The sequence below is a fragment of the Cupriavidus sp. BIC8F genome (assembly GCF_032465815.1).
GTDB classification, from domain to species: domain Bacteria; phylum Pseudomonadota; class Gammaproteobacteria; order Burkholderiales; family Burkholderiaceae; genus Cupriavidus; species Cupriavidus necator.
Genome location: NZ_CP136095.1, coordinates 1,533,230 through 1,648,572 on the forward strand (window position 1 = coordinate 1,533,230; position 115,343 = coordinate 1,648,572).

91 protein-coding genes and 3 pseudogenes (2 of these 94 running past the window's edge) are annotated in these 115,343 nt (G+C 63.3%); 47 read left to right on the plus strand and 47 right to left on the minus strand.

The annotated features are described in order from the left end of the window. Positions 1–16, minus strand: the beginning of a protein-coding gene (locus RS901_RS27135) for a LysR substrate-binding domain-containing protein (RefSeq protein ID WP_316157227.1). It extends 917 nt beyond the left edge of the window; 16 of the gene's 933 nt are visible here — the first part of the coding sequence; the start codon lies at positions 14–16; its stop codon lies beyond the left edge, outside the window. Positions 17–190: 174 nt separating this feature from the next. Here RS901_RS27135 and RS901_RS27140 point away from each other — a divergent pair, with 174 nt between their 5' ends. Next, positions 191–1,486 (plus strand): MFS transporter, encoded by a 1,296-nt coding sequence (locus RS901_RS27140; RefSeq protein ID WP_316157228.1) that lies wholly within the window; start codon positions 191–193, stop codon positions 1,484–1,486. 171 nt (positions 1,487–1,657) lie between these two features. On the opposite strand, the gene RS901_RS27145 is transcribed toward RS901_RS27140, so the two are convergent. The 4 genes from RS901_RS27145 to RS901_RS27160 all read right to left on the minus strand — a co-directional run bounded on the left by RS901_RS27145 (position 1,658) and on the right by RS901_RS27160 (position 8,610). Next, positions 1,658–2,875: a polysaccharide pyruvyl transferase family protein gene (locus tag RS901_RS27145; protein WP_410054239.1), complete on the minus strand. Its 1,218-nt coding sequence runs from the start codon at positions 2,873–2,875 to the stop codon at positions 1,658–1,660. A gap of 10 nt (positions 2,876–2,885) precedes the next feature. Continuing rightward, positions 2,886–6,284 (minus strand): adenylate/guanylate cyclase domain-containing protein, encoded by a 3,399-nt coding sequence (locus RS901_RS27150; protein WP_316157230.1) that lies wholly within the window; start codon positions 6,282–6,284, stop codon positions 2,886–2,888. 142 nt (positions 6,285–6,426) lie between these two features. Next, entirely contained in the window at positions 6,427–7,629 is a 1,203-nt protein-coding gene (locus RS901_RS27155; RefSeq protein WP_316157231.1) for a chromate transporter, read from the minus strand. A 24-nt stretch (positions 7,630–7,653) separates the two neighbouring features. After that, positions 7,654–8,610, minus strand: a complete 957-nt coding sequence (locus RS901_RS27160) for a chromate resistance protein ChrB domain-containing protein (RefSeq protein WP_316157232.1) — start codon at positions 8,608–8,610, stop codon at positions 7,654–7,656. A 222-nt stretch (positions 8,611–8,832) separates the two neighbouring features. Here RS901_RS27160 and RS901_RS27165 point away from each other — a divergent pair, with 222 nt between their 5' ends. The 5 genes from RS901_RS27165 to RS901_RS27185 all read left to right on the plus strand — a co-directional run bounded on the left by RS901_RS27165 (position 8,833) and on the right by RS901_RS27185 (position 13,806). After that, positions 8,833–10,050: an acyl-CoA dehydrogenase family protein gene (locus RS901_RS27165; protein WP_316157233.1), complete on the plus strand. Its 1,218-nt coding sequence runs from the start codon at positions 8,833–8,835 to the stop codon at positions 10,048–10,050. Between the two features lie 17 nt (positions 10,051–10,067). Further along, positions 10,068–11,408 (plus strand): LLM class flavin-dependent oxidoreductase, encoded by a 1,341-nt coding sequence (locus RS901_RS27170; protein WP_316157234.1) that lies wholly within the window; start codon positions 10,068–10,070, stop codon positions 11,406–11,408. A gap of 93 nt (positions 11,409–11,501) precedes the next feature. Then, complete coding sequence (locus tag RS901_RS27175) at positions 11,502–12,326, plus strand: MetQ/NlpA family ABC transporter substrate-binding protein (RefSeq protein ID WP_316157235.1); 825 nt, start codon at positions 11,502–11,504, stop codon at positions 12,324–12,326. Positions 12,327–12,335: 9 nt separating this feature from the next. Then, positions 12,336–13,169, plus strand: a complete 834-nt coding sequence (locus RS901_RS27180) for a methionine ABC transporter ATP-binding protein (RefSeq protein WP_410054225.1) — start codon at positions 12,336–12,338, stop codon at positions 13,167–13,169. Further along, positions 13,150–13,806 (plus strand): methionine ABC transporter permease, encoded by a 657-nt coding sequence (locus RS901_RS27185; RefSeq protein ID WP_316157236.1) that lies wholly within the window; start codon positions 13,150–13,152, stop codon positions 13,804–13,806. The genes RS901_RS27180 and RS901_RS27185 overlap by 20 nt, the downstream gene beginning before the upstream one ends. A gap of 233 nt (positions 13,807–14,039) precedes the next feature. Here the strand turns inward: RS901_RS27185 and RS901_RS27190 are convergent, their stop codons facing one another. Both RS901_RS27190 and RS901_RS27195 read right to left on the minus strand, forming a co-directional pair. Next, complete coding sequence (locus RS901_RS27190; RefSeq protein ID WP_316157237.1) at positions 14,040–15,050, minus strand: tripartite tricarboxylate transporter substrate binding protein; 1,011 nt, start codon at positions 15,048–15,050, stop codon at positions 14,040–14,042. Between the two features lie 26 nt (positions 15,051–15,076). Beyond that, entirely contained in the window at positions 15,077–16,258 is a 1,182-nt protein-coding gene (locus RS901_RS27195) for a M20 aminoacylase family protein (protein WP_316157238.1), read from the minus strand. Between the two features lie 155 nt (positions 16,259–16,413). Here RS901_RS27195 and RS901_RS27200 point away from each other — a divergent pair, with 155 nt between their 5' ends. From RS901_RS27200 to RS901_RS27230, 7 genes are all read left to right on the plus strand, one after another. Beyond that, positions 16,414–17,322 (plus strand): LysR family transcriptional regulator, encoded by a 909-nt coding sequence (locus RS901_RS27200; protein WP_316157239.1) that lies wholly within the window; start codon positions 16,414–16,416, stop codon positions 17,320–17,322. 150 nt (positions 17,323–17,472) lie between these two features. Beyond that, positions 17,473–19,800: an FdhF/YdeP family oxidoreductase gene (locus RS901_RS27205; protein WP_316157240.1), complete on the plus strand. Its 2,328-nt coding sequence runs from the start codon at positions 17,473–17,475 to the stop codon at positions 19,798–19,800. 16 nt (positions 19,801–19,816) lie between these two features. Beyond that, positions 19,817–20,263 carry a phosphate-starvation-inducible PsiE family protein gene (locus RS901_RS27210; protein ID WP_316157241.1) on the plus strand — a complete coding sequence of 149 codons (447 nt, stop codon included), beginning with the start codon at positions 19,817–19,819 and terminating at the stop codon, positions 20,261–20,263. A 158-nt stretch (positions 20,264–20,421) separates the two neighbouring features. Continuing rightward, on the plus strand, positions 20,422–21,267 hold the full coding sequence (gene fdhD, locus RS901_RS27215) for a formate dehydrogenase accessory sulfurtransferase FdhD (protein WP_316157242.1): 846 nt from the start codon (positions 20,422–20,424) through the stop codon (positions 21,265–21,267). Continuing rightward, a complete protein-coding gene (locus tag RS901_RS27220) occupies positions 21,261–22,472 on the plus strand; it encodes a molybdopterin molybdotransferase MoeA (protein WP_316157243.1) in 1,212 nt (403 codons plus the stop codon). Before fdhD ends, RS901_RS27220 begins: the two co-directional genes overlap by 7 nt. A 69-nt stretch (positions 22,473–22,541) precedes the next feature. Beyond that, entirely contained in the window at positions 22,542–23,987 is a 1,446-nt protein-coding gene (locus tag RS901_RS27225) for a PLP-dependent aminotransferase family protein (protein WP_316157244.1), read from the plus strand. A 1-nt stretch (position 23,988) separates the two neighbouring features. Next, positions 23,989–24,255: a transcriptional regulator gene (locus RS901_RS27230; RefSeq protein WP_316157245.1), complete on the plus strand. Its 267-nt coding sequence runs from the start codon at positions 23,989–23,991 to the stop codon at positions 24,253–24,255. 24 nt (positions 24,256–24,279) lie between these two features. Here RS901_RS27230 and moaA read toward each other — a convergent pair whose 3' ends face one another. From moaA to RS901_RS27275, 9 genes are all read right to left on the minus strand, one after another. Beyond that, entirely contained in the window at positions 24,280–25,380 is a 1,101-nt protein-coding gene (moaA, locus tag RS901_RS27235; protein WP_410054226.1) for a GTP 3',8-cyclase MoaA, read from the minus strand. 147 nt (positions 25,381–25,527) lie between these two features. Then, entirely contained in the window at positions 25,528–26,352 is an 825-nt protein-coding gene (locus RS901_RS27240; RefSeq protein WP_316157246.1) for an HlyD family secretion protein, read from the minus strand. Further along, complete coding sequence (locus RS901_RS27245) at positions 26,349–26,561, minus strand: DUF1656 domain-containing protein (RefSeq protein ID WP_018313632.1); 213 nt, start codon at positions 26,559–26,561, stop codon at positions 26,349–26,351. The genes RS901_RS27240 and RS901_RS27245 overlap by 4 nt, the downstream gene beginning before the upstream one ends. After that, positions 26,548–28,638, minus strand: a complete 2,091-nt coding sequence (locus RS901_RS27250; RefSeq protein WP_425476461.1) for an FUSC family protein — start codon at positions 28,636–28,638, stop codon at positions 26,548–26,550. The genes RS901_RS27245 and RS901_RS27250 overlap by 14 nt, the downstream gene beginning before the upstream one ends. Positions 28,639–28,642: 4 nt before the next feature. Continuing rightward, positions 28,643–28,780: a DUF2474 family protein gene (locus tag RS901_RS27255; protein WP_084187397.1), complete on the minus strand. Its 138-nt coding sequence runs from the start codon at positions 28,778–28,780 to the stop codon at positions 28,643–28,645. Then, entirely contained in the window at positions 28,780–29,787 is a 1,008-nt protein-coding gene (cydB, locus tag RS901_RS27260; RefSeq protein ID WP_316157248.1) for a cytochrome d ubiquinol oxidase subunit II, read from the minus strand. The genes RS901_RS27255 and cydB overlap by 1 nt, the downstream gene beginning before the upstream one ends. A gap of 13 nt (positions 29,788–29,800) precedes the next feature. Then, complete coding sequence (locus RS901_RS27265) at positions 29,801–31,240, minus strand: cytochrome ubiquinol oxidase subunit I (protein WP_316157249.1); 1,440 nt, start codon at positions 31,238–31,240, stop codon at positions 29,801–29,803. Between the two features lie 255 nt (positions 31,241–31,495). Continuing rightward, positions 31,496–31,618 (minus strand): MFS transporter small subunit, encoded by a 123-nt coding sequence (locus RS901_RS27270; protein WP_010809255.1) that lies wholly within the window; start codon positions 31,616–31,618, stop codon positions 31,496–31,498. Between the two features lie 43 nt (positions 31,619–31,661). Then, complete coding sequence (locus RS901_RS27275) at positions 31,662–33,092, minus strand: L-lactate MFS transporter (protein ID WP_316157250.1); 1,431 nt, start codon at positions 33,090–33,092, stop codon at positions 31,662–31,664. A gap of 298 nt (positions 33,093–33,390) precedes the next feature. Between RS901_RS27275 and RS901_RS27280 the strand changes: the two genes are divergently transcribed. Together RS901_RS27280 and RS901_RS27285 are read left to right on the plus strand one after the other, a co-directional pair. Continuing rightward, entirely contained in the window at positions 33,391–34,794 is a 1,404-nt protein-coding gene (locus RS901_RS27280; protein WP_316157251.1) for a sigma-54 dependent transcriptional regulator, read from the plus strand. Continuing rightward, complete coding sequence (locus tag RS901_RS27285; protein WP_316157252.1) at positions 34,767–36,830, plus strand: sensor histidine kinase; 2,064 nt, start codon at positions 34,767–34,769, stop codon at positions 36,828–36,830. The genes RS901_RS27280 and RS901_RS27285 overlap by 28 nt, the downstream gene beginning before the upstream one ends. Before the next feature lie 32 nt (positions 36,831–36,862). Here RS901_RS27285 and RS901_RS27290 read toward each other — a convergent pair whose 3' ends face one another. The 3 genes from RS901_RS27290 to RS901_RS27300 all read right to left on the minus strand — a co-directional run bounded on the left by RS901_RS27290 (position 36,863) and on the right by RS901_RS27300 (position 39,624). Next, positions 36,863–37,657 carry an alpha/beta fold hydrolase gene (locus RS901_RS27290; RefSeq protein ID WP_316157253.1) on the minus strand — a complete coding sequence of 265 codons (795 nt, stop codon included), beginning with the start codon at positions 37,655–37,657 and terminating at the stop codon, positions 36,863–36,865. Positions 37,658–37,754: 97 nt separating this feature from the next. Further along, positions 37,755–39,260: a DASS family sodium-coupled anion symporter gene (locus tag RS901_RS27295; RefSeq protein WP_316157254.1), complete on the minus strand. Its 1,506-nt coding sequence runs from the start codon at positions 39,258–39,260 to the stop codon at positions 37,755–37,757. After that, entirely contained in the window at positions 39,220–39,624 is a 405-nt protein-coding gene (locus RS901_RS27300) for a hypothetical protein (RefSeq protein ID WP_316157255.1), read from the minus strand. Before RS901_RS27300 ends, RS901_RS27295 begins: the two co-directional genes overlap by 41 nt. 89 nt (positions 39,625–39,713) lie before the next feature. On the opposite strand from RS901_RS27300, the gene RS901_RS27305 reads away from it, so the two are divergent. Continuing rightward, positions 39,714–40,766: a transposase gene (locus RS901_RS27305; protein ID WP_316157256.1), complete on the plus strand. Its 1,053-nt coding sequence runs from the start codon at positions 39,714–39,716 to the stop codon at positions 40,764–40,766. 54 nt (positions 40,767–40,820) lie between these two features. Here RS901_RS27305 and RS901_RS27310 read toward each other — a convergent pair whose 3' ends face one another. Next, positions 40,821–41,225, minus strand: coding sequence for a VOC family protein (locus RS901_RS27310; protein WP_316157257.1), 405 nt, complete (start codon positions 41,223–41,225; stop codon positions 40,821–40,823). Between the two features lie 89 nt (positions 41,226–41,314). Between RS901_RS27310 and RS901_RS27315 the strand changes: the two genes are divergently transcribed. Next, complete coding sequence (locus RS901_RS27315) at positions 41,315–41,893, plus strand: NnrU family protein (RefSeq protein WP_316157258.1); 579 nt, start codon at positions 41,315–41,317, stop codon at positions 41,891–41,893. Positions 41,894–41,938: 45 nt separating this feature from the next. Here RS901_RS27315 and fdhE read toward each other — a convergent pair whose 3' ends face one another. From fdhE to fdnG, 4 genes are read right to left on the minus strand one after another with little or no spacing between them, the layout of a single operon-like run. Next, positions 41,939–42,802 (minus strand): formate dehydrogenase accessory protein FdhE, encoded by an 864-nt coding sequence (fdhE, locus tag RS901_RS27320; protein ID WP_316157259.1) that lies wholly within the window; start codon positions 42,800–42,802, stop codon positions 41,939–41,941. Then, positions 42,799–43,473 (minus strand): formate dehydrogenase subunit gamma, encoded by a 675-nt coding sequence (locus RS901_RS27325; RefSeq protein WP_316157260.1) that lies wholly within the window; start codon positions 43,471–43,473, stop codon positions 42,799–42,801. The genes fdhE and RS901_RS27325 overlap by 4 nt, the downstream gene beginning before the upstream one ends. 13 nt (positions 43,474–43,486) lie before the next feature. Beyond that, on the minus strand, positions 43,487–44,377 hold the full coding sequence (fdxH, locus tag RS901_RS27330; protein WP_316157261.1) for a formate dehydrogenase subunit beta: 891 nt from the start codon (positions 44,375–44,377) through the stop codon (positions 43,487–43,489). Further along, entirely contained in the window at positions 44,374–47,463 is a 3,090-nt protein-coding gene (fdnG, locus tag RS901_RS27335; RefSeq protein ID WP_316157262.1) for a formate dehydrogenase-N subunit alpha, read from the minus strand. The genes fdxH and fdnG overlap by 4 nt, the downstream gene beginning before the upstream one ends. 788 nt (positions 47,464–48,251) lie before the next feature. Between fdnG and RS901_RS27340 the strand changes: the two genes are divergently transcribed. Next, entirely contained in the window at positions 48,252–48,575 is a 324-nt protein-coding gene (locus RS901_RS27340; RefSeq protein WP_018313653.1) for a hypothetical protein, read from the plus strand. Positions 48,576–48,730: 155 nt separating this feature from the next. Here the strand turns inward: RS901_RS27340 and RS901_RS27345 are convergent. The 4 genes and pseudogenes from RS901_RS27345 to RS901_RS27360 form a co-directional block, all read right to left on the minus strand. After that, positions 48,731–49,636, minus strand: a pseudogene (locus RS901_RS27345) (MFS transporter); the annotation flags it as partial. Positions 49,637–49,662: 26 nt separating this feature from the next. Further along, positions 49,663–50,892 carry an ISAzo13 family transposase gene (locus RS901_RS27350; protein ID WP_316149395.1) on the minus strand — a complete coding sequence of 410 codons (1,230 nt, stop codon included), beginning with the start codon at positions 50,890–50,892 and terminating at the stop codon, positions 49,663–49,665. A 43-nt stretch (positions 50,893–50,935) separates the two neighbouring features. Continuing rightward, positions 50,936–51,628: pseudogene (locus tag RS901_RS27355) on the minus strand (MFS transporter); the annotation flags it as partial. A gap of 501 nt (positions 51,629–52,129) precedes the next feature. Further along, positions 52,130–53,290 carry an IS30 family transposase gene (locus RS901_RS27360; RefSeq protein ID WP_316153661.1) on the minus strand — a complete coding sequence of 387 codons (1,161 nt, stop codon included), beginning with the start codon at positions 53,288–53,290 and terminating at the stop codon, positions 52,130–52,132. Positions 53,291–54,954: 1,664 nt separating this feature from the next. Here RS901_RS27360 and RS901_RS27365 point away from each other — a divergent pair. The 5 genes from RS901_RS27365 (at position 54,955) to RS901_RS27385 (ending at position 60,158) form a co-directional block, all read left to right on the plus strand. Continuing rightward, positions 54,955–55,896 carry a hypothetical protein gene (locus RS901_RS27365; RefSeq protein ID WP_316153662.1) on the plus strand — a complete coding sequence of 314 codons (942 nt, stop codon included), beginning with the start codon at positions 54,955–54,957 and terminating at the stop codon, positions 55,894–55,896. Between the two features lie 18 nt (positions 55,897–55,914). After that, positions 55,915–56,781 carry a hypothetical protein gene (locus RS901_RS27370; RefSeq protein WP_316153663.1) on the plus strand — a complete coding sequence of 289 codons (867 nt, stop codon included), beginning with the start codon at positions 55,915–55,917 and terminating at the stop codon, positions 56,779–56,781. 623 nt (positions 56,782–57,404) lie between these two features. Next, on the plus strand, positions 57,405–58,169 hold the full coding sequence (locus RS901_RS27375) for a hypothetical protein (RefSeq protein ID WP_316151003.1): 765 nt from the start codon (positions 57,405–57,407) through the stop codon (positions 58,167–58,169). Then, on the plus strand, positions 58,166–59,044 hold the full coding sequence (locus tag RS901_RS27380) for a hypothetical protein (RefSeq protein ID WP_316151004.1): 879 nt from the start codon (positions 58,166–58,168) through the stop codon (positions 59,042–59,044). The genes RS901_RS27375 and RS901_RS27380 overlap by 4 nt, the downstream gene beginning before the upstream one ends. A 349-nt stretch (positions 59,045–59,393) precedes the next feature. Then, complete coding sequence (locus tag RS901_RS27385) at positions 59,394–60,158, plus strand: hypothetical protein (protein ID WP_316151005.1); 765 nt, start codon at positions 59,394–59,396, stop codon at positions 60,156–60,158. Between the two features lie 387 nt (positions 60,159–60,545). On the opposite strand, the gene RS901_RS27390 is transcribed toward RS901_RS27385, so the two are convergent. The 3 genes from RS901_RS27390 to RS901_RS27400 all read right to left on the minus strand — a co-directional run bounded on the left by RS901_RS27390 (position 60,546) and on the right by RS901_RS27400 (position 64,165). Beyond that, a complete protein-coding gene (locus RS901_RS27390; RefSeq protein WP_316153664.1) occupies positions 60,546–61,919 on the minus strand; it encodes an L-serine ammonia-lyase in 1,374 nt (457 codons plus the stop codon). Between the two features lie 65 nt (positions 61,920–61,984). Beyond that, on the minus strand, positions 61,985–63,112 hold the full coding sequence (locus tag RS901_RS27395) for a C45 family peptidase (protein ID WP_316153665.1): 1,128 nt from the start codon (positions 63,110–63,112) through the stop codon (positions 61,985–61,987). A 69-nt stretch (positions 63,113–63,181) separates the two neighbouring features. Then, positions 63,182–64,165, minus strand: coding sequence for a tripartite tricarboxylate transporter substrate binding protein (locus tag RS901_RS27400; protein ID WP_316153666.1), 984 nt, complete (start codon positions 64,163–64,165; stop codon positions 63,182–63,184). A 191-nt stretch (positions 64,166–64,356) separates the two neighbouring features. Between RS901_RS27400 and RS901_RS27405 the strand changes: the two genes are divergently transcribed. From RS901_RS27405 to RS901_RS27415, 3 genes are all read left to right on the plus strand, one after another. Next, on the plus strand, positions 64,357–65,271 hold the full coding sequence (locus RS901_RS27405; protein WP_316153667.1) for a LysR family transcriptional regulator: 915 nt from the start codon (positions 64,357–64,359) through the stop codon (positions 65,269–65,271). Between the two features lie 473 nt (positions 65,272–65,744). Continuing rightward, on the plus strand, positions 65,745–66,347 hold the full coding sequence (locus RS901_RS27410; RefSeq protein ID WP_316153668.1) for a hypothetical protein: 603 nt from the start codon (positions 65,745–65,747) through the stop codon (positions 66,345–66,347). Positions 66,348–66,669: 322 nt separating this feature from the next. Next, a complete protein-coding gene (locus tag RS901_RS27415) occupies positions 66,670–66,891 on the plus strand; it encodes a hypothetical protein (protein ID WP_316153669.1) in 222 nt (73 codons plus the stop codon). A gap of 1,254 nt (positions 66,892–68,145) precedes the next feature. On the opposite strand, the gene RS901_RS27420 is transcribed toward RS901_RS27415, so the two are convergent. Next, entirely contained in the window at positions 68,146–68,814 is a 669-nt protein-coding gene (locus tag RS901_RS27420; protein ID WP_316153670.1) for a dihydrofolate reductase family protein, read from the minus strand. A 494-nt stretch (positions 68,815–69,308) separates the two neighbouring features. Between RS901_RS27420 and RS901_RS27425 the strand changes: the two are divergent. From RS901_RS27425 to RS901_RS27440, 4 genes and pseudogenes are all read left to right on the plus strand, one after another. Beyond that, positions 69,309–69,392 (plus strand): annotated as a pseudogene (locus RS901_RS27425) (short-chain dehydrogenase); the annotation flags it as partial. Positions 69,393–69,563: 171 nt separating this feature from the next. After that, the gene (locus RS901_RS27430; RefSeq protein WP_316153671.1) at positions 69,564–70,547 is read left to right on the plus strand and encodes a tripartite tricarboxylate transporter substrate binding protein; all 984 of its coding nucleotides are present in this window, start codon (positions 69,564–69,566) and stop codon (positions 70,545–70,547) included. After that, the gene (locus RS901_RS27435) at positions 70,540–71,406 is read left to right on the plus strand and encodes a PhzF family phenazine biosynthesis isomerase (RefSeq protein ID WP_316157307.1); all 867 of its coding nucleotides are present in this window, start codon (positions 70,540–70,542) and stop codon (positions 71,404–71,406) included. Before RS901_RS27430 ends, RS901_RS27435 begins: the two co-directional genes overlap by 8 nt. After that, entirely contained in the window at positions 71,403–71,888 is a 486-nt protein-coding gene (locus tag RS901_RS27440) for a RidA family protein (protein ID WP_316153672.1), read from the plus strand. Before RS901_RS27435 ends, RS901_RS27440 begins: the two co-directional genes overlap by 4 nt. A 17-nt stretch (positions 71,889–71,905) precedes the next feature. Here the strand turns inward: RS901_RS27440 and RS901_RS27445 are convergent, their stop codons facing one another. The 4 genes from RS901_RS27445 to RS901_RS27460 all read right to left on the minus strand — a co-directional run bounded on the left by RS901_RS27445 (position 71,906) and on the right by RS901_RS27460 (position 77,516). Then, positions 71,906–72,676, minus strand: a complete 771-nt coding sequence (locus RS901_RS27445; protein ID WP_316153673.1) for a helix-turn-helix transcriptional regulator — start codon at positions 72,674–72,676, stop codon at positions 71,906–71,908. A 245-nt stretch (positions 72,677–72,921) separates the two neighbouring features. Then, complete coding sequence (locus RS901_RS27450; RefSeq protein WP_410054191.1) at positions 72,922–73,206, minus strand: septal ring lytic transglycosylase RlpA family protein; 285 nt, start codon at positions 73,204–73,206, stop codon at positions 72,922–72,924. A gap of 572 nt (positions 73,207–73,778) precedes the next feature. Further along, the gene (locus RS901_RS27455; protein WP_316153674.1) at positions 73,779–74,519 is read right to left on the minus strand and encodes a transcriptional regulator; all 741 of its coding nucleotides are present in this window, start codon (positions 74,517–74,519) and stop codon (positions 73,779–73,781) included. A 1,812-nt stretch (positions 74,520–76,331) separates the two neighbouring features. Beyond that, positions 76,332–77,516, minus strand: a complete 1,185-nt coding sequence (locus tag RS901_RS27460; protein WP_316153675.1) for an MFS transporter — start codon at positions 77,514–77,516, stop codon at positions 76,332–76,334. 787 nt (positions 77,517–78,303) lie between these two features. On the opposite strand from RS901_RS27460, the gene RS901_RS27465 reads away from it, so the two are divergent. The 12 genes from RS901_RS27465 to RS901_RS27520 all read left to right on the plus strand — a co-directional run bounded on the left by RS901_RS27465 (position 78,304) and on the right by RS901_RS27520 (position 93,390). Further along, positions 78,304–79,443, plus strand: a complete 1,140-nt coding sequence (locus RS901_RS27465; protein WP_316153676.1) for a polysaccharide biosynthesis/export family protein — start codon at positions 78,304–78,306, stop codon at positions 79,441–79,443. Beyond that, the gene (locus RS901_RS27470; RefSeq protein WP_316153677.1) at positions 79,440–79,877 is read left to right on the plus strand and encodes a low molecular weight protein-tyrosine-phosphatase; all 438 of its coding nucleotides are present in this window, start codon (positions 79,440–79,442) and stop codon (positions 79,875–79,877) included. Before RS901_RS27465 ends, RS901_RS27470 begins: the two co-directional genes overlap by 4 nt. A gap of 11 nt (positions 79,878–79,888) precedes the next feature. Then, a complete protein-coding gene (locus tag RS901_RS27475; protein ID WP_316153678.1) occupies positions 79,889–82,153 on the plus strand; it encodes a polysaccharide biosynthesis tyrosine autokinase in 2,265 nt (754 codons plus the stop codon). Positions 82,154–82,489: 336 nt separating this feature from the next. Beyond that, positions 82,490–83,944 (plus strand): mannose-1-phosphate guanylyltransferase/mannose-6-phosphate isomerase, encoded by a 1,455-nt coding sequence (locus tag RS901_RS27480; protein ID WP_316153679.1) that lies wholly within the window; start codon positions 82,490–82,492, stop codon positions 83,942–83,944. A 30-nt stretch (positions 83,945–83,974) separates the two neighbouring features. Further along, positions 83,975–85,105 carry a GDP-mannose 4,6-dehydratase gene (gmd, locus tag RS901_RS27485; protein ID WP_316153680.1) on the plus strand — a complete coding sequence of 377 codons (1,131 nt, stop codon included), beginning with the start codon at positions 83,975–83,977 and terminating at the stop codon, positions 85,103–85,105. 6 nt (positions 85,106–85,111) lie between these two features. After that, on the plus strand, positions 85,112–86,080 hold the full coding sequence (gene fcl, locus RS901_RS27490; protein WP_316153681.1) for a GDP-L-fucose synthase: 969 nt from the start codon (positions 85,112–85,114) through the stop codon (positions 86,078–86,080). Then, positions 86,077–87,261 carry an acyltransferase gene (locus tag RS901_RS27495; protein ID WP_316153682.1) on the plus strand — a complete coding sequence of 395 codons (1,185 nt, stop codon included), beginning with the start codon at positions 86,077–86,079 and terminating at the stop codon, positions 87,259–87,261. The genes fcl and RS901_RS27495 overlap by 4 nt, the downstream gene beginning before the upstream one ends. Further along, on the plus strand, positions 87,258–88,547 hold the full coding sequence (locus RS901_RS27500) for a hypothetical protein (protein ID WP_316153683.1): 1,290 nt from the start codon (positions 87,258–87,260) through the stop codon (positions 88,545–88,547). Before RS901_RS27495 ends, RS901_RS27500 begins: the two co-directional genes overlap by 4 nt. A gap of 24 nt (positions 88,548–88,571) precedes the next feature. Further along, positions 88,572–89,804: a glycosyltransferase family 4 protein gene (locus RS901_RS27505; protein ID WP_316153684.1), complete on the plus strand. Its 1,233-nt coding sequence runs from the start codon at positions 88,572–88,574 to the stop codon at positions 89,802–89,804. Next, positions 89,801–91,063: a hypothetical protein gene (locus tag RS901_RS27510; RefSeq protein WP_316153685.1), complete on the plus strand. Its 1,263-nt coding sequence runs from the start codon at positions 89,801–89,803 to the stop codon at positions 91,061–91,063. The genes RS901_RS27505 and RS901_RS27510 overlap by 4 nt, the downstream gene beginning before the upstream one ends. A 45-nt stretch (positions 91,064–91,108) precedes the next feature. After that, a complete protein-coding gene (locus RS901_RS27515; RefSeq protein WP_316153686.1) occupies positions 91,109–92,263 on the plus strand; it encodes a glycosyltransferase family 4 protein in 1,155 nt (384 codons plus the stop codon). Between the two features lie 2 nt (positions 92,264–92,265). Beyond that, on the plus strand, positions 92,266–93,390 hold the full coding sequence (locus tag RS901_RS27520) for a glycosyltransferase family 4 protein (protein WP_316153687.1): 1,125 nt from the start codon (positions 92,266–92,268) through the stop codon (positions 93,388–93,390). A gap of 39 nt (positions 93,391–93,429) precedes the next feature. On the opposite strand, the gene RS901_RS27525 is transcribed toward RS901_RS27520, so the two are convergent. From RS901_RS27525 to RS901_RS27545, 5 genes are read right to left on the minus strand one after another with little or no spacing between them, the layout of a single operon-like run. Then, positions 93,430–94,002 carry a putative colanic acid biosynthesis acetyltransferase gene (locus RS901_RS27525; protein ID WP_316153688.1) on the minus strand — a complete coding sequence of 191 codons (573 nt, stop codon included), beginning with the start codon at positions 94,000–94,002 and terminating at the stop codon, positions 93,430–93,432. A 49-nt stretch (positions 94,003–94,051) separates the two neighbouring features. Beyond that, positions 94,052–95,293, minus strand: coding sequence for a glycosyltransferase WbuB (locus tag RS901_RS27530; RefSeq protein WP_316153689.1), 1,242 nt, complete (start codon positions 95,291–95,293; stop codon positions 94,052–94,054). Positions 95,294–95,296: 3 nt separating this feature from the next. Continuing rightward, positions 95,297–96,721: a UDP-glucose/GDP-mannose dehydrogenase family protein gene (locus tag RS901_RS27535; protein ID WP_316153690.1), complete on the minus strand. Its 1,425-nt coding sequence runs from the start codon at positions 96,719–96,721 to the stop codon at positions 95,297–95,299. Next, positions 96,699–97,172 carry a VanZ family protein gene (locus RS901_RS27540; protein WP_316153691.1) on the minus strand — a complete coding sequence of 158 codons (474 nt, stop codon included), beginning with the start codon at positions 97,170–97,172 and terminating at the stop codon, positions 96,699–96,701. Before RS901_RS27540 ends, RS901_RS27535 begins: the two co-directional genes overlap by 23 nt. Beyond that, on the minus strand, positions 97,162–98,541 hold the full coding sequence (locus RS901_RS27545) for an undecaprenyl-phosphate glucose phosphotransferase (RefSeq protein ID WP_316157308.1): 1,380 nt from the start codon (positions 98,539–98,541) through the stop codon (positions 97,162–97,164). The genes RS901_RS27540 and RS901_RS27545 overlap by 11 nt, the downstream gene beginning before the upstream one ends. A 542-nt stretch (positions 98,542–99,083) precedes the next feature. On the opposite strand from RS901_RS27545, the gene RS901_RS27550 reads away from it, so the two are divergent. Continuing rightward, positions 99,084–99,902, plus strand: a complete 819-nt coding sequence (locus tag RS901_RS27550; RefSeq protein ID WP_316153692.1) for a transcriptional regulator — start codon at positions 99,084–99,086, stop codon at positions 99,900–99,902. A 30-nt stretch (positions 99,903–99,932) separates the two neighbouring features. On the opposite strand, the gene RS901_RS27555 is transcribed toward RS901_RS27550, so the two are convergent. Beyond that, the gene (locus tag RS901_RS27555) at positions 99,933–100,880 is read right to left on the minus strand and encodes a helix-turn-helix domain-containing protein (protein WP_316153693.1); all 948 of its coding nucleotides are present in this window, start codon (positions 100,878–100,880) and stop codon (positions 99,933–99,935) included. A gap of 499 nt (positions 100,881–101,379) precedes the next feature. Here RS901_RS27555 and RS901_RS27560 point away from each other — a divergent pair, with 499 nt between their 5' ends. From RS901_RS27560 to RS901_RS27575, 4 genes are all read left to right on the plus strand, one after another. Next, positions 101,380–102,180 carry a transcriptional regulator gene (locus tag RS901_RS27560; protein WP_316153694.1) on the plus strand — a complete coding sequence of 267 codons (801 nt, stop codon included), beginning with the start codon at positions 101,380–101,382 and terminating at the stop codon, positions 102,178–102,180. A gap of 296 nt (positions 102,181–102,476) precedes the next feature. Beyond that, complete coding sequence (locus RS901_RS27565) at positions 102,477–104,174, plus strand: hypothetical protein (RefSeq protein ID WP_316153695.1); 1,698 nt, start codon at positions 102,477–102,479, stop codon at positions 104,172–104,174. 167 nt (positions 104,175–104,341) lie between these two features. After that, entirely contained in the window at positions 104,342–105,463 is a 1,122-nt protein-coding gene (locus RS901_RS27570) for a hypothetical protein (RefSeq protein WP_316153696.1), read from the plus strand. Positions 105,464–105,578: 115 nt separating this feature from the next. Then, a complete protein-coding gene (locus RS901_RS27575) occupies positions 105,579–105,830 on the plus strand; it encodes a hypothetical protein (RefSeq protein ID WP_316153697.1) in 252 nt (83 codons plus the stop codon). A 143-nt stretch (positions 105,831–105,973) separates the two neighbouring features. On the opposite strand, the gene galU is transcribed toward RS901_RS27575, so the two are convergent. The 5 genes from galU to bcsB form a co-directional block, all read right to left on the minus strand. Further along, positions 105,974–106,828, minus strand: coding sequence for a UTP--glucose-1-phosphate uridylyltransferase GalU (gene galU, locus RS901_RS27580; RefSeq protein ID WP_410054240.1), 855 nt, complete (start codon positions 106,826–106,828; stop codon positions 105,974–105,976). Between the two features lie 759 nt (positions 106,829–107,587). Then, positions 107,588–108,178 carry a phosphatase PAP2 family protein gene (locus RS901_RS27585; protein WP_316153699.1) on the minus strand — a complete coding sequence of 197 codons (591 nt, stop codon included), beginning with the start codon at positions 108,176–108,178 and terminating at the stop codon, positions 107,588–107,590. 767 nt (positions 108,179–108,945) lie between these two features. After that, positions 108,946–113,334: a cellulose biosynthesis protein BcsC gene (locus RS901_RS27590; RefSeq protein WP_316153700.1), complete on the minus strand. Its 4,389-nt coding sequence runs from the start codon at positions 113,332–113,334 to the stop codon at positions 108,946–108,948. Next, a complete protein-coding gene (gene bcsZ, locus RS901_RS27595; RefSeq protein WP_410054241.1) occupies positions 113,307–114,491 on the minus strand; it encodes a cellulose synthase complex periplasmic endoglucanase BcsZ in 1,185 nt (394 codons plus the stop codon). Before bcsZ ends, RS901_RS27590 begins: the two co-directional genes overlap by 28 nt. Positions 114,492–114,544: 53 nt before the next feature. After that, positions 114,545–115,343 carry the 3' portion of a cellulose biosynthesis cyclic di-GMP-binding regulatory protein BcsB gene (gene bcsB, locus RS901_RS27600; RefSeq protein WP_316153702.1) on the minus strand. The gene runs 1,523 nt beyond the window's last position, so the window shows 799 of its 2,322 coding nt (coding positions 1,524–2,322); the start codon falls outside the window, past its right edge; the stop codon is at positions 114,545–114,547.

The window sequence follows — 115,343 nt, forward strand, 5'->3', positions numbered from 1 at the left end:
CAAGCGGGACGGACATGCGGTGGCCTCCTGGCAGATTCGCGATACGCCATTACAGCACGATCCCCGGCCCTCTTGCCATGCGCGGTGCGCATGGCAGAACGACCAAATGATCGCTTGAAGCACGGCGCCAGGGCGGCTGCAATAGAGCCATCGCGCGCCTGCCGGCGCCATTGTCCGACAAGGGGCCGTCATGACTTCTCGCCTGCCACACACTTGCGCCGCCATCGCCACGCCGCAGTCCGCCACGCCATGGTGGCGTGAGCTGTGGGTGCTCGTGCTGGCGGGCGGCCTGCTGATGGGGCTGGCGTTGGGCGTGCGCCATGTGCAGGGTCTGTTCTTGCTGCCCATCATCGCCGAGCGCGGCTGGACCCGCGAGACCTTCGGCTTCGCGATGGCGGTGCAGAACCTGGTCTGGGGGCTGGCGCAGCCCTTCACTGGCATGCTGGCCGACCGGTACGGCTCATGGAAGGTGATGGCCGGCGGACTGGCGTTATATGCCGCCGGACTTTACGGAATGACCCAGGCAGACACGTCACCGGCCTTCGTCTGGTCGGCAGGCGTCTGCATCGGCATTGCGCTGTCCGGCACGACCTTCGGCGTGGTGTATGGCGCGCTGAGCAGAATGGCGGACGCCGCGCAGCGCAGCCGCGCGCTGGGCCTGGCCGGCGCCGTCGGCGGCATCGCGCAGTTCGCGCTGGTGCCGGCCGCGCAGGGGCTGCTGGTCGCATCGGGATGGGCGACCACGCTGCTGATGCTCGCCCTGGCACTGGCCGTGCTGCTGCCGCTTGCGTTGCCATTCCAGGACCGGATTGCCGCCGCGCCGGCACCGGCCGCGGATGAGACCACCGCGCCGAGCAGCGGCGGCCAGCCGCCGCTGCTCGGCGCGGTGCGCGAGGCCTTCGGACATTCCGGCTTCTGGCTGCTCAACCTCGGCTTTCTTGCCTGCGGCTTCCAGCTCGCCTTTATCGCCAGCCACTTGCCCGCCTATCTGCTGGATCGCGGCATGCGTCCGGCCGACGGCATGGCCGCGCTCGCCATCATCGCGCTCGCCAATGTGGCCGGCATCTACGTGTTCGGCCTGCTGGGCGACCGCCACAGCAAGAAATACCTGCTCGCCGGCATCTACCTCGTGCGTACCGCGGCGATGGCGCTGTTCCTGCTACTGCCGCTGAGCACGCCCACGTTGTACTTGTTCTGCGCGGCGATGGGCTTCCTGTGGCTCGGCACCGTGCCGCTGACCAGCGGGATCCTCTCACAGGTGTTCGGCGTGCGCTATCTCGCCACGCTGTTTGGCTTCGTGTTCTTCGGCCACCAGCTGGGCTCGTTCCTCGGCGTATGGCTGGGCGGGTTGGTGTTCGAGCTGACGCGCTCGTACGACCCGGTCTGGTTCAGCGCCATGACGCTGGGCGTACTGGCCGCGGCCTTGCACTTCCCGATCGACGACCGGCAGATCGTCAGGACCGGCCTCGTGCCGGCGCGGTCATGAGTCCGCGCCGCGGACCGGCGCTTGGCATATGGCTGTCGGTACTCGGCCTGGCGGGCCTGTGCATGGTGGCACTGACATCTTGGCTCGACCCGGCTTTTGCGCTGGCGTGGGTACAGCTGATGGCGATGTGCCGATAGCAGTAGCCATGCCTCGCAGTAGGGCCCGATCGCGCTAGTTCTCCTGAACCAGCTGGAATGCGGTCCTGCAGGCCCTGGCCCATTCCCAGGCCAATTCCCTGCGCTGGGCGGCCCGGATCGCCATCGCTTCGTCCAGGCCGGCCGCAAGATCCTGCACGGTGACCGCGGCCGGCGCCCCGGCCGCGCCCCAGGCCGCGGCAAAGGCGACTTGCTTGCTGGTGCCCGGAGGTTGTGCGGCCCGGAACAGGCCAAGCCGTGGCAGGAAAAAGGCACCGGCGACAATGCCGCCGTGCAGGCTGCTGCCGACAAAGCCCTGGCTGTGCGCAATCAGCGCACAGATATCCCACAGATTGAGCGAGTCGAACAGGACCACAGGCGTGCCGCGCAGCCGTGCCGCCAGGTGCTGGTAGCAAGCCAGGTCGTCGTGCCAGGGCGCGGCGCCGGCGCGAAACAGCACCAGGCCCAGGGTCCTGGCCCGGGCGATACGTTCGAGCTGGGCCGCCAGCTGTGAAAGGGTATCGTCGTCGCCAAAATCCGCGCTGAACTGCACGGCCAGGTATCCGCCAGGGAACCCTGACACGACGCGGGCGCACTCGCCCTGGCGGGCGCGCCGGCGGATGCAGTCGCCGAACAGCTCGGCCACCAGCACGGCCGGATCGGGCTCCAGGCGGCAGGCAATGCCGTTCTCCGCGAGCATGGCCCGGGTCTGATGGTCTCGTACCCCGACGCTGGTGGCGGCCCCGAGCTTGGCCACCACCTCGGCCCGCATGCCGGGCTCAACCGATCCAAGTGCAATGCCCCCGGCGGCGTGGACAATGACACGCCGGACATTGGCAAAGATGCCGGCCGGCAACAGGTAGGGGACCAAGTCCGGTACGCCCAGCTGCGCCTGGGCCCAGACCGTCCGCTCGTGCGGCCGGGCATCGAGCAGCGCCACCACCGCCCGGGCCTGCTCGGGAGGCTGCAGCATCACGGCCGCCTCCCAGAGCGAGCAGGTCAGGGTTTCGCCACCCACATGGATGACATCGACGGCGCTGTCGCCCACGGTGGCTGCCAGCCGCGCCAGGGTGTGGACCCGATGGCCGCCATGGATTCTCAGGTTGCGCTCGGCCAGGCCCCCGTAGAATGGGTTGGCCTGCCCGATCAGGCTTCGCATCACATGCGGCAGCAGCAGGTCGCCGAAGTTGTGGCGATCGAAAGCGCCAAACAGGATCGTGGGGAAGCCGGTGGTTCCTGACCGGGAGGCTGCCATGGCGTCAACGTCAGGCAAGCGCCAGGTCCTGCATGTCCGCGCTGTCGAAGCCTTCGGTGAATCCAGCCTTGATGCCGGCCAGCAACTGTGTGGCGGGTTCCACCTTGCCTTGCTGCCGCCACAGGTGCGCCAGGCTCAAGGCAGCCCGCAATTCGAACGACCTGGCATGTTGCTGTCGCGCGATGTCGATCGCCTTGTGGAAGCAAGCTTCCGCTTCCGCTTCCGCATTGCCATCAGGCCTGAGATCCGGCGAACCTTGTCCTTGCCGTATCAGCTCACCCTTGATGCGGTGCCACTCGGCTTCGCAATAGTGTTCCCCGGTCTTGTCCACCGCGTCTTTTGCCTCGGCAAGCGCGCTCAGGCCTGACTGCAATTGTCCCTGGCGTCCGTAGGCATGGGCCAGGAGACACTGGAAATGCGAATGCCCCAACGCCGCCCCCGTAGCGTGGTAGGCCGCCAGCCCCTCGCGCATCTGCGCGATGCCTGGCTCTGGCTGCCCCTGCTCGGCCAGCGCCCAACCGCGAAGGATGGTCGTCCACGCAAGCCAGAGCGGGAAACCTTGCTCGGTCGAGAGCGTGATGGCTGCCTCGGCGTATTCTTGCGTGAGTTGGGGCTCGCGGCGGAAGTGGTGCAGTTCTGCCGTCTGGCACAAGGCATGCGCAAGGCTGAAGGGGTGGGACAGCTGCCGTGCCAGCGCAAGCGCGTCCTGCGCGCTCTTGCTGGCCTGGTCAGGATAGCCAAGACTCCAGAGGACCAGGGCCGAAGTCGACAGGCCGCGTACCTCCGGATCCACGCCATGGACATTCAGGTGGGTGTGATGCGATCCTGCGCCGTAGAGCGCAAGCGCTTCACGCACGTGGGCATGCGCGATACTGAATCTGCCCAGGTAATACGAGGTCGTCGCAAGCGAGACATGGGCCTCGCCCAACAACTCCGGATCTTTCTTTTGCTCGGCCAGGTGCAGCAGTTGCTCCCCTAGTTCGTAGGCCTTCGCGTGCTCTGCACGCAGGGAGAAGTAGGTGCGCAACCCGACTAGCGTCGGAAAAAGCTCTGGTGTGTCCCTGGCCGGGCCGCACAGTGCCAGGGCGCGGCTGTAGGTCGCTTCCACCTCGGATGAGGCAAAGCCCCTGGCGGCAGTCAAGGCCGGCCCGATGGCAAGCCGCAGCGCGAGCTCCTGGCGGGCACGTTCCGGGGTGTCGGGCTGCCGGCCAAGCAGCGCCAGCGCGGCATTCAGGTGGCTGATCGCCTCGTGATAGGCAGACCGCTGCACGGCCTGCTGTCCGGTGTATTGCAGGTACTCCACCGCCTTCGGATCGTTGCCGCCAAGGCTGTAGTGCCGGGCCAGTTCGCTGTAGTGGTCTTTTAGCTGATTCTGGAAGAGTGCTTCGATCGCCTGGGCCGTGCGTTGGTGCAGCGCTGTGCGTTGCTCCGTGAGCAGGCTGTTGCCGGCCACCTCCTGGGTCAGCGCATGCTTGAACGTGTATTCGATATCGGGGAATGCTGGACGCTCATAAATGAACTCCCCCAATTCCAGCTGGGCGAGGAGAGGGCGCAACTGCTCATCCGGCTGCGCGACAACCCGCTGGATCAGGCTCAGGGAGAATTCCTTCCCGATCACGGCCAGGGTCTGCAACAAGTCCTTCCCGGCACGGGACAGCCGATCGATGCGGGCGGCCAGCACACCCTGTACTGTTGTCGGGATGTGCAGCGCGGCGGGCGTCTTCTCGATGCGGTAATGGCCGGGCTCGCCCAGCAGGGCTTTCTCCTCGCACAGGGTCTGCACCACCTCTTCCATAAAGAAGGGATTGCCCTCGGTCTTTTCCAGAATGAGGCCCTTGAGGGGCATCAGCGCGGGATCGTCTCCAAGGAGGGCGGCGAGCAGTTGCTGGGCCTCAGCCTGGCCCAATGGATCCAGCCGCAGCGGAATGTAAAAGTCCTTCTGGCCCCAGCCATGCTGGTACTCGGGCCGATAGTTCAGCAGCAGCAGGATCCTGGCGCCAGGAAGGCGGTCGATCAGCACATCCAGAAAGGCCTCGGTTTCACTGTCCAGCCATTGCAGGTCCTCGAACAGCAGAACAAGCGGCTGATTCCCGCTCTCGCGGCACAGCAGGTTCGTGATCGCCTCGAACGTGCGCTGGCGTCGGATCCGGGCATCCATGTTCGGCATTGCCGAACCGGGCTCGCTGATGCCCAGCAGGTGGAGCAGGTACGGCAGCACGTCCTCCAGTGCCCGGTCGAGCATCACGACCCGGCCGGCAACCTTTTCCCGGTACCTCCGTTCATCGTCGTGGGCTTCGATCTGGAAATAGTTCTTCACCAGTTCGATCAGCGGGAGGTAGGCAAAGGCCTTGCCGTGGGACACCGAGAATGTTTCCAGCGTCAGGCAACTGCCGGGCGAGCGCGCCTTGAACTCGTGGAACAGCCGCGACTTGCCGACCCCGGCTTCGCCAACCACGGCGACGATCTGGCCCTGGCCGGCCGCGGACCGTTCCAGTGCCCGTTGCAGCGTCTCCAGTTCGGCCTCACGCCCCACGAAGCGCGCCAGGCCGCGATGTGCCGCCACCTGCAGGCGGGTGCGCAGCGGCCCGGTTCCGGTCAGTTCATAGACAGCCAGCGGCATGGGAATGCCCTTGACCTGGGCCACGCCCAGCGGCTTGAACGCGAAGTATCCTTCGGCAAGCCTGTGGGTGGATTCGCTGACGAAAATGGACGAGAGGGCGGCCATGGTCTCCATCCTCGAGGCAATGTGGATGGTGTGGCCGACCGGGTCATAGTCCGTGTGCAGGTCGTCCTTGCGGATCGAGCGAACGACCACCTCGCCGGTATGGATGCCGACCCGGATCTGCAGCGAGATGCCTTGCTCCAGCCTGAGCCGGTCGCTGTGCCGCTGCATCGCCTTCTGCATGCGCAGCGCGGCGTAAAGCGCACGCTGGGGGTGGTCCTCATGGGCGATCGGTGCGCCGAACAGCGCCAGGATGCCGTCGCCCAAGGACTTGGCGACGTAGCCTTCGTAGTAGTGCACCGCCTCCATCATCAGTTCGATCACCGGGGTGATCAGGCGGTGTGCTTCCTCCGGATCCAGGTCATGGATCAGTGCGGTCGAGCCCGCCATGTCCGCGAACAGGACAGTGATGGTCTTGCGTTCGCCAGCGGGCTCGCCGCGGGCTTCAAGCGCTGCCTGCTCGCTCCGGATGCGCTCGGCCAGATGGGGCGGCGTGTAGGAGACCGGCGAGGTGGGCGCAGCGGGTGCCAGATCGCTGCAGGGCTCGCCGCAGGAACTGCAGAAGCGTGCCCCCGGGGGCACGGCGTAGCCGCAGCGCCGGCATTGGCGGATGAGGGGCCTGCCGCATTGTTGGCAAAAATTGGCGCCTATGGGGTTCTCAGATCCGCATCTTGTGCATTGCGCCATGGGACCCTCCTCGGGACGCCTCCTCCGTAGGATTAGATTCCCCAAAGCCGCACATCGCAAGTGGCTTCGGCCCCCAGGGCAGTGCGCTGGTTGTGCGCCCGAGACCGCAAAGCGATTTCATGGACTCGGCGCGGCACTCCCCTCAATGATGCATGAGCGGATAGACCACCAGGCCGATCAGCGCCGCGCCGGCCACGATCACGGGTTCGGGCAGCTTCCTGAACCTGAGCAGCAACGCTACCGTGCAAAGCGCCAGCAGCACCGTCGGCACATCCACGATCGAACGCCTGGCCAGCACGATCACCGCGCCGGTGATGGCTCCCACTGCGGCAGCGGTCACGCCATCGACAAAGGCCAGGATGGCGGGCAGCTTGCCGTATTTCTTGAAGTAGGGGGCCGGCAAGACGGTGAACAGGTAGCACGGCAGGAAGGTGGCCAGCGCCGCAACCGATGCGCCCGGAAAGCCGGCCACCAGGTAGCCGATAAAGCCGACGGTGATCACCACCGGGCCGGGCGTGATCATGGCCACCGCCACGGCATCCACGAACTGCTTGTCATTTAGCCAGTGGAAGTCGGTGACCACGCTGCCGTACAGGAACGGCACAATGGCCAGCCCCGAGCCGAACACGAAGGCGCCCGCCTTGGCAAAGAACACGGCAATCTGCGCCAGCAGGGGCCAGTCAATGGCGCCGGCCACGCCGCCGGCCAGGGGCAGCTGTGTCGCCGCGGCCGCGTGCAGGCCGCCCTGGCGCAGCCATTTTGGCGGGGCGCGCCAGAACCACACCAGCAGCCCGGCCGCGAGGAACATCCACGCGATTTCGGATTCGGTGACCACCGTGACCGCGGCAAGTACCAGGTAGATCGCCCACAGCAGGCGGTCCTTGCCCACGCTCTTGGTCGTGAGCTTGTACGCGCTGATCGCGATGATGCCGATCACCGCCGCCCCGACGCCGTAGAACACAGACTGCATCCACGTCAGGCCGCCAAAGCGCACATAGGCCCAGCCCAGCGCCAGCACCATCAGGAATGACGGCAGCACGAACGCGATCCCGACCAGCGTCGCGCCCGCGGTCCGGTAGTGGACATAGCCCAGATAGATGGCCAGCTGCGCGGCCAGCGGGCCGGGTGCCAGCTGTGCCAGGGCCAGCCCCTCCTTGTAGTCGGCGTCGGTGATCCACTGGCGCCGGTCCACCAGGTCGCGATGCATGTAGCCAGCCAGCGCCACCGGACCGCCGAAGCCGAACGTGCCCAGGCGCAGCATGTAGCCGACCAGCTGCCAGAGGGTGTAGCGCGGCCGTTCCGTGAGCGCGGCCGGAGGAGTCGGAGCCTGCGAGACGTTGCTCATGTCGTGGACCTCAGGGGCATGGTGCTATCGCTTTCCGGAAAAATGCACATAAAGGGAATCGAGGGTACGGCCGATTTCGGCCAGCAGCGCGTCGTCACCCGCCAGGCGCTCGCGCGCGCCGGCAAGCACGGCTTCGAACCCGCTGGCTTCGGGCACCTGGGCTCCGCCGATATCCAGGGCGTGGACCATGCTGGCCAGGTGGGCCAGTCCGCGGTCGGCGTCCAGCCCGAAGCTGCCCAGCAGCACCTCGAATGAAACCTTGTCGCCCACATGCGTGAAGGCGGCGCCGTCGAAGTCGAAACCCAGCGCGTCATCCGGGCAGTCCGCGGGATGCTCCAGCCACAGGAAGCGCGCATGCGGGTCGATAAAACGCTGGATCAGCCATGCGCAGGCAACCCGGTCCACCCACAGGTGGCGCCGCGTTGCCCAGTCGCGCCCCTGGTATTGGGCAGGATCCCGGCGCGGGATGCCGCCGCTTGCAGGCTGGGGCTCGCCTGGCGAGCGCAGGGTTTCGACCGCACTGTTGAAGTCCCGCCATTGCAAGGCGGCGTTGGCCGATGCGTCGTTGGGGAAGAAATCGGTCCCGGCGATGGCATCAAAGGCACGGCCGTGCCGGCGCAGCAGGCGGGCGATCCCGGCTTCATCCTGGCCGGACAAGCTCTTGCGGTCCTCGGAGAGGGCGGCCAGCCAGCCGGCGTAGTCGGCCGTGCGGTCAAACAGTGTCCGGTAGGCGTGAGCCTCCGCCGGATCATGCGCGCGCACGTTCAGCAGCCAGGCCTGGCCGCCTTCCTGGATGGTTTCATCGGCCAGGTCACGCAGTTGAGCGCTTTGCGCGCTTGCCGTCGGCAACAGATAGGCGCCGTCGCGCAGTGCAGCGCAGCCTAGTGCCTTGAGGGCTCGCCAGATGCGCATCCGGGCAGTAGCGCCCTTGGTCGGCAGGCTGATGACGAGGAGGGTCCACAGTTCCGGAGCTGGTTCCATGGGCCGATACTAAGTGCTTGTAGAGTGTGAATCAACTATGTAGCGATCTCTACAGCTTCAATCGAGTGCATTTAATGGCACCTATTCCGGAGTCGGCTGTAGCTTCATGGGAGAACGGTGCGACCGCACCTGGCAGATAACGATATGGGCATTCATTCGTTCCCGTGTGATGCAGGGCTCCCTATCCTGTGAGCCTGCTCATCCGCACGGAAGGAATGACTTATGAATGCCCCGTTGGACTTCAATGCGCGGCACGCGCTGCGCGCCGCGCTGGACACCGTGCCGGCGCTGGCGCAGAAGATTGGCGTCGATGCGGCCGCCCGCGAGGCACGGCGGCTGCTGCCCTATGAGGCCTTCGCGCTGTTTCGCGAGTCCGGGCTTGGCGTGCTCCGGCTCCCGGTGGAGCAGGGTGGCCTGGGCGGCTCGCTGGCCGACCTGTTCGAGGTCATTGCCGCGATTGCCGCGGAGGAATCGAACGTCGCGCACGCGCTGCGCATCCACTTCGACCAGACCGAGTCGCTGCGCCTGGCGCCGCGCTCGGCCTTCAATGACCTGCAGGTGCAGCGCATTGTCGGGGGCGCGATCTTCGGCGGTGCCTCCACGGAACGCGGCACGTCGCGTCCCGGTGAAATCACCACGGCGCTGCGGCGCGACGGCGAGCACTATTGCCTGAGCGGCAAGAAGTATTACTCCACCGGCACCGCCTTCGCCGACTACGCCCGCATCAATGTGAAGGATGCCGATGGCGCCGATGCCTCGATCATCATCCCGACCGATCGCCCCGGCTTCAACGTCGTTGACGACTGGGACGGCATGGGCCAGCGCATGACCGCCAGCGGCAGCCTGGTGCTGGACGACGTGCAGGTGCTCGCCGATGAAGTGACGCGGCGCGCCAACAGCACGCTGGTCGGCCGTCACTGCGGCGCGCTGCGCCAGCTGCACCTGGTGGCGGTGGCGGCGGGGATCGTGCGCAATGCCTGGGCCGATGCCTTGCGCTATGTGCGCGATCATGGCCGTCCGGTGCTGCACAGCCCGGCATCCTCGGCTCGCGAGGACCATTTCATCCAACAGGTGATCGGCGACCTGGCCGCGCACAGCCATGCCATCGACGCACTGGTGCGTGAGAATGCGCGCGCACTGGACCGCTCGGCCGATGCGCTGCTGGCACGCTCCGAAGACGCCGAAGCGCTGGTCCTGGCCGGCGCGCTGGCTACCGCGCAGACCCAGCTGGTGGTCAGCAAGCTGGCGCTGCACGTGGCCGAGCGCATGTTCGAGGCCGGCGGCGCCTCGGCCACCGCCAGGCAGCACAACTTCGACCGGCACTGGCGCAACCTGCGCACGATCTTCAGCCACAACCCGCTGCTGCACAAGGCGCGCGTGGTCGGCGCCTACCACCTGAACGGCGACACCACGCACCTGGCCGAAGGCCGGGTGTTCTGAGCCGCCGGAGACGAACGATGACAGCAAGCTCACCGCAGCGCCAGCTGCACCTGAACCTCAACGCGCTCCATTCCGGCTTCGTGCCGTCGGCGTGGCGCCTGCCCGCCAGCGACCCGCGCGCGTTCGTGGACGTGCAGCACTACATCCGCCTGGCACGCATCGCCGAAGCGGGTAAGTTCGACGCGATCTTCCTGGCCGACAATGCCTCGATCGCCGACCAGATCCATTTCCGGCCGATCACGGCGCTGGAGCCGACCCTGCTGCTGGCCTGCGTCGCCGCGGCGACTACCCATATCGGACTGGTTGCCACGGCCTCCACCAGCTACAACGAGCCCTATAACATCGCGCGGCGCTTTGCCACGCTGGACCATGTCAGTGGCGGCCGCGCGGGCTGGAACGTGGTGACCACGGCGGATGCCGGCTCGGCACGCAACTTCGGCCGCGCCGCGCCGCCGGACCACGGACAGCGCTATGCGCGTGCCGACGAGTTCACGGATCTCGTCAAGGCGCTGTGGGACAGCTGGGAAGACGATGCCCTGATCGGCGACAAGCACGGCGGGCGCTTTGTCGATACCGCCAGGCTGCGGCCGGTGGCGCACCATGGCACCTTCTTCGACGTGCAGGGGCCGCTGAACCTGCCGCGGCCGCCGCAGGGCCATCCGGTGCTGTTCCAGGCCGGCGGCTCCAGCGACGGGCGCGAGCTGGCCGCGCGGCATGCCGAGGCGGTGTTCTCCGCGTCGCAGTCGTTCGAGGAGTCGCTGGCCTGCAAGCGCGAGATCAACGCGCGTGCCGAAGCGCTGGGGCGCGGCCCGGACGCGGTCAAGGTGTTGCCGGGGCTGACCACCGTCATCGGCGCCACCGAGGCGCAGGCGCGGCAGCGCCGCGACGAGCTGGTCGACCTGATTCCGTGGGACTACAGCCTGGTGCGGCTGGCCGGCACACTGGGCATTCCGGTGGAACGGCTGAGCCTGGATGCGCCGCTGCCAGATGACCTGGCGCTGCCGGCCAACGGCAACCACACCTTCTTCCGCGCCACCGTGGCGGTGGCACAGCGCCAGAACCTGACGGTGCGCGCGCTGATCCGCGAGCTGGCGGGCGGCGGCGGCCACCGCGTGATCGTGGGCACGCCGGAGCAGGTGGCCGACGATATCGAACACTGGTTCCGCCATGGTGCCGCCGACGGCTTCAACCTGATGCCCGATGCGCTGCCCGACGGGCTGCAGGCCTTCGTCGATGGCGTGGTGCCGATCCTGCAGCGGCGCGGCATCTTCCGCACTGCGTACGCGGGCACCACGCTGCGTTCGCACCTGGGCCTCGAACGGCCCGCGGGACGGGTGCCGGCGCAGGCTGCGGCGTAAGCAGAAGTCCGCATTTGCTACGTCGTATTCCTTCGTGGACTGGGCAAGGGGCGTTTCTTAGACTGGTGCTTCCATATCACTGCCCAGCCTGCCATGACACGACGCCCTTTCCTTGCCACTCTCGCACTCGCCGCACTGACGGCGCTTGCCACGTTCTCCATCGGCACCGCCCACGCGCAAGCCGGCGACCGGCCACTCAAGGTTGGCGTGCGCGGCGGGGTCGACGAAGAGATCTGGGAAGTGGTGACGCGCGTTGCCGACAAGCAGGGGCTGAAGGTGCAGACCATCGTCATCACCGGCACCGCCAGCCCCAACGAGGCCCTCAACAATGGCGACCTCGATGCCAATGCCTTCCAGCACATCCCGTTCCTGCGCGACCAGATCAGGCAGCGGGGCTACAAGATCGTCAATGTCGGCGATACGCTGATCTCGCCGATCGCGTTCTATTCGCGCAAGGTCAAGTCGCTGGAGGCGCTGCCCAATGGCGCGCGCATCGGCATCCCGAACGACCCGAGCAACCAGACGCGCGCGCTGGTGATCCTGCGTGACCACGGGCTGGTCAAGCTCAGGGATGGCTTTGATCCCTATACCGGCACGGCGTCGCTGGCCGACATCACGGCCAACCCGAAGAAGCTGGAGTTCGTGGAAAGCGCGTCGGTGGTGCTGCCGCGCGCGCTGCCAGACGTCGATGCTGCCGCCATCGTCAATACCTTTGCGTACCAGGCCGGCCTGATCGCCACGCGCGACGGCATCGCGGTGGAAAAGAAGGAGCACAACCCGTACGTGAACGTGATTGCCGTGCGCGAGAAGGACAAGGGCGCGCCGTGGGTCGCGCGGCTGGTCAAGGCCTATCAGTCCGACGAGGTGCGCAAGTTCATCCAGACCAAATACCAGGGTTCCGTGATCCCTGCCTTCTGACGAGCCAGCATGCACGCTGTCCTACCGTTGCGCGAACCCGGGCCGCATATCGTGTTCGCGGGGATCGGCAAGACCTACGCGGGGGCAGGCGCCCCCGCGCTGGCCGATATCTCCTTCACCATTGGCCGCGGCGAGCGCTTCGGCATCATCGGCCGCAGCGGCGCCGGCAAGTCGACGCTGCTGCGCACCATCAACATGCTGGAGCGCCCCGACACCGGCCACGTCAGCATCGATGGAGCCGATATCGGCCTGCTGGATGAGAACGGGCTGGTGGCGCTGCGACGCCGGATCGGCATGATCTTCCAGCACTTCAACCTGCTGTCGGCCAAGACCGTGTTCGACAACGTCGCGCTGCCGCTGCGCGTGGCGGGCGTGCCGCGCCACGAGATCGCGGTCCGTGTGATGGAACTGCTGGACCTGGTCGGGCTGACCGACAAGGCGCGCGCCTATCCCGCGATGCTCTCCGGCGGGCAGAAGCAGCGCGTGGGCATCGCCCGTGCACTGGTGCACCGGCCCGAGATCCTGCTGTGCGATGAGGCCACTTCCGCGCTGGACCCGGAGACCACTGAGCAGATCCTGGCGCTGCTGCGCGACATCAACCAGCGGCTGGGGCTGACCGTGGTGCTGATCACGCACGACATGGCGGTGATCAGTGAAGCCTGCGACCGCGTGCTGGTGCTCGACCATGGCCACGTCATCGAGCATGGCCCGGTCTGGAAGGTGTTTGCCGAACCGCACGCGGAAGCCACCATCGCGCTGCTGCGGCCATTGCGGCACCGCATGGCCGCCGTGCCGGACACAACCAGACAGGAGACTGCGCATCGTGCTGCTGCCAATGGCTGACAAGTATTTCAAGGCACTGGGCGAGACCCTGCTGATGACCGCCAGCGCGTGCGGCGTGGTGTTCGCCGCCGGCATGGCGCTGGCCCTCGTGCTCACCGTGAGCGCTCCCGGCGGCCTGGCGCCGCGGCCGCGGCTGCACCGGACCTTGTCGGTGCTGGTGAACATGTTCCGCTCGATTCCCTTCATCATCCTGCTGGTCGCGATGCTGCCGGTCACGCGCATGATCGTCGGCACCACCATGGGCACGTGGGCGGCGGTGGTGCCGCTGAGCGCTCACCTGATACCGTTCTTCGCGCGCATCTCGCAGGTCGCGCTCAATGAGATCGACCAGGGGCTGGTCGAGGCGGCCAGGGCCATGGGATGCCGCCGCTGGCATATCGTGCGCCACGTGCTGCTGCCGGAGGCGATGCCCGCGATCATCGGCGGTGCCACCGTGACCGTGATCGCCATGATCGGTTCGTCGGCGATGGCGGGCGCGGTCGGCGCCGGCGGGCTGGGCGACCTGGCGATCCGCTACGGCTACGAACGCTACGAAACCGCCGTGATGTTCCACGTGATCGCGATCCTGGTGGCGCTGGTCACGCTGGTGCAGTTTGCCGGCGAACGGCTGGCGCGGCGGTTTGACCACCGGCGCTAGTTGACGGTATGTGCCGCGGGGGCCTGGCGCGGCTATTTCCTGCCTATGGCCATGCCCGGCACGCATTCACGTTCGAGGGGGCGAAACCTTCAGAACGTGGCATTGCCTATGATGCGGCGGCCGACCGCCGGTCCTGGGCGGCAATGCAGGCCTTCCTGGCCGAACGGCTTGCCCCGGGTGTGTCACCCAAGGCAGCCTGACCGGCAAGCCCGGGCGCTTGCCGCGACAAGACTTCAGGACGCGCTGGTCTTGCGGCCCACGCTCCGGATCAGTTGCGTGACACGCCCCAGGTACTGGTCGAAGACCTGATTCGCCTGCTCCTGGCTGTCGATCGGCTGAGCGACCGTACGTCCCTCGGCTTCCAGCTTGGCCCTGATCTCGGGCTTGGCCAGGGCTTCGCCAATCGCCTTGCGCAGCACTGCCACCCGGTTCGCGGGCGTGCCCTGCCTGATGAAGTAGCCGCCGCCGATCGAGTATTCGAAGTCGGGCACCAGCCGGCTTTGCGAGATCAGCGGAATATGCTTGAGCGCCGGGGGCAGCGCCTTGGCGAAGCTGCTCAGCACCTTCAGCCGGCCCTGTTGCTGCATGCTGTCGAAACTGGACTGGTAGGGCAGGATGGCAAAGTCGACCTCCCCACCGGCAAGGCCTTGCAGCGCTGGCGCGCCGCCCTTGTACGGCACGTGCAGGAAGGGCACGCCGAGCCGGGCAGCCAGGGCATCGCCCATGAGGTGGTAGATGGAGTCGATGCCGACCGTGGCGTAGGTCAGCGGCTTCCCTTTGCTTTGCTTCGCATAGTCCAGGAACTTGTCCAGGGTATCCACGGCAATGCCGTTCCTGACCAGCAGCACGATGTTGGCGTCGCTGATGGGCGCGGCCAGCTGGAAGTCCTGCGGCTTGTAGCGCGCCGCCGGGTTGAGCATGGGCGCCAGGAAGACCTCGTTGATCGAGCCGTGGAAGAAGGTGTAGCCATCGGCCGGTGCGCCCAGCACCTTGTTGGCGCCGATCAGCCCGGTACCGCCACCGTAGTTCTCGACGATCACCTGCTGCCTGACGCTCTTGCTGATGGATTCCCCGAAGATGCGGGCGGAGGTGTCGCTGGCACCGCCGGCCGGGTAGGGGACCACCAGGGACAGCGACTTGGCGGGAAAGTTGTCTGCGGCAAAGGCCGGCAGGCCTGCCAGCACGGAGGTGCCGGCGGAAAGACCGGCGTATTGAAGGAAGCGGCGGCGGTTCAGTGAAGCCATGGCGGATGTCCCCGGGGAATTGTTGTTCAAACCAGATAGCTTTGCGTCAGGTGCGCCCAGAATGCGGCACCGACAGGCAGGGCCTTGTCATTGAAGTCGTACAGGGGGTTGTGGACCATGCAACCGCCATCTTCGCCCAGGCCGTTGCCGAGCCGGATGTAGGCGCCGGGCCGGTGCTCCAGCATGTAGGCGAAGTCCTCGCTGCCCATCACCGGCGGGCGCTCGACCACGTTGTCCGCGCCCACCAGCCGGGTCGCGGCCTGGCGCGCGCGCTCGGTCTGCGCGTCGTGGTTGACCAGTACCGGGTACTTGCGTTCGTAGACGACCTCGGATTGCAGCCGGAAGCTCTGGGCCTGGGCGGCGACAAATTCGCTGATGCGCGCTTCGACCAGCGTGCGCACCTGCGGGTCCAGCGTGCGCACGCCGATCTTGATCGTTGCGCTATCGGGCACGACGTTGTAGGTGGTGCCGGCCTGGATGGAGCCCACGGTAATGACCGCCGACTTGAGCGCGTCGATCTCGCGGCTGACGATCGATTGCAGTCCCAGCACGATGCTGGCGGCGCACTGCATGGCGTCGATGCCATGATGGGGCATGGCGCCATGGGCGCCGCGGCCGCGCAACGTGACCGTGGCCCGGTCGAACGAGGCCATGGCGGGGCCGGAGATGACCCCGATCTGGCCGACTGGCAGACCCGGGGAATTGTGCAGCGCATAGATTTCGTCGCAGGGGAATCGCTCGAACAGCCCATCCTCCAGCATGCGCAGCGCACCGCCTTCGTTCTCCTCCGCGGGCTGGAAGATCAGGTTGAGCGTGCCATTGAAATCGGCGGACTCGGACAGGTACCTGGCGGCGCACAGCAGGATCGCCGTGTGCCCGTCATGGCCGCAGGCGTGCATCTTGCCGGCGATGGTGCTGGCGTAGTCCAGGCCGGTCTTTTCCTGGATCGGCAGCGCGTCCATGTCGGCGCGGATGCCCAGCGCCTTGCTGCCTTGCCCCTTTCTGAGCCTGCCCACGACACCGGTGGTGCCCATGCCACGATGCACTTCGTAGCCCCATGCCGCCAGCTGCTTGGCGACCAGGTCGCTGGTCTGGCGCTCTTCAAAGGCCAGTTCGGGGTGCGCATGGATCTTTCGGCGGATCTCAACGAACTCCGGCGACAGGGTCTGGATGGATTGGTGCAGATCGGCAAGCGGGGCCTGGTTCATGGCGGTATCGGAGCGTGGTCGTCCACCGCATTCTCCACGCATGCGCTTGCCGAAACCATGACAATGGTAAGCGCGAAACGTTGCATAATTTGCAACATTAGAAGAATCCGCGCGCTGCCGTCCTGGGCCGGCGCCGCGAGCCAGAGGAGGAAGACATGGAAGATGTGCTGGACCGCAAGCGGGCGCTGTGCCTGCTGCAGATCGTCGAGACCGGCACGGTGCGCGGCGCGGCCGAGGTGCTTGAGCTGGACCCGTCGGTGGTGAGCCGCGCCGTGGCGAAACTGGAGCAGGACACCGGACTGACTTTGCTTGAGCGGCGCGGGCGGGGTGTTGTCGCGACCGATGCCGGGCGTCTGCTGGCGCTGTTTGCCCGGCGCCAGCAGGACCTGAACGATACCTTCCTGGCCGAGGTCAACAACCTGAAGAATGCCCGGCGTGGCCACGTGGAGCTGGTCTTTGGCGAAGGCTTCGTCGACCTGGTGCTAGAGCCCGTGCTGCAGGGCTTCCTGCGCAAGCATCCCGACGTGAGCTGCAGCATCCAGGTGGCCGGCACCGATGAAACGGTCCGGCATATCCTGGAAGACCTGGCGCATATCGGCTTTGTCTTTCAGCCGCCCGACGATGTGCGCCTGCGCTCGCACTATTCACGGCTGTCGCCGATCCGCGTGCATGTTCACAAAGACCATCCGCTGGCGCGCAGGCGCCGCGCGCTGACGCTGGCGGACCTGGCGCCGCACCAGGGAGCGGCGCTGACGGAGTCGTTCGGTGTGCGCAAGCATATCCAGGCGGCGGAGCTGGACGAGCACGTCACCCTGAAGCCGATGCTTGTGACCAACTCGTTCAAGGTGCTGTGGGAATACGCAGCGATGGGGCTGGGCTACATCATGACGGCACGCTCGGTGGCGCTGAAGGAGCCGCAGTTCAGGCAACTGGTGTCGCTGCCGCTGGCCAATCCCATCCTGAACAACAGCCGCATCCACATCATCACCCGGACCGGCCGGCACCTGTCCCCGGTGGCTGACAGCTTGCTTCGGCACCTGGTGAAGGCGTTCCCGCTGGTCTGAAGCAACTGTGCTCCCCGGGCAAGCCCCTCTTTGTATGTACCCGGGGGCACCCGGGAAATCTAATCTGGTGACACCGCAACGATCCGGCCCCCTTCGAAAAGCAGCGCAGGCCGCCGGACAGCGCCCCCGTCGTTACAGGACACCACGCCAATGAGCTCCCCGACCCCTGAAAAAGGCCACATCGCCCCCTACACCCACCCCGCCGCCGGCTGGGGTGCGCTGAAGTACGTTGCCATCAACCTGATCAAGGAGAAGGTTGCCGGTGGCAAGTACAAGATGCTGTTCAAGCAGAACCAGGCCGATGGCTTCGACTGCCCCGGCTGTGCCTGGCCGGACCGGCAGCACGCCTCCACCTTTGAGTTCTGCGAGAACGGCGTCAAGGCCGTGGCCGCCGAGTCCACCAGCATGCGCGTGACCCCCGAGTTCTTTGCGCAGCACACGGTGACGTCGCTGATGGCGCAGACGGACTATGAGCTGGAGCAGCACGGGCGGCTGACGCACCCCATGGTCTATGACGCGCAGACCGACAAGTACCGTGCGATCGCCTGGGACGAGGCCTTTGCGCTGATCGGGCGCCACCTGCGCGCGCTGCCGGATCCGAACCAGGCGGCATTCTATACGTCGGGGCGCGCCAGCAACGAGGCCGCCTTCCTCTACCAGCTGTTCGTGCGTGCCTATGGCACCAACAACTTCCCCGACTGCTCGAACATGTGCCACGAGGCCACCAGCCGGGGCCTGCCGCCGACCATCGGCGTGGGCAAGGCCACCGTGGTGCTGGATGATTTCGAGCATGCCGACACCATCCTGCTGTTCGGCCACAACGCGGCCACCAACCATCCGCGCATGCTGGGCGAGCTGCGCGAGTGCGCGCGGCGCGGCGCCACCATTGTGTCGATCAACCCGCTGCGTGAACGCGGGGTGGAGCGCTTTACCAGCCCGCAGCACCCGGTGGAGATGCTCACCGGCTCCAGCACCAAGATCGCCTCGATGTTCGTGCAGCCCAAGCTGGGCGGCGACTTTGCGTTGATCAAGGGCATGGCCAAGCGCCTGGACGAACTCGACGAAGAGGCCATCCGGCACGGCCGCGAGCGCCTGATCGACGTGGATTTCGTGCGCGAGCACACCATCGGCTTCGGCGACTTCATCGAAGACCTGCGCGCGGAAAGCTGGGCCGACATCGTCGCCGAGTCGGGCGTGTCGCAGGAGGATATCGATGCGCTGACCCAGGTCTACGCCAGGGGCAAGCGCGTGATCGCGTGCTGGGGCATGGGCCTGACGCAGCATAAGCATTCCGTGCCGACGGTGCAGATCCTGTCCAACCTGATGATGATGCGCGGGAACATCGGGCGCCCCGGTGCGGGGCTGCTGCCGGTGCGCGGGCATTCGAACGTGCAGGGCGACCGCACGGTGGGTATCGAAGAGAAGCCTGAGCAGGAATTCCTGGACCGCCTGCAGGCCGCCTTTGGCTTCGAGCCGCCGCGCAAGCATGGCTATGATGTGGTGCACACCATCTCGGCGATGCTCGAGGGCAAGGTCAAGGTCTTTGTCGGCCTGGGCGGCAATTTCTCCACCGCCACGCCGGATACGCCGCGCACCTTCGAGGCCCTGCGCCAGTGCGACCTGACCGTGAACATCGCCACCAAGCTTAACCGCAGCCACCTGGTGCACGGCAAGGAGTCGCTGATCCTGCCGACGCTGGGCCGCACAGAGATCGACCAGCAGGATGGCGTAGCGCAGGGCGTGACGGTCGAGGACTCGGTCTGCATGGTCCATATCTCCTTTGGCATGAATGCGCCGGCGTCGCCGCACCTGCTGTCGGAGATTGCCATCGTCGCGCGCATGGCGGCCGCCACGCTGGGCTCGGAGAAGATCGACTGGCTCTGGTATGCGCAGGACTACGCCCGCATCCGCGACGCCATCGAGCAGGTGATCGACGGCTTCGAGAGCTACAACGAGCGCGTGGCGGTGCCGGGCGGGTTCCACCTGACGCCGGCGGCATGCAACCGGGTCTGGCATACGCCGTCGGGCAAGGCGCAGTTCCTGGTCAACCGCATCGACAAGGACACCCCCATCAGCCGGGCCCGCCAGAAGTATGGCGACAAGCTGATGGTGATGATGACCACGCGCTCGCACGACCAGTACAACACCACGATCTATGGCCTGGACGACCGCTACCGTGGCGTGTTCGGCCTGCGTCGGGTGGTCTTCATCAGCCCCGCTGACCTGGCGCGGCTTGGCCTGAAGGCGGGCCAGCACGTGGACATCACCAGTGTCTGGGACGACGGCGTGCAGCGCCAGGTCGAGGACTTCGTGCTGGTCGAGTACGACATCCCGCAAGGCTGCCTGGGGGCGTACTACCCCGAGACCAATCCGCTGGTGCCGCTGGAAAGCACTGGCGATGGCTGCGGCACGCCCACGTCGAAGTCGGTGCCGGTGTTGCTGACCCCGTCCCGTCGCCAGCCCGCGGCGGCGGCCTGACCGCGCCAGCGCAGCCATGAGCATGGACAAAAGCCCCGGCGCCCGGCCGGGCCAGAGCCGCGTGCGCGCCCGGGTGGAATCCTTCCTGGGCACGGTGGAACTGGCTGGCCTGGTCGTGATCGGCCTGGCCACGACCTTTGCCATGGCACAGGAAGGCTGGAAGGTCGCGGCCATGGGGGTCTTCTCGATCACCGACCTGCTGCTGATGTTCCTGTACCTGGAGGTGCTGGCGATGGTGGTGCGGTACCTGAGGCTGGGCCAGCTGCCGGTGCGCTTCCCCTTGTACATCGCGATGGTGTCGCTGGCGCGCGACCTGATCCTGCGCTTCAGCGAGTCCACCGAGTTCCACATGCTGGCCTTGTGCGCGGGCGTGGTCATGCTGGCCATAGGCGTGCTGATCCTGCGCTATGGGCAATACCGCTTCCCTAGCAACGACGACAGGGAAACCGGCGCCGGCGAGTGAAGCCAGAATCGCGCCGGCATCTGTAGATGCCGGCGATCGGCGCAACTGTACGCCTCGCGTGGGGCGGTCCCCGCCTACCATCATTTCCAACAGACCCCATCACTCCCGACCAGCGCCGGCCTTGTGCCGGCGCGGCATCAATCTTGGCGAGACCCCCCATGGAATGCACCGAACTGGTTGAACACTCAGGCTATGAAGCGCGCAGCATCGTGCGGCACAAGAACTGCGTGGTGCAGCCGGCCACGGACAACGTGGCGGAAGAGCTCCCGGTGGCGCTGGTGTACAACGGCATCTCGCATGCCGTAATGATGGCCACGCCGCTGGACCTGGAGGCATTCGCGGTCGGCTTCTCGCTGACCGAGGGCATCGTCAGGCGCAATGCGGAGATCCACGACCTGGAAGTGCGCGTGCACCCGCACGGCGCCGAGGTGCAGATGGAGATCAGCGAACACGCCTTTGCCACCATGCGGGCCCGCCGGCGCGCGCTGGCGGGGCGCACCGGCTGCGGCGTCTGCGGCATCGAGAGCATCGAGCTGCTCGACCTGGAGCCCGCGCGCATGCCCGAGCCGGCCACCCGGCTGATGCCGTCGCGCGAGATGATCGAGCGCGCCGTCGCGGCGCTGCCGTCGCACCAGCGGCTGATGCAGGCCACCGGGGGCGTCCACGCCGCGGCCTGGTGCGATGCGGGCGGCGAGATCCTGCATGTGTTCGAGGATGTGGGCCGCCACAATGGCCTGGACAAGCTGATCGGCCACCTGGCGATGCAGCGCGTGGCGATGGACGACGGCTTCGTGCTGCTGTCCAGCCGCGCCAGCTATGAACTGGTGCGCAAGGTGGCGCGCATGAACATCCAGATGCTGGCGACGATCTCGGCGCCGACCTCGCTGGCGATACGCATTGCCGAGCAGGCCGGTCTGCGCCTGCTCAGCTTCTGCCGCCAGGATGGCTATGTCGACTATACCGGCGCCGCATTGGACGCCGCCGGCGGAGGCGCAGCATGCTGAACTTTGACGAGGCGCAGGCAGTCTTCGCGATGTGCGCGGAGCCTGTGCGGCAGACCGAAACTGTGTGGCTGGGCCTGCTGACCGGCCGCGTGCTGGCCGGCGACGTGGCCGCGGTCATGGATACGCCCGCGGCGGACCGCAGCGCCATGGATGGCTATGCGGTGCGCTGCGAAGACTGTCGGGAGGGTGCCTGCCTGCCGCTGCAGCAGGTCGTCTACGCCGGCACGCAGCCGCAGCCGCTCTTGCCCGGCCAGGCCATCCGCATCTACACCGGCGGCGTGATTCCGCCCGGCGCGGACGCCGTGGTCGCGCTGGAGGATGCCGAAGAGACCTATCGCGGCGTCGTCTGCTCGCGCGTACCCATTGCGGGCCAGCATATCCGGCGCAAGGGCGAGGACGCCCGCCGGGGCGACCTGCTGCTGTCGGCAGGAACCCTGCTGCATGCGGGGCATATTGCCGCGCTGGCGTCGCAGGGACTGACAGAGGCCACGGTCTGCCGGCTGGTGGAGGTGGCCATCCTGACCTCGGGCGACGAGGTGGCCGCGCACGATGAGCCGCGCGACGTGTACCAGGTGCATGACGTCAACGGCCCGATGCTCGAGTCGCTGGTGCAGTCGATGGGTGCTGTGGTCAGTTGCCACCGCCACGTGCAGGATGACGAGCGCGCCCTGCACGACATGCTGCGGGAACTTGCCGCCGACGCCGACCTGGTGCTGGTCACCGGCGGTGCCTCGGTCGGCCAGCGCGACCTGGTCGCGGCGGCGCTGGCTTCGGCGGGCGGCGAGCTGCTTTGCCGTGGCGTCAACATGAAGCCCGGCAAGCCGGTCACGGTGGGGCGCCTGCGCGGCAAGCCCGTGGTGTGCCTGCCCGGCAATCCGGCGGCAGCCTATGCCACCTTCGCGCTGCTGGTGACGCCGCTGCTGCGCCGCCTGCAGGGGCGCGCCGAGCTGTTCCCACCGGTAGGCCGGGTCAGGGCGGCGCTGGCCGGCACGCGCCCGCGCCGGGGCGATGCCTTCTGGCGCGTGGGCGAGATCGGCAACCTCGGCGGCCGCGAGAGTTTCGTGCAGGTCAATGCACAGCAGGGTGCCGCCTCGGTGTCGGCGCTCGGCCAGGCCAGCGGCTTTGTGCGGGTCGAACCCCAATGTGCCGGACAGCTCCAAAATGTGCCCCTGCCGTACTATGATCTCCATCGTTGGCTCAGCTGACGGCGGCCCGGCGAAAGGGCCGGACCAGGCGCCGGCCGGGCGCAAGGGACATGGGAAGGGGAGCGCAGCGTGAAACTATATGAAAAGCTGGCTGCGGACATCGAAGCATTGGTGCAACAGGGCGTGCTGCTACCCGGCGAGCGGATTCCCTCGGTGCGCCATACCAGCCAGCACCACCGCATGAGCATCACCACGGTGATCCGGGCCTACGTCTTGCTGGAGAGCCGCGGCATCATCGAAAGCCGGCCGCAGTCCGGCTACTTTGTGCGCGCGCGGCCGGGCGAGCCGGTGTTCGAGCTGCGCCCGTCCAGGCCCAGTGCCAAGCCCTCGGCGGTGGATGTCAGCGCGCTGGTGCTTTCCACCCTGCGTTCGATCCGTTCCGATGATGCCGTGCCGCTCGGTTCGCCCTATCCGGACCCTTCGCTGTTTCCGTGGCAGCGCATCAACCAGTACGCCAACAACATCGCGCGCCGCTATGCCAAGTGGACCATGCTCGACGACCTGCCGCCCGGCAGCCCCGAGCTGATCCGGCAGATCTCGCGCCGCTACCTGGAGAACGGCTACGCCATCGATCCGAACGAGGTGATCGTCACCATCGGCGCGACCGAGGCCATCAACCTCTGCCTGCAGGCGGTGGCCAGGCCGGGCGATACCATCGCGGTGGAGTCGCCAACCTTCTACGCCATGCTCCATGCCATCGAACGGCTGGGCATGCGCGCCATCGAGGTGGCGACCGATCCGGCGGAGGGCATCGACATCGGCGAGCTGGCGCGGTTGATCGATGAAAAGGGCGTGGCCGCCTGCATGGTGATGCCCAATTTCCAGAACCCGCTCGGCTTCCAGATGCCCGATGAGAAGAAGCGCGCGCTGGTGGCCATGCTGACCGAGAAGGACATCCCCGTCATCGAGAACGACGTCTACGGCGAGCTCTATTACGGCGAGGCCCATCCCAGTTCATTGAAGGCGTTTGACAAGGCCGGCATCGTGCTGCATTGCTCGTCGTTCTCCAAGACGCTGACCAATGCCTACCGGATCGGCTGGGCGCTGCCGGGCCGCTACCGCGAGGCGGTGGAACGGCTCAAGTTCCTCAACACGCTGACCACGCCGGCGATTCCGCAACTGGCGATTGCCGAGTTCCTGAAGAACGACGGCTACGACTTCCACCTGCGGCGGGTGCGCAAGGCCTATGCGCAGCAGGCCAACATCATGGCCGCCGCGGTGCGCAGGTTCTTCCCCGACGGCACCACCACGTCGCGCCCTGCGGGGGGCTATGTGCTGTGGGTGCAGCTGCCGGAGGGAATCGATGCGATGGAGATGTACCACGCCGCGCTGGAGCACCGCATCACCGTTGCGCCGGGGCATATGTTTGCGCCCGGGGCCACTTATGGCAACTGCATCCGGCTGAACTACAGCTCGGAATGGTCGCCCGACATCGAGTCCGCCGTGCAGACGCTGGGCAAGATCGCGCAGCACCTGCTGGCGCGCAGCCGGGAACCCGGCGAGGAAGAGCACTAGCATGCAAGACGCTGACATCGATCCCGCCATGGTCGCGGCGCTCCAGGTCCTGTGGCAGGCTGGGCGCGAGGGCGGCAACAGCCCCTGGTCGCTCGCCAAGATCGCGAAGCGGGCACAACTGCCGATGAGCGTGCTGCGGCGCGTGTTGACGCAGCTGCAGGCCGCCGGACTGGCGGACGTGGCGATCGACGAGGAAGGCCGCGGTCACGCGAGCCTGACACCAGCCGGCGCGGAGCTTGCCGCGCAGGCTTTCCCGAATCCTGACTGAGTGACCGGGAGCCGCGCCCGCGGCTCAGCCTCCGACCAGCGACATGCGCACCGTCGGGTACTGCCGCTTGCCGCTGGCCAGCCGGGCCGCGCGCAGCTCTGAGTAGCGGTCGCCGCGGGCCTGCCACGCTTGCCGGACCGCGTCCGCCACGGCTTCATCCGGGTGGGCGGTGCCCAGGTGCTGGCGCAGGTCGACGGAACTGGTGGCGAACAGGCACAGGTGCAGCCGGCCGTCGACCGAAACGCGTGCGCGGGTGCAATCGCCGCAGAATGGGTGCGAAACGCTGGAGATAAAGCCCAGCTTCAGGCTGCCGTCGGCCAGCAGGTAGTTGCAGGCGGTTTCGCCGTCGCGCCGGGTGACCGGCAGCAGCGCATGCGCGCGTTCGACCATGCCTCGGATCTCGTCGGACGGGACGACGCGCGACTGTGACCAGCCGCTCGGGCCTTCCACATCCATATATTCGATAAAGCGCAGCGTGACGTCGCTGCCGCGGAAGTGTTCGACCAGCGGCAGCACCTGACCGTCGTTGGTGCCGCGCTCGACCACGCAGTTGACCTTGACTGGCGCCAGGCCCGCCGCGATGGCCGCGTCGATGCCCTCCAGCACGCGGCCGACCGGGAAATCCACATCGTTCATGGCGCGGAAGATGCCATCGTCCAGGCTGTCGAGGCTGACCGTGACCCGGCCCAGGCCCGTGTCGCGCAGCGAACGCGCCTTGCGCGCCAGCAGGCTGCCGTTGGTAGTCATGGCCACTTCCACCTGCCGGCCGTCCAGGGTACGCATGGCGGCAATGCGTTCGACCAGCGACTCGATGCCCTTGCGCAGCAGCGGCTCGCCGCCGGTCAGGCGCACCTTCTCAACGCCCAGGCTGACAAAGGCGCGCACGATGCGCAGCAGCTCCGCATCGGACAGGCGCTGCTCAGGCGACAGGAACGGATAGTCGCGCCCGAAGCGCTCCTTGGGCATGCAGTAAGTGCAGCGGAAGTTGCACTGGTCGATCACCGAGAGGCGCAGGTCGCGCAGCGGGCGGCCCAGCTGGTCCCGGCAGGCGGGTGATGCGTGGTCCGGCTCGGGCGCCTCAGAACTGCGGGCGGCGGGCATTTCTTGCACAAGCGCTGCTTGCATGGCGATTCTCCCGGGGGCAATGGGGTAGGGCATGGCGCATGCCATGCCGTCCATGGTAGGGACCGATGGCAGCCCGGCAGGCGCACAAATCGGCAGGCGCGGAAGCAGAACAGTTCCGGCGGGGCCGGTGCGGCTGCATTGGGCGCCTCATTCGCGCGGCGCCCGGATGCGCACCGTCGCGGTCTGGCCGGCGATAAGGTGGGTCCCGGCCGGCACCTGGTCCAGCGCGATGCGCACCGGTATGCGCTGCGCCAGGCGCACCCAGTTGAAGGTCGGGTTGACGCTGGGGAGCATGTTCGGCCCGATGGCGCGGTCCTGGTCTTCGATGCCGGGCGCGATGCTCTGCACATGTCCGCGCAAGGGGGTGCGCTGGCCCATGATGTGCACTTCGGCGGCGCTGCCGACGCGGATCGCGGGCAGCTTGGTTTCTTCGAAATAGCCCTCCACGTACTGCGAGCCGCTGGCCACCACCGACAGGGCCGGCTTGCCGCGGGTGGCAAAGTCGCCGGCGCGCGGCAGGCGGTCGCTGACATGGCCGTCGACCGGGCTGGTCACGCGGCAGCGGGCCAGGTTCAGCCTGGCCACGTCCACCGCGGCATCGGCTTCGTCGATGCGCGCTTGCGCGGCGGCCACGGTGGCCGCGTTCGACGCCTGGCGCCGGCCCAGTGCCAGCGCGGCGCGTGCCGAAGCGGCCTCGGCCTGCGCTTGTTTCAGGGCCAGGCTGAAGCGGTCCTGGTCCACCACGAACAGGACCTGGCCGCGTTGCACCCGGGCGTTGTCGCCGACGAGCACGGCCGTGACCAGGCCGGAGACATCGGGCGCGACCTGGATCACTTCTGCGCGCACATGGCCGTCGCGGGTCCAGGGCGCCTCGGTGTAGTACTGCCACAAATGCCAGGCGGTCAGCGCCGCGGCGACCACGGCCGCCAAGGTCACCGCAACGGGGCCGAGCAGCGAAAGCTTGCGAATCATGATGGGGCCTGCCAGACGAGCGCGACGATCGCGCCCAGTACGAGGATATAGAGCGAGAAATTGAACAAGGACCGGTGCCAGACGATGCGGTAGAAGCCGATCCGGGCGAGCACGGCGCGCACGCCGGCGGTGACGGCGAAGGCGGCCAGCATCCACACCACGGTGGCCGGCACGAACACGCCGTACAGGTCGAACTCAGTGGCGTGCATGGGCCTCTCCTGCATGCGGGTACAGGGCCAGATGCAGGGTGGCCAGCGCCGCCAGCGCGGTGCGCGGGCTGCCATGCGCCGGCGTGGCCAGCGCCGCGAAGGCCGCGTCGATGTGCGCGGCCAGCGCCGGAGCGGGCGGGCTGGCATGGCCGGTGCGCGCGCACTGGCGGTAGTGGCGTGCGACCCCTGCCAGCACGCGCTCCACGGCACGGCGGCGCGGCGCGGGCACGCCAGCCGGCGCGCGCCGCAGCGCGAGCGCGGCGGATTCGACCAGGAAGTCGGCAACGGCGCTGCCGGCCTGCTTGCCGCTGGCATGGTTGCCGCGGGTCAGCGGCGGCCACTGGCGCAGCAGCCGGTCCAGCATGCGGCCGCGCAGCCGCGCGCTGTTGACCGGCGCGCGCGGGTGCGCCGCCAGCGCGATCTCGTTCCAGTTGGCCCTGGCCAGCCGGTAGGCCACCAGCTGCTGCCCGAAGGGCTGCATCAGGACCGCCCACAAGGCCGCGAACACCAGCGCCGCCAGGCTTGCCAGGCTGCTGTTGAAGATGCCGGCGAAACTGGCGGCGCTCAGGTGCTGCGGGCCCGGGAACGACGCCGCGGTGACCGCCAGCAACACGCCGAACAGCGCATTGCGCGGCTGCGTCGTCATGGCGCCGATGACCAGGTAGGGGCCGAACAGCAGGGCGGCAAGCGAGCCAAAGTCATGCGCCAGCTGCAGCACCACGAACTGGTAATACCAGGACAGCAAGGCACAGCCGATGCTCCACGCGATCACCCGGCCGGCCATCAGCCGCGGCTCCGCGGTGGTGGCGATAAAGCAGCTGGCGAGCGCGGCCAGCCCGACCGGGCCGGCGCCGTCGATCCAGCCCGACACCATCCACAGCAGGCCCGCGACGAAGGTGGCCGAGCCGGCGGTAGCGCCGCGGAACAACAGCTGCGCGTGATCATGGTGCCGGGCCTGCCCGGCGGGTTCCACGCGGTACCGCAGCGCGGTGGGCTCGCTCCCGCCCTGGCGCAGGCTGGCCTGCAGCAGGCGGCTGTCCTGCCAGAGATCGCCCAGTTCATCCAGATAGGTGCAGGTCGCTGCGACCAGCCGTGCATGCCAGTCCGAGGGTGCGGCCGGCGTGGTGCCTGCCGGGTACCAGGAAGGCGGGGGCCGGGACGCGCCGGCGTCGCCGGCGATCCAGGCCAGCGTGGCGCGCATGCGCTGCGCGACGGCGTCAGGCATGCCCGCCGGATGCCGGCGCAAGGCGCTGGCGGCATCGGCCAGCGCGAGCACCAGCGGCAGCAGGGCCGTCATGCGCTGGTGCAGGGCACGTGCGCGCCGCAGGGTCAGGGCGCCGTCGGCTTCATAGGTCAGCTGGGCCAGCTGGGTTTCCATTGCCAGGATATCGGCGGCCAGCAGGCTGAAGCTGTCATGGCGCTGGCCTGCGCTGGCACCGGCGGCCAGCACGTCGGTGATCCAGCGCGAGGCATGGTCCAGCCACGCCGACGCGCGCGCGGCCAGCGCCGGCGTGGTGCGCGAGGGAAAGACCACCGCACTGACCACGCTGGCGCAGACGATGCCGATGATGATTTCCTCGATGCGGGTGAGGGCCACGTCAAAGACGGTGGCCGGGTTGGTGACCGTCGGCAGCGCCACGATCGGCAGCGTATAGGCGGCCAGCAGGCAGATGTAGTTGCGCGGCGCCGGTTCCAGCAAGGACAGGTAGAGCAGGGTGCCGGTCCAGCACGCGATCGCGGCCATCAGCAGCACGGGCTCGTCGACCAGCCAAGGCACCAGCGCCACCGCGCACACGGCGCCCAGCAGCGTGCCGAAGACGCGGTAGGTGCCCTTGGCATAGGTGGCGCCGGCCAGCGGGCTGGACACCAGGTAGACAGTGGCCATGGCCCAGTAGGGCCGCGGCAGCCCGAGGGCCAGCGCCACGTAGAGCGCCAGCATCGCCGCGCCGAACACCTTCAGCGAATGCAGCCACGGTGCAAAGTCGGCGCGTCGCGCCCAGGCTGCCGCCAGCGTCTCGAACACGCTGGCGGTGCGCGCGGGCAGCGCGGGACGGGAGAGCGGGCCTGAGGACGGCATGGCTTCAGTTGGCAAGCCCGGCTGCGCGCATCAGCAGCTTCATCAGGCTGGCGCAGACGAAGACCGTGCCGACGCCCGCCAGCCACAGGGCCAGCAGCCAGCCCAGGCGCGCCGCCAGCCGCGAATGCAGGATCCTGGCCATCAGTGGTAGCCCTCCCCGCGCTTGACCTTGCCGCGGAACACGTAATAGGACCAGGAGGTGTAGGCCAGGATGATCGGCACGATAAACAGGGTGCCGACCAGCGCGAAGCCCTGGCTTTGCGGGGGCGACGACGCATCGAAGATCGAGATCGACGGCGGGATGATATTGGGCCAGATGCTGATGGCAAGCCCGGTATAGCCCATGAAGATCATCAGCAGCGCGTACAGGAACGGCGACACGTTCGGGTGGCTGCGCAGGGACCGGTAGATGCCGAAGGCCGAGAACAGCACCAGCAGCGGCACCGGCAGGAAGAAGAACAGGTTGGGCAGCGCGAACCAGCGTTGCGCGATCTCCGGATGGGTCATCGGCGTCCACACGCTCACCGCGGCGACCATTGCCAGCATCACCCCGGTCAGCACGTTGGTCACGCGCAGCATGGTCCATTGCAGGCGGCCCTCGGTCTTCATGATGAGCCAGGTGACCCCGAGGAAGGCATAGGTGATCACTACGCCCACGCCGCAGAAGATCGGGAACGGCGCCAGCCAGTCGAGCGTGCCGCCGGTGAAGGTGGTGCCTTCCATGGTGATGCCGTCGATATAGGCGCCCAGCGTCACGCCCTGGAAGAAGGCCGCGACCACCGATCCCCACGTGAACGCGGCATCCCAGTAAGGGCGGCTGCGGTCGCTGGCCTTGAAGCGGAATTCAAAGGCCACGCCGCGGAAGATCAGCCCCATCAGCATGAACATCAGCGGCAGGTAGAAGGCGCTGAGCAGCACCGAGTAGGCCAGCGGGAAGGCACCCAGCAGCGCCGCGCCGCCCAGCACCAGCCAGGTTTCGTTGCCGTCCCAGACCGGCGCCACGGTGTTCATCATGACGTCGCGGTCATGACGGTCGCCGACGAAGGGGAAGAGAATGCCGATGCCGAGATCGAATCCGTCCATGATGACGTACATCATCACGCCGAAGAAGATCAGGGCGGCCCAGATAACGGGAAGGTTGATACCCATGTTGATCACCTGTTCAGGATTCGCGCTGGCCGTGCGGGGCCATCGGGTTGGGTGTGGAAGCCGCGGCGATGGCGGCGGGAACGACGCTGCCGGGGCCGTAGGACGGCTCGTCGTGCGGGTGCGCGTCGGGGGCGGGGCCGGCGCTGGCCAGCTTGAGCATGTAGCGGATGCCCACGCCGAAGCAGACGAAGTAGATCACCACGAACAGCGCCAGAGACAGCGCCACCGGGCCGGCGGCATGCGCGGAAACGGCATCATGGGTACGCAGCAGTCCATAGACCACCCACGGCTGGCGGCCGATCTCGGTGGTCATCCAGCCGGCCAGCAGCGCGACCAGGCCGGCGGGGCCCATCACCACCGCGAGGCGCAGGAAGGCCTTGGACCGGTACAGGGCGCCATTGCGGCGCAGCACCCATCCCAGCAGGCCGAACAGGATCATCGCCACGCCCAGGCCAACCATGACGCGGAAGGTGAAGAACAGCACCGTGGCATTGGGGCGGTCTTCCCTGGGGAAGTCCTTCAGGCCGCGGATCTGGCCGTCAAGGCTGTGCGTGAGGATCAGGCTGCCCAGGCGCGGAATCTCGATGGCGTAGCGGGTTTCCTCGCGTTCCATGTCGGGGATGCCGAAGACGATCAGCGGGAAGCCGCCCTTGTCATCCCTGGCGGCGGTGTTCCAGTGCCCCTCCATCGCCGCGATCTTGGCAGGCTGGTGCTCGAGCGTGTTCAGGCCGTGGGCGTCGCCCACCACCGCCTGGATCGGCGCCGCGATCAGCACCATCCACAGCGCCATCGACAGCATCTTGCGGGCGGCGGGCACGGCGCGGTCATGCAGCAGCTGCCAGGCCGAGGACGCCGCCACGAACAGTGCCGTGGACAGCAGCGCGGCGATCACCATGTGCGTCAGGCGGTAGGGGAACGACGGGTTGAAGATCACCTCGAGCCAGTCGGTCGGCACCACCTTGCCGGCAACGACGACGTAGCCGGCCGGCGTATGCATCCAGCTGTTGGATGCCAGGATCCAGGTGGAGGAAATCATGGTGCCGAGCGCCACCATCACCGTGGCAAAGAAATGCAGCCCCGGCCCGACGCGGTTCCAGCCGAACAGCATCACGCCAAGGAAGCCCGCTTCCAGGAAGAAGGCGGTCAGCACCTCATAGGTCAGCAGCGGTCCGGTGACGCTCCCCGCGAATTGCGAGAAGCCAGACCAGTTGGTGCCGAACTCATAGGCCATGACCAGGCCGGAAACGACCCCCATGCCGAAGTTCAACGCGAAGATCTTGATCCAGAACTGGTACAGGGTCCTGTACACCGTGTCCTTGGTGTAGAGCCAGCGTGCTTCCAGGAACGCCAGGAAACATGCCAGCCCGATCGTGATGGCGGGAAATAAGATGTGGAAGGAAACCGTGAATCCGAACTGGATTCGAGCGAGTTCCAGGGCTGTGAGTCCGTGCATCGATGTGCTCTCCGTGGGGTTGCCGCCGGCACGACGGCGTGTCGCGCGACACTACGGACAAGCGTAAGGACGACAGCCTGCCCGCGAAGGGTACAGTTCTTGCGGAACCGCTAAAGCTCAGTTCGCCGAGCCGGAAGAAGCGCTCGCCAGGCGCCGCAAAGCAAATACAGATAGCGCCATCGCGCGGGATCACAGTCACGGATGGACCCCGCTGCATTGACGGATCGTGATGCAGCGGACGGCCAGGGCGAGCGCTCAGCTGAACAGCTTCATGGCCTTCCCGAGGGTCGACCAGATGCCCGCGCCCAGCGGGATCAGCACATAGGCCCAGAACGCGAGCAGCAGCAGCGTCTTGCCGAAAGTTCGGTCGTCTTGCACGGTGGTGTCTCCTGTGTATTGGTATCGGAAGCTGGGGTGGCGCTCAGGCTGGGCTGGTGGCTTCGCGCAGGTGGTGGCGCTCATGCACCGGCCGGATCAGCAGGTTGCAGACGAACCCCGCCACCAGCAGGCCGGCCATGATGTGCAGGGTGTCGACATAGACCTCTGACCTGGGCACGCCCATGGCCAGCTTGTGCTCGCGGATGTAGTTGACCAGCGCCGGTCCGGCAATGCCGGCGGCGGCCCAGGCGGTCAGCAGCCGGCCATGGATGCCGCCGACGTAGGCCGTGCCGAACATGTCGGCCAGGTAGGCGGGAATGGTGCTGAAGCCGCCGCCATACATGGTCAGGATCAGGAAGTAGCAGGCCACGAACAGGGCCACGTTGCCGGACGCGCCGACGGCCGGCACCGCCATGTACAGCGCGGCGCCGAAGGCGAAGAAGATGGCATAGGTGATCTTGCGGCCGAAGTAGTCGCTGGCGGAGCTCCACAGGAAGCGCCCGGTCATGTTGCCGATGCTGAGCAGGCCGACGAAGCCGGCGGCTGCCGCCGCAGTGATGCTGCCCTTGAAGGTGTCCTGGATCATCACCGCAGCCTGGCCCAGCACGCCGATGCCGGCGGTGATGTTCAGGAACAGGATCACCCACAGCAGGTAGAACTGCGGCGTCTTCAGTGCCTGGTCGATGTGCACGTGGGCGTGCGTGACCATCTTGCGGGCCGTGGTGGTGGGAACGTAGCCCGGGGGCGCCCAGCCCGGGGCCGGGATGCGGATGGCCAGCGCGCCGATCGACATCGAGATGAAGTAGACCAGGCCCATCACCAGGAAGGTCTGTGCCACGCCCGCGCTGGTCGCGCTCTTGAAGGTGTTCATCAGCGCGACCGACAACGGCGCGCCAATCATCGCGCCGCCGCCGAAGCCCATGATCGCCATGCCGGTGGCCATGCCGCGGCGGTCGGGGAACCAGCGGATCAGCGTGGACACCGGCGACACGTAGCCCAGCCCCAGCCCGATCCCGCCCAGCACGCCGTAGCCCAGGTACAGCAGCCAGATCTGGTGCAGCCAGATGCCCAGCGCCGACACCAGGAAGCCGCCGCCGAAGCAGCACGCGGCCGTGAACATGGTGCGCCGCGGCCCGACCTTCTCCAGCCACTTGCCGGCAAACGCCGCGGAGATGCCGAGGAAGAAGATCGCCAGCGAGAACACCCAGCCCAGCGTGGTCAGTTGCCAGTCGCCCGGCGCGGACTGCGTGACGCCGAGGATCCGTGTCAGCGGCTCGTTGAAGACCGAGAACGCATAGGCCTGGCCGATGCACAGGTGCACCGCCAGCGCGGCGGGCGGCACCATCCAGCGGTTGAAGCCGGGGCGGGCGATGATGGCCTCCTTGGAGAAGGCCGACGGGCGTGACGCTGGCCGGGACGGCGACGCGTGTTGGGACTTCTGCGAGGGCGTTTGCGCTTGCGCGGGGTATGACATGAAGTTGTCTCCTACCTGGAAGTGGCAGCCTCTTCTTGCGCGAGATGCGATGGGCTGGAGTGCGTGGTTCAGCAAAAGCCATGCCCATGGCGGATTCCGTTTGCCGTCAATGGCTTGCCGCGCGCTGACCGGGCCGTCCGGCGCAGCCGTGGACAAAATGTCCTGGCGGCGGCCCCGCGCGCGGGCCAAACTGTCCATCCGTGGCCGCGGTTTGCGGGGCTGGCTCGGTTTACCCCCAATACAGGCGGATAGCGCACTGTCGCTAGACTCTTCCCTTGCCCCCGCAATCCCTAAAGTGATGAACGAAAGACAAAGCAACGCCGCTGAAACCGACAACTGGCAGCGCCGCACGATCCTGGTGGTGGACGACGAGGCCGGCATGCGTTCGTTCCTGTCGCGCGCGCTCGAAGGCAAGGTGGGCAGCGTGGTGACGGCCGACAGCGCCGAAGCGGGTGCCGCGCTGCTGGAGCAACGGCATTTCGACCTGATCCTGCTAGACGTGGCGCTGCCCGGTATCAGCGGGGTGGAGTGGCTCAAGGCACTGCGCGCGGCCGGCAACCCCGCCGATGTGATCCTGATGACGGCCTTCGCCGACATGGACACAGCGATTGCCGCGCTGCGCTCGGGCGCGGCGGACTTCATCGTCAAGCCGTTCCGCGTCGACCAGATGCTCAATGCCATCCGGCGCTGCTTCGACCGGACCCGGCTCGCGCGTGAGAACTACCTGCTGCGCCGCGAGCTGGACAAGTACACCATCCACAAGCACTTCATCGGCGAGTCCGAAGCCATGAAGAAGGTGATGGCGCTGGTGGCACGGGTGGCACCGATGCCATCGACGGTACTGGTGACGGGCGAGTCCGGCACCGGCAAGGAAGTGGTGGCGCGCGAGCTGCACCGCCTGAGCGGACGGCAGGGCCAGTTCGTGCCGCTGAACTGCGGCGCGATGGCGCCCGAGATCATCGAAAGCGAATTGTTCGGCCACGCCAAGGGTGCCTTCACCGGCGCGGCGGGCGGGCGCCATGGCCTGTTTCTCTATGCCGACGGCGGCACGCTGTTCCTCGACGAGATCTCGGAGCTGCCGCTGGCAATGCAGGCCAAGCTGTTGCGGGTGATCGAGGACCGGCGCATCCGGCCGCTCGGTACCGAGCGCGAGATTGCCGTGGACGTGCGCATCGTCGCGGCCTGCAACCGCAACCTGGCCAACGAGGTCGCCGCCGGGCGCTTCCGCCAGGACCTGTACTACCGGCTCGACGTCGTGTCCGTCGCCATCCCGCCGTTGCGCACGCGGCCGGAAGACATCGTGCCGCTGGCCGAGCATTTCTCGGAGCAGCTGTCGGCCCAGCTCGGACTGCCCGCGGTGCCGCTCTCGCCCTCATTGGTCCGGGTGCTCAAGGGCTACGACTGGCCAGGCAATGCGCGTGAACTGCGCAACCTGGTGGAGCGGGCGCTGATCCTTGGCGAATACCCGGTCGAGCTGCTGGCGCACCAGGCCGATCCGGCTCAGGCCAACCTGCCGGAAGCGGAGCACGACAATGCAGCCATGCCGGCCGACGACGGCACGCTGCTGGAGTCGGTGGAGCGGCGGCACATCCTCCAGGTGCTGGCGGCCGAGGGCGGCAACCGGGTGGAAGCGGCGCGCCGGCTTGGCATCTCGCGCCGCACGCTGGACCGCAAATGCCTGCAGTGGGGCCTGCGTCCTTGAGCCCGGCCGCGCTGCTGCGCCGCTATCGCGCCTCGCTGCGGGCCAAGCTTGTGTCGATCGTGGTCGCGCCCCTGCTGGTGGCGCTGCTGGCGCTGCTGCTGATCATGGGGTTGTGGGGCAATCGCGCGTTCCAGGCCTTGCTGGCCTACAAGGTCAACAGCGACCTGCTGGTCGCCCACGAGTACTTCGAGCATATGGTGGGCGGCGTGGAAGACCGGGTCCTGCAGGAGGCGCGTTCACATGCGCTGGTGGCCGGGCTTGGCCGCGCCAACGCCATGCCCGCCATCCTGGCCGACGCGCGGCGCACGCACGGGCTGGATTTCCTGCAACTGCTGGATCCGCAAGGGCGGCTGCTTGCCGCTGCGCCCGCTGGCGCAAGGGCAGACCCCGCCGCCTGGCGCATAGTCAGCAGCGCCGCGGCCGGCCGCGCGGCGGCCGCCACCGACGCCTGGTCCGCGGCCCAGCTGGCAGCCGTGTCCGCCGAGCTTGCCCGGCGCGCACAGGTGGTGCTGCGGCCTACCGCCAATGCGGTGCCGACCGACAAGACCCTGGAAACCCGCGGCATGGTGGTGCACGCGGCGGCGCCGGTGTTCGATCAAGCCGGCACACTGGTGGCGATCCTGCACGGCGGCACCCTGCTGAACAACAACCTCGGCTTTATCGACACCATCAACGCGCTGGTCTACCAGCCCGAGTCATTGCCCCGCGGCAGCCAGGGCACGGCGACCCTGTTCCTGGACGACACACGCATCGCCACCAACGTGCGGCTGTTCCATGGCGAGCGCGCGCTGGGCACGCGGGTTTCGCGCGAGGTACGCGACAAGGTGCTGCTGCGCGGCGAGAAATGGCTGGACCTGGCCTTCGTGGTCAACGACTGGTACATGAGCGCCTATGAGCCGATCGCGGACAGCCGCGGCCAGCGCATCGGCATGCTGTACGTGGGCTACCTGGCCAAGCCGATCAGCCAGGCCAAAGACCTGGCGCTGGGCGTGCTGGTGGGCCTGTTCCTGCTGCTGGGAGTGGCCGGCGCGCTCTTTTCCCTGCTGTGGGCCAGGCGCGTGTTTGCGCCGATGGCGCGCATGGTCGGCACCATGCGCGCGCTCCAGGCCGGCAACACCGGGGCACGCGTAGGCCCGGTGGGCAGCGAAGACGAGCTGGGCCAGCTTGCCGGCCAGTTCGACCAGCTGCTGTCTGACCTGCAGCAGCGCAACGCCCAGCTCAAGGACTGGGCGGACTCGCTCGATCGCAAGGTGGCCGAACGCACCCGCGAGCTGGAAGAATCCAACGCCGTCCTGCGGGCGGCCCGGCAGCAGCTGATCACGTCGGAAAAGCTCGCCGTGGCGGGACAGCTCACCGCCGGCGTGGCCCATGAGGTCAACAACCCGATTGCCGTGATCCAGGGCAATCTGGACGTTGCGCGCGAGATCCTGGGCCCGGCCGCGGAGCCGGTGCGCCATGAGCTGCGGCTGATCGACGAGCAGGTCCGGCGCATCCAGCAGCTGACCAACCGGCTGCTGCAGTTTGTCCGGCCAGAGGCCTACGCCGGCAATATGGAGCGCCTGGATGTGGGTGAAGTGGCGGCTGGCTGCGTCGACCTGGCCCAGCACATGCTGAAGGGCGCGTCGATCCGGGTCGAGCTGGACTGCCTGGCCACGCGGCAGGTGCGCATCAGCCGCAGCGAGTTGCAGCAGGTGGTGGTCAACCTGCTGACCAATGCCATCCACGCCATGCCCGAGGGCGGCACGCTCACGCTGCGCACGCGCGACCGGGAAGGGCAGGGCGTGACGCTGCACATCCGCGACACCGGCCACGGCATCCGGGAAGAGGACCTGCCCAACCTGTTCAATCCTTTCTTCACGACCAAGAAGCAGATGGGGACGGGCCTCGGGCTATCCATCAGCTATGCGCTGGTGGAGCGCTACGGCGGCCGCATTACCGTGGAGAGCGCGGTGGGACAGGGCGCCGAGTTCATTGTCTGGCTGCGCGAGGACGGGGCGGCTCCGGCGCAGGCAGAGGCGGGCGGCGGCGAGCCATGACATCGCATGTTGGCGCCGTGCCCTCGAACCGATCATCGTTCGTGCCTGGCAATGAAGGCTTCCACAGTGTCGTGCAGGAGTACGGGCTTCTCCAGGAAGATGAAGTGGCCACCGTCCAGGGTGGCAAACTCCGCTCCCGGAATCCGCGCTGCAAGCTCCGCAGAGAAGTACGGCGGGGCGCAGAAGTCGCGCTGGCCCACCAGTACCAGCGTCGGTGTCGTGATCGACGGAAGATCGTCGAAGGCGTCGTGTCCTACGATCATGTCGATCCGGGCAAAGCCGATCTCCGGGTCGAACGTGCCGGCCGATGCGGCGTTCACCCACGCCTGCACCTGCTCCGGATGCTCGCGACTGAATTTCGGGTCGAACAGGAACAGTGCGTTCGCCTCGGTGGACGCGCGCAGGCCGGAATCGGTCAGCATGCGTCGCCGCATGTCGAACTGGCGGCGGTAGAACGCGTCCGCGCGAGCAATCGAAGAGACAATGGTCGCGCTGCGCAATCGTTCGCGGTGATGGATCGCCAGCAGCTGCGCGATGGCGCCTCCGGTCGAGGACCCGACCACATGGACCGGCCCACACCCGACTGCCTCGATGACGCGCGCCATGTCGCGCGCGTGTTGCGCAATCGTCATGTCGCGCGCGGTGTGCTCGGACTGACCGGTGCCGCGGTGATCCGGCACGATCACCTGGTGATGCGCGGCGAACAGGTCGACCTGTGGTCCCCAGGAGGCGCCCACTCCAGCAAGCCCCGCCAGGAGCAGCACGGGCGAACCCTGGCCCTTGACCTCGTAGTGGATCGAAACTCCGTCGGACTTTAAGGATGGCATTTTGCGTCTCCGGGTTCAGAGCGAGGCGAAGAAGCGGCCGAACGCGTCGACTTGGCGGGATCACGAGCGGATCATCGCGCGTCGTCCGGCTGCATGTTCACCAGAAGCCAAGCACCTTCCACCAGACGCTCCCGACCACGGCGAAGATCAGCAGCTCCACCACGCACATCACAAAACCGACGCGCCACCAGGTTCCCATCGTGACAAAGCCGCTGCCGAAGATGATCGGCGAGGTGCCCGTCGCATAGTGGGTCAGCGTCATCATGCTCGCCGAGCCGGCCGCCATAAGCAGCATGAACGGCACCACATACTCTGGCGGTATCAGCTGGACTCCGACTGTCAGGAAGGCGAGCATCATCGCACTGATGTGCGCGGTCGTGCTGGCGAACAGGTAGTGCGAGAACACGAAGACCGCCACCAGGACCGCGGCCGTGCCGCCCCAGCCAATGCCACTGGCCACGATCGCGTCGCTCATGCCCTTAGAGAACCACCCGATCACACCCTGCTTGTTCAGTTGCTCGGCCAGCATGATCAGCGCACCAAACCATATCAGCGTGTCCCAGGCGCTCTTCTCGGACAGCACGTCGTCCCAGTCGAGGGTGCCAGTGATGATCAGCACGAACAGGCCGACGAAGGCGACCACCGTCGGGTCCAGCGTGAGCGACGGACCGAACACCATCGCCGGAACGTTGGCCCATAGCAGCAGCAGCAGCGCGAAGGTGAATATCATGACCATTTCCTTCGGCGACACCGGACCCATCTTCGCCATTTCGGCGTGCGCATACTCCACCGCATTGGGTGTGGCCTTGAGCTGCGGCGGCGACAACACAAAGATCACCAGCGGCATCACCAGCATGCATAGCAGGCCGGGCAGCAACATGCACAGCGCCCAGCTCGTCCAGCTCAGATGCAGATTCTGATTGGTCGCCTTGGCGATGTAGTCCACCACCAGCGGGTTCGGGGCGGTGGCGGTCACGAACATCGCCGAGGAGATAGGGTTGGCGTGATAGTTGACCAGCGCCAGGTAGGTGCCGACCTTGCCCTCCGTGCCCTTGGCCGGGTCTGAGTCGAATGCGTTGGCGATCGACTTCATGATCGGATGCACGATGCCGCCGCCGCGCGCGGTATTGCTCGGTGTGAAGGGCGCCAGCACCAGCTCGCAGGTGGCCAGGCCATAGCCGATGCCTATCGTTCGTTTCCCCATCAGGGAGATGAACATCAGGCCGATACGGGTGCCCAGGCCGGTCTTCTTCACGCCGCGGGAGATCAGGATGGCCACCACGATCAGCCAGATCAACGGACTGTCGAAGGCGGTCAGCGCATCGGCGATCGCTCCCTTGGACGAGGTCGAGGTCACCTGCGACAACGAGAGGACCACGATGGCCATCATCGCCATCACCCCGATCGGCATGACCTTCAGGATGATCGCAACGATTGTGGTCAGGAAGATGGCAACCAGGCCCCAGGCCTTGGGCGTGAGCCCCTCTGGCACAGGCAGCAGCAGCAGGGTGATCAGCACCACCGTCGTGATCAGGGCGGGGCCCAGCCGGAACGGGACCACGCTATTGAAGTAGGGGAACGCCGCTTTCAGTTTGGTGAGCATCTTGCGATCCTTCCCAGAAGAGTTGATGGAGTTCCGGATGCAGACAGGGCAGCATCGCGGCGCCAAACACCAGCAGCATATTTCCGACAATGGAACCCACGATGGAGGCTTCCACTACCTGATGGAGGCCGGCACGCAATGCGACAAGTGCGATGATCAGTTCAGCCGCATTGCCGAATGTCGCATTGAGCAAGCCCCCGACCGCCTCGCCCATGCGCTCCGCGAGTTGCTCGGTGGCATGGCTCATCCGTCCGGCAAGCGGCAGGATGGCCAGGGAGGAAGCGATAAAGATCAGGAGGTGGTGATCGGAAGCAAGGAATTCCAGGGCGATTGCGATTGGAACAAAGATCAGAAGCAAATTCATCAGACTTGCTCCGAGAAACCCCGCCATTCATGGCGGGGAGTGAAAGGAGCGCCGCCGCGAGGCGGCATTCCCACGTTAGAATGTGCGGCATGATGCTTGTCTACCGCTACCGGGTGAAGTCGCTCAACGGCCTGCTTAACAAGCAGAGCCGAGCGGTGAACTACGTCTGGAACTTCTGCAATGACACGCAGAAGCATGCGCTCAAATGGGGTAAGAAGTGGCCGAGCGGGTTCGATTTGAACGTGCTGACCACCGGCAGCAGCAAGGAACTCGGCATCCATTCCGGCACGGTCAACGCGACGTGCGAGCAGTACGCAAAATCGCGCAGCCAGCATCGCCGTCCTTATCTGCGATACCGCGGCAGGAAATCCCTGGGATGGGTGCCGCTGAAGGGTCGCGAGCTGAAACGAGAGGGCGAGGCGTTTCGCTTTGCCGGGAATACCTTCCGTGGGTTCAACAGCCGCCTGTTGCCAGAAGGCAAGATCAAGGACGGCACGAACTTTGCGCAGGATGGGCGCGGGAACTGGTTTCTCAACGTCGTGATAGAGGTTGCCGATGTGCCAGCATGCCCGATTCAGGCTGGCGTCGGTATCGACCTTGGTTTGAAGGACTTCGCCACGCTCTCGACCGGCGAGAAACTTCCCAATGACCGGTTTGGCCGGCATGCCGCCGAAAGGCTGGCGAAGGCGCAGCGGGCGCGACAGCACAAGCGGCATATTGCCAAGCTGCATGCCAAGGTGGCGAATGCCCGCGCCGACTTCCAGCACAAGCTCGCGCTCGATCTGGTTCGACGCTTCGACTACATCGCAGTCGGCAACGTGTCGGCTGTGAAACTCGCCAAAACCAGTATGGCGAAGAGCGTCTACGACGCATCCTGGTCGTCCTTCCGGGACAAGCTCCGCTACAAAGCGATTGCGCACGGGGCCACGTTTGAGGAAGTGAACGAAAGCGGTTCTACCCAGTCCTGTTCGGCGTGTGGTTCGAAAGACAGCACGACGCGGCCGAAAGGTATCGCAGGACTGCGAATAAGGGAGTGGACCTGGAGTAGCTGTGGTGTCGTGCATGACCGTGATACCAATGCTGCGCTGAACATTCTCCGATGCGGACGTGCATCGCCAGCTGTGGGAATCCCCTGCCTTTAGGCAGAGGAGGACGTCAACCACATGGATTGCTTCAGATGGGGACGGCCGATGGACTCACCTGATCGGTTGCCCGATGGCAAGGAGGTTGCCCTCGCTGTCTCTGAACCAGGCACCTTTCTCGCCTATGCCACCCTTGGACGGGTAGTTCCCCTGGACCTCGGCGATCCCATTGATGGTCCTGAGGCCGGGAAGATCGTATTCTTCGAACACGACTCCCAGGTGCCGCAGCTCGCTGACGGTTGCCTGGATGTCATCGACCTCCCAGGCCATTTGTGTGTAACTGCCAGAGGCCGAGCCAGCCGACTCGAAAAGTACGAAGTAGCTGTTGCCGCACTTGTAGCGCAGGCCGCCGGGCCGTTCCTCGACTGGCTCAAGCCCGAGCTTGCTCGAGTAGAAGGATCTCGCTCGTGCGAGGTCTTGCGCAGGAATCCTGGCCGCGACGTCACTGTTCTGAAGCATGGGGAAACCCTCCGGAATAAGGCTGGACCGCTGCAACGCAATATGTCTAGCATAGGTGTGCGGCGGGCGCTAAAGAAAGGGGTAGCAGCATGACGGTACTGGTTTTGGGATTGCTTATTTTTCTGGGTGCGCACTCGGTACGCATGGTTGCTGACCCATGGCGCACCGCGCAGATTGCCAGGCTCGGCCCCGGTCGCTGGAAAGGCTTGTACACCCTGGTTTCGATAGCCGGCCTGGCGCTGGTTGTCTGGGGCTACGGCCTGGCCAGCGCGCATCCTGTGGTGGTCTGGACCCCGCCGGTGTGGGGGCGGTACGTTGCCGCATTACTCACGATCCCGGCCTTCGTGCTGATTGCGGCGGCATATGTGCCTCGCAACCGCATCAAGGCTGCGCTTGGTCATCCGATGCTGGCAGGCGTGCAGGCCTGGGCCCTGGGGCACCTGCTTGCCAACGGAACACTCGCCGCAGTGGTGCTGTTTGGCGCGTTCCTGGCGTGGGCGGTGGCGGACTTCGTGTCAGCGCGCGGGCGGGACCGGGAAGCGGGAACCAGCTACCCGACCGGGACACCTGCGCGCGATGCGATGGTGGTGGTCGTCGGGCTGGCAGGCTGGGCGCTGTTCGGATTCGTGCTTCATGAATGGATGACCGGCGTGCGGGCGTTCGGGTAAGCGAAAGAATCTGGCGGTTAGCACATGGATATGTCGGGCAGCGCCTCAGCCCGGCAGCGCGAAGGGATTGAATCCGGTGCGTTGATAGCCTTCCGCCGTTACCGCATCGTCCAGGGCCAGCGTGGCAAGGTCATCGGCCACGGCCTCGGCCTGCGGGTCGCGTTCCAGTGAGATCACCTTCCGGTAGCCGTGGCACACGCCGCAGCTTTCGGCGCGCACCGTGGCTTCGGCGGTGTCGAAGCTGAGGTAGTCAAGCTCCGAGGCGGCGCCGCAGTTGGTGCATTTCGCCCGCACCATGTGCCACTGGCTCTCGCAGAGCGCGCAATGAAGATAGCGCATGCCCTGGCGGTCGCCGATCAGGATCAGGCTTGCCACGGGGGCAGTGCCGCAGACCGGGCAGGACGCGTGCTCGGCCGGGCCGCTGTCGGGCACGGGCGCCGCCCGTGCGGCGCTGGCACATTGCAGCGAGAGCGCGGCCCAGAGGAAGGGCGCGATTGCCGCCGGCACCGCATCAAAACGGCCCTCGGTCAGCGCCTGGGCGGCGCCAAGGCGCGCATCCGCGGGGAGGGCGCGCAGTGCCGCAAGATGCGGGGCGACCGGGGCGGGAATATCGTGCGCGAGCCGCTCGATCAGCCGATCAAGCAGGGCGCCCCAATGCCCCTCCTGCGGGATGGCCCTGGCGTCTGCCGGGCCGGACCCACCGGCCTCGGGCACAAGCGACGCCTGTACCTCGGCCACGCGGGCGGCCAGGCGCAGGTAATCGGCAAGATCGTGCCCGTCGGCCAGCGCGCGCAGGCGCGCGGCGCGGCGGCTGTAAAGACCGGCAAGGTCTGGCTGGATCAGGGGCGTGAAATGGCGGGAGGCCTCGTCCGATGGCAGTGTTCCCGGCATGATCTGATGCTGGTTCATGCTTTGTGTCCCTTCGCTGCCACGGCTTTCGACTGATTCGACTCTTTCGCCTTCAACTCGCCATACCAGCGGTCATGGTGCTGCCTGGCCCAGGCGTGCGAGACGTAGCCCGTCACCATGCCCGTGATCGAGCCGCGGACCCAGATGGCCAGATAGATGTGGCCCACGATCAGCAGGATCAGGCCGATCCCCGCGACGGAATGGGCCAGGATCGCCAGGCGGAGCACGGGAATCGGAAAATATTCGGCAAAATAGGCGCGCCACATGATCAACCCGGAGATCAGCAGGGCCAGGATCGACGCCATGATGAGCCAGAACAGCACCTTCTGGCCGGCGTTGTACTTGCCGATCTGCAGCGGTTCGCCGCCATGCTGGTTCAGGAGCACTTCCCTGGCGCGGCGGAACCAGATCGCGTCGGTGCGCGCGGGCATGTTGTAGCCAACGAAACGCCAGAACATATAGCAAAGCCCCGCGAAAACCGCTATGCCCAGGAACGGGTGGAGCAGCCGCGCCATCTGCGGCGTGCCAAGGAAGCCGCTCAGCCAGCTCACCGTCGGAAAGAACCACGAGATTCCCGAAACCGCCGCGAGGAAGAAGCAGAGCACGATCGCCCAGTGGCACAGCCGCTCGGCGAATTTCGTGCGCAGGATCCTGTCGTTGTTGGTCGCCATTTCCGGTCTCCGCTTATGCCGCGCCGTCAGCCGGGGCGTCGTGATCGTCTGTTTCGGTGGTGTTGGGGCCGACCGCCATGAAATGCGCCGCCATGCCCACCACCGCCGCCGCGCCGACGAAGCCGGCGACGGGTTTCAGGCCGTCCTTCCAGCCCGAGACCACCGAGCTGATCCCCGGGTCCTTCGGCAAGCCCGCGTAACGCTTCGGGTCGTCGGCATGTTGCAGCACATACATCACGTGGGTGCCGCCGACCCCCGCCGGGTCATACAGGCCGGCCTTGGCATAGCCGCGCTCGTTCAACTCGGCCACGCGCTCGGCGGCGAGGGATTGCATCTCTGCCTTCGAGCCGAAGGCGATGGCGCCGGTCGGGCAGGTCTTGACGCAGGCAGGCTCCTGCCCGACCGAGACGCGGTCCGAGCACAGCGTGCACTTGTAGGCCTTGTTGTCCAGCTTGGAAATGCGCGGCACGTCGAAAGGGCAGCCCGCGACGCAATAGCCGCAGCCGATGCACAGGTCGGACTGGAAATCGACGATGCCGTTTGCATACTGTACGATGGCGCCGGGCGCCGGGCAGGCTTTCAGGCAGCCGGGATCCTCGCAATGCATGCAGCCGTCCTTGCGGATCAGCCATTCCAGCTTGCCCGCCTGGTCCTCATGCTCGGTGAAGCGCATCAGGGTCCAGGTGTTGGGCGACAGGTCGCGTGGATTGTCGTAGACGCCGACATTCTCCTGCACGTCGCCGCGCAGGTCGTTCCATTCATTGCAGGCGACCTGGCACGCCTTGCAGCCGATGCAGATCGACACGTCGATCAGCTTGGCCACTTCCATCTGATGGTCGCGGATGCGCGGGGCGGGTGTCAGCTCCGACGAGGCCGAGCGACGGATGATGTTCTGCGAGTTCATGCCTGGGCTCCCGCCACTTTTTCAATGTTTACGAGGAATGCCTTGAATTCCGGCGTTTGCGAATTGGCGTCGCCGACACCCGGCGCAAGCGTGTTGGCGAGATAGCCCTTGCGGGTCGCCCCCTCGAAGCCCCAATGGCAGGGGATGCCGATCTGATCGACCGTCTGCCCGGCCACCTGGAGCGTGCGCATGCGCTTGGTCACCACGGCCTTGGCAGTGATATGGCCGCGCTTGGTCGTGATCTTCACCGTGTCGCCATGGGCGATGCCTTTGTGCGCGGCCAGCTTTTCGCCGATCTCGACGAATTGCTCGGGCTGGAGCATGGCGTTCAGGTGCGAGTGCTTGGTCCAGTGGCGGAACAGTTCGGTGATGGAATAGGTCGTGGCGACATAGGGGAACTCGGTGCGGTTGCCCATCCGCTGTGCATCGTTCTGGAAGATGCGGGCGGTCGGGTTGTGCGTGACCTTGTCGTGCAGGGGGTTCTTCGCGATCGGGCTTTCGACCGGCTCGTAATGCTCGGGGAAGGGGCCGTCGATCATGCCGCCGACTGAGAACAGGCGTCCAACGCCTTCGGGCAGCATGATGAAGGGGCCGACGGGCGTGCCGGGCGCCGCAGTGAGCGGAAAATCGGGCACGTCCGCGCCCACCCATTTCTCGCCGTTCCAATGCAGGATCTGGCGGTTGGGATCCCAGGGGTTCCCCATCTCGTCCATCGAGGCGCGGTTGTAGAGGATGCGGCGGTTCGCAGGCCAGGACCAGGCCCAGCCGGGCGTGTTCCCCAGGCCGGTGTCGGTGTTGTCGCGCCTGGCCATCTGGTTGCCCGCCTCGGTCCAGGAGCCGGTGAAGATCCAGCAGTAGCTCGAGGTCGTGCCGTCGTCGCGCAGTTGCGCGAACGAATCCAGCAACTGGCCCTTGCGCAGGATCTTCTTCCCGGTCTCGTCGAACACGTCGGCCAACGCGTAGCCGTTGGCTTCCTTGGCCATTTCTTCGGGATGGGGGCTGTAGGGATCGTGATAGGTCGCCTCGTCCCAGGTCATGTGCAGCACCTGTTCCGGGCAGGCGCCGCCTTCCTTCTCGTAAAGCCGCCGCAGCTCCATCATGATGCCGCCGAGGATGGCCGGATCATGCCGTGCCTCGCCCGGCGGCTGCTGGCCCGCGTAGTGCCATTGCAGCCAACGGCCGGAGTTCACGACCGTCCCGTCTTCCTCGGCAAAGCAGCTCGACGGCAGCCGGAAGACTTCGGTCATGATCTCTTCGGTCTTGACGTCGTTGAACTTGCCTTCGTTGCGCCAGAAGTTGGAGGTCTCGGTCACCAGCGGGTCGATGACCACGAGGAACTTGAGTTTCGACAGCGCGGCCGAGGTCTTGTTCTTGTCAGGCATCGCCGCCAGCGGGTTGAACCCCTGGACGACATAGCCGTTGACCTTGCCTTGGTACATCAGGTCGAAATAGGCTAGCATGTCGTAGCTGCGGTCCCACTTTGGCAGCAGCTCAAAGGCCCAGTTGTTTTCCGCCGTGGCATGCTTGCCGAACAGGTTCTTCTGCAATGAGACGAAGAACTTGGGCAGGTTCTTCCAGTAGTTCACCTGATCGGGCAGCACGGCTTTGGGCGTGGCATCGGCCAGGTATTGCTTCAGGGTCTGCTGCCTGTCGGTGGGCAGGTCCATGTAGCCTGGCAGCCGCACCGACAGCAGGCCAAGGTCGGTATAGCCCTGGATGTTGGAATGCCCGCGCAGCGCATTCACGCCGCCGCCGGACATGCCGACATTGCCCAGCAGCAGCTGGATCATCGCGGCGCCGCGGATGATCTGCGCGCCGCCGGTGTGGTGCGTCCAGCCGAGCGCGTAAAGCCAGGTCAGCGTCTTGTCCTTGGCCGAGCACGAGCCGACGATCTCGGCGATCTGCAGGAAGTCGGCCCGCTTGACGCCGGTGATCTCCTCGACCTTCTCGGGCGTGTAGCGTGACACGTGCTGCTTCAGCAGGCTCAGCACGCAGCGCGGATGGCGCATCGAGGGATCGCGTTTCGCGTTCCCGGCTGCGTCGAGCTCATAGTTCCAGGAGGATTTGTCGTAGACGAGCTTCTGCGGATCGAAGCCCGAGAACAGCCCTTCGTCGAAGCCGAAATCCTCGCGCACGATCAGCGACGCGTTGGTGTAGGCGCGCACATAGTCGTGCTGGATCTTGTCATGCTGCAGAAGCCAGTTGACCATGCCCATCAGGAAGGCCGTATCCGACCCCGCCCGGATCGGCGAGAAGATATCGGCAACCGAGGCGGTGCGGTTGAAGCGCGGATCGATGACGATGACCTTGGCCTTGTTCCTGATCTTGGCCTCGATCACCCATTTGAAGCCGACCGGATGCGCCTCGGCCGGGTTGCCGCCCATGACGATGACGACATTGGCGTTCTTGATGTCCACCCAGTGGTTGGTCATCGCGCCGCGGCCGAAGGACGGCCCCAGCGCCGAAACCGTTGGCCCGTGGCACAGGCGCGCCTGGCAGTCCAGCGCCAGCATGCCGAGCGAGCGGGCAAACTTGAAGTCGAGAACCCCGGTTTCATTGGACGCCGCCGATGAGGCGAGCATGCCCGAACTCAGCCAGCGGTTCACCAGCTGGCCCTTCTCGTTGCGCGCGATGAAATTCTTGTCGCGGTCGTCTTTCAGCAGGCGGGCGATGCGCCTGGTCGCATCGTCCCAGCTGATGCGCACCCACTCCTTCGACCCTGGCGCGCGGTATTCCGGATACTGCAACCGGTTTTTCGAATGGACGATGTCCAGCAGCCCCGCGCCCTTGGGGCAGAGCGAACCACGGCTGACCGGGTGATCGGGATCCCCCTCGATGTGGAAGATGCGGGGCTTCGCATTCCTGGCGCCGTCACCCAGCGAATACATCAGGAGGCCGCACCCGACCGAGCAATAGGTGCAGTTGTTGCGAGTCTCTTTCGCACGCAGCAGCTTGTAGGGGCGCACGCCGGCAGGCGCCTGCGCCCAGGCTGTACCCAGGCCCAGGGCCGAGGCCGAGACGGCAACAGATCCAAGGCCAAGTATCTTGAGGAACTGCCGACGTCCGATATTGGTGGTGTAAGTCATCGTGGTCTCATCGTCATTTCTTCTTCCGCCCATCCCTGCTGCCAGGGGTGGGGGCGATCGCATTCGAGACCCGTAGCTTCATTTGGGCGCACGTATCCCCGGGGCGCCCGGATCACGATCGATCACGGAGATGCCCCGTCCGGTACGTCCCTGAGGCGCACGCGCAAGAGGATGACCAACCACAAATGACGTCGCGTCGCCGGTCACGACGCGACGTCATCCGTGCCGGTTTCCCGCGCGCACGGCTCCACGAGCGGGGAAATGCCGCTCAGGTTCGAATGCAGACAAAGTTGGATAAGCGATGAGAATGAGCCCGAAACGCCCTGCGGATTGCCCTGCAGATGCGCGGCCCCACCGGGGCACGACGTCGGGACGGGTATCGCTCGCTGAGGAGCGTAGCACGACCAGCCCATTACTCCAAATAGGGGAAAATCCCGTTCGGCGCGGGCAGCTTATGCCCCAGGGGGTCTTGCCATCCGAGTCATCGGCAGTCTTGCTGCCGTGATCACAGGCATGAGAGTCGGCGCAACCGCATCGTCTGCCAAGTCAGGCCAAATGGCTGGCCGGGTTCCAGTGCGCTTGCCCATTCGCGCTGCGGCGCAGCAGTGCCACCACGTGGCCGTCCTGTGCCGGCAGCGATTCCCGTCACGCTTGACTTCCGTGCCGGGCGTTTCTACCAATGACATTGAACAGAACGGTAATTGGCCTGCGCCGCTGGCATCCGGCCTGCGCTGTGGGATTGAATGACCTTTACACTCCACAGGCTGGCAACGGCCAAAGGAGTGATCATGCAAGAGCAGACCTTTCGCGCCCTGCTGTACCGCTACTTTTTCTTCAGCTGGCTGTACCGGGACGCCAGCCAGGGCAACCGCGCTGAACGAGCCCTCGCCTGGCATTTCAACAAGGCGCGCGCGCATTGGCTGCTAACGTACATGCGGCGCTGGCTCTGGTGCGGTGTCTGCTGCTATGGGCTGGGTAGCGTGGTGGAACTTGTGCTGTCCGCGCCCGCGCTGTCCGCGCTCTTCTACGTGCCCGGCGCGCTCTGCGTACCGGTCAATGTTGTCATCGTGGTGCTCTGGATCGGCCTGAAGACGCTGCCCGGGCCGCTGTAGGCGGCGACCGGCTGCTCCTGCGCCTGGACTGGCATCCGGCTGCGACGCCAGGAATGGCGCCAGCGGCACGACATCCCCCGGCTTCTTGACCCATCTGCCTTCGTCGCGGGGAGGGCGCCGACAGGCAACGGACGCGTCCGGCGACACGAGCCATATCACCTGCGGGGTCGGATGGTCGCCACCGCGAGACCCGCTCCGGCGAACGCGCACACGGCGGACACCAGCGCAACGGCGCGCAGCGCGTCGGTGATAGCTTCGGCTTCCGCCAGCGCCACGGGTGTCTGAGTCGGCAAATGGGCGTCGCCCGCTGCCGCCCCGGCTTGCGCGCCCGGCTCCAGCAACTGCCCGGTCCGGCGTGCGTCCCTGGGAACGTCCAGTTCATCAAGCCGCGCCGACAGCGCCGCTTGGTGCGACCACACGAACACGATGCCGAGCACCGCAATTGCCAGCAGGCTCGCCACACGTGCAACCGCATTGTTGATGCCGGATGCAACGCCTGCGTGGTCAGCCGGCACCGAGCCCATCACAATCGTCGTGAGTGGCGCGACGGTGATCGTCATGCCAAGCCCGAGCACGATGAGCGCAGGGAAGAATCCGGCCCAATAGCTGGCGCGCACGAACGGCAACGCCAGCATCAGGAACCCGATTCCGGCGACACCCGGGCCAGCGCTCAACAGGATGCGCGAACCGAAGCGGCTCGTCAGGCCGCCGGTGAGGCGCGACAACAAGCCGATGATGACCGGCACCGGCAGCAGCGCCGCGCCCGCTTCGGTTGCGGTGTAGGCATGTGCGCGGATCAGCGTGAACGGCAGGAAGAACAGCGCGCCGCTCAGGCCGAAGTAGAGCAGCAGTGTGACGAGGTTGGCGCCGGTGAAATCGCGTGAGCGGAACACGTCGAGCGGCATCATGGGGTGACGGCTGTTCGCTTCGATCATCACGAATGCGACCAGCACGAACGCGCCGGCGCCGATCGCGCACAGGACAAGCGGATCTGCGAAACCGCGCGCAGACGCCTCGGTCAGACCATAGGTGAGGGCAGCGAGCCCCGCTGCGACGCTAAGGATCCTAGCAAAAATAACTTGAACAATTACGTCTTGCGACGAGATGTTCGAGGTTTGATGCGGTAGTTCCACTCGCCATGAAATTCGTCGCGCTCAATGGCCACGGCAGCGAGTTCGGCGTCGCTGACCTTGATACCTGCGTCGTACATGTTCTCGTCCAGTTCCGCACGCACTTTCAGCCCTTCAGCGGTACTCACGCTGCCGATGAGGTTCACTACCACCTGACGCGTCAACAGCGGTCGGCCGCGCCAGTTGTTCGTGATATGGCAGAACAGGCGATGCTCGATCTTGTTCCACTTGCTCGTACCCGGCGGAAAGTGGCACACCTGCACAGCGAAACCGAGTTCGTCGGCCAGTCGCTGCAACTGCACCCGCCACAGCCGCACACGATACCCGTTGCTGCCACCGCAGTCGGCGGTGACCAGCAGTCGCCTGGCTTTCGGATACAACGGACGGCCCATCTCCAGCCACCAGCGACGGATGCTTTGAACCGCGAACTCGGCGGTGTCGTGGTTGATGCCCACGCTGACCCAGCCCTCGTTGGCCGTCACATCATAGACGCCATACGGGGCAACCTTGCCCAGTTCATCGTCGATGAAATCGTGCACACGCGCCTGCTCGGGTTGGCCCTTGGGCTGCCATTCGCGGCCAGCGTTCTTGAAATCGCCGATCAGCTCCTTCTTTTTCGTGTCCACCGAGATGACCGGCTGACGCTGGCGCTGATACTGCGCCACCTTGTCGGCGATGTAGTGGAACTGCGCGTCGCGGTCGGGGTGCTGCGCGCCTTCGCGTGTCTTGCGCACCGATTGCAAGCTGTAGCCCGTCTGCGTCAGCAGATCGCAGATCGTGCGCTGACTCACGCGATGCCCCAGCCGGTTGAGCTCTTCGGCCAGACGGGTGGTGCTCTTGCACGTCCATCGTAGTGCTGACATCGGGTCACCCCGGCTGGTCGGCTCCACCAGTGCATCCAGGTGCTCCAACAACCTCGCATCGAGCTCAGTTAGCCTCTTGCGCCCGCCTCCCGGGGCACGAATGCGCTTGGCCGTCATGTCCCGCGTCGCTCCACCGGCCGCTTCGAGTTCGGCCAGTCCCGCATAGATCGTGGTGCGCGAGATGCCTATCGCTTTGGCCACCAGACTCACGCCCCCACGCCCCAGGCTGCGCGCTTCGGCGGCGGCCCATAGGCGCAACGTCGCCTCATCAAGGCGCGCCTGCAGGGCCCGAAACTTCGCTTCGACTGCCTCGCTGATATCCATGTGCGCATCGTATAGACGCGAGGACAACTGTTCAAGTTATTTTTGCTAGGGTCCTAAGCGCGCCGGGCCAGTCCAACCGTTGAGGCGCATCGAGCTTGTGGCTGTTCGGCACCGACAAAATCGCGAGCGCGATCGTCATCGCAGCAAGCGGGACGTTGAGGAAGAATATCGCGCGCCACGACAACACGTCGACGAGCCAGCCGCCCGCCACCGGCGCCGCCGCGGACGTGATCGCCCCGACGGCCGCCCAGGTGCCGATTGCCCGTCCGCGCGCTTCGCCTTCGTACACTGCGCCGATGATCGCGAGACTACTGGGTACGAAGAGTGCTGCACCAATGCCCTGCACTGCGCGCGCGGCGATCAGCGAATTCGCGTGCGGCGCGAACCCGCAAGCGGCCGACGCCAGCGTGAAGACCCCGATGCCCGCAATGAACACCGTGCGGCGGCCGAGCTTGTCGCCCATCGATCCGCCCACCAGCACGAGGGACCCGAGAAAGAGCAGGTAGGCGTTAACGATCCACTGCATTGCCGCGACGCTCGCGCCGAGTTCGCTCTGAATGGCGGGTAGCGCGACATTGACGACGGAGCCGTCGATGAACGCCATGCTTGAGCCGAGGATCGTCGCGGCGAGTGCCAGACGCTTGCGCCGGCACGGGCGGTCGACCGCGGTGGGCTGCGAGCGGATGACGAGTTCGTCGCACGGGCTTGCTTGTGCAGCGACGACGTGCGCGGTCATTTGGTCGCTATCGAGAAGATCCGGGTTGGCCAAGTTCGCTCCCGTGCCGGTCGATGGTGACTAGCATAGTAGCGGGAGCGCGGGACCGCGGATACGGTTGGTCGGGTGCGCGCGAGCGCGATGCGCTACTTGTTCCGCGGAAGCGAGGCGAGCGGGCGGGCGGTCGCGGCGCCCATCAGTTGCGCGGTCCGCCTCATCTGGCGCATGGAACCAGGCGTGATCGCTGCCATCGATCTGCGCCAGTTCGCCCCGGGCATGCTGTTTGACGCCGGCTTCCGGGTGTCCTGGAAGCTGCGCCCACCCAAAACTCATTAGCAACGCAACCGGCGGGAATGTACATGATTCGGCACAGGCGAAATCTTGATGTCGTGCCCGCTCGCGCAGCGTCTCGCAGGCCAGCATTCGGCCGAAGTCGGCGTAGCTGTCGCGAATCAGGCCCGCACGCGGGATTCCAGGTCGGGCGGTAACGAGGCTTACGACTGTCTCTGATCGACTGTGGATTCAACCGGTCGATGCAACAGCTTGATGGAATCGTTCAGCCGGTGTATCGAAGTTTAGTGTCTTGCGCGGGCGTTCGTTGAGCCGCCTGGCGATGGCGTTGAGCTTGGCTTGCGAATAGGCTGAGAGATCGGTGCCTTTCGGCAAGTACTGTCTCAAGAGGCCATTCGTGTTCTCGTTGGAACCGCGTTGCCACGGATGCTGGGGATCGCAGAAGTAGACCTGGATGTCCGTGGCGACGGTGAAACGCTTGTGACCAGCCATCTCCGTGCCACGATCCCAAGTCAGCGACTTGTACAGCTCCTGCGGCAGCTTGCCAGCGTGCTTGATCAGGGCGTTGACTACAGCCTCGGAGTCCTTGCTGGCAATCTTCACCAGCATCACGAACCGGGTCTGGCGCTCGACGAGTGTCGCAATCTGGCTGTTGGCGCTGCCGAACAGCAAATCGCCTTCCCAGTGCCCGGGTATCGCACGATCCTCTGCCGTGGCAGGGCGTTCACTGATCGATACGGCATCTCGGATGTTCGTACGGTCGTCGGTCTTCAGTGTGTGTTGGCGCGATCTACGCATGGCTCGAGAACGCCGTAGGTGTTCCAGCAACTCTCTTTTAAGCGCACCACGGGCCTGGATGTAGAGGCTCCGATAGATTGTCTCGTGCGACACCTGATAGTCCTTGTTGACCGCATACACGTGCTTAAGCCAACCCGCAATCTGCTCTGGCGACCACTGCATTCGAAGCTTGCTTGCCACCACCTGGGCGAGTGTCTGATTCCTGACGAGCTTACATGCCTTTGGGCGCCGTGCGCGCTCCCAGGCGAGCTGGTCAGCCTGGTTCGCCAGATAGCCCTGTCTGCCACCATTTCGCCGGACCTCGCGGCTGACAGTAGAAGGAGCACGCCCTAGCCGGGCTGCTACGGATCGGATGGAGTGGCCAGCGACTACTGCGCGCGAAATCTCCTCTCGTTCGGCGAGCGTCAAGGCCAGCCTAGAGCGATGTCGTTGCGCTGGCTGTATCCCGCCGGTCCTCGCGAGAACCCCTTGTATCGATGAGTGGTAGCGATCGAACAGTCGGGCAATCTGCGCAAGCGTGTCACCTTTGCGCCACCGTTCCCACATCAGTGCCTTTTGAGTCTCGGAGTAGTAGATCCGCCGTCTTTGTTTCATTTGCAGCACCCCTCAGGCTCGCAAAGCCTTTAGTGTGTTGCATCGACCGGTTGAATCCGCAACCCGTTACCGCCGTTCGGCATGACTACGGCGAGCGACCGCTCCGGTCCGATAAGGGATCTTGGTTTCCCGGAATTTTGCGAAGAACCTTTTCTTGCCAATCTGCGAGTTAAGCGCTCGAACCGTGGGTGGAGAATGGCCCGAGTCTATCTGCTGCGGAGACTCGGGGGGGCAGCCAAACATTGCGCTACTCGGGGGATCGCTGTCGCCAATGCCGAAATCCGCCTAGTCACTTCCTGGTCTCCGTTTTGTTTGGCGAAGAACTCGGTGTTGGAGGCTGGGCAACAAGTGAGGTCCGGAGCACCGGACCAGGTGTCATTACTAGCGTCTTGTCTGGAGCAGGCGCTTGGGCGGCCTGACCGTTGTCGTAACCGGTCGAGCAAGCTTCCAGGTAGCCGGGCGGGAATTTCTGTTCCGGCGTTGCCGCCGGCTCGCTATATGCGACAGCGCAGAATGTAAGTGCGCCAATGGCAAGAACATGTCGCCAAATTGTGCGCAGAAGGGGATCAGGATTCATCAGCGGCTCCGTATCGGTGGCGGCAGACTGCGAGTCACCTAGCCCGACTCTCGCGGAAACTATTGCACTCGTTGCCTTGTTGACCGGGAATGACTGAGTTGGGTAGCTTTCGGCTGTGTTCTATCTAGGAATTCGGGCTGCTCATAAGCTTATGAAATCGTTCCCAACGCCGCGTCATCGGAAGCGATGACGGACAAGACTAATAACAAAAAAACCTACACGGAAAGTTGATAGTCGAATGAGCAGCCTGGACCTTTGCGGATGCCACTAACCAGCAAAAATGCTGAGAACGTGCCGGCTGCCCGTTGACCTGGTGCCAGGTCAACGGCAGTTAAGTGGTGTTAAGGAAGCTGCGCGTAGCACTTGGATCAAACGGCGGCTCATCGGTCGAGTCGGTCATAGGATCATCGATCCGCGAGTGGCAGAAACTGGCCGTACTCGGCAGTTCGCAGTGGGGCGCGAGGCCAAGCTCTGGTGACCGACGGGCGACTTCCGTTGCCGACCCTGAGCCGCCGTTCGAGCTTGCTCGCCCCCGATGACAGCTTCCGAGGTGGAATCGCCGTTCGAAGGTCCGTCCAAGCTGGTGGCTCGGGGCCCCCACAAGCGCTAACCGCCTATCAACGGGCCGACGCTCTCCACCGCCTCGAGGCTGGCGAAAGCGAGCGTTCGGTGGCAAGGTTGCTCGGGTATCGCAGCGCTACAATCGCTCGACTGCGGGAAGCGTCATCGGATGCCACGCTGAACCGCGTAAAATGGGGGAAATATGTTGGATGGGCCGCACACACGCAGCCGAGGCGCGCAAAATCGTGAGCACGCGCGTTGACACACAGTGACCAAGACGATAATATCCTCGCACTCGCTGGGACTTTTTATGTCCCGGTGCTATTTCGAGATCGGCCAGATCAAGTGCATCTAGGAGCATCTCGAGAGCTTGGGTAGCGCCAATGGTCAGCTGGGTGCCGAGTTCTTCCAGCCAGGCGACGCTACTCTAGTCAGGGAACTCAGAAGCAATATATGAATTTCAAAACGAAATACCCGCTACGCTCGTAGCGGGTTATTTCATTGCTCCTGCCCTGACGAGTCGACCATGCCCGATCCGCGTGATCCACCCATAGATAAGCTGCTGACGCAGCTTCTGTCTGTAATTTCCCCCGAGCCCGAACTAGGTGCCCGCCTCAAGCAGCGACTGAACGCCGCACTTGTTGCAAACGGCCTAGGCACTTTCGACGAGAAAGCACTCGGCTTCCGCAAGTTCACTGACTATCTGATACGCGTGCATGGACATCTTGTTGCCGTGCAGAGGCCGGAGGGCGCCGGAGACATCCTCGTTTCACTCAAGCATTCAACGCCCATGTCCCGGGCTGTCGCGCACGAGCACGCCGGGGTGCCTGCGCCCTCAACAACTTCCGTTATCCGTACCGCCGTCTGGCAGGCATTTGCCAACCCCGACCCTGATCGGAAGCGCTTTCTCGGACCAAACGGACGAATTGTTCACTATCTCGAAAGCTCGGATAGTGAAGCGCGTCAGGCCGTAGAAGCCGCTCCCGAGCAATACACGCAGATCGAGCCGATCTCGCAGGCAACGCAAGGTGGATGGATGCGTGAGTTTCTGGAAACGGCACCGCTTGGTCAGGCCGAAAAGTCGGCGCTCGAACCGATGATAGGGGAACCCTATTCCAGCACGCTCAACGCGACGTTTACACGCGCATTGGGGACGCACGGTCAAGCATGGAGCCGGTTCAGAACGACACGCGTGACCGACATCATCCAGCAATGGGTGCGAGCTCATGATGTTGACGACGGTGTGATTTACACGCAACGGCCTTCAACCACGACTTCAGAATTGGGCGCTGTGGGATCGGTTGCCTCGCATGCAACCGCATCGCTGGCGGCAGGCCCAATGCCAATCTCGACAGGATCGGCGCGCGACCAAGTGCTCAAGCTACTTGAGTTGATCGCCGATGAAGATCTCGAGCGTGTCGTCCTGCCACTGTTGCTGAGCACCATCATGATCAAGTCCCGTATGTGACGCAAACGGGACGAAGTCATGAGTGGCGTGCTGGTGATCGGGCTCCTGAAGTCAATGCGTCAACGCTTCAACGCGGACTGCGCGCGAATGGGTGTCGACGCGAGGATTGTTCTTGCGGACATGGGCAACAAGGGCCATTCGTATATGCTCATCCCGTATCCGGGCGAAGCAGTGAACGCATTGAGGGACTACGCGGATTCGCTCGACGACTTCCGTGATGCGCACGTCATCGTCATGCCCTATGCGGAGATGCCGGACGAGCTCGACGGTGAACTCGGTGTGCTGGTTGATTCTGGAGCTACCGTCGTTCGCGCAGTCAGCGGCGAAGACGGCTGGCCGCCCATCCAGAAGAAGACAAAAGCGGACCCAGCATTGCTCGAGCAGATGCGCCAGAGACTCTGGCGCGAGATACCAGTCGTACAGGTCGATGCGGATGAGCCAACTCTCCCCTCCGAATACTTCCGGCAGGTCTGCGACGCGAACCCGCAGGTGATCATCGTCGAACAGGTGTACGAGACGTGCGACCTGGTTGAGCCCATTCGCCGAGAATTCTTGAATCGCGCTATCGAAGCGCTGGCAGAATTTGCGAGGGACGGATCCGATGGTCGAATCGACGCGTTCTTTAGGCAGCGGCGGCTCATGCACGCACAGAATGGGCCAAACGAAAGCACCCTGGAACTTCGGTTCGGAGAGGTTTTGGTTCTCAACGAAACCGTGCAGGCGCATTTGAAGCAAGGCGACGCCACCACCCCTCAAGGAGCCGCGCGGCTCTTCTATCACCACACCATCGTCGGAGGCATCCGGTACGTGATCGTCACTTACGCAGGCCCGCATCCCGAGGGTAATTTCAAGCGAGTCAGTACTCGCACTAACAGCATCCCCTAACGGCCGCTTCGGCTCAGCAGCCGTCATGCGTCGGACACGCCCGAAGGGCTGTTACTGGCCGGGAAGCGCCCGATCGTCCCGTCGATCCGACAAGCTGGCGGCGGTCGGCAGAAGCCGACCCTCAAGCGCCATTTGCGCAGCACCCCGTCTACGGCAGCTTCTGGGGCCAAACGGGCCATCCGCGAGTCTGTATCGCCCCAGATGTGGCTCGGCCAGCATTGGCACGCTTCGCTGCGTTCGTTGACTTCGTTGCATGGATCAAGCTCGCTGCAGCGGTGTCTCGACCGCGCCTTCCTGATCGCCGATGAACTGAGACATTTCGTCTTGGAAGGCGGGGCTCAGTACGTAGTGAGGGGAGGAAGTCGAGCCGGACCGCTCGGCCGAGGATGCGCCGGTCGGCATAAAACGCGTGTTTGACTATGGGAACGCCGGCTCCGCATGGACCGATTCGCACACGAACTCTTGCTGCCGCGTTCAGCGGCGCGGCGCCATCTTATTGAGCGGTTGCTCTGCCGCCGACATTGCCGCCCGACTTGGAGTGCCGTTACAAGTGGTCCAACAAAAACTTTTGAAAAATTTTCTGAAACATCCTGTAACATTTGAGCCCTAACCAGGAGGGACTCATGCGCGTAACACGACTCGCTGCAGCCGTCGCGCTGCCTTTTGCCCTAGTTCTTGCAGGGTGCGATACCGATCAAGAACTGCTGACGCAGCGCCTTGAGGTCTTGAAGGCCGAAGAGGCCGCGCTCAAGGATCTCAAGGCAACGGTGGCCACCGGCGTACCGTCACTGACTGGCCCAGGAGCGGTCAGTGTCTTTCTGTCCGCCGATCTGATCAACGGCATCCTCAAGGGTGCTGATGGTGTGGACGTGCCCGTGCCCCACGTTGAGGGCGCGACGGTCACCGTCAAGTCGATCCGGACGGACTTCAAGATGGGCTACCCGCTGCTCAGGATCGAAGCCACTGGCAAGAAGAAGGGGCTGGACGCTGAGCTCGCTCTCGTGGGTGTCGCTCGACTGATGCCGACCATAGTGGCCGGAGCGGCAGGCAAATCTTCGCAGCTGGAGCTTAAGGTACACGTCGACAGTATGGTGCCTAGCGCCAAGTGGGCCTTCCTGGACTTTCGCCTCAGCGGTTTCGTGCGCGACCTGATGCAAGTGAAGGTGAACAATGAGCTTCGAACCGCCGGCGTTATCCGCGTGCCCGTGGAGACCGACATTCCGCTCAATGTGCCTGCCAAGGAAACGCCCATCCAGTTCACCGGTGTTCTCGGTGTGATTTCCACGCCGGACCTCTCGCTGAAGGGAAAGGCTGCGGTCAACAAGGTCGTCGTTCTGCCTGACGGGATTCACGTCTACGGCAAGGTCAATGTGGATTCGGAGGCATGAAGATGAAGAGCGCACGTATCGCCTTTTCGATCGCAGCGGCAATGACCGCGTCTGGATCTGCGTTGGCCGCCGGGGTGGTAGATGAAGTGGCCGCCAAGGAGGCCGAACTCGTGAAGCTCCGGGCGGAGGTCGCGCCGCTAGTAGCGCCGCTCACGGTCACCGGAGCCGATCTGCGGGTCTTCGCCTCGCTCACGCCATTGGTTGAGTCCGTGGCGGAAATTAACGCCAGGCCACCGGCCGCGCGCCTCATCACCGTGCGGTCGACCGGCCGCAATGGCAACCTTTGGTACAACGGTGGGGCGTGGTGCGGCAGCTATGTCAAGCTTGATGAAAGCGACAGCCTGAACGTAAAAGCTGCCCTGTCCAATGTGGCGGCCTCCATACGAGATGATGGAGCGATCGCCCTCGGCAGCCGCGTCAACATCGATGGCCACGTGCAGGTGAAGTTCCAGTTCAAGGGGCACCGAATCTACTACCCCTTTGGCAGCTACTGCCCTTCTGGTGGCGGAGTGGGTTCGTCCATTGGCGTCGACTTCAAAAAGACACTCGACCTTCAGTTGCTGTTGGCATTCGCGCGCTCTGCCGACGGCCGTTCCATCGACTATAAGGCAAGTTTCGTCAGCCCAAAGGAGGTGAAGGTTACGGCAGAGATTGAAATAAAGCCAATAACCACGCTCGGTCAGCCGATGGGATTCGATCTGCCCCAGTCGCCGATTGCCAGCGGGTCGTTCCCACTACTCATCAGCAAAGAGGGGAAGTTCGAGCTACCGGGGGGTGGTGAGCGTGTCTATTCGTTCGTGCTCACGCCCGCTGCTTTCGTAGCCAACAAGGACGGCATCACCGGTGCCTGGAAGTCGACGGTGCAGTTCAAGTAAGGGCTTGCGCCTGCCTTTCCACGATTCAGCGCGAATTTCCGGTGCCATAGGTGGTGCGCCATGGGCTGCGGCGACGACTGTCATCGACCCTGAGCGGCCTCCAGATGCGGCGCGACCTCAACGGCCGGTTCTGGGTATGCGGGCCGTTTGCTTCTGCAGGAACGACGACGGACCATCGACACACGTTCCAAACCAGTTAGGTTAAACACCGTTGATGTGAGTCTCCGCACCTCGGCGACACTAAATACGGCGCCAAGGACGCGAACTGATCCGAATTTTGGCCTCTTTACGGATCGCGAGGAACTTGCTAATTATGTGGGTTCGCGATCCACCCGCTGGGGCATCCAAAATGACGCCAGACGAAGCAAGAGCACTGCTCGCTGGTCCGTTCGGACTTGAACTCGTGCGTTTTCCGCTGCGCTTTACAAAGCCAGCATTTTTCGGAATCTTGCCGCGCCGCGGCGAGCCGCTGACCGTGAACAACGGATCGGCTTCCCTGATTCGCCGTGGCGAAACGCACTTCGCGATAACGTGTCATCACGTCCTCGATGGGTTCCGCCAGAAGCGCGCGGAATCCGAACAGGCCTTCTTCCAAGTCGGGAATTGCCGGCTCGATCCGCTCGCGCAGTTGGCCGGGGAACGTGACAGGCCAGACGTCGCGGTGATCCGGCTATCGGCAGCGCAGGCCGCCGAGATTACCAGCGATTCCAACGGCATTGGCGAAGCATTCCTGAAGATCGAGGATGCGCGCCCGGAGCTCGTGCCCGAGGGGACGGGAATTGCCTTTGGCGGATTTCCTGGCGATCTTCGCCTTCAGCCTAGCGTGGCGGAATTCAACTTCGGAAGCTACAGCTGCGGCGCGACACCGGTGACGACGTCGCGGGACGACTATCTGGTCTGTCAATTCGAGCGCGCGGAATGGGTTCGGCAAGGATACGAGCCAGAGCCGGCAACGATCGGCGGCATCAGCGGGTGCCCGGTCCTGCGGATTCACGAAAGCGAGGCAGGCATCATCAGTCACAGCTTCGCTGGAATCGTCTACGAATACTCGCGAGAGTTCGACCTGCTCTACATCGTCCAGGCCGCCGCCATCTACGACCTGATGGGGTGGTAGTCACGAACATGGCGGCCGCCGGAATAACGACGTGACTGAACGTCAGCGAAAGTAGATCGAATATTCGACCGCCTACAGCCCCGAGACAGCCCGAACACTGTGCGAGCATGCAAGTCCACTGATCGACCGGAGCGGCCGCTCGAATGACCGTGTATTTTCCTTGTCGGGCGGCAGTAACTGGCCGGGTGCGGCCCGACGCCGAGCACAACCCAGCGTTCCTCCTTGGACCGGATCGCGTAGGGCAGAAGACGACCCTTCTCTGCCGCTCATGCTCTGGCCACCCGATGACCGAAGTGGAGCTGAATACGGGCCTTGGCTTTATCCGCGCCCGTCGCCCCATGCTCGAATCCGGACACGATGTATCGCGACACCACCATATTCGTTGGGTCAACATTCAACAATGTTGACCGCCAGGCCGCCTCTCGCGGTTTCCTTGTACTTTGCCTTCATGTCGGCCCCGGTTTCGCGCATCGTCTTGATGACCTTGTCCAGGCTGACATGGTGACTGCCGTCGCCATGAAGAGCCATGCGAGCGGCGCCGATCGCCTTGATCGCGGCAACGGCGTTTCTCTCGATACACGGTATCTGGACCAGCCCGCCCACGGGATCACAGGTCAGCCCCAGATGATGTTCCATGGCGATTTCGGCGGCATTCTCGACTTGCTCAACCGTACCGCCCAGCACTGCACATAAGCCGGCCGCCGCCATGGAGCAGGCGACACCTACCTCGCCCTGGCAACCGACTTCGGCACCGGAAATGGAGGCGTTCTTCTTGAAGAGGATGCCAATGGCCGCGGCGGTCAGTAGGAAATCGACGATGCCATCCTCGCCCGCGCCCGCCTCAAACGTCATGTAGTAGTGGAGGACGGCCGGAATGATGCCTGCGGCGCCGTTTGTTGGAGCGGTCACCACGCGGCCGCCTGCCGCATTTTCTTCGTTGACGGCCAACGCATACAGGCTGACCCAGTCCATCGCATACAGCGGATCGTTGGAGCCGTCGCTGTTGCTTAATTTCCGGAAGAGCGGTGCCGCGCGTCTGCGAACCTGGAAGCCTCCTGGCAGGACGCCTTCGGTGCGGCAACCTCGCTCCACACAGTCTTGCATTGTTTTCCAGATGGTCAACAGGGCATCACGCGTGTCTACGGCGGGCCGCCAGTATTCCTCGTTCCGGCGCATGATCTCCGCGATCGGGATACCCAGGCGCTCCGCTATTGCCAGTAGTTCTGCCGCATTGTCGAACGGTAGTGGCAGCACCTCTTCCCGGGCGAAGCCCATACATTCTTGGTCCATCTTTGCCTCGGGTACGACGAACCCTCCGCCGACCGAGTAGAACGTCGCGGACCGGAGCTCGGTTCCTTCAGCGGAAAAGGCGATGAAGCGCATGCCGTTCGCGTGCAATGGCAACGCGCGCCTGTAGAGCGCGAGATCCTTACACGCGTCGAAGGCGATCGATTTCCTTCCGTTCAGAAGAATCCTGCCTCTGCTGCGGATATCCGCCACATAGTCTGGGACGCGAGCCACGTCAACGGTCTCGGGTTCATGGCCGGACAGCCCCAACAGGATCGCGATGTCACTGCCATGTCCTTTCCCTGTTGCGCCAAGCGAACCGTAGAGCTCGGCACGCAGATTCGAAACGCTGTTGACGATGTGGTCGCGTTCCAGTGCACTGACGAACTGCCGTGCTGCCCGCATGGGGCCGACCGTGTGCGAACTGGAGGGCCCGATGCCAATCTTGAACAGGTCCAATGCACTGAATGACACGTAAAACTCCAGGGTGACGATGCTTCTGTGGTTTTCTCGATTGGGGCGCTGCCCGCCTTACACCCCTAGAGCGTGTATTCCTGAAACTCGCGGCATTCATACGGCTTGCGGGCCACCCACATGACTTTCTGGGCGACATCCATCAGCGTCGTTGCCACCGTGGCGGAGATGCTGCTGAAATCGCCGGGCTTCGGGCTGCGCAATACCCCGTCGGGAAAACCGAAGTCGTCCGCCAGAATGGATCGAATATCGTTCCATTCAATGCCACGGTCCGTAATGGAGCGCAGGGCATGCTCCACGCGATGCTGCCTGTAAAGGCTGTCGGGCCTAGCGGCCAGCCCTGGGTCCCGAAGCTTTGTAATTGCCACCGGCGATAGCCAATGATTGGCATGCACGAGCACATCATCTTGAGGAAGCGTCCAGTACACGTCGGTGGGTGCGGCTTCAAGGCTTGCGCAACACCCGTCGGTGGTGCTGCTTTGCGCAACGATCATGTTGCTCGAGCAGTAGCGCCGGGCGTTCCATACGGTTCGCATCGCGTGCGCCAGGTTGGAGGATTCCAGGAGCCGCCGGCGCAAAAGAACTACCGGGGTGCCGGGGCCATGCTGATAATCCTCATGGCAGGACAGCGCATTCCCTGTGAGCGACACGCCGTTACTGTTGAAGCCATGCCGCGCCAGCGCACCGGCTTCCGTGAATGCCAGGATATCGGGGCCATTTTCGGCACGGATACGCAGGACGATGCAGGTATCGACGCATTCCTCGCGCCAGTCCCAGTTGTGGGCGTGTAGCAACCGGCCCGTGGCCGAGCGTTTCGGCAATACCACCAGCCCTGTGCAGTCGCCATCCTGGCCGCCATCCTCCTGTGCCGCATGGTCGTCTATGGTCGAGAAGCCATACAGCATTTCCGTCCGGCAATTGATGACGACGACGTCTTCGAGCGAAGTACCGGCGCCGCGAGCGATGCCGCGCATTTCCCCCAGATAGGCGGGATCAAAGGCCTCGATTTGCGGAAGCATCGCGCGTGCGAGCCGGTCGATGGTGGCATCGTCCAGGCCGCGACGGCCAAGTTGGGCTCGGTACAGCGCCGCACCGGCAGCGATTCGTTCGGGCACCGCGCGCCCGTGTTGCAGTCCGCGGTCGTATGGCCCTCCGGCCACGTCCACGAGCGGGAAGAATTGCATTGCACGCATTCAGGTATCCATCATCCGGAAGTCATGAAGGGCAGTGGACCGTTCAGCCGTTGTCTGCCCAACGAAGTCTTACTGCGCCGCCAGGTTCAGGGATTTGACCAGTGGGCCCCACTGTTCAGCATCCTGCCGGGTGGATTTCGCAACAGCAGAAGCCGTTTTATCCGCGGGTTCCGCCATGTAGATCCTGCCCAATTTCTGCCGGGACTCAGGATCTGCCCACATTTTTGTGGTGGCCGCATTGAGCTTTTGGATGATGGCGCCGGGCGTTCCCTTTGGGGCAACCAGACCATACCAGCCGCCGCCCAGCGACTTGGGAATCCCGATTTCAGCCTGCGTCGGGACATCGGGCATTTCGGGAACCCGCTTGTCGGCAAATACGACCAGAGGCTTGACCTTCTTTTCCTTGATAAACGGGATCGCGGAGAAGACTACGGCGCTGGTCAACTGGGTTTCGCCGCCCACAACGGCCAGCAAGGCGGCGGCGCTGCCTTTGTAGGGAACGTTCAGAAGATCCACGCCAACATGCCTGGCGAATATCTCCATGTTCAAGTGGGTGGAGTTTCCTTTTCCCGCGGTGCTGTAGGAGTACTTCCCCGGCGATGCCTTTGCCAGACGGATCAAATCCGCGATGTTGTTTGCCGGGACGGCGTTATTGGCCAGCAAGACTTGCGGAGTGGTGGCGAGAATGCCGACGCCGGCGAAACTCTGGTCGGGATCGTAGTTCAGCTTGCCATACGAGAAACGGTTGAGTGCGAGATTGGACTGGGTAGCGAGCAGGATCGTGTAGCCGTCTGCCGGCTGGGTGGCGACGTATGCCGCCGCGATCGATCCGTTCGCGCCGGCGCGGTTTTCCACCACGACGGTTGCACCCAGGTGACGGGCCACAAAATCGCCCCAGATCCGCGCGAGGCCGTCCGCACCGCCGCCCGGCGGCAGCGGCACAATCAGCCGAATCGGTTTCGCCGGAAATGTGTCCTGGGCGAATGCATTCGCTGCCAGGCAGGTGGCGGCCACAGCACCACAGCACGTCAGCGCCTTGAAAACATCCTTCATCTTCAGTCTCCGCGATGCCGGTGCTGCGATCTGCAACACCGTGTTGTGCAATAAGTATGGCGCCTGAGAACATCAAATTTTCATCATATTATTACTTGGCGACATACCCAATTTGGTATACTTGGATGCGGCCTAAGCCCAGACGGGCCGGCCAGGTACAGGTGCCGTGCGCCCTCATCCGAGACGGACAAATGAATCTCCTGTCGCTAAGACGCTTCGACCTGAATCTGCTGGTGGTATTCGAGTCCCTGATGGAGACGGGCAGCGTTACCAAAACTGCGGAAAAACTCGCGCGCACGCAGCCGGGCGTGAGCCGCGATCTTGCCCGGTTGAGGGAAGAGCTGTCCGACCCGCTTTTTGTCAGGGTTCGCGGAAAACTGGAGCCCACTGAGTTGGCCCGCACTCTCCGCGATACAGTCAGGCGCGCACTGGAAGCCGTCGACCACGCGCTTGAGGAGGGTGGGGGCTTTCGCCCATCCGAATCGGCCCAGGTATTCAAGATCGGCACGACGAGTGCCGTCGAACTCTTGTTGGCCCCCTTGCTGCACAAGTTTCTGGAAACTGAAGCGCCCAACGCCGCCGCCTACTTTTTCCCCACATATGGGGAAGTCACGCCTGTCGAGGAGCTCGAAACGGGCACCATCGACCTCGCGATTGGGCGCTTCGACCGCCAGGCGCACAACGTGACGTTCTTTCCGCTGTTTGAAGAACGGCGTGTATGTCTGGTGAGGCGTGATCATCCACTCAGCGAGAAACGGCTGGAACTGGCCGATCTTGCCAAGATGCGGTTTATCAGCACGATCAATATGCTCGGTCGGGACAACGACGTCGACAACCTTCTCAAGGATCATGGGTTACCCAAACGCAGGTTTCCGATGTACGTCTCGACGCTGTCCCTGGCACCGTTCGCCATGCGCGAGAGCGACGCGGCAATAACGCTGCCGGTGCGCGTTGCGAGGCTTCTGGCAAGCCAGTTCGACCTGAGCGTGCTGGAATTGCCCGTCGAAGTGCAAAATCGAACGTACTCGATTGCATGGCATTCGCGCTGGGACCCATCGCTGTCGCACCGCTGGATGCGAGACGCAGTCATATCGATGCTGAGCTAATCCGGAGAAGTTGGCACGCAGATATTTCCTCTGCGGCGCAGCCGACGCCAAGCTTGGGGCATGATGCCGGAAGGGGGCGACGCCCACGGCGAGTCGCCGAGGTTTGTATGCGTTCATTCCTCCCCTCGATGGGTGGGAGCTCAATCGCTTGGTTCGACATGGGCAGATGCGCCCCAGGAACGTTTGACGAGCGCGCCGGCGACCAAATAGCGACTGTCGCTGACGGCTGGTCGGCGGCTCGCGACCCCTAGCAGTCATTCGCGTCTTATGGTCAATTTCGGGAAGCTAGCGCCCAGCGACCAGCGACTCAAGGTCAGTTTTGCAACGCAGTCGTAATTCCCGTTATGGTAGGCCGCGGTGTTGTGGCGCTGAGACACCCCACTTCGCCTGATGCGGACGCGCGAGTTTCCTTGCTAGATTGTGTGCTTCCAGCAAATCGATTTAACTTGTGCGGGCAATTATAGGGAGGTTCCATGAGCAATATGCTTGATTCGTTCCGTGCATCTTGCTCTTGGAGTCTCCTTTTGGTGTTGTTCATGCTTCCTCTTTCTGGATGCGGCGATACCACCATGAAATGGAAGGAGCAGGTCGACCTCCATAACCACGAGACAATCATCGTTGCGCGGACCGCAACCATGAAGAGCAACTGGATTGCGGGCGGCGGAGGTGGCTCCATCAACAAAAGGATGACGCTGGAAGTTGTCCGGCCTGCGAGGCAGGATAACCCCGGTGTATGGTCCGATCATTATGTTCCGATCTTGCTGGACCGGGATCCGGATAACGGCGAGTGGTTCTTAGTGGCAACTTTCTATCACTGCACCGAGTGGTATGAACTGGGTCGGCCAGCCTTGCCATACACAGAGTATCGCTTTAGAGGGGGAAGCTGGGTCCGTCAGCCACTATCGGCGAAGTGGATCGACCGCGAGGTCAATGTATTGCCCGCTGACCTGTCAAACAGGGAGTTGCTTAACGAAAAACCGGTGCTGAGCACGGAGCAGAAGAGGCTGGTTCAGTCCAGGCCCACGATTTCGGATCGCTTTGTCAGGATTGTCGGAACGTGGAAGACCCACTGTTAAGTGGGTAACGCCAAGGCAGTGAAGAAGAACAGCCAACGCGGGAATTGCGATACCAGACCGAATGTCGAGCGTCCGCTTATGGCCGAACGCGGAAGTTCGTCAGTCGCAGGGCCGCCGCAACCACGGACTTCCGTTTTCGGTCCCCATTTCGGTCGTCCATGGCTCCTGAAAGCTGTCGCTGAAGTTCATGAGAGCGGCCCCTCGGCTTCCGACTGAAGGTGAGCGCCAAGGCTCGCAGCCGTGTCTGCCTGCGCACAGACGCCAGCCGCTCGCGCCGCAAACTACTCGGGTTCAGACCTATCCAAACCGCTAGGAGGCACAGATGAAACAGGTATCACTGACCATTCCTGAAATTGGATTGATTGCTGGAACACGGGCGGCAGGCGCTGCGGGCCTCGCACTGTTGCTAAGCAACCGAATGAATCCGGAACAACGCCGCGCCATCGGCTGGACGCTGCTCGCCGTAGGGGTCATCACAACAGTGCCGTTAGTCGCGCAAGTGTTCGGAAAACTTCAGGAATACAAGAGCCCCGACGAGAGGTGAAGTAATGGTGCAAGGGCAATGTACTGGTTGGCGTCAGCGGCGTGCTCCACGTTGCCCTTTCCCTGCGGGAGCCATACATGACTTCTGCACCGCCATCCCCACGCCTTCGATGTCGGTAGCACGCATGGCAGCGATGCAGAAGGCTCTTTCCTCCTCTTGGAAAGAAGCGCGGAAATTGTTCAGTTGCAGGGCTTTCCGGGCAGGGACACTCCATCCCTGGTTATCCCATGACAGGTATCGCCCTCGGCGTCTGATTCCGGGTCGAGGGGAAACTTTCCGATCTTGCTACAGCAATAGCGAAACTCAGTCGGGACTGCCGGCACGTTCGTGATCGCTGGCGAAGCCATGGCGGGCTGTTCGAGTTCCGCCGCGACGTTCTTGGTTCCCACTGAAGCCTTGGCGGGTTGCCCCGCTGCCGTGACATTGCTCGTTGTTGACGGAGCCTTAGCCGGCTGCGCAGGTGCCGTGACGATCTTCTTTTGTGGGGAAGCGCCAGGAGGTGCCTTAGATGCCGGGGCGGTCTTCGGGGTTGAGGGAACTGGAGCCATGGTGGCCCGCCCTGTGCTGGGGGCCTCCCATTGCGGAGAGACGCACTGGGTGTTCTCGCAAATCCGCTCACCTTTGCACTGCATGTCATATTGGCATCCCACTGCACTGGTGTGCGGCGTGATCCCCGCCATCGCAATGGTGAGAAGCAAGCCTGGCGTTTTCATACTTGGCTTTGCCTCCTTCGGTCCAAGCCTCGCTGCGTACCAGCGATGGCGACCCACTCCCAGTATGGAATCTGTACGCGCAGAGCGCCACCCGCGCGGGCAGTTACATCACGAACCAGGAGCTTGCCATGGCGGTCGGGTCCACACATGCACGAAGCGCCGCTTCCCTTCGATGACACCGTGCCATGCCATGCGTTTCCGCTGAATCTTGCCGACGGCACAGCAATTGGAGTCATCGCTCGACGATGAGGCGTAGAAACTTCTCTGCAATAGGTGCGAAGGGACTGCCCTGATAAAGGTCCCGACCGGAAGCGCTTCCACTTCTTCTTTAGACATAATGGCGGCAATGTCGCGACCGGCCTCAGTGACAGCTGGCCTGGCTGCCTGCGAGACATCTTAGTCGAGCGGAGCAGGGCGGCCCTCCATCCCGCGTTTCGGTCGTCTCTTCGCGACCACTTAGCGGGACGGCCAGGACAAATGCCCGGCTCATGCAGATGAAGGCGGAGTGCGCATGGAGTCGAGGAATTCGTAGGGAACCTCGTCAGTCCACCTCGCGCGCCAGCTTCGCGCGCCTTTCCAGTTCCTTCGCGCTCGGGTTGGTCTGTGCAAACGATCCGAGCGGGATGTCGCCGGTCGGAACATAAGTGCTCATTACCACGCCGGTGGTCGAAGTTTGCGAAGCGACGAGCCGCAGCGCGCCGGGCTTCGCGCCGGCTTCAAACAGCCGCTTGCCGCGCCCGAACACGACGGGGAAGGTCCACACGTTGTATTCATCGATCAGCGATGCGGCCCGAAGCGCCTGGATCAGGTTGCCGCTGCCGATGATCTGCAGGTCTTGTCCCGCCTCCGCCTTGAGCGCCGTGACCGCCGCGATAACGTCGCCACGCAGGAGCGTTGAGTTGTTCCAATGCAGCTTCCCCAGCGTGCGCGACGCGACGTGCTTCCTGGTCGCATTGAACGTCCGCGCAATCGGGTCGCCGGCCGGCTGGTACGGCCAGTACGCCTCGAAGATCTCGTAGGTTCTGCGGCCGAGCACAAGCTCGCGGTCCTTGCCGTCGAAACCGTTCATGGAGTGGCCCATGGCTTCGTCCCAGTAGCTGAACGTCCAGCCGCCGAAGGCGAAACCGCCGGTGGGATCTTCATCTGGGCCGCCCGGCGCCTGCATGACGCCGTCGAGCGAGACGAAGGTGGATGCGATGAGCTTTCTCATGGGGCGACTCCGTGGGGTGGGAGGACAGAGCACCCCGCAATTCTACGCGTTTGCCTGTCGAAGCGCGGTGCTCGGGCTCCGCGAAGCGGCCGTCGTTGGCTTGAGAATTCCAGTTAGGCGGATGTCCGCTTATGGCCGAACGCGGAAGTTCGTCAGTCGCAGGGCCGCCGCAACCACGGACTTCCGTTTTCGACCCATTACTGCCTTTCGATCTGCGTTATCGCGACGGCCGCTTTCCGCAGTATCGCGGCCATTGGGCTCCGTAAGCAGATGCGTCGGATCGAAGGCAGGCTACCTGACATTATCAGCCGGCCTTATGGTTTGCCTTCCGAACGATGAAATGGGCGGCGTAGCGGGGCGGACCATCGAAACCGGCCCCGGCCTCCGGCCGTCGGGGGGGCGATCATTGCCGGGTGGTGGTACGCAGGCCGGACCTCACTACGGTATTACCGTAGTGAGGCTGTTTATCTGAGTTGCAGGATTGCCGAAGCACCATTGGTTTTCTCGTCTCCGCGCGGGCCAGCGCAATCACCGGCACTGAATACGTTATCGACGGAGGAACTGTTCCGACTGCGTGATCAGCGCCGCTTGCCCCGCCGCATCGGTGTCGATCGCTTCCGCAGGCAAGCGCCGGTCGTCATTCCAAGCCCCCGGCGCATGCGCATTTCGGATGGCTGAAAGTCGCGTTCCGGTTCGTAGCCCGCCCGACACGTTCGTAGACTCCATGCATTCCAACAAGCGGAGTGCACATGTCCATCCTGTCCATTTCAACGCGCAAGGCCCGCTGCACCGTGCTGGCGGCCGCGGCCGCAGCAAGTTGCGTCGCCGCGTATGCGGAAACCTGGCCATCAAAGCCGATCACCGTGGTCGTGCCATTTCCGGCTGGCGGCGGTACCGATCTGGTGGTTCGCTCCATCCAGCCGCTGTTGCAGCGTGAGCTCGGCCGCCCCGTCGTGATCGACAATCGCAGCGGCGCAGGCGGGACGCTTGGGTCTGCCTATGTCGCGCGGGCTGCGGCCGATGGATATACGGCCGGCGTGGTCACGACGAGCACGCACGCGGTAAGCGTCGCCCTATATCCAAAGCTGACCTACAACCCGGCGAAGGACTTCGCCTATGCCGGATTCATTGGCACGTCACCTTATGTGCTGGCCGCCAACAACACCTTGCAGGTGGCGGATGCCAAGGCGCTTGTCAGCAGACTGAAGGCCGACAAGGCGCAGCACAGCTTCGGTTCGGTTGGTGTCGGCACCGTGTCGCACCTGATGGGCGAGCAGTTTCAGAAGCTCGTCGCCGTGCCGATGGTTCACGTCCCGTATCGCGGTGCGGCGCCGGCGTACACTGATCTGATTGGTGGACAGGTGCAAATCATGTTCGACAATCCGGTGGGACTGGCGCCATACATCAAGGCACACAAGATTGCCGCCATTGCCGTGACCGCTCCGACACCGCTGCTGCCCGATGTACCGACGTTCGCCAGCCAGGGCGTGCCAGGCTTCGAGCAGCAACTGTGGTATGGCATCGCCTTTCCCAAGGGAACGCCCGCTGCGATCGTCGATCGCTTCAATGCAGCACTGAACAAGGTGCTCTCTGACAATGCGGTCGTGGCAGATCTATCGAGCAAAGGTGTGACGGCGCGCCCCGGTACACCCGCCGCACTGCAGGCCGCGGTTCAAGCAGACATCCCGTACTGGGGCAAGATTGCCAGTTCCGTGGGAGCTACAGGTGAGTAATGTCAGTCTGATCCGGGTTTTTGTACGCGATGGGCGAGGCGGCAATCCGGTGCCGCTGGTCTCCGATGCCCGTGGCATGAGCGCGGCGGAAATGCGAAGGGTTGCTGCCGCATATGGGCACGAGTCCGCCTTCGTATTGCCGAGTGATATCGGTTGCGACTGGCGTTTCCGATTCTTTGTTCCGCAGCACGAGATGGAGATGTGCGGCCATGCCACCGTGGGCACGCTGTGGGCGTTGCGCCAATGGGGCCGCTGGACGACCCCGGCGGTGCGCATCGAGACGCTGAGTGGCGTCGTGCTGGCGTATTGGGACGATGCGCTGCAATCCGTCTGGATCTCGCAGCCGGCGGTGCGTACCCAGGCGCTGGACGCCGGGGCATCAGGCCGAGTGGCGGCGCAACTTGGTTTTCCAGCCGGTACGTATGCGGCCACCAATGCCGCGACGAGTCGCGTCAAGACGCTCATCGCCTTGCCTTCCGTGGCGGTGCTCGACAGCTTGCAACCGGACTTCTCGACCATGGAGTCGCTCTGCGGATCGATCGGCTCGACCGGGCTCTATCCCTATGCATTTGGCGTATCGAAAGCGGACGGCCGACCCGTGATCCATGCGCGGCAATTTCCAAAGTCGTCCGGCTATCCCGAGGATGCCGCCACCGGCATAGCGGCGGCTGCCTTATGGGGCTTTCTGAACCAGGCGGGTGAACTGGCTGGCCCTGATGGGAAGGTGTCTTCCATCGCGGTCTGGCAAGGCGATGCCATGGGCAGCCCCTCGGAAATTCTCGTGGCGCCGCGCCATACGGATTCGGGCGAGCCTGACGGATGCTGGCTCAGCGGCAGCGTGACCTGGAGCGATGCGTGACGGACAGCTCCCCCGAGGCGCGGCTTGCCGCAGCCGGATTCACGTTGCCCGAAGTGTCAAGTCCACGTGGCAGCTATGCGCCGTATTGTGCGATCCAGGTCGGCACATCGCAATGGGTGTCGATTGCCGGTCAGGTATGCCGGCGGAACGGCGTGGCCATGGCGGGCCAATGCCGGAGCGACGATGATCTGGAACTCGCCCGCCATGCCGCCGAAGTATCGGTGCTGAATGCACTGGCCATACTGCGGCTGGCTTGCGATGGCGAGTTGTCGCGCGTGATCCAGATCGTTCGGCTGCGTGGCTTCATCCGCGCGGCACCGGACTTTACACGACATGCGGCAGTGCTCGATGCGGCCTCGATGGTTATGCGCGCAGCATTCCCCGGTCAGCCGCTGCCGGCACGCAGCGCGCTTGGCGTGGCCAGCTTACCGGACCGGGCCTGGACGGAGATTGAGGTCGACGCCATTGTGATGACGGCCTGAAGGCGTCGGCCGCCAGGCTACGACGGCGCCGGCACCTCGCGCAGCAGCCGGTGCAGGTGCCCGCTGGAGGCAAAGCCGAGATCCATGCTGACGCCGGCGGCGGACCGGCCTCCTGCAATCAGCTTGCGTGCGTGCTCGGCCAGAATACGACGCCGTACGGTCACGGGCGTCGCACCGAACTCGATCTGACAGGCGCGCTGCAAATGTCGGATCGAGATGCCCAGTTCGCCGGCCACGGTATCGATCGATGGCAAGGGCATGTCGCGTTCGAGCGCCGCATGGAAGCGCTGGACCATGCGCAGTGCGACGGACGCCGGCTCTTCGGGCATCGCCAGCGGCCGGCTCGTCATGATCTGCGCCACGATGGCGCGCACGAGCCAGGACGCGCTGGTGAATGAGATCGTAGGCGCGAGCAGCGCCTCAAGCATCGCGATCGTCGCGGCGTCCAGGTGCATGGCGCCGAACCGTAGGCACACGGGCAGGCGATCGGGCGGCAGATAGAGTTCCCCGTGCTGCTGAAGGCCGTGCTCGGATGCCGTCAGGTGCGACGTCGACGCATGCAGCAATACAGCGGTACCGCGCACCAGCGAAGCGGCATGCAGTGCGTCTGGCTCGCCGGACGAATCGTTCCAAACCGTCCTGAGCCTGCCCATGCGCGGCCACAACAGCATGCCGCAGTCGTGGACGTGCCATGCTCGGCGAAAAGCAGGCTGTCGGCTGTCATGTAGGGCGAATCCATGCTCGGCGGTCAGGTGAAGCTTGGGAGACAGGTGAGGATCGTTGGTCATCGCAGGCGTTCCGGCAGTCACAGGCGGAATGCCACCGATAATACGCCGTTCCCGCCCTTCACCACATAACACTGCCTGGTGTCGGAGCGTCCCGCCGTGAAGGTCCGCTGTTTGGAGGTTCTTTCCGTGCTGCCCTGTCAAGAGGAAATCTCCGCGGTCGCGATCACGGCGACAAAGACACTAAGTGGCACAAGGTGCGTAAATTCGCGGTGGCGCAGAACGGTCAAAACCGCAGCCGCAATCGATCAACGTTCAATCTGCACGTGCATCGACCGCGCGTCTGGCAAACCCAAGGCCACCGCCGCAGCGTAAGAGAGATCGATAATCCGGCCCTTGACGTATGGTCCGCGATCGTTGATGCGAACGACAACCGACTTTCCGGTAGCCAACGATCTGACGCGTACATGGCTGCCGAGCGGTAATGTTCGATGGGCGGCAGTCAAGGCGCCGCCATCGTAGCGTTCTCCGTTTGCGGTCAGATGCCCCTGGAACGTTGCCGCATACCATGACGCCTCGCCGGATTGCAACATCTCGTGCTCGTGCCGAGGGCGACAGGAATCAGCTCTGCACGCAGAATGCTTGGACGGAATCTGTCCGCAAGCAGTGAACAAAGCGCAGATTCCCAAGAATCCCAAATAGCGAAGTGATAGCACCATAGACCACCAGTCAGTTATCGAGACGTGGTTCTAGCGGTCTCCAAAATTTTGCGTTGGCGGCGTGACCGGGTTACGTAACACCTTGACAATATTTTAGGTGACAAGCGACGCCCCTGAAGGTCCGACCCAACGACAGGCTGGTTTTTGGACTATCGGTCGAATGTGGTCCAAAGGTTCCGCATTTTGCCCGGAGCATTTGACGCGACGCCGTTGAGTTGACCACTCTATTCCCGCATTGTGGCAAGCCTGAAGGCAGTCAGCGCCATGTTTCCCTTCCGGCGCGGTAGTCCGTTGCCCTTCGGCCAGGCTTGGCTGGCAACGGATGCCGGCAGCAGGTGAGACCGGTAAGTGCGTGAGGCCAGCGTTGCCGGGGCCCAAGATAGGGCACGATAACGGGGTCTTTTATCGCGGCTCGTGATGCCGGATTCCCTTCGCATACACCCATACTAGGCGAAGGATTCACGAGTCCCCGCCTGAGCGTGTTCGCTCCTGGGAAACACTGGCGGAGCAGGTTCCTCCGTATGGCAACCAGCCGCGTCGGCAGGCGGCTGGCTCCTCCGGCACGGATCGGGCAAGACCTCCAGCTGCGCCCACGGGGCGTTGTCGACGGGATCGAGATCGAGGCAGTGTTTGAAGTCGCTCGCTGCCAGGCGAGCGCCCAGAAGCTTGCCAAACGCATCGAGCTGGACCTGCGAGATCAGTCCTGCACTGCCGCCGAGCGCTGGGCAGATGATCCACGTCGTGCCGTCTTTGGCGAAGATGCGCAAGCGCCTGACTTGGTCGGCCGGCTGGATTGCGTGCTCTTCGCTGGCGAGCCCGCCTAGCGAGAAGGCTTCAAGGTATTCGTCGGTATGGCGATGGCCCAGGCAAACGACCACCTTCGGGCGCCAGCGGGCGCAGGTCTTCGCGAGAAACCGGAAGCGTTCGCCATGCCGGCACAGATCCTCGTAGCGCGTCTGTGGGACGAGTTCTGGCTGGCCTCGGAACGCTTTGGACCAAGGCGTTCGTCCATCTAGTTGGGCAGGCAGGGGAAACAGGCTGAGCCTGAACTCGGCGCCCCCAGGCGCGTAGAGATGGCGCCAGTAGTATTGTTCCCAGTCGTTGTCCGCGAGCCGAACGCGCAGTGCTTCAGCCCGCGCGGCGGCCATGATGCGGGCAATGTACTGATGGCCGAGCCACTTGCCCATGCTTTCCCGCTGCTGGTGGCGGAACTCGGCGTCCCAAGCGGGCGGCGCCACGCGCGGCTGCAGCGGCGCGACAAGGGGCTCCAACCAGGCGCGCGGGCTTCTGTCGCATATCCAGACGGGAGCTCCTGGGTTGCCTCCTTCCATCCCCACGTACGATGCAAAATAACGATCCAATTCCTGACGCGCGAATACCCCTGAATGCCGCATATTATCCCTTGCTGCCTGGTGGGACCCCATACATCCAATGCCGCAGCATGCCGCCGCCTCTGGGGCGTGCGTGCCACTGTGGTCGTTTAAAAACTCTTTCTGCAGGCGGGGTACGAACGGGATCAGTGCGCCTTCGCAGGCGCCATCCTTGTGCCGATGGGATCTCGGTATAATGGCCCGCCCGCTGCCATGTCACCGGTAATTGCTAGTCGTTTCTTAATACCGGCGATGTCTGGGCGCCTGCGTAACCGCAGGGCCAGGCCAGTACCCGCATGCCGCGCTGCCAGAAAATGCAGCCACGCCGCTTTCGATGACGAAAAGCAATGTCGACCTGAATAAGAAAATGCCAGCCGGCCCTTTCGTGGGTCCGGGCTATATCCGTTCTAATGTGATTGTTGTCACTGACGCAAACTGATACTACTTTTGTATTGCCTGAGCATTACCCGCATATCGATAGCACGCGCCAAGGAGGCAAAATCAAGATCCCTCGAAACGCGCAGCCATGCGGTACTCCAGCCCGGCCGCATTCTTATCCCCGATTCCTGCAATTGAGGTCAATTTAACCAAACCTGCCGGAAATAGGAATTCCAATCTTTTAAGGTCTGACATAAGTGACTTTGCTGCGCTGCGATATTTCAGGGGTTATCCCATCTCAATCCCCTCTATGGAGGGGATTGAGAGTCGGACGCCTGAAGTTCGTGCGCTCCGCGATCAGTGCAAGCGTGGCACATTCGCGGTGAGTCGGCGTGCTCGACGACGTTCCATTTGCTATGCAAATTTTTTGCGGTCATTTTGATCTAATACTTTTTCATTAACTGTTTAGCGCGCCGCACCCCGCTCAAGTGGGGATTGATAGCATTTTCAGGCCACTGGATACCGCTGCCCGCAGTGCCTGCAGGAGCCTCCAAAAAACTGCTCTCCATGGTCGGCAATCCCTTGTCCATCAAGGCTTTGCGAGAGTCCAGAAGTCGCCGAGGCGAGAGCGCGACGCGATTAATGCCGTGCGCTCCGACATTATCCGGGGCGCCAGCGGTGGGACGTGCGCCCCTCGTCCATAGAGCTGATTTGCCATTCCAATTCCGCCAGCTAGATTGACCTCATCGTTGGCGCTCGCCAAAGCCATCGAATTTGCGTGCCTAAGAGCCGGGGAAGGGGGGCATCCCATGAAACGCATCCATATGAGCTGTTCGGGCCCAAGGCACGTCAACAACAACCAGGTCCCCGATTGGGGGGGGCCTCGCCATCAACCTCGCCTGCATCAAGTAGGCACGTTGGATGGCGGCGCGCGTCTGGGCCGGGGGGGAGGCGCGCGCTTGAGCGGCGGCAGGACACATTGTCCTGCCGCCTTTGTGTTCCGCCATGGAACCTGCCATGGCGAACGACTGCGTACAGCTCGTTTGGGCTGAGTGCAAAGAAAGAGGGTGTAGGCGCCACAGGGATGCGCCTACACCCTAAAGTTGGCAACGGGGTGCCGCTTGGCATTGTGCTGCATCGCAGCATCAGCGGTACCCCTCAAGCGATGGGAAGCACGAGTGCAGATTAAAGAAGTGCTCGGCCTGCCTGAAGCGTTGGGGAATTCTGACTGGATATGCCCGAGAGGGCGGTTCAGGCTTGTGGGCGCTGCTCCTTGATCAGCACGACCGCACCGAAACTCAGCAGGCACGTCGCCGCCATATACCAGGCCGCCGACATGGGGTTGCCGGTCAACTTGATCATTCCCGTCACGATGAACTGCGCGGTGCCGCCAAACACCGCAACGTTCAGCGCATGCGAAATCGCGGCGCCGCTGGCGCGAACCCGTGCAGGAAATGCCTCGAGCACAAGCAGGGTGCCAACGGCAGCGCCAAGTGCCACCATTGCGCTGATCAGCCCGACGCCAACCAGGACTGGCAGCGTGCCGTCTGCACGCACAATCATCAGGAAGACCGGGAAGACCAGAAGCACTTTGCATCCCGCCGTGAAGAGGGCCAGCGGCTTGCGGCGGGGCAGTCGGTCGATGAGCAGGCCGGACAGCGGCGGGATGACAGTCAGCAGCAGCGCGGACAACGTTGCTGCCAAAAATCCTGTGCTGGCAGGTACGTGCATCACGCGATGCAGGTAGCTTGGCATGTAGTAGACGATGACGTAGACCGGGATCGTTGACCCCATCCTGATCAGGATCGCCAGGAGCATGGTGCTGCGATGCTCGCGCCACAGTTCGGCGAGCGGCGTGGTAGCAGCTCTGCCCCTTGTGTCGGCGACCGGCGTCTCCCGAAGCTGGCGGCGAACGTAAATGCCGACGGGCGCGATCAGAAGTCCGATCAGGAACGGAACACGCCAGCCCCATGAAGCCAGATCCTCCGGCGACATCACCTTCGTGAGAAGCGCGCCCAGGGATGCTCCCAGCAACGCAGCCGCGCCCTGGCTCACGAACTGCCAGCTGACCACGCGGCCACGAATCGAAACCGGTCCAGTCTCCATCACGTATGTCGCGGCAACGCCGATTTCGCCGCCGACGGCAAAACCTTGCAGCGCCCGACCGGTGATGACGATGAGCGGCGCAGCCGCACCGATCATTGCAAACGGCGGGCAGAGGGCGATGGCCGCCGTCCCGATGGTCATCAGGACGATGGTTCTCGTCATTGCCGCGCGGCGTCCGACACGGTCGGCATAGGCACCGATCATCATCGCGCCAAGCGGCCGGATGAGAAAGCCAACGCCAAACGTGCCCACTGCCAACAGCAACGAAGTCAGAGGATCTTCCGCCGGGAAGAACTGGTCTCCGATCATCGCCGCGAAGAATCCGAACACGGTGAAGTCAAACGTTTCCAGTCCACTGACGAGAGACGTTGCGACGACAGTCTTTCGGAGTTCGCTTGTCTGAGTGTCTCCTTCTCCCATCTTCAACCGTCAATGCTCCAATTCATGACTTTCCCCACCTAAGCGTGGGGCCCACTAAAGCAGGGTAAGACCCGGTCCCACCCCCATCAATAATCAACCCCGGCAAGCCTGACCCCTTGCCTGACCCGTTAGGGTGTAGGCCTCCCTGTGCCTACACCCTTCTTTTTTTGTGCTTTGGCAAATTGCGGGAAGAAGGGCGCGAGTACAGAGGCGTCCGGAAATCCGGTGGGCAAGATGCGCCGGATCAGACGATCTTGCAGGCCAGGAACACGGCCGAAAGAACCACAGCAAGCTGGCTGTCACGTGACCAAATGCGCAGCCGCATGACGGAATTTCCCACGCTAGATGAGGCACGCATTCTTGCTCAATATCGCTTCGCGCACATCCCTCCCTTTTGCGGGTCCACTCTTACGTGGGGATAGATAACTCGCTAAAAACGCCATTTGTGCCTTGAAGATGTAGCCGCTGGAGCCATACACTTCGCCGGTCATTCGCGTAATGACGCAGTGCAAAAAGAGCGCGCCACCGCGCCGAGCAGCACGAAGCCAACACCGCCAGGTTCAAATCCGCAGGCAGCGCAAACAAGCGGAAAGGCACCAGCGTGTGCCATGTCGGACAAGCGGAATCCCCGCAACACAGCCCGCTCAGGAGACGGCGGACAATGCGGGCCTTCTTGTAACAAGGGAATAATCGAGACGTGCTAAAGCTTTCAAGCAGGCTGACGTTTGGCAGGGCGGTAGTGTGCCTGGGGATCGTTCCGTTGCTGGCGTCCTGTGCACTCGCACCAGGGATGCGCTTCGACCCGCAGCGACCGCTCGATCCGGAGGACCCGGAATCGGTGCCCAAAATCACGCTCATCACGCCGGCGCTGGTGCGCACTCTGAAGGCCTCCACACAGCCAGCGAACGCTGGGGTGGAGGAACTATTCGCAGACCCGAGGCCCTATACCGTGGGCGTGGGCGACATTCTCTCGATCGTTGTGTGGGACCACCCGGAACTGGTGTTTCCCACGCAAACGTACTCCATCGGCACGGCTTACGAGATCCCGAACTTCGCCGGTGCGGCCAACATACCCGGGTATGTTGTCAGCCCCGCCGGCACCATCCAGTTCCCGTATGCCGGTGTGGTCAGGGTTCTCGGCCGCACGCCGGACGAAATCCGCGGACAGCTGAGCACCCAGCTCAAGCCTGTCGTCAACATGCCACAGGTCACCGTGCGCGTGCTCGCCTTCCGCAGCAAGCGCGTCTACCTGGACGGCGAAGTCAAGACGCCTGGCCCCCAGAACATCGACGACGTACCCATGACCCTGGTCGAAGCGCTCAACCGCGCCGGGGGTGTCAACGTCCTGACGGGCGACAACAGCCGCATCCGCGTTTCGCGCGAGGGCAAGACCTACGTCGTCAACCTGCCTGCGCTTCTGCAGCAAGGCATCGACCCCGCCCAAATCCTGCTGCGCAACGGCGACATCGTTCGCGTGGAACAACGCGAGGACAGCAAGGTATTCGTGACCGGCGAAGTCGTGCGTCCTGTTGCCGTTCTGCCGCGCAACGGCCGCCTGACGCTCAGCGAGGCCATTGGTGAAGCCGGTGGCGTCAACCCCCTCTCGGCCAACGCCAAGGAACTCTACGTTATCCGCAAGAGCAACGATGGCGAAGCCGAGGTGTTTCATCTCGACGGCAAGTCCCCTGTCTCCTTTGCCCTGGCCGAATCGTTCGAGCTGAAGCCGAGGGACGTTGTCTACGTGGATGCCGCAGGTGTGGTCCGCTGGAGCCGCGTAATCAACCAATTGCTGCCGAGCGGGAATTTCTTCACGTCCACGGCGAACACGGTCAAATGATCAAGACTGTACTCGTGGTCTGCATCGGCAATATCTGCCGGAGCCCGATAGCGCAGGGGCTCCTCAAGGAGGCATTGCCGGATGCCAACGTCATCTCCGCTGGCCTTGGTGCACTCACGGGCAAGCCGGCCGATGCGCACGCCATCGCAGTCATGCACGAGATTGGCGTGGATATCACCGGCCATCGGGCCCAGCAACTGAGCCGGGCCATGACGACGCGTGCGGACCTCATCCTCGTGATGGACAACGCTCAGCGACAAGACATCCAGCACTTGCATCCGGCCACCACCGGTCGTGTCTTCCGCATCGGTGAGCTTTCCGGGTTCGACGTGCCAGATCCCTATCGCGAGGCTCGTCCCGCCTTCGAAAACGTGCTGCGGTTGATCCAACGCGGCGTGGAAGCCTGGGTGCCGCGCATCCAAGCGCTTCGATAACCGATTCAGCAATGCAGATGAACCAGACTCCCCCTCCAGTTATTGTCACTCCGCCTCCGGAGGACGAGCTCGACCTCGTCCGCTACCTTGACGTGCTGCTTGCCAGTCGTTGGCTGATTGCTTCCATTGCAGGTGTGGTGCTGGCGTTGGGGGTGGCATATGCATTCCTGGCGCGGCCGGTTTATCAGGCAGATATCTTGGTACAGGTGGAGGACAGTCCCAATAGTGCAAAAAGCCTGTTGGGGGACGTGTCGAGCATCTTTGACATCAAGGCGGAAGCCACAGCCGAGATCGAAATTCTTCGTTCTCGCATGGTCGTGGGAAAGGCGGTAGATAACCTGCGCCTATACATTTCCGCAGGACCGAACTATTTCCCGCTTTTTGGCGCATGGATTGCCAGCCGCGCCAAGGGCTTGTCCGATCCAGGACTGTTCGGGTTCGGTGGTTTCGCATGGGCCAAGGAGTCAATCACCGTCGAAAAATTTGACGTACCCGAATCCTTGGAGGGCGAGAAATTCAACCTGACTGCCTCGGGCGAGGGGCGCTACCGCCTGGAGAATTCCAGTCTGGACGCGCCGATCGAGGGACAGGTGGGTCAGCCGCTGACCGCAGATCAAAGCGTGGGTCGCTTCACCCTGCTAGTGAGTGAAATGAAGGCAAAGCCGGGCGTTGTCTTCAAGCTCGTACGGAAATCGCATCTCCAGACCCTCGAAGGACTCCAGGATCAACTCAAGATCGCCGAAAAGGGGAAGCAAAGCGGCATCATCGGTGCTTCGCTCGACGGCACTGACCCGAAGCTTACGGCGGGCATCCTGAATGAGATTGGTGAGGAGTATGTCGCACAGAACATCAAGCGCAAAGCTGCTGAGGCTGAGAAGTCGCTGATCTTCCTGGGTGACATGTTGCCCCAACTCAAGGGCGAGTTGGAACGCGCCGAGGTGAAATACAACGAGATGCGCAATAAGCGCAATACGTTCAACCTCAGCGAAGAAGGAAAAGCATTCCTCCAAGAGAGCGTGACCGCCGAGACCAGCCTGCTCGAACTGAAGCAAAAGCGCACGGAATTGCTGACCCGCTTCACGGTTTCTCACCCAGGCGTGCAGGCACTCGAAAAGCAGATTGCAACGCTGAATGCGAAGGTGGCAGAGATGGCTTCCCGCATGAAGACCTTTCCCAATGTAGAGCAGGACACCCTGCGCCTGATGCGCGACGTGCAGGTCAACAACGACCTGTACGTTGGTCTGCTGAACAATATGCAGCAACTCAGGCTCGTCAAAGCAGGCAAGGTCGGCAACGTCCGTCTGCTCGACAATGCTCCGATTCCCGAAGAGCCCATCAAGCCCCGGAAGAACCTGATCATCGCGCTGGCGGCTGTTCTTGGCGTGTTGATGGGTGTGGTGGCGGCCTTCGTGCGCAATGCACTGTATGGCGGCATCACAGACTCGCAGGACATTGAACAGCACACCGGTCTGAGCGTCTATGCGACCGTACCTCTGTCGACCGCTCAGGAATTCCTTACCGAAGAAATCCGCCAGCGAAAGCCCGGCAATTTCGTGCTCGCGGAGCGCAATCCCAATGAGCCAGCGATCGAAAGCCTGCGCAGCCTGCGCACGGCGCTGCAGTTTGCCATGCTCGACGCGGACAACAAGCGGGTGCTGCTCACGGGCCCCACGCCTGGCGTCGGCAAGTCATTTATCTCGGCCAACCTCGCCGCGGTGATGGCCTCGGGCGGCAAGCGTGTGCTGCTGATTGATGCCGACATGCGCAAGGGCCACCTGAACCAGTATTTTGGCGAATCCCGTAACAACGGATTAGCGGACGTGCTGATCGGCAAGGCGAGTATTGACCAGGCGGTACACCGCGAAGTACTTGGGAACCTGGATTTTCTCAGTACAGGCAGCTTGCCTCCGAATCCGGCTGAGCTGTTGCTGAACGCGCGCATGGTGAAGCTGCTTGATGAGTTGGAACACCAGTACGACCTTATCCTCATCGATACACCGCCCGTTCTTGCCGTCTCCGATACCGCGATCCTCGCGGCCCGCTGCGGCACGGTGCTCCTGGTGACGCGGTTCGAGAAAACCACCATCGGCGAAGTGACTGAATCCGCCAAGCAACTACGCCAGGCAAATGCCGATGTGAATGGGGTGGCGTTCAATGGCCTGGATCCGAATGCATATCGCTACGGATACGGATCGAAGTATGGACGGTATCGGTATGCGTACTACGGCTATGCAGCGGATACCGCGACCAAGCCGTTGACAGTCGAGGGCAAATGAAGAGCCGTGATGAGTTGAGCCGGTCGGGGTCCGGGCCTACGTCGGATGCTATTACCGACGGCTGAGCCGGCATAGAGACCGGCCATATATCAGCCAGCTCAAAGAAGCGGGCGAGTCTGCGTGATGGGCGGTAAACACAGTCATTGTGCGCATCTGGCTACCGCCTTCCCACCGACCATCCGGACGGCTGGGTTGTCTGCTGAGGCGGCAATCCAGCTGTCCAGAGGGATTTCCTCCATGCAGGGATAAACCGTCGCCACCTGGCGGCGCGCCCTCACTCGTCTTGCCGACGTTGAGGGGCTGACTGACGTTTGAATTGGCAGAAGGAGAGTTCGGATGCAAGACCCAGCCGTGATTGTTCCCGTTATTCTTTGTGGTGGCTCCGGAACACGCCTGTGGCCGCTGTCACGCGAGGGCTATCCGAAGCAATTCCTAAAGCTTCTGGGTGACCGCTCGCTGCTGCAAGATACGTTGCTGCGTGTGCTGGAGATTCCGGGCATTGGTGCACCATTGCTTGTCACCAGTCATGCGCATCGGTTCATGGTGGCGGAACAAGCCCGCGAGATCGGCATCAGCGATGCCGAATTCATGCTGGAACCGCATGCCAGGAATACTGCGCCTGCCTTGGCCGCGGCTGCTTTGCATGCGCTGGCCGCGGGGCAGGATCCGCTGATGCTGGTGCTTCCGTCAGATCACCTGATCCGGGACGCGTCGGCCTTCGCAAACATCGTGACGCAGGGCGTTGCAGCCGCGCAAGCCGGAGCACTGGTCACCTTTGGTATTGCGCCAACCGCGCCCGCTACTGGGTACGGCTATATCAAGGCCGGTGCGCGCCGTACGGAATCGAGCTTCGAGGTTGCTTGCTTCGAAGAAAAGCCATCGTTGCCGCGTGCGAACCAGTTTCTGGCGGAGGGTGGTTACTTCTGGAACAGCGGTATCTTCCTGTTCCGTGCCTCGGCGTTCCTTGCCGAGCTGGAAACCTTTTCGCCCGAGATCCTGCGCGCGGTCCAGGAGTCCGTCAGCCTGGGCAAGAAAGACCTCGATTTCTTCCGTCTCGATGAAGCTGCATTCGCGCGCAGTCCGAGCAACTCCATCGACTATGCCGTCATGGAACACACCACGCGCGCGCAGATGGTGCCGTTTGCCACCGAGTGGAGCGACGTTGGTGCGTGGGACGCCGTGTGGGAACTCGGCACAAAGCAGGCTGACGGAAATGTCACGACGGGTGATGTCCTCACGCACAACGCGAAGGATTGCCTGGTCCATGCGTCGCACCGCCTGGTTGCCATTGCAGGCGTGGAGGACGTGATGGTGGTGGAAACACCCGACGCGGTGCTCGTGGTGCACAAGGACCAGTGCCAGGACGTCAAGGCTCTCGTGGACATGGTCCGCAAGCAAGGCCGCAGCGAAGCCGCGGATCATCGTAAGGTCTACCGCCCGTGGGGCAGCTATGACTCGGTTGATGAAGGCCAGCGCTACCAGGTCAAGCGCATCACGGTCAAGCCGGGTGCGAAGCTCTCCATGCAAATGCACTACCACCGCGCGGAACACTGGATCGTTGTGAAGGGCACCGCCCGCGTGACCTGCGGCAACGAGACCTTCCTGCTCAGCGAGAACCAGTCCAGCTATATCCCACTGGGCACCATCCACCGTCTGGAGAACCCCGGCAGCGTTCCCCTCGAGCTGATCGAAGTGCAGAGCGGCAGCTACCTGGGCGAAGACGACATCGTGCGCTTTGACGATGTCTATGGCCGCGCGCCCGCCGCCGGAACTAAGGCCGAGCAGACCTGATTGACCGAATCTCAAAACAGAACACCGACAATGACCAAGACGACTCAAAAGACCGCACTCATCACCGGCATCACGGGCCAGGACGGGTCTTACCTGGCTGAATTTCTGCTTGAGAAGGGCTACATCGTTCACGGCATCAAGCGCCGGGCCAGCTCGTTCAACACCTCGCGCGTGGATCATATCTACCAGGATCCTCATGTGAGCCACCGGAACTTTGTGCTGCACTATGGCGACCTGAGCGACAGTACCAATCTGATCCGCATCGTGCAGCAGACCCAGCCGGATGAGATCTACAACCTGGGTGCACAAAGCCACGTGGCGGTGAGCTTCGAGTCCCCGGAATACACGGCAGACGTGGATGCGCTCGGCACACTGCGTCTGCTCGAAGCGATCCGCATCCTCGGCCTGGAGAAGAAGACGCGCTTCTATCAGGCATCTACGTCGGAGCTGTACGGCCTGGTGCAGGAGATTCCGCAGAAGGAGACCACCCCGTTCTATCCGCGCAGCCCGTATGCCGCAGCGAAGCTGTATGCCTACTGGATTGCCGTGAACTACCGGGAGTCCTACGGCATGTATGCCTGCAACGGCATCCTGTTCAACCACGAAAGCCCGCGTCGCGGTGAAACCTTCGTGACGCGCAAGGTTACCCGCGGCCTGTCAAACATCGCACAAGGCCTGGAGAACTGCCTGTACATGGGCAATATGGATTCGCTTCGGGACTGGGGGCACGCGCACGACTATGTGCGCATGCAATGGCTGATGCTGCAACAGGAGCAACCGGAAGACTTCGTCATTGCCACGGGCAAGCAATTCAGCGTCCGCGAATTCATCAGTCGCAGCGCGCGCCACCTGGGCATCACGCTTCGCTTCGAAGGAGAGGGCGTTGACGAGGTTGCGTTGGTGGAGGCGATCAGCGGTGATAAGGCGCCGGCCCTGGGAATTGGGGATGTCATTGTCAAGGTCGATCCCAAATACTTCCGGCCGGCTGAGGTGGAAACACTCCTCGGCGACCCCACGAAGGCCAAAGAGAAGCTGGGCTGGGAGCCCGAAATTACACTGGATCAGATGATCGCCGAAATGGTGGCTTACGATTTAGATCAGGCACGCCGTCAATCTCTGTTGCAGAAGCACGGCTACCCCGTCGCGGTGAGTGTGGAGTAAGCGATCATGAACACTACTGCACGTATATATATAGCCGGTCACGGGGGCATGGTAGGAGGTGCCGTACTTCGGCATTTACGAGCTCAAGGCTACGTCAACCTTGTGACGAGAAGCCGTGAGGAGCTCGACTTGACAGACCAGCGTGCGGTCAGAGAATTCTTCGAAGCTGAGTCGATAGAACAGGTCTATCTCGCCGCAGCGAAGGTCGGCGGGATCCATGCGAACAACGTCTATCCTGCGGAGTTCATTTACCAGAATCTCATGATAGAGGCCAATGTCATACATGAGGCATGGAGATCGGGAGTAAGGAAACTGCTTTTTCTGGGCAGCAGTTGCATCTATCCGAAGCTTGCCCAGCAACCGATGGCGGAAGAGGCATTGCTGACCGGCGCGTTGGAGGCGACCAATGAGCCCTATGCCATATCCAAGATCGCCGGCATCAAACTCTGTGAAAGTTATAACAGGCAGTATGGTGCAAGTCACGGTACAGATTACCGCTGCGTCATGCCGACCAACCTGTACGGTCCTGGCGACAACTATCATTCTGAAAATAGTCACGTCATCCCGGCGCTGATTCGCCGATTTCATGAGGCTCGCATCAGTAGAAGCCCAAGTGTCGTCATTTGGGGAACAGGCACGCCACTACGAGAATTCTTGTATGTCGACGACCTAGCGGCGGCATGTGTCCATGTGATGAACCTGAAGACCGAAATCTACGCGAAACATGTGAAAACGATGCTGAGCCATATCAATGTTGGCTTCGGCTCCGACATCAGCATTGCGGATTTGGCCCGCATGATTGCGCGTGTCGTGGGCTTCCACGGCGAAATAACGTTCGATTCAACTAAGCCGGATGGCACGCCCAGAAAGCTCATGAGCTCGGACCTGTTGCGCAGCCTTGGCTGGCGACCGGAGATCGGTTTGGAGAGCGGCCTGGCCATGGCCTATGAGGACTTCGTGAAACGTAAATCATGAATCGCATGCCTGGTCCGTTGAAGAAGCGAGATCATAATCCGTGGCTCGATCTCTTCCGTGGCATTGCGGCGCTTTTGGTCTGCATGGGGCATACGCGAAATGCGCTGTGGATCGACTATGCCGCGATCTCAGACACGATGCTGTGGCATTACCCTGTCTACTTGGTCACCAGCTTTGGCCACCAGGCAGTCATCGTCTTTTTTGTCCTTAGCGGTTACTTGGTAGGGGGTGGGGTTCTTGCCAAAGGCCCCGATTTTTCCTGGCTTGAGTACTCGGTCGCCCGCCTGGTGAGGCTTTGGACCGTCCTGGTGCCAGCCCTCATCTTCACGGCTATTTGTGACTATTTGACGCTACGGATGCATCCGACTGCATTTGACGGGGCTCTTGTTTCTCGATGGCAATCTGGTCCGGAGTCGTTAGTCGGATTTTCATGGGAGGCATTCGTAGGAAATATCTTATTTCTGCAAACGGTGAAAGTACCTGTCTATGGCAGTAATGCCCCCCTCTGGAGCCTGGCCTACGAATTCTGGTATTACTTGTTGTTTCCGCTGGTAGCCGCGGTATTGGGGCAACTTGGCAAAAGTCGTCGTTCCGCGAGGTTGATGAATCTGGCCGTTATCGTCATTCTTGTTTTATGGCTTCCCGCAAAAATAAGCTTTTATTTCTCCGTTTGGTTGCTCGGAGCTATTTGCTCTATACGCGAAGAAAGGGTAGTTCGCCAGCTGCGATCATTGAGAATTTTTGCGACGGCCCTGTTTGCCTTATCCCTGATTGCGGCGAAGGCGATTCGGGGTACGGACGCTATTGCTTTCGTATGTGATGTCTTTGTGGCGATTTCATTCGCGTTACTGATGGTGAGTCTCAGAGGTTGGACGCCACAGCTTCTGGTGAAAAAGTTTCCTTCACTGATTATCACGAAGCTTTCGGATATTTCATATTCATTGTATCTATTTCACTTCCCCATGGTCGCGCTCATTGCAGTAACCACCGTGGGCACCAGGCAATTGTCGCCAAGCTTGTCGTCTACAGTTGCTTTGCTTGGAGTAACCCTGATTTGCTTGCTCATTTCATATGGAAGCTGGCTCATATTTGAGCGACGCAATGTCTCGCTGCGAAAGAAGGTCAGCACATGGTTAGTCCGGACAAAAGGCGAAGTGACCGCTGGTCGGAGCGCAGAATGAGTGGCTCGATGCGCAGACGCGTAATCGCGGGTAGCGGAGCCAATGCCTTCGGTCAGGGTGTAACCGTTGCCATTCAACTCGGCTCGTTGCCCATATTTCTACATTATTGGGATGCCGCGACCTATGGAGTGTGGTTGACTCTCTCCGCAATACCGTCATACCTCTCAATGGCGGATGTCGGAATTGTCACGACTGCCAGCAACAAAATGACTGCAGCCATTGGAAACAGAGATCCGGTATATGCAGCAACGATATTCCAGAGCGCTCTTCTTTTTTTGGCGGCAGTGAGTTCTGTGCTGTTGATCGGTGCTGTTGTCGGCGCACTCATGTTGCCGATGCCGGCTGCATATGAAAGCACCGACTATCGTCTGACTGTTGTATTCCTCGCCGGGACAGTCTTGGTCACGCTGTTTGGTGGATTGGCAGACGCCATTTTCAAATCGACCGGACGATATCCGATTGGGGCCCTCCTGGGGAACCTGGTGCGGCTTGCAGAATGGTTGGGAGCGATGCTTGGATTGTCGTTGTTCGGAACTTTTAGCGCCGTTGCGGCGGGCGGATTGATCGCTCGCGCCCTGGGTTTTATCTGCGCAGCAGTAATCGCGACCAGAGGTGCGCACGGGATCATTTGGAGCCTCAAAGGGGCGAGTTTGCGTGAGGTTCGCATCATGGCTAAACCGGCGGCCGCCTTCATGCTTTTTCCATTATCCTTTGCTCTGAGTCTGCAAGGCCTCACGTTATTGGTGGCCCATACGCTGGGCCCAACTGCAGTGGCTATATTCAATACCTATCGTACTCTCGCCAGAATCTCGGTTCAGGCTACGAGCGTAGTGAGTCATGCCCTGTGGCCCGAGTTCGCCCGACTCTATGGGGCCGGAGACACGCTAGTCGCGTCTGAGATATTCCGGCGGTCTGCACGCATCGGGGTGATCTTTTCTGTCGCTATAGGGTGCGCATTATATTTTGCCTCACCCATCCTGTTGAAAATATGGACGCACGGTCGCGTCGAATTCCAACCAGTATTAATGCTGGCGATGGCGCTCTACAGCGTCGCCGCGAGCGTTGGACACATTCCGCGCACGTTTCTGTCGGCAACGAATCTTCACCATGGATTGGCTTTATGGATGGTCGGCGCCGCTGCGGCATCCCTGCTAATGGGAGCGCTGGTTAGCCAAACGTTCGGGCTGGTCGGCATATCGGCAGCTATGCTAGCCGCGGAATGTGCCGTTACGATGATGGCAACAAGATTCAGTCTAAAAGCACTGCAGCGGCTGGCACTCGTTTGAATCTTTATGAATTCTGGTTCGCGTATGAAAGATACCGTGTTGGTCTTCCACCCGGGGATTCAGCATTCCCACCAGTTCAGTTGGGCTCTGAATGAAGCGGGGTTGTTGCGCCTATATATAACGGGTGTGCCTACATCCAACGGGAAAAAGAAGTCCTTTGCCGAATTATTTTCACTACATCACCGCTTCGCACTGATCCCGGCAGACAAGAAGTTTCAGTTCCTCGCATTCAGTATTTTGAGGAGGATCGTCGGAAGCTTCTTTGGTTTCAAAGCTGAGCAAAATGCAACTTGGCTGTTCGACATTATTTTTGATTCAATGGTCGCTGTTTATGTGCGGCTTACTAGACCGCCGGTAGTCGTCGGCTATCAAAATGCATGTCTCTTCACTTTTCGACAGACAAAAAAATATGGAGGTAAATGCATTCTAGACGCGGCGGCGATGCATCAGTCAAAGATGCCGGCCAAGCAAGGATCCGGTCGCTTGGCGAAAGTCATTGAGGAGAGGAAAGTTGGGGAGCAGCAGTTGGCAGATATGATTTTGTGTTGCTCCGACCTCGCGAGGGAAGGTTACTTGTTAGCAGGGGTGGGGGCTCAAAACATCCATTCAATCCCATTAGGGGTTGAATTGCCTTCGATGCAGGAGGTCATGTCGACTGGGAGATCCGAGTCCAATACTCTGCACGTGATTTATGCGGGCTCGGTCAGTCGGGCAAAGGGAGTGGATTTACTGATTAATGCTGTGAAAAAAAGCGTCGAAATCGATGGCTGCGATATCGTTCTGACGCTGGTGGGTCGCATAGCAGAGCAGGACTTTGTCCCGAAGATAGAGGCGTGTGACTGGATCAGGCACGTCGATTTTCTCGAGCAGCGAAAATTGTTTTCGATCATGATGGAGCATGACTTGGCGGTCCTTTTCTCCAGGGGAGATAGCTTCGGTATGGTGGTTCCCGAGGCGATGGGATGCGGTTGTCCGGTTATCGTATCAGAGCACGTAGGCGCGAAAGAAATCATCGAGCGATTTCCCGAGGCGGGTTGGGTTCTGAAGCTGGACGAAGGGAAGCTCGCGGAGCGTCTGACCAACATTTGCAACGATCGGGATGGTTTGGGACGACGAAAGGACGTCGCGATCGCTGCAGCACACGCCTACACGTGGCAGGAATATAGAGCCAAAATTCGACTCATCATTTCGCGTGAACTGGAACGATGGGGCACTCACGATAAACGCGGCCACCAGACGGAAATAGGCTCGCCATGATCATATTTCTTGAGTTTGCCGTGCTGTCCTCGGTGTTCTTTTTCTACTACCGATCGACAAGTGCTCAGAATCGTCCGCTGTTGCTGGTGATGTTCATCAGTACATTTTACTATGGCGTGGCGGGGCCTCTCTACTGGATTTACGTCAATGACGGGTATTTTCTTGACGTATTCTGGGGCGACAAAATCATCTATGCGGCGAGCCTGATTGTTGCCTATTCGATTCTTTACGGGTTTTTCGTTTCGTTTCGCTTTCGGAGGTCGCCCTCAGTGGCCATTGTGCCACTAAGACCGACCAGCACCGGCTTTTGGGCGATGTTCGGGCTGGCGGCTATCAGCATCGCCTATGTCTTTGTAAATGGGGTGGCTCTCGGTGGATTGAATAGGTCGGATCCGTTTATTTTGGTGTTCTATCAATTTTCGGATATGTGCATTCCGATTCTGCTATATTCCATCGCTAGGAAGCGATTTTCCCCGTTTAATGTTGTGTGCTTGCTGGTATTCTCTTTATATGCGATAGCGGTTGGATTTAGGTATAAATTGGTTCTACTTTACTTTCCAATCATCCTGCTTCTGCTGGGCGGGGAAGTAAAAAATGCAAGACAATTGAGGCAGCGGGTCGTCGGGATCGGAATAGCCCTGTTGGTTTTGAGTGTGTTTTCCGTCATGACATTGACGCGAAAAAAGTTCTCGGGCGTGGATCTTAGCGCTCTGAGCGGGGTTGGTTCGGATGTTGCGCTTTACGGGCTATTCGCTGAGTCAAATATCATATTCGGCCTTCTGGGTGTGCTGTCGGAATTTGTGGACAAGCATCACTACATATTTTTTGAGCCGATTTTTGATTCGGTGCTCGAGTTGATTCCAAAGTTCTTTCTCGCTGGGCGCTCTACTGGAAATTACTTGATGGTGGGAGCCAATGGGTTGATTTCCGACCAGGCCATAAATAGTGGTACGGCATACCCATATTTCGGGGAATTTCTCTCCATGGGAGGGCATTTGGCGGCCGTGGCAGGTGTATATGTGTACGCCTGCTTATATCATAGATATTCTTCGCTGAGCCGAGTGGCGGGGGCCGTAAACAAGGATTTCATAACCGTCGGGCTCGGCGTTCTGGCAGTTTTCTTTGGATACTACAATTTTTCCCGGGGCTATCTTCCTCAGTCGGTCAAGGGTTTTATATTTGTTGTTTTGCCTTATTTTTATTTGATATCACGCCACTACAGGCGAGTGCGACTCGTAAATAGTGACAATTTACTGTAGTGGATTATTATGGATATTGAATCTTTATCGATTGTGAGAGGTGAGATGGAAAGCAACAAACGAATCGCGCTTTGGCATAATATTCTGTGGTCAAGATATAAAGGGCGGGTGTTCTCGGAGTTATCGACCTTGTCTCCGCCACGCGGAATGACCGTCGAATTCTTCCAAATCGCCGCAACGGATTCGGGGAGGGCATCGCTGAGTTCGGTTGATATGAGCTACCATGGCTACCCCTTCGAGCTGATATTCGATTGCGCCTACGATGCGATTCCATCACATTTGCTGGTGAGGAAGCTGTTTTGGTCCGTGTGGACTTCGAACGCGGAGTTGATCATTCTGCCGGGATACCACCGTCCAGAATATTGGGCGATGCTTTTTGCGGCGATTCTGAGGCGAAAGAAGAAGGTCGTATTTTCAGATTCGACTCGCTACGATCAGCCCTATTCCTTTTCCAAGGGATTTCTTAAAAGATTTTTCTTTTCCTGGTGCGATGGTTTTCTTTCATACGGCGAGCGAGCGCGATCTTATCTGCTGGAGTACGGAGTGCCGGCAGAGAAAGTCTTCCGACGTTGTCAGGCTGCTGCTTTGCCGGCCGAGTATTCAGCAGAGGCAGCACTTCAACAGCGCCGTGAAACAGCCCCCTCTATGGACAGGCCTCGCTTCCTCTATGTCGGCCGACTTTCACCAGAGAAGTCCTTGGATGTGTTGCTGCAAGCTTTCTCTCGTGTCCGACAAGTCATGCCAGCTGCGACCTTGGTGTTGGTCGGTGCTGGCCCACAACGAGGCGAGTTAGTGGCGTTGGCCGAATCGCTCGAGGTTGCAGATGCCGTTACTTTCGCCGGAGGTATGGACGCCGTTGCGCTAGGTCGCGAATATGCGAAGGCGACGTGCCTGGTCTTGCCTAGTCAGAGCGAGCCCTGGGGATTGGTGGTAAACGAGGCGCTCAGTTACGGTTGCCCCGTGGTGGTCAGCCATCGCTGCGGCTGTGTGCCGGAACTCGTTGAAGGGAAGAAAACTGGCATTGTCTTTGAGGCTGGCAATGTCGACGATTTGGCTAGCTCTTTGGTCACCAGTCCGAAGGAATTTTCCAATATCGAAACGGTTGCGAAGGACTGCGTCGAGCTGATTTCTGAATTTTCTCCGAAAGCTTCTGCGTTGGCGATATTGGCTGCCTGCATGCAAATCATCGGTAGGGGATGAACATGGCCGATAGGGAAACAGTTTTTTTTGTCGGACCCCTGCCACCGCCGGTGCATGGCTTTTCAGAGATAAATGGGCGCATGCTGCGAGAGTTAAGCGCACGACATAACGTTAGTATATTCAATCTGACGCCGAGACTGGGTATTTTCGGATTGCTTGCACTAATGTGGGGATTTCTCGTTTCGACGCTGTATTCGAAGCCTGCGGCTGTTTATCTTGCGTTCTCCGGTGGCAAGAGGCAGTGGCTCGATATATATTTCTTTATCGTTTCGAGGCTGCGCGGAGTTCCAATATTTTTGCATCACCATAGTTTTTCATATCTGAATAACCGCATGCGATCCGCCGGCATGGCATTTAAACTGGCGGCGACGGCGAAACATATCGTGCTGTGCGAGTGCATGAAGAATGCTCTGGTGAGAGAATATGAAATTCAACCGCTCAATTGCCGTGTGCTTTCAAACACAGCGTTTCTTGATGACATCGAGAAGCCGCAGGCGGCGAAGGTGCGTTCCGGGCCAATTCGCGTAGGCTTTCTCTCTAATATTACAGCGGAGAAGGGGATTTTCGAATTCCTGTCTATTTTAAGTGAGTGTGCGAAGGCCGAGTTCGACGTGGAAGGACTGATCGCGGGTCCGGTTGAGCAGGGTATTCGCGACGAATTCCTTGCCAGTCTTGCTGCTACCGGAAATGCCCGCCATGTTGGGCCGGTGTATGGTGCGGCCAAGGCAGAGTTTTTTTCCAGCATTGATGTGTTGCTGTTTCCTACTCGCTATGCGAATGAGGCCGAGCCGGTGACGATTCTCGAGTCGTTAGGCCGAGGGGTTCCAGTGATCGCGTTCTCGCGCGGCTGTATTGAAGGGATGATTTCATCCCAGGCGGGCGCGGTGATGCAGTTTTCAGATGATTATATTCAGCGCGTGATTGCGGAGATCCGGCCGTTTGCAATGGAACCGGAACGGCTAGCGCAGGCACGTCATGGCGCAAGGCAGGCTTTCGAAATTGGAAGAGAGGCCAGCAAGGGCATCTTGGAAGCCCTTGTAGCTGAAATTGGCGGTGGGGTGGGCGGGTCGGCAGGAACTGGAGAAGAAGGGTGTGGTGAAGCGAAGGATTCACCTATAACTGAGTAATTTCGTTTTAGCGCCGTTTCCTGTTTTAGTGTGCCGTCTTCAGCTGCATGATCCGGGCAACGAAGCTGCCATCCGGGGCCGTGCTGGTGCGCAGGGCGAGCCGTAACAGATCGTAGCAGCTGGCATATCGCTGAACACGAAACTCCGGGCTCCAATCACGGCTGCTTGGCCTATCGAAACTCCTGGTGCGATGAAAGTTCCGGCCGCTACCCATGCTTCTGGACCGACCGTAATCGGTTTCGCGCGGATTGCGAAAGCTGGATCGCTATAATCGTGGTCTCCGGTGCATAGATAACTTTCCTGAGACACCACAGCATTTTTCCCAATCGTTATTGGACCAAGGCTGTAAAGGTTGACGTTGTCTCCTATCCAGCAGTAATCGCCGAGCGTGACTTTCCACGGATAAGTGATTCTCACCGAAGGACGTACGAGTACACCTTCGCCCACTTTCGCGCCAAATATCCGCAAGATGGTGCGCCGGAAGCCGTATGCAACTTGGGGAGAACAGCGGAACAGCGTTGCTTGTACCAACCACCAGAGTTGGACAAACGCCTTCGATCGGCCGCGGAAATTCTCGGGTACGCAGAACTTCGAGAGGTCCTGATACATCATTGGTTTCGCTCCCAGTTCGGTGATGCTGTCATCTTTTTGGCTAGGTGGATCATTGCGTGTAAGACCGCTGCTTCTGCAGGAGCTTGCTGGCTCGCTCAATGAAAGCCCCTAGGATGCTGTCGATTGCGAGGGTATGCTCCGCATACCTTCTCGCCTGCCTGCCAAAGTCGAAACGCATATCATGTCGCTTCGCCAAAACTAGTACTGCGTCCGCGAGGGCCTGGGGCTCATTTGGAGGAACAACGAGGCCACAGGTAGCGACTGTTGCAGCCAACTCTGTACCGTCGTTCGCTGTGGCCACGATCGGTCTGCCGCTTGCGAGCATGCCTGTGAGCTTGGAGGGCATGACCAGATCGGCCGCATCAGCCCGTTGCGGAAGGAGATGTATATCGGCGGTTGCCAGTAGCGCGGGAAGCAAAGCTGCGGGCTGCAAGGGGAGAAAATGAATCCTCTCTAGCGATGCGCATTGCTCTTGGAGTGCTGCTTTTGCAGGACCATCGCCACAAAAGATGAAGTGGATATTGGTATGCGCGCGCAAAGCGTGGGCTGCATCCCCTAGTACTTCAAGGCCTTGCTTACCGCCCATATTGCCAGAGTAGAGGCCGACGATCGCGTCCACGGGAATGCCAAGGGATTGCCGGAACGCTGTCGAACTCGACTGTGGTGCAACATTGTTCAGATCAACCCAATTTGGAAAGTGGATCAAGCGGTCCTCGTTCACGCCTTTTCGCCGGGCGAGCTCCATCATCGCTTTCGAGATGGTAGATACCGTGCCGAATTTGCCCATCAGCCAGCGCTCTGCCTTCAGGACCATGGATTGCAGCCGTTTGTTCTTTAGCAGCCCGAGGGAAAAGGCTGCGTCGATCTCAAAGTCCTGGATATGGAGCCACGACTTTGCATGGAAGAGCTTGCTGAAGACGAGTGCTGCCGGCGAACAAAATAGTGGCGGCTCCACCACGAAGATCACGTCTGGCTTCCACGGAGCTTGTACGAGGAGAGCGGGAAGGCTGCTAAGTGCGAAGCTGGCCAGGTGCAGGAGGCGCTTGAGGCCACTAGGACTACGCGGAACCCATATTGGCGTACGGAAGATGTCTACGCCGTTTCGACACTCTCGCCGATATTGCCATGCCTTGTAACCGTCCGCGACGCTCCACTCAGGATAGTATGGGGGGGCTGTAACAACTCGCACGTCATGCCCCTGCGCAACCAGCCACTCGGCGTGCTCCGAGGTGTATTTACCGATGCCCGTAAGTTCGGGCGCATAATTGAGGCAGTACATCAGTATCTTCATGAACTAAGCCTGAAGATAGTTGGCGGATGTTGCGCTGCTGTCGCGCCTAATCCCTTCAAGACTGGCAGCTTTGCGGCCAATTCCATAATATGCAAATCCAAGCTGACCCAATTCGGCAGGCTCAAAAAGATTCCGCCCATCAAAGATGACGGGATCGCGCAGAGCAGTGGCAATAGCCGCGAAGTCAGGTGAGCGGAATGACTTCCACTCAGTCACTACGACTAACGCGTCCGCGCCTTTCAGGGCGGCCGCTTGCTCTGGCACAAAGCGGATCCGCGCTGCAGCCGCGGGTTCGTTAGCTAGATCGGCATAGACCGCCTTTTTCGCCTCCTCCATTGCCACCGGATCAAATGCCTGTACCCTGGCGCCTCGCGCCAGCAGCTCCTTGATCACCACGCGACTCGGGGCTGCACGCATGTCATCGGTGTTGGGCTTGAATGCCAGCCCCCAAAGTGCGAAGGTCAGGCCCGAGAGATCCTCGCCATAGTGCGCGACGATCTTCTGCACCAAAATGTGCTTCTGATCGTTGTTTACCGCTTCCACTGCCGCCAAGATGCGGGGCGTCTGGCCGTATTCCGCCGCTGTGCGCTCGAGCGCCTGTACGTCTTTGGGAAAGCAGGACCCGCCATAGCCGGTGCCTGCATAGAGGAAGCTGTAGCCGATGCGTGGGTCGGAGCCGATGCCTTGCCGCACCAGTTCGATATCCGCCCCAACAACGTCCGCCAGGTTGGCCAGCTCGTTCATGAACGAGATTCGGGTGGCCAGCATGGCGTTGGCGGCGTACTTGGTGAACTCGGCCGACGCGATATCCATGTTGAGGATACGGTCATGGTTACGCGTGAAGGGCGCGTACAGCGAGCGCATGGCCTCCCGCGCTTTGTGTCCGGAGACACCGGGCTCAGTGCCGATGACGATGCGATCGGGGCGCATGAAGTCCTCGATCGCGGCGCCTTCCTTGAGGAACTCGGGGTTGGAGACCACGGCAAAGTCGAGCGCCGGCAGGCCGCGTTCCTCCAATTGCGCGGCGATGCATTCCCTGACCCTGGCCCCGGTACCGACAGGTACGGTCGACTTGTCCACCACGACCTTCGGGGTGGTCATGTATCGCCCGATATTGCGGGCCGCAGACAGGACGTAGCGCAGATCGGCGGAGCCGTCTTCGTCCGGCGGGGTGCCCACGGCGATGAACTGGATATCGCCAAAGCTGACGCTGTTTTCGATGTCGCTGGTGAAGCGAAGGCGGCCGGCGGCGTAGTTGCGCGCAATGAGCTCATTCAGGCCGGGTTCGTAGATGGGGACTTCGCCGGCGTTGAGCATCTCGATCTTGGTGGCGTCAAGATCCAGGCAAAGGACATCGTTGCCGAGCTCAGCCAGGCAGGTGCCGGTAACAAGGCCTACATAACCACTACCGATGATGGTGATCTTCATGTGCGCAGTTCGAGGGAGGAGGAGATCGATATGAAGCGCCGGCGTCTTTGCGCGCCATTGCGTTTGCGAATGCGTTTACCAGCGAGAGCACGGCAATGGCGGCTAACGCTGCCGTCAGGTCAGTGAGCAGGTCCGCCAGGTTGGACGAGCGGTATGGAAAGGAGCCCTGGATAATTTCGTCCAGACTGCCCAGCATGGCAACGCTAGCCAGCGTGATGGCGGCCCGGTGCCGCGAAAATGACAGGAAGATCGTGCCAGCCAGGTAGGCGTACGCGCACAGGTGCATCAGCTTGTCGCCGTACCCCAGGTTGAGCGCCTGCGCCTTGCCGGGGATGCTGCCCACCGCAAGCATGGTCAGGAAGAACGCGATGGCGGCCGCGAGGCATAGCCTGCCCCGCGGCGTGAACAGTGCTGTAGCTTCGTCGCTTGGACGCGACAGATCAGTACGCATTCCGCCCCGTCCACCCCTTGAACGCCGTCCAGAAAATAATCCTCACATCCATCCAGAACGACCAGTTCCGGATATAAAAGATGTCGTGCTCCACCCGCTTGGCCATCTTGTCCAGGGTGTCGGTCTCGCCGCGGTAGCCGTTGATCTGGGCCCAGCCCGTGATGCCGGGCTTGACGCGGTGGCGCAGCATGTAAAAGTCCAACTGCTCTTTGTACATATTGTTATGCGCCATGGCGTGCGGCCGCGGCCCTACCACGCTCATCTCGCCCCTGAGCACATTGATGAACTGCGGCAGTTCGTCCAGGCTGGTGCGGCGCAGGAAGGCGCCGATCGGCGTGATGCGGCTGTCGCCTTTGGTGGCTTGCGTGACGGTGCCATGCTCGGCGTGGACCTTCATGCTGCGGAACTTGTAGACATGGATGACGCGGCCGTCCATGCCAAGGCGCTCCTGCTTGAAGAAGACGGGGCCCGGGGAGTCGCGCTTGATCAGGATGCCAATGATCAGGAACAGCGGCGACAGGGCGATGAGGACGAGTGCGGCAAAGGTTCGGTCGAAGATGGCCTTGATCGTGCCGCGCACGCCGAGCGCGGGCGGTCTGTTCATTTCCACCGCGGGCATGCCGAGGAAGTTGCCGACGTTGTGGTTGAGCAGGTCGAACTCGAGCACGCTCGGCATCCACTTGATGTCGATGAAGTCATTGCGCAGCGAGAAGTTGATCTCCTGCATCAGGCGGTACTCGCTCATCGGCAGAGTGAGCCAGATCTCGTCGATCTCATGCTCGCGCGCGAAATCGGCGATTTGGGCGCTGTCGGTGATGCGGCGGCGTCCTTCGGGCGTGGGCTCGCCTTCGGGGGCGTAGATGCCGCTGATCTTGAATCCGGTGGCGTGGCTGGCGGTCGCACGGCGGTACATCTCCTGTCCGGTGCGGCCATAGCCGACGATAAGCACGCGCTTGCTGTTGGCGCCGGTGACGCGCAACAGGTTGAGCACGACGCGGCTGGCCACGCGCAGGCCCAGCAGGCCGGCCAGCGAGAAGGCGTACCAGTAAACCATCCACAAGCGGGAGAGGGAGTCGGCCTGGTGCAGCAGGTAGGTCAGCAGAACGCTGATCAGCCAGACCAGGCTCCAGGCGGATAGCAAGCGTGTGGCGAGCGAGAACAGGCTGCGGCCACGCCATGAGCTGTAGAGGTCGAACCCGGGCAACACGATGAAGGCGATCGCGCAGCCGAAATACTGCACGAACAGGTGGATCGGGGCGTGCGCGCTGGCAAAGCGCACTTCGCTGGCCAGTATTGCCGCCACCCAGATGGCGCCGGCGTCGAGCAGGCGCACCATCAGCGCGAGCTGATCGTGATGCCTGGCAAACATATCGCGATAGACACCCATTGCTTCCCCCGAAGCGTTCGCGTAATGGGCGCTCAAGCGAGTGCCCATGCCCTTTTTTCTCCTCCGAACTTGCAGGCTGCGCACAGTGGCGGCCCAGGCTCGTCGCTGGCATGCATCTTGGTGTGCATGCTCTTGGCGCGGACGAAGCAGAGTCGTGTGGGACTGCCTTGCGGCAGTCGGTTCCATGGCGTGGCTGCGGTCAGCTAGTGACCGGCCTCTGGCCGCATCCTTGAGTGCCGTCCCTGGAACTGCAACGCTCTCTTTCTGCCGGCGCGCTGGTGGCGCCGGTGTGCTTCGTGTTTCTGGTGCGAATAGTGCGGTGCAGCGTGACCTGTCGGTACCCTGCGTAAGAAGGGAAAGTGGGGCGATGTTTGCGTGGCAACCTTTGCATCGCGCCGTTTTGAGACGCATGGTCAAGTGCGAGGGGCCGGCACGGCTAGAGTCTTGCGTCGGCATTGCGCGCAACGCGGTAGTGCCGATCTCAAGCCGGTGTCACGGCAATCTTCAGCAGGATGCAGCAAGACATGAAAGGGAACGTTTTTACCCGCGATGAGCTGGACGCCTATTTTTCTTCCTTCGTGGGCATGGAGGGAGGCAACCCGGCGGCAGCGGTCTGGATTTGCGATCATGTACCTACCACGGTAGGCTTGCCGCTGGCGGCGCCGCTGGCTCCGCAGCGAGTGCCGAGCGCCTGGGACGCGCACTTTCGTGTCGCTCACGCACACAATATGGCAAGGTGGCAGACGCACCAGCGCATCGCGCGCATCATGTCGGCGGCCTGGGAAATGGTGTTGTTCGCCCGGCGCGATAACTGCAGCTGGCAGCGCTATCTTGCCGAGTATCTCTACCGTGCGCGCGGCTGGGAATTCAAGCTGAGCCTGTTTCCGTTGCCGATTCGCGCGGACAACGGGCTGCCCTGGAAGCGGCTGTATGGTCAGCAGCCCGAACTCAATCCCAAGGTCAACTACCTGTCACTGTGCCGCAGCGGCGGACGCTTCCGCTTCATCGAGGCATTGCGCCGGCGCCAGCGCCCCAAGGTGGTGATCTGCCTGGGCGAGCGTCACGAGGACGACTATTTGCACGCGTTTGGCATGCGCGGCCAGGCATACACCGAGCATGTCCTGAAGCCGGCTGACCAGGCACGGGTACTGCGCGTCTACCAGGACCAGGGCACGCGCCTGGTTATCTGCCCGGCGGTGGCCGGCGCTGCCGGCCTGGGATCGGACGTCCTGTTGAATGCAATGGGGCACTTCATCAGCCAGTGGCTGACGATCGCCGATTTCCAGATGCGGCCGGAAGAGCCCGATCGGCACCGACAGGTAGAGGCCGAAGCCTCGATGTGACACCGTTTGGCCACTGCGGCCGCGGTGTCATCACGCGGCGTGACGCTGCATCCATTGCTGATAATCCTTGCCCTGGACTGCGTTCGCGGCTTGCCAGAAGGCACGGTTGCTGGCGTCGGTGGCGTAGGCCCGCAGGTCGCGCGGTGACATGCCGAGGGTGCGGCGGAATGCGCGCGTAAAGTCGGACGGGCTGTTGAAGCCCAGCCCGTAGGCGATGTCGTTGACAGCCAGGTGAGGGTAGCGCACCAGGTCCTGCGCGGCAGCCCGCAGCCGGCTCTTGCGAATATAGGCTTGCACGCCGCCTTCGGGTTCGAACAAGCGGTAAAGGGTGGCTCGCGAGATTTCCAGCTTTGACAGCAGCCTGGTGGGCGACAGTCCGGCCTGGCCGGGATCGGCGTCTATCAGCCGACGGGCGCGTGCCAGTACGGCGCTGCGCACCGCGGCGCGAGTGCTGCCGTCCAGGCCCACGCCTCGCCGCAGGGCCCCGACCAGCAGCTCCACGCCGGTGTGCATGGCGTGCACGGCGGCCTCGGGTGTCATGGTTGGCAGATCGCGACTGAGCGCGACGGCGTGTGCAACGGCCAGTCGGCTCAGCGGTGTGTCGGTCTCCACGATACGTCCGTGCGCGGCCTCGGCCTCCATGAAAATGGCATCCATCGTTATGCGCGGGACGAAGAATGAGAGCGCGCGTGTTGCCTCGCGCCGCATCTCAATCGGCTGCCCAAGGTCCGTCAGCAGAATACCTCCGTGGCGCGGCCGTGGATTGCGGCGCTCACCCACCACTACGCCGGAGCTGCCTTCGACGAAGACCTGTATCGCGTGATGCCGTGCCGAGTCAGTCGAGATACGCGCGAGGCTGCGTTGCAGCGTGACGCCGTCACAGCGGCAGTCCGTGAAAGACATGTCCGCGATCAGGTAGCGGTCGATGGCTGCATGAAAGGGCGCAAGGAGGCTGTCGCGCGTGACTTCCAGGTCCATGACGTGCCCAACGCGTTGTCGCCACGCAAGTATCTGACCCCTGGCGGCCTGCGGGCCATCGGTACCCACCTCGAAGTGGCTGTGCGGCAAGCGTTCGGGTTCGGCGCGCGTTAGGTGGGCAGCGTGGCGCGGTGGGGCAGTGACGTTTGACACGATTGATGGCGCGAAGCTTGCTGGCTGTTACCGGACGGTACAGAAGATTGGCACACGAGGGCTACTTTAACCCAAAGGCACGACGTACGGATGACAGGCGGGCACGCTTGTAGCTTGACTTGCTACGAGTTTATTGAGGCCTCGCGCGCGTGATTGCCGTGATATTGCGTTGAACGTTACCCCGCTCAAGAAGGGAAGCGAGATGACAACGTATCCCTCGAATGGGGGGAGAAAACACGCTGATTCGCGCGCAGAATCCGGCCGCTGCCTAGTTTGTGTGGTGCAACAAATCGCTGAGCGGGGGCTCAGCCTTTTGGCATCCTTTACTCACCCACGCGGTAGAGGCATGAAAAAAGAACTGAATACAGTGTTTACGCGTGAACAGTTGGAAGAGTATTTCGCTTCGTATGTAGGGATGGAAGGGGGAAATCCGGACGCGCCAGTATGGTTTTGTGACAGTTCACCGCATCCGAGAGCGGAGTCGATGGTGGCGCCGCTGGTTCCGCAAGCGCAAGCCAGTGCGTGGGACGCTGCGTACCGCCACAAGCACCGCGACCACATGGAGCGCTGGCAGTCGCACCAGAAGATTGCAAGGATCATGGCCGCAGCGCGCGCACATTTCTTCAACACGCCCCTGGGCGAGCGGGACTGGAAGCATTACTTCGAACATCATCTGTACGCGCCGCACGGCGCGGAGTTCAAGCTCAGCCTGTTTCCGCTGCCAGCGCGCCTGATTAACCAGACACCGTGGTCGACGGCATTCCGCGGCCAGCCGGAGCTTGTGCCCAGGCAGCGTTACCTCGAGCTTTGCCGCGACGGTCAGCGCTTCGCCTTCATCGACAGGATCCGCAGGCTCTGGAAGCCAAAGGTGGTGGTATGCCTGGGCGAGCGTCACGCCGACGATTTCGTGCAGGCGTTCGCGCTCGGGAATGTGCGCAGTGGCGACCACATCCTGCAGCCCGCTGACTTGCCCAAGACCCTGCGCGTGCTCGAGCACGACGGCACCACGTGGATCATCTGCCCGGCACTGGCCGGCGCAGCGGGACTGACGTCCGACGTGTTGCTTGACGCGATGGGGCAGTACATTGCCGGCTGGCTGGGACCGGGCGATTATCCTGCGCTCCGCTCTGGTGCAGGCGCCTGTTAGCGAAGATGTAGTGAGTCACGGCGAGCCTGCGTCGGCAATGCCGAGGTGCGGCTTACGGGGCTGCGCGCAAGGACAGGCTATCCCCCGCCAAGTAGGGGTGACACCGATTAGGGGATTTGTTTATCTGTGTGCTGGCGCGATCTGCAAGCTGCTGCAGCAAAAAACCGCTTGCGAGCCGAAGCGTGGCACGACAGGGCAGCGTAGGGCGCCGGAGACTGTGCGCGGCAGTATTCCGTCGCAGGATTTCCCCACCAATGTATCGACGTACCGAAGTATCGATCTCAGGAGAGAGAAGCGTGCAAACCAAAACCCGGAACATCTTCACCCTCGGCATCATGGCTGCCGCCGCGGCAACGCTTGTTGCTTGCGGTGGGGGCGACGATTCGCCCTCGCCGTCCCAGCCTTCTGCCACCGTGAGCGGCAAGGCGGTGGACTTCTACCTGTCCGGCGCGACGGTCACCTTCCTCGATTGCAGCAACAAGACCGCGACGACGAATGCAACCGGCGACTTCACCTTCCCTGCGGGTTGCACCACGAGCGCGCTCAAGGTGACCGGCGGCACCGATATCGGTACTAACCAGCCGTTCACCGGGGTGCTGCAGGCACCGGCGGTGACATACAAGGAGGGCGTGACACCGGTGATCTCTCCGCTGACCACGCTGGTGGCGCAACTCGGCCCGACTCAGGCAGCTGCACTGGCGGCGAAGCTCGGCCTGGCAGGCAAGGACCTGGCCACGCTGGACCCGATGCAGGACGCAGCCACGCTCAGGGCGGCGGTCGTGGTACAGCAGTTGGTCGACCAGGTCGCCAAGACGCTGACGGGCCTGGCCACGGGTGGCACGCTGACCGCCGAGGCTGCGGCCGCGGCGGCTGCCAAGGCGGTCGCCAGCGCCGTGGCCGGCGCGTCTGGCACGGCTGACCTGGCCAGCAGCGCGCTGGTGACGAACGTGGTGTCTGGCGCTGTGCAGAACGCCCAGAGCGGCCTGCCCGCGAGCCTGCAGTCGAACATTGCCGCCGTGGCAGCCAACGTGGCCGCACTGGCCGGCCCGCTGATCACGAGCCAGGTGTCGAGCGTGAGCACGGCGCTGAACGACATCGCGCTGAGCAGCAGCCCGGCTGATACGTTGGCAAAGCTGAAGGCAAGCGGATCGATCAACGCCGTGACCGAGAGCGCCCAGTCCAACACGACCACGGCGCTGGTCAAGGCTGTGACGCCCGCCGCGCTGAATGATGCGTCGAACGCGTCCAAGCTGGCCGCGCTCGGCGACGCCGTGTCGGCCGGCAATACCGCCGAGATCCAGCAGGCAGCCTCGAACCTGGGCAGCGCGGTGGACAGCACCGCGATCAACAACGTGGCGAACGCGGTCAAGCTGACCAACTACGTCCAGCTGTCCAACCTGACGATCAACGGCCAGGCTTACCCGATCACCGACACGATCTCGGTCACGGGCGGCACGCTGAGCTCGATCAAGGTCGCGCTGACGCAGAATGGCGATGCCTTCAATGGCGGCCCGTCGCAAGTGCGCGCTGGCCTGAGCTATACCTACGGCGGCAACCAGGTCGACGTCATCATCGAGAACGTGACGCTGACGTTCAATGGGACGCAACTGGTGAATGCGGTGGTGCCGGCCAACACGAGCTATTCGTTCCGGATCAGCGGCAACCAGTCCGCTGCCGCGACCCTGACCAATGGCGTGGCGGACAATCTGTTCGACAGCGCCAACGGCGGCGCGCTGAACCTGCCGTTCACGGTGTTCCTCGGCAAGCTGAAGTCTGCCGGCTCACTGAGCCAGGCGCAGGTTGACGCCCTCACGCCGAAGTCGGTCAGCACGTTCCCCGTGACGCTTGCGCTGACAGGTATTAGCGGCAAGGACGTGAAGCTGGGTGCGCTGGTAGATGGCAACGTGGAGAACGTCAAGACCGCGACGGTGAAGACTGACGCGGCCAAGGTGACCGGCGACGGCTTCAAGACTACGGTTACGCTTAACCCGTGACCGGCGCGTAGTGGTGCCTTCCGCCCGGATGGGGAAGGCCATGCCCCCGGTCATCCGGACGCATGCCTCAGGGCATTGCCATGGGTGGCCGGGTTCTTTTTGTGTCTGCGTCGAGTCCCTGGGGACGCGCCACGAATGAGGCTTGCCCCGCGGCCTCGGAGTTTTCTATGCAGCTGTTTCGCAAGCGCCGGCTGGAGCAAGCCTGCGCCCTGATGCTGGGGCTGTCGTGCGCGGGCGCGGCCAGCGCCGCGCCGGACGATGTATTCATGCAGGCCGAGCCCGCCACGGGCGAGTTCACCTCGGTGCGGGTGGAGGCCAGCTACGACATGGTCAATCGCACCGTGGATGTCTTCAACCTGCGCGGCGGGCAGGGCCCCGTGTCGGACAACGCCGGCGACTATCGCGGTGGCAAGCTGATGCTGGGCTACAAGTTCTCGCCGTACTGGTCTGGGTCGGCCACCTACTGGCGCCGCGGTATCGATTACGGACAAGATCATAACCAGATCGACAGCTGGATGTTGGCCATGCACTACGACCCGCTGGCCGAGCCCGGCGCGCGCGATCGCGTCATGGTGCGATTCTCGCTATGGGGAGACCACGCCGGGAGCCTGAACCGCTCGACGCCGGTCACGGTTCGCAACACGACCTTCAACAGCCTCACGGTGAACAACGCAAATGACGTCCAGGGCCAGGCCGACGTCATCTTCTCGGGCGAGCTGACCGAGCGCAACCAGCTCACGGGTTTCGTCGGGCTCGGGATCAGCCGTGTGAGCATCGGGAGCATCAACACCCGTCTGCAGCAAGGCAATTGCAACTTCAATGTCTCCATCGGCTCTGACAATATCGCCAACGGCGCGCTGGCCGCACCGTGCCGCGCTGGCAATGCCACCCTCCAGTCGGCCTCGTTCGCAGTTGATGCCAGCCGGTTCGGGATCAATTTCAACGACGATTTCAACTACACCGCCGGCTACCTGAACCTGGGCGGCTCATGGCGCTGGAAGTACGAGAACTTCGCCGCGCGGCTGGGCTACCAGTTCCAATACCTGCTGCGCAGCAATGTCGATAGCCGCGCGAAAACCTATGGGTACTCGCCGATTCGCTCGAACCATACGCTGGGGCTGGAGCTATCGTATGCGGTAGTCAAGAACGTGGAGGTGTTCCTGCGCGGCCAGGCGTCGCTGTACAACTTCGTCGGCACCATCCCGTTCCTCTATAACGCCACGACCGCTGGCAAGCTGGACCGGTACTACGGCTACGGCTCGATCGGCATTCGCTTCTCCGGGTTCTGAAATCGAGATCCAGACTCGGGCCTTCTCTTTCAACAGACATAGAATGGCTTGGAGGCGTGTGTAGCGTGGCCAAGTAGTAGTGTTGATTCCTGTTTGTCACCAAGCCAATTTCGCCATGTCGCAATACACCTGGCTTGCAGTTCGAGCCTTGGGCATCGGTACGCTCATCGTTACCGTGGCCGTAGTCTTCCGGCAATCATATCTGCGCGTTGCCACCGAGGCCGGCATTGCCAGCCCAGCAGAGGCGCCCAGGGCAACGCTGCTGAAGCAATGCGAGGCTATGCACGGCCGCCTGAAGAGTCGCCATGATTCCGAAGAAGCCGCAGAAGCAGACCGGGATCCGCGCGCCCTTTGTATCGAATCGTGATTGTATGGGGGCTGGCATCGCTGCTGGATACACAGCGATGCTTGCAGTCTTGTTTGTGAACCGCCGTATGCGGAACCGCACGGACGGTGGTGTGAGAGGGGTGAAGGGGTGCCCCCTCACCAACTCAACGGCAGGCAGCTTTGTCAGGCAACCACGCTGTCTGCCGGATGATGGCCATGCTGCTCCAGGTAGCTGCGGAAGTCGGCGCCGACTTCCTGGTGCTTCAGCGCGAACTCCACGGTCGCCTTCAGGTAGCCCAGCTTGCTGCCGCAGTCATAGCGGCGGCCCTGGTAGCGATAGGCCAGCACCTGCTCCTGGCTTAGCAGGGACTGGATCCCGTCGGTCAGCTGGAACTCGCCGCCGGCACCGGGCTTCAGCTCGCGCAGGTGGTCGAAGATGCGCGGCGTCAGGATATAGCGGCCGACCACGCCAAGGTTGGAGGGGGCATCTTTCGGCGCGGGCTTTTCCACGATGCCGGACATCTTGATGACGCCCTCGTCCCATTCGCGTCCGTCGACTACGCCATAGGAGCGGCTCTGCTCCGGCGCGATCTCTTCCACGCCCAGCACCGAGCATTTGTAGTGGTTGTAGATGTCGACCATCTGCTTCATCACCGGCGGATTGCCGTCGATCAGGTCGTCGGCCAGCATGATGGCAAAAGGCGCGTCGCCCACCAGCTTGGCTGCGCACAGCACCGCGTGGCCCAGGCCCAGTGCTTCGGGCTGGCGCACGTAGAAGCACTCGACGTTGGCCGGCTTGATAGAACGGACCGCGTCCAGCAGCGCCTGCTTGTTCTTGGCCTCGAGCTCCACCTCCAGTTCGTAGGCCTTGTCGAAATGGTCCTCGATGGCGCGCTTGGAGCGGCCCGTGACGAAGATCATCTCGGTAATGCCGGCGGCCATGGCTTCTTCCACGGCGTACTGGATCAATGGCTTGTCCACGACCGGCAGCATTTCCTTCGGGCTCGCCTTGGTGGCGGGGAGGAAGCGGGTGCCCAGTCCCGCGACGGGGAAGACGGCCTTGGTAACGCGGTTGTCCATATCCTGTGTTCCTTCTGAATGTTTAGTGGTTCAATCAGCTTCCACAACTCGTCATCAATGATCGGCTTTGCCATCACCCTGATCCGTCGTTACGCTGGCTCAGCCAACAACTTCTGCCTGCGGCGCGCAGTTACGAGCGATGCGGCAGCATGCACGCTCCAGCCACGTCGCGCGACGTAGCGGTTCGATGCCAGCCCGGTGGCATTTCGCATCGAGCAGTTGTCGGAATTTTGCATAAGGCAGGCTCGAAAGCATGCGGGCGCGATTTGGGCTGGCAATCCCGGCGCCTGCTTCCTGGCGCTGAAGTCCAGGTCCTCCGCACCAGCGGCTTCCCCTTCGCCAAGGCCTTCGGGGGGCTTTCCCTTTCAAGAATATGTGCGCACAACCTTGCTCTTGAGCGGCCAGGGTCGCGCGGCGAGTATCCAGATACAGAGCAGCGGCCCAAGGATCGGGATCAAGGAAATATAGGCATACAGCGCACTGAATCGCGCAGACCTGAACACAATGCGGAATGGAACGAACCATGCCGCCTCGAAGGCGACGAACGCTAGCAGATAGATCATCGCGGCTTACCGGTGAGGTTGACCCAGAGCGAAGCGCATTCCTGGTTTATTGTGCGCTGCAACCTGATTCTACCTACTCGTAGGGTGCGCCGAACCCCCCTGAGTAAGGGACTGCAAGCGAATGGGTCCGACCTTGAATCCCTCCCACTTGACGCTAGCGTGCGGCCGACACTGCGGGGAATGCACGTGCGCACAGCCCTCGTGAATGTGCCTCGATCATGGATTGGAAGGGCGCGTGGTTTCCATACGCCGCGGTGGTGACGAGGAGGAGCGCAGCAGCGGCGGCAACCGGTCGAAATGGTCTGAATTCAGAGCGCGTGAGAGCGCGAACAAAGAGCGCGCCGATGGCAGCACCCAAAAGCCAGCCCGCGATGACTTCGGGAACCGTGTGCGCGTGATCGAAGACCCTGGCGACAGCAGTCAGCAGGCCGACAAGCAAGCCGGCGATGGCGCCGATGCCCGCGTTGCCTCCCATGCCCCGGGAAAGGAGTGCGATGGCGACGGTCCAGACAGCGGTCGACAAGGTGGTATGCCCGCTGATCATGCGAAATCCGATCGAGGAAATCTCGAACCCGCATCCCGCGTACAGGACTTTAGTGATGCCGGTGAGTGCCATGCCGGCAGCCAGAAGCAATATCCAGCGGATGGCCAGGCGGGGAGCTGATATTCCCAGCCAGACTGCGCATGAAATGGCGACTGGTAGCGTCAATGCGGCATCGCCGACATCGCTGATTGCGTTCCACATAGTCTCTTTGAGGAGAGAAGCTGCCACAGCTTGACGCAGGCAAAAGAAACTGCATTCAAAGCAATCGGCGGGCCTGCCGCGGAGGCGGCTGGGGCAAGCTGATACAGCACGACGGCATATGCCGCGATCAAGCGCAGCAGGTCAAGGCAAGATCGCGGGCGGAGTCGCCGGGAGGTGTCTTCATTTCGGAGCCTTTGGCTGCTGGAGTGTAGAACCGCCCGTGGACGGGTACAGAGATGGTGAACGCGGCTGGGGATTTGTCATTCCGCTTCTGTCAGACGATGTGTCTCCAGACTGGGAGCCGCCTGCTGTGCCGCTATAGCGCTTCCCAATATCGGCGTTCACGCCACCCGCGGAGTAGCTTTGCATTTGGCCAGTGCCGTAGCTGGCACCGCCGTACTGCGTGCCACCAGTCTGGCCGTGGCTGGCCACACCAAGACGCTGGCCGGCATGGGCGCCCCCAGCAACCAGCACGAGTATCAAGAGGGATGGAAATTTCATTTGCAGCCTCCGCTCATGAATGGGTGCGCACAGGCCTTGTCTTGAGCCGCCCACGCTGGCACTGCAAGCATTTATTGTGCGCTGCAACCTGATTCTACCGACTAGTCGGCTATGCCGATCCCTTCGAAGTGGGGGATTCCAAGCGATTGCCACGGACTCGAATGACTCCCCACCGCCGCCATCCCGAGGCCTGAGCAGCCGCCGCAGCCGTCCGTCCGGCTGCGCCTGCGTCCGATCATTGATGACGCGCCGGCCGCGCACCGCGCTCAGAACGGCAGCGGGCCCACCGCGGATTGCGGCGGCAACGGCGGGAACGCGATCAGTCCGGTCTGGCGCTGCAGCGCATAACGCACGTAGACGCCGGCATACCACTGGCGATAGTCGCGCGCGTTGTCGATGCCCACCAGGCCGCCCACATAGAGTTGCTGCGCCGCCTGGTATTCGATCGAGCCGACCAGGTTGTAGGCCAGGCCGGTCTTGGACTGGCCCGGGTAGACCGCGCTGGTCCCGTTGGTCAGGCCCTTGCCGTTGGCTGTGGCCACGGCGGCATTGGCCGCCGACTGGGCCGCCGCGTCGGTCGGGAAATAGTTGGAGTCATCCTCGCTGAACGCCTGCACGCCAAGCGCGCCGCGCACGTTGTAGGCCAGCCGCCCGGTGCGGCCCGACAGCGAGAGCGGCACCGTCACCGCGAAGTAGGTCTGCGGGCTGAAGTACCCGCCCTGGCCGAAGGTGAAGTAGCGCAGGTTCTCCGCATACCTCATCGAGGTAAAGTTCACGCCGCTCATCAGGCGCTGGTCTGGGGTGTCGATCACGCGCAGGTAGAAGCCGCCGCCGCCTTCCCAGCGCGTGTTGCGCTTGACGTCGTGGCCGGTCAGCAGGCCGTAGCCGCCGTAGCCGTAGATGCCGAAGAGTCCGTCGTCCCAGCCCACGTCCGCGCGCGCGCCGCTGTTCATTACGCCGCCCCATTGCTGGCCCGTGCGCTCGTCGCGCACGCCCGCATAGGACAGCAGGCTGTCCGTCACTGGCCGGCGCGATGCGCCGAGCGACAGCGTGGTGCGCTGGGTCAGCGGCAGGTTCAGGCGCGCACCGGCGTTGACGTCGGTGTAGCGGAAGCCCAGCGGCGTGCTGCCCAGGTCGGCATTGAAACGGTCGGATTCGTAGGCCACGCCGAGCGCCACCCCGAAGGCATTCTGCGTGCCCGCCGAGGTGGATTTCAGCGGGCTGCCGTTCAGGTTGACCGCCGCGCCGTTCACGCCATAAGCCAGCGGACCGCCGCCAAAGCGCGAGGCGTTGTTGTAGTCGCCGCCGACCGAACCGGCATCCAGCGCCACCGGCGTCACGCGTGCCACCAGCTTGCCGTTGCCCGCCGCCATCTTGGCCTCGGCCGTGACCTGCAGCTCGGTGAGCTGGCTCATGCCCGAATCACCGTTGCGCCCGCGCAGCATGGGGCCGCCCGCGAGCGTGGCGGTGCGCTGGGACTCGATTTCCTGCAGTTCCTGCCGGGCTGTCCTGGGGCCGGTCGGGTTGGCTTGCGAATCGGTGTCGGCCAACCACGGCGCGCGCGACTGGGCACCGAGCGGCTGGCGGGCCGGCACGGCGGATGCGGCGCCGTAGCCGTCGGCTGCGGCCACTGTCTGGGCAGCGGGGTATTGCTGTGCGGGGTATGGTGGCGCCTGATATTGCGCTGCATTCGGAAACGGCGCCGGATACTGCGCGGCCGGCTGCTGCGCCTGTGCGGCAGGATAGGCAGGCGCAGCCGCCACGACCTTCGTGCTCTTGCCGCGCGTGGCGCTGCTGGCGGCCGGCGCGCGCTGCGGTGTGCTGGCCGGTTGCGGGTAGTAGGCCTGCGGCTGGATGGCCGATGCGCCCGCGGCCGGCGCCGTGCCGAGGGGCGCGGGGATATACGGCTGGCCGTAGGCCTGCGCGCTGGTATGCATCATCACCGGCGCGGGCAGGGCCGCTGCTGCGGTCGGCGCCGGCACGGCCACGTAGGGTGCCGGCGAGCCCGGGGGCGGCAGTTGCGAGCTGCCGCGTTGGCCCGGCAGGCCGACAAAGGGGTTGGATGGGACGCGGTCGAAGCCGGCGGCGTCGGGGCGGGCGCCGGGCGCGGCGCCGGCGGCGCTCTCGGCCGCCACCGCGGCGCGGAAATAGTCGGCCGCGCGCGACGTCTTGCCCTGCGCGCGGTAGAGGCGGCCGGCGGCGGTCAGCACTTTGGGCGACTTAGGCGCCTGCGCAAGCGCCATCTGCAAGGTGCCTTCGGCCCAGCTGAACTCCTTGGCGGCGGTGGCGGTACCGATTGCGGCCAGCATCAGGTCCAGGTTGCGCCGGTCTTTCTCCAGCACGCTTTCATACAATGCGAGCGCCTTCTGGTTCTCGCCGGCCTGCGCGTACATGCGCGCCAGGCTCGCGCGCACGGCGCCGTTGCCGGGGCGCTCGGACAGCGCCGGGGCCAACGTGTCGTAGGCCGCGACCAGGTCGCCGGCTTCGGTCAGCACATCGGCCTGGCGCACGATATAGGCCACGCGCACGTCGTCGTAGTCGCGCCGCTGGGGCTGGCTCATGCTGGCGCCCGCCAGCTGGCGCAGCACGCCGGCCAGCTCCACGTCCTGCCTGGTCTTGAGCAGGATGGCGGCGTACTGCAGCTGCATGCCGACGTCCGCGCGCGGCGTGCGGCTCATCACGCTTCGCATCAGCGACAGCGCGCGCACCTCGTCGCCGGCATCGGCGTAAGCCAGCGCCAGCGCGCCAAGCTGGTCGGCATCCTGCTGGGCATAGCGCTCGGCCTCCTGCAGCACGGCCAGCGCGGCGCGCTGCTGGCCGGCGGCGGCGAGCTCGGCGGCGCGCTCGGCCTCGGCGTGCACCCACAGGCGACGCTGCAGCGTGCCCATGTCGCGCGTGCGGTTCTGCGGCGGGATCCGTTCGAGCGCATCGAGCCCGCCTTGCCAGTCACCGGTCTCGGCCGACAACAGCGCGCTGGCGTAGAGTGCGTCCGGCATGTCGGGGTTGGACAGCAGCAGGCCGTCCATGATGCCGCGCGCCTGCTCCTTCTGGCCCACCGAGGCATAGGCGCGCGCCGCGTCCAGGCGTAGCCACGGGTTGGTGGGATCGGCCGCCATGGCGTCTTCGAGCGCGCGGCGCGCGCCGGCGGTGTCGCCACGCTTCAGGGCGGCACGCGCCTGGGCACGCGCTTCGTCGGCGCGCAGCTTGCCCAGCGAGCCGACTTTCTCCTGCTGGGCCGGCGTGAGGTTCTGCACCATGGCCAGCGCTTCTGCGCTCTTGTTCTGCGCCGACAGCACGCCCACCAGCCCGCGCGTGGCGTCGGGATTGTCCGGATGCTGCTTGAGCACGCGGCGGTAGGCGGTCTCGGCCTGCGCGTACTGGCCTTCCTCGGCCAGCAGGTCGGCCAGGGCGACCTGAGCGGAGGGCTCGCGCGCGTCGAGTTTGATGGCGCGCTCGAGCAGGCGGCGCGCTTCGGCGCGGTTGCCGGTGTTGCGCGCTGCGCCGGCCTGCTCACACAGCAACCAGTAGGTGGCGCTGTTCTGCGCGGCGCGGTAGCGGCCGCCCGCGCCGCGCCTGGTGGCCTGCTCGAAAAAGTCCACCGCCTCGGCGAATTTCTCCTGCTTGAGCCGCAGCACGCCCATGCCGCCGAGCGCATCGGCATCGTCGGCGTGTTGCGCCAGCGCACTCTGGAAGCGCTCGCCGGCGCGTTCGAGATTGCCCGCGTCGAGGGCGTCGAAGCCCTGCTGCACAAGCTGGCGCACCGGGCTCGCGCTGGCGCCGGCCACGCGCGCGCCATCCTGCTGTGGCTGCGGCTGGATCCTGACCGCGTCGAGCTTCGCGCGGATGGTGGCATCGTCGGGATGGCTGGCCAGCCACGCCTGGTACAGCGGCGCATCGGCCGGGCGCCCGCCCAGCCAGGTCAGCGCGCGGCGCCAGCTCTCGCGCGCCTGACCCGCCACGTCGGGGCTCTTGCTGAGCGCTTCGAGCCCGCGGATGCCTTCGCGCCGGGTGGATTCGCGGTAGGTCAGGTGCTGGGCCAGGGCGAGCTGGGCGCCGTGGTCGGACGGCTTGGCGCGCGCGAGCTGCTCCAGGCCCTTGCGGGCCTCCTCCCAGCCTTGCGCGGTGCCGCCCAGGGTCTGGTAATACTCGAGCGCGAGGCCGCCCTGCGGCGCGGCGCCGCCTGCGGCCTGCTGGTAGCGCTTGACCGCTTCCTCGCTCTGGCCGCTGCGCGCTAGCTGGCGCGCCTGCTCGAGCTGCTGGCCGGTGCCGCCGCTGGTGATGAGCTGCGTCAGCCGCGCCACCAGCGGCGAGGCGGGCTGGGCCTGCTTGAGCCGCTCGAGGTAGGTGCGCGCCGCATCGGCTCGCCCCGACTCGGCCTCGGCCACGCCCATGCCGTACAGCGCCTCGGGCTGGTTGGGATTGAGGCGAAGGATTTTCTGCCACGCTTCGGCGGCGCGGTCGCTGCGGCCGCGTTGCTGCCAGTACTTGCCCTGGTCCACCAGCAGTTTGACCGGGTCCTCCTGGGCGGCGGCGGCTGCGGTGAATGCGGTCAGCAGGCTCAGCACGAGCGTTTTCGCGCGCACTTGCCTGGCGCCTGGCGCCCGCATGGAAATGATCGCGCGTCCGTTCATGGCCGGGCGCTTGCGGTTCTGCATGCTTTCTCCCACTCCAGCTCGAGTTGCCCCGAAGGGGCGAACCGGTAGCGGCCTTCGGCAAAGCCGAGGCCGAATAGTCCCAATACGGTGTCGTAATACGTGGCGGCGGGCTTGCCCGCGGCTGCCGCGCCGAGCATGGCCTCGGCGCGCGCGCGCTGCGCCGCGGCGGCCGGGGATCCGGCCGCCTGCAGGAAGGGCACCAGCGCGGCGGAGAAGCCGGCCGGGCCTTCGCCCTCGAGCGCGCCACTGCCGGCGCGCATGCGCTCGGGCGGGGCGGCGTGCCCCACCATGCGCTGCGCCTGCGGCGCCAGCACCTTCATCAGCACACGCCCGGCGGCATCGCCACGCGGCGTCATGCCGGCCCACAGGTAGACCCGGATCGCGTCATAGCTGCTCACGTCGCCGTTGACGGGGTCGGTGAGGAAACCCGTGCCGCCCTGGTCGGTGCGATATGCCGACCAGTCGGGCACGATGCCCTGTCTCGCCACCGCCTCGACCAGGCGCCCGGCCTGCGTGGCAAGCGTGCCCCACGGTCCGGACGGATCGCCGCCGGCCAGCCGGCGCAGCAACGGCACCGGCAGGTAGCTGGCGTTGAGGCGCCACTGGCGCGCGCCGTCTTCCTTGCCTTCGGCAAAGCCCTGCGGCCCTGGCAACAACATGGCACCGAAGCCCGGTAGCGACACCACTTCCTCGCGCGCCACCATCTTCAGCAGTGCGCGCGCCTGCCCGGCATAACGCGGCTGGCGCCACACGCGGGCCGCCTCGAGCAGCGCGAAGGCAAACCACAGATCGGCGTCCGAGGCGGGGTTGGCGTCGATCACGCCCCACGAACCGTCGCTGCGATGGCCCCATTGCCAGGCCGGCAGCTTGTCCTGCAGGCTGCCCGCGCCGAGGTTGGCGATGCTCCATTGCCAGAGGCGGTCGAACGTGGCACGGTCATTGGCGACAAGCGCGAACACCATGCCGTAGGACTGCCCCTCGGAGGTACTGTGCTGCTCGCGCGTGGACGGGTCGAGCACGCGGCCGTCGGCCTGCACGAAGCGCGACAGGAAGTGCTGGTACAGCGGCCAGGGGCAGGGGGAGGGCGCCGCGGCGCCCGCCAGCGCCGGCCAGCCTCCCAGCGCCGGCAGGGCGGCCAGCGGTGCGAGCCGGGCCATCGCGCCAAGCCCCGGCAGGCGCGCCAGCCAGCGGCGGCGCGGCTGGTTGATGTTCACGTGGGTTCTCCCCGCTTGCGCCGGTTGGCGCGCGCGCGCAACGAGACGAACAGCAAGGCCGCCAGCAGCAGCACGGCGCCGCCGATCATCGGCACCATGGTCAGCGACCGCCGCGACAGCCACCACTGCGCATAGGTCCACGGCGGCAGCTTGCCCACATGGTAGTTCTGCTGCGCCGCCAGGCTTTCGACCTCCTTGCCGTGTACCAGCGCCAGGCTGCCTTGCACGCGCTTCACCTGGTCGGGATCGAGCAGCACCTCCGTCATCGCCTGCAGGCCCTGGGGCGCATTGCTGGCCAGCGCCACCACGCTGCGCCCGGACGCCAGCGGCGACTCGAAACCGCTGAGCACGGCGTCCGTGCTGGCGCTGGTGAGCGACAGGCGCGTCTCCACGGGACGGTTGCGGGTGCCGTCGGCGCCGTTCCACCAGCCCATCACGGTGGAGACGATGTCGGTCAGCGCGAAGTTTTTTTCATTGCCCGCCAGCGACACCGGCATGCGCTCGGCCCATTGGCTGAACAGCGGCTGGTTCTGCGTGGTGCCGATCACCAGCAGGTCGCGCGCGGCCATCTTCCCGACCTGGGCCGCGCCGGCCACCGCCACGCCGGTGGCGGGGTAGCCGGTGGATTCGCCCATGCGGCCCATCAGCGTGAGATAGGCGGAGTAGTCCTCGGCGCCGGGCTTGTCCGGAAGGATCACCGCGGTCTCGGCGAGGTCGGCCAGGCGCGTGAAGGGGAAGCCGCTGTTGCCGAACACCGCCAGGTCCGGCAGCGCGATAAAGTGCGGCAGGCCAGAG

Coding starts and splice junctions, on each gene's coding strand:
- RS901_RS27140 (WP_316157228.1), top strand. CDS start 191: ATGACTTCTCGCCTGCCACACACTTGCGCCGCCATCGCCACGCCGCAG.
- RS901_RS27145 (WP_410054239.1), bottom strand. CDS start 2,875: ATGGCAGCCTCCCGGTCAGGAACCACCGGCTTCCCCACGATCCTGTTT.
- RS901_RS27150 (WP_316157230.1), bottom strand. CDS start 6,284: ATGGCGCAATGCACAAGATGCGGATCTGAGAACCCCATAGGCGCCAAT.
- RS901_RS27155 (WP_316157231.1), bottom strand. CDS start 7,629: ATGAGCAACGTCTCGCAGGCTCCGACTCCTCCGGCCGCGCTCACGGAA.
- RS901_RS27160 (WP_316157232.1), bottom strand. CDS start 8,610: ATGGAACCAGCTCCGGAACTGTGGACCCTCCTCGTCATCAGCCTGCCG.
- RS901_RS27165 (WP_316157233.1), top strand. CDS start 8,833: ATGAATGCCCCGTTGGACTTCAATGCGCGGCACGCGCTGCGCGCCGCG.
- RS901_RS27170 (WP_316157234.1), top strand. CDS start 10,068: ATGACAGCAAGCTCACCGCAGCGCCAGCTGCACCTGAACCTCAACGCG.
- RS901_RS27175 (WP_316157235.1), top strand. CDS start 11,502: ATGACACGACGCCCTTTCCTTGCCACTCTCGCACTCGCCGCACTGACG.
- RS901_RS27180 (WP_410054225.1), top strand. CDS start 12,336: ATGCACGCTGTCCTACCGTTGCGCGAACCCGGGCCGCATATCGTGTTC.
- RS901_RS27190 (WP_316157237.1), bottom strand. CDS start 15,050: ATGGCTTCACTGAACCGCCGCCGCTTCCTTCAATACGCCGGTCTTTCC.
- RS901_RS27195 (WP_316157238.1), bottom strand. CDS start 16,258: ATGAACCAGGCCCCGCTTGCCGATCTGCACCAATCCATCCAGACCCTG.
- RS901_RS27200 (WP_316157239.1), top strand. CDS start 16,414: ATGGAAGATGTGCTGGACCGCAAGCGGGCGCTGTGCCTGCTGCAGATC.
- RS901_RS27205 (WP_316157240.1), top strand. CDS start 17,473: ATGAGCTCCCCGACCCCTGAAAAAGGCCACATCGCCCCCTACACCCAC.
- RS901_RS27210 (WP_316157241.1), top strand. CDS start 19,817: ATGAGCATGGACAAAAGCCCCGGCGCCCGGCCGGGCCAGAGCCGCGTG.
- fdhD (WP_316157242.1), top strand. CDS start 20,422: ATGGAATGCACCGAACTGGTTGAACACTCAGGCTATGAAGCGCGCAGC.
- RS901_RS27220 (WP_316157243.1), top strand. CDS start 21,261: ATGCTGAACTTTGACGAGGCGCAGGCAGTCTTCGCGATGTGCGCGGAG.
- RS901_RS27230 (WP_316157245.1), top strand. CDS start 23,989: ATGCAAGACGCTGACATCGATCCCGCCATGGTCGCGGCGCTCCAGGTC.
- moaA (WP_410054226.1), bottom strand. CDS start 25,380: ATGCAAGCAGCGCTTGTGCAAGAAATGCCCGCCGCCCGCAGTTCTGAG.
- RS901_RS27240 (WP_316157246.1), bottom strand. CDS start 26,352: ATGATTCGCAAGCTTTCGCTGCTCGGCCCCGTTGCGGTGACCTTGGCG.
- RS901_RS27245 (WP_018313632.1), bottom strand. CDS start 26,561: ATGCACGCCACTGAGTTCGACCTGTACGGCGTGTTCGTGCCGGCCACC.
- RS901_RS27250 (WP_425476461.1), bottom strand. CDS start 28,638: ATGCCGTCCTCAGGCCCGCTCTCCCGTCCCGCGCTGCCCGCGCGCACC.
- RS901_RS27255 (WP_084187397.1), bottom strand. CDS start 28,780: ATGGCCAGGATCCTGCATTCGCGGCTGGCGGCGCGCCTGGGCTGGCTG.
- cydB (WP_316157248.1), bottom strand. CDS start 29,787: ATGGGTATCAACCTTCCCGTTATCTGGGCCGCCCTGATCTTCTTCGGC.
- RS901_RS27265 (WP_316157249.1), bottom strand. CDS start 31,240: ATGCACGGACTCACAGCCCTGGAACTCGCTCGAATCCAGTTCGGATTC.
- RS901_RS27275 (WP_316157250.1), bottom strand. CDS start 33,092: ATGTCATACCCCGCGCAAGCGCAAACGCCCTCGCAGAAGTCCCAACAC.
- RS901_RS27280 (WP_316157251.1), top strand. CDS start 33,391: ATGAACGAAAGACAAAGCAACGCCGCTGAAACCGACAACTGGCAGCGC.
- RS901_RS27285 (WP_316157252.1), top strand. CDS start 34,767: ATGCCTGCAGTGGGGCCTGCGTCCTTGAGCCCGGCCGCGCTGCTGCGC.
- RS901_RS27290 (WP_316157253.1), bottom strand. CDS start 37,657: ATGCCATCCTTAAAGTCCGACGGAGTTTCGATCCACTACGAGGTCAAG.
- RS901_RS27295 (WP_316157254.1), bottom strand. CDS start 39,260: ATGCTCACCAAACTGAAAGCGGCGTTCCCCTACTTCAATAGCGTGGTC.
- RS901_RS27300 (WP_316157255.1), bottom strand. CDS start 39,624: ATGAATTTGCTTCTGATCTTTGTTCCAATCGCAATCGCCCTGGAATTC.
- RS901_RS27305 (WP_316157256.1), top strand. CDS start 39,714: ATGATGCTTGTCTACCGCTACCGGGTGAAGTCGCTCAACGGCCTGCTT.
- RS901_RS27310 (WP_316157257.1), bottom strand. CDS start 41,225: ATGCTTCAGAACAGTGACGTCGCGGCCAGGATTCCTGCGCAAGACCTC.
- RS901_RS27315 (WP_316157258.1), top strand. CDS start 41,315: ATGACGGTACTGGTTTTGGGATTGCTTATTTTTCTGGGTGCGCACTCG.
- fdhE (WP_316157259.1), bottom strand. CDS start 42,802: ATGAACCAGCATCAGATCATGCCGGGAACACTGCCATCGGACGAGGCC.
- RS901_RS27325 (WP_316157260.1), bottom strand. CDS start 43,473: ATGGCGACCAACAACGACAGGATCCTGCGCACGAAATTCGCCGAGCGG.
- fdxH (WP_316157261.1), bottom strand. CDS start 44,377: ATGAACTCGCAGAACATCATCCGTCGCTCGGCCTCGTCGGAGCTGACA.
- fdnG (WP_316157262.1), bottom strand. CDS start 47,463: ATGACTTACACCACCAATATCGGACGTCGGCAGTTCCTCAAGATACTT.
- RS901_RS27340 (WP_018313653.1), top strand. CDS start 48,252: ATGCAAGAGCAGACCTTTCGCGCCCTGCTGTACCGCTACTTTTTCTTC.
- RS901_RS27350 (WP_316149395.1), bottom strand. CDS start 50,892: ATGGATATCAGCGAGGCAGTCGAAGCGAAGTTTCGGGCCCTGCAGGCG.
- RS901_RS27360 (WP_316153661.1), bottom strand. CDS start 53,290: ATGAAACAAAGACGGCGGATCTACTACTCCGAGACTCAAAAGGCACTG.
- RS901_RS27365 (WP_316153662.1), top strand. CDS start 54,955: ATGCCCGATCCGCGTGATCCACCCATAGATAAGCTGCTGACGCAGCTT.
- RS901_RS27370 (WP_316153663.1), top strand. CDS start 55,915: ATGAGTGGCGTGCTGGTGATCGGGCTCCTGAAGTCAATGCGTCAACGC.
- RS901_RS27375 (WP_316151003.1), top strand. CDS start 57,405: ATGCGCGTAACACGACTCGCTGCAGCCGTCGCGCTGCCTTTTGCCCTA.
- RS901_RS27380 (WP_316151004.1), top strand. CDS start 58,166: ATGAAGATGAAGAGCGCACGTATCGCCTTTTCGATCGCAGCGGCAATG.
- RS901_RS27385 (WP_316151005.1), top strand. CDS start 59,394: ATGACGCCAGACGAAGCAAGAGCACTGCTCGCTGGTCCGTTCGGACTT.
- RS901_RS27395 (WP_316153665.1), bottom strand. CDS start 63,112: ATGCGTGCAATGCAATTCTTCCCGCTCGTGGACGTGGCCGGAGGGCCA.
- RS901_RS27400 (WP_316153666.1), bottom strand. CDS start 64,165: ATGAAGGATGTTTTCAAGGCGCTGACGTGCTGTGGTGCTGTGGCCGCC.
- RS901_RS27405 (WP_316153667.1), top strand. CDS start 64,357: ATGAATCTCCTGTCGCTAAGACGCTTCGACCTGAATCTGCTGGTGGTA.
- RS901_RS27410 (WP_316153668.1), top strand. CDS start 65,745: ATGAGCAATATGCTTGATTCGTTCCGTGCATCTTGCTCTTGGAGTCTC.
- RS901_RS27415 (WP_316153669.1), top strand. CDS start 66,670: ATGAAACAGGTATCACTGACCATTCCTGAAATTGGATTGATTGCTGGA.
- RS901_RS27420 (WP_316153670.1), bottom strand. CDS start 68,814: ATGAGAAAGCTCATCGCATCCACCTTCGTCTCGCTCGACGGCGTCATG.
- RS901_RS27430 (WP_316153671.1), top strand. CDS start 69,564: ATGTCCATCCTGTCCATTTCAACGCGCAAGGCCCGCTGCACCGTGCTG.
- RS901_RS27445 (WP_316153673.1), bottom strand. CDS start 72,676: ATGACCAACGATCCTCACCTGTCTCCCAAGCTTCACCTGACCGCCGAG.
- RS901_RS27450 (WP_410054191.1), bottom strand. CDS start 73,206: ATGTTGCAATCCGGCGAGGCGTCATGGTATGCGGCAACGTTCCAGGGG.
- RS901_RS27455 (WP_316153674.1), bottom strand. CDS start 74,519: ATGGGCAAGTGGCTCGGCCATCAGTACATTGCCCGCATCATGGCCGCC.
- RS901_RS27470 (WP_316153677.1), top strand. CDS start 79,440: ATGATCAAGACTGTACTCGTGGTCTGCATCGGCAATATCTGCCGGAGC.
- RS901_RS27475 (WP_316153678.1), top strand. CDS start 79,889: ATGCAGATGAACCAGACTCCCCCTCCAGTTATTGTCACTCCGCCTCCG.
- RS901_RS27480 (WP_316153679.1), top strand. CDS start 82,490: ATGCAAGACCCAGCCGTGATTGTTCCCGTTATTCTTTGTGGTGGCTCC.
- gmd (WP_316153680.1), top strand. CDS start 83,975: ATGACCAAGACGACTCAAAAGACCGCACTCATCACCGGCATCACGGGC.
- fcl (WP_316153681.1), top strand. CDS start 85,112: ATGAACACTACTGCACGTATATATATAGCCGGTCACGGGGGCATGGTA.
- RS901_RS27495 (WP_316153682.1), top strand. CDS start 86,077: ATGAATCGCATGCCTGGTCCGTTGAAGAAGCGAGATCATAATCCGTGG.
- RS901_RS27500 (WP_316153683.1), top strand. CDS start 87,258: ATGAGTGGCTCGATGCGCAGACGCGTAATCGCGGGTAGCGGAGCCAAT.
- RS901_RS27505 (WP_316153684.1), top strand. CDS start 88,572: ATGAAAGATACCGTGTTGGTCTTCCACCCGGGGATTCAGCATTCCCAC.
- RS901_RS27510 (WP_316153685.1), top strand. CDS start 89,801: ATGATCATATTTCTTGAGTTTGCCGTGCTGTCCTCGGTGTTCTTTTTC.
- RS901_RS27515 (WP_316153686.1), top strand. CDS start 91,109: ATGGAAAGCAACAAACGAATCGCGCTTTGGCATAATATTCTGTGGTCA.
- RS901_RS27520 (WP_316153687.1), top strand. CDS start 92,266: ATGGCCGATAGGGAAACAGTTTTTTTTGTCGGACCCCTGCCACCGCCG.
- RS901_RS27525 (WP_316153688.1), bottom strand. CDS start 94,002: ATGATGTATCAGGACCTCTCGAAGTTCTGCGTACCCGAGAATTTCCGC.
- RS901_RS27530 (WP_316153689.1), bottom strand. CDS start 95,293: ATGAAGATACTGATGTACTGCCTCAATTATGCGCCCGAACTTACGGGC.
- RS901_RS27535 (WP_316153690.1), bottom strand. CDS start 96,721: ATGAAGATCACCATCATCGGTAGTGGTTATGTAGGCCTTGTTACCGGC.
- RS901_RS27540 (WP_316153691.1), bottom strand. CDS start 97,172: ATGCGTACTGATCTGTCGCGTCCAAGCGACGAAGCTACAGCACTGTTC.
- RS901_RS27545 (WP_316157308.1), bottom strand. CDS start 98,541: ATGTTTGCCAGGCATCACGATCAGCTCGCGCTGATGGTGCGCCTGCTC.
- RS901_RS27550 (WP_316153692.1), top strand. CDS start 99,084: ATGAAAGGGAACGTTTTTACCCGCGATGAGCTGGACGCCTATTTTTCT.
- RS901_RS27555 (WP_316153693.1), bottom strand. CDS start 100,880: ATGGACCTGGAAGTCACGCGCGACAGCCTCCTTGCGCCCTTTCATGCA.
- RS901_RS27560 (WP_316153694.1), top strand. CDS start 101,380: ATGAAAAAAGAACTGAATACAGTGTTTACGCGTGAACAGTTGGAAGAG.
- RS901_RS27570 (WP_316153696.1), top strand. CDS start 104,342: ATGCAGCTGTTTCGCAAGCGCCGGCTGGAGCAAGCCTGCGCCCTGATG.
- RS901_RS27575 (WP_316153697.1), top strand. CDS start 105,579: ATGTCGCAATACACCTGGCTTGCAGTTCGAGCCTTGGGCATCGGTACG.
- RS901_RS27585 (WP_316153699.1), bottom strand. CDS start 108,178: ATGTGGAACGCAATCAGCGATGTCGGCGATGCCGCATTGACGCTACCA.
- RS901_RS27590 (WP_316153700.1), bottom strand. CDS start 113,334: ATGCAGAACCGCAAGCGCCCGGCCATGAACGGACGCGCGATCATTTCC.
- bcsZ (WP_410054241.1), bottom strand. CDS start 114,491: ATGGCCCGGCTCGCACCGCTGGCCGCCCTGCCGGCGCTGGGAGGCTGG.